Annotated in this window: 99 protein-coding genes, 1 pseudogene and 2 riboswitches (1 of these 102 only partly in view); of the genes and pseudogenes, 53 read left to right on the top strand and 47 right to left on the bottom strand. The window is 63.4% G+C overall.

The features are described from left to right. Window positions 1–9 precede the first annotated feature (9 nt). On the bottom strand, window positions 10–204 hold the full coding sequence (locus tag MSG32_RS00390; protein WP_248376879.1) for a hypothetical protein: 195 nt from the start codon (window positions 202–204) through the stop codon (window positions 10–12). Between MSG32_RS00390 and MSG32_RS00395 the strand changes: the two genes are divergently transcribed. The 5 genes from MSG32_RS00395 to MSG32_RS00415 all read left to right on the top strand — a co-directional run bounded on the left by MSG32_RS00395 (window position 197) and on the right by MSG32_RS00415 (window position 3,413). Then, entirely contained in the window at window positions 197–553 is a 357-nt protein-coding gene (locus tag MSG32_RS00395; protein ID WP_043331456.1) for a RidA family protein, read from the top strand. The genes MSG32_RS00390 and MSG32_RS00395 overlap by 8 nt on opposite strands. A gap of 139 nt (window positions 554–692) precedes the next feature. Further along, a complete protein-coding gene (locus MSG32_RS00400; RefSeq protein WP_248376880.1) occupies window positions 693–1,508 on the top strand; it encodes a pentapeptide repeat-containing protein in 816 nt (271 codons plus the stop codon). A 64-nt stretch (window positions 1,509–1,572) separates the two neighbouring features. After that, window positions 1,573–2,133 (top strand): hypothetical protein, encoded by a 561-nt coding sequence (locus MSG32_RS00405; RefSeq protein WP_248376881.1) that lies wholly within the window; start codon window positions 1,573–1,575, stop codon window positions 2,131–2,133. Beyond that, on the top strand, window positions 2,130–2,429 hold the full coding sequence (locus MSG32_RS00410) for a hypothetical protein (protein WP_248376882.1): 300 nt from the start codon (window positions 2,130–2,132) through the stop codon (window positions 2,427–2,429). Before MSG32_RS00405 ends, MSG32_RS00410 begins: the two co-directional genes overlap by 4 nt. A gap of 324 nt (window positions 2,430–2,753) precedes the next feature. Then, on the top strand, window positions 2,754–3,413 hold the full coding sequence (locus MSG32_RS00415) for a hypothetical protein (protein WP_248376883.1): 660 nt from the start codon (window positions 2,754–2,756) through the stop codon (window positions 3,411–3,413). 37 nt (window positions 3,414–3,450) lie between these two features. Here the strand turns inward: MSG32_RS00415 and MSG32_RS00420 are convergent, their stop codons facing one another. From MSG32_RS00420 to MSG32_RS00515, 20 genes are all read right to left on the bottom strand, one after another. After that, window positions 3,451–4,365: a hypothetical protein gene (locus MSG32_RS00420; protein ID WP_248376885.1), complete on the bottom strand. Its 915-nt coding sequence runs from the start codon at window positions 4,363–4,365 to the stop codon at window positions 3,451–3,453. Between the two features lie 9 nt (window positions 4,366–4,374). Continuing rightward, on the bottom strand, window positions 4,375–4,914 hold the full coding sequence (locus MSG32_RS00425) for a heavy metal-binding domain-containing protein (RefSeq protein WP_248376887.1): 540 nt from the start codon (window positions 4,912–4,914) through the stop codon (window positions 4,375–4,377). Window positions 4,915–5,128: 214 nt separating this feature from the next. Then, window positions 5,129–6,388 carry a beta-ketoacyl-ACP synthase gene (locus tag MSG32_RS00430; protein WP_248376888.1) on the bottom strand — a complete coding sequence of 420 codons (1,260 nt, stop codon included), beginning with the start codon at window positions 6,386–6,388 and terminating at the stop codon, window positions 5,129–5,131. After that, window positions 6,388–7,161 carry a 3-oxoacyl-ACP reductase FabG gene (fabG, locus tag MSG32_RS00435; RefSeq protein ID WP_248376889.1) on the bottom strand — a complete coding sequence of 258 codons (774 nt, stop codon included), beginning with the start codon at window positions 7,159–7,161 and terminating at the stop codon, window positions 6,388–6,390. The genes MSG32_RS00430 and fabG overlap by 1 nt, the downstream gene beginning before the upstream one ends. Continuing rightward, the gene (locus MSG32_RS00440) at window positions 7,161–7,769 is read right to left on the bottom strand and encodes a hotdog family protein (RefSeq protein ID WP_248376891.1); all 609 of its coding nucleotides are present in this window, start codon (window positions 7,767–7,769) and stop codon (window positions 7,161–7,163) included. Before MSG32_RS00440 ends, fabG begins: the two co-directional genes overlap by 1 nt. Continuing rightward, window positions 7,763–9,094 (bottom strand): beta-ketoacyl-ACP synthase, encoded by a 1,332-nt coding sequence (locus MSG32_RS00445; protein WP_248376892.1) that lies wholly within the window; start codon window positions 9,092–9,094, stop codon window positions 7,763–7,765. Before MSG32_RS00445 ends, MSG32_RS00440 begins: the two co-directional genes overlap by 7 nt. A gap of 23 nt (window positions 9,095–9,117) precedes the next feature. Next, complete coding sequence (locus tag MSG32_RS00450; RefSeq protein ID WP_248376893.1) at window positions 9,118–9,879, bottom strand: DUF3261 domain-containing protein; 762 nt, start codon at window positions 9,877–9,879, stop codon at window positions 9,118–9,120. A 9-nt stretch (window positions 9,880–9,888) separates the two neighbouring features. Continuing rightward, on the bottom strand, window positions 9,889–11,280 hold the full coding sequence (locus MSG32_RS00455) for a tryptophan 7-halogenase (RefSeq protein ID WP_248376894.1): 1,392 nt from the start codon (window positions 11,278–11,280) through the stop codon (window positions 9,889–9,891). A gap of 95 nt (window positions 11,281–11,375) precedes the next feature. Continuing rightward, on the bottom strand, window positions 11,376–13,841 hold the full coding sequence (locus MSG32_RS00460) for a hypothetical protein (RefSeq protein ID WP_248376895.1): 2,466 nt from the start codon (window positions 13,839–13,841) through the stop codon (window positions 11,376–11,378). Continuing rightward, complete coding sequence (locus MSG32_RS00465) at window positions 13,838–14,458, bottom strand: outer membrane lipoprotein carrier protein LolA (RefSeq protein ID WP_248376896.1); 621 nt, start codon at window positions 14,456–14,458, stop codon at window positions 13,838–13,840. Before MSG32_RS00465 ends, MSG32_RS00460 begins: the two co-directional genes overlap by 4 nt. Further along, window positions 14,458–14,955 (bottom strand): acyl-CoA thioesterase, encoded by a 498-nt coding sequence (locus MSG32_RS00470; RefSeq protein ID WP_052384265.1) that lies wholly within the window; start codon window positions 14,953–14,955, stop codon window positions 14,458–14,460. Before MSG32_RS00470 ends, MSG32_RS00465 begins: the two co-directional genes overlap by 1 nt. Window positions 14,956–15,020: 65 nt before the next feature. Next, window positions 15,021–16,625: an aromatic amino acid ammonia-lyase gene (locus MSG32_RS00475; protein WP_248376897.1), complete on the bottom strand. Its 1,605-nt coding sequence runs from the start codon at window positions 16,623–16,625 to the stop codon at window positions 15,021–15,023. Between the two features lie 113 nt (window positions 16,626–16,738). Beyond that, window positions 16,739–17,812 carry a glycosyl transferase gene (locus tag MSG32_RS00480; RefSeq protein ID WP_248376898.1) on the bottom strand — a complete coding sequence of 358 codons (1,074 nt, stop codon included), beginning with the start codon at window positions 17,810–17,812 and terminating at the stop codon, window positions 16,739–16,741. Beyond that, entirely contained in the window at window positions 17,809–18,672 is an 864-nt protein-coding gene (locus tag MSG32_RS00485) for a glycosyltransferase family 2 protein (RefSeq protein WP_248376899.1), read from the bottom strand. Before MSG32_RS00485 ends, MSG32_RS00480 begins: the two co-directional genes overlap by 4 nt. Beyond that, on the bottom strand, window positions 18,669–20,699 hold the full coding sequence (locus MSG32_RS00490; protein ID WP_248376900.1) for an AMP-binding protein: 2,031 nt from the start codon (window positions 20,697–20,699) through the stop codon (window positions 18,669–18,671). Before MSG32_RS00490 ends, MSG32_RS00485 begins: the two co-directional genes overlap by 4 nt. 156 nt (window positions 20,700–20,855) lie before the next feature. Then, window positions 20,856–21,473 (bottom strand): hypothetical protein, encoded by a 618-nt coding sequence (locus MSG32_RS00495; RefSeq protein WP_248376902.1) that lies wholly within the window; start codon window positions 21,471–21,473, stop codon window positions 20,856–20,858. After that, window positions 21,470–21,742 carry an acyl carrier protein gene (locus MSG32_RS00500; RefSeq protein WP_043331449.1) on the bottom strand — a complete coding sequence of 91 codons (273 nt, stop codon included), beginning with the start codon at window positions 21,740–21,742 and terminating at the stop codon, window positions 21,470–21,472. Before MSG32_RS00500 ends, MSG32_RS00495 begins: the two co-directional genes overlap by 4 nt. Next, window positions 21,732–22,001 carry a phosphopantetheine-binding protein gene (locus MSG32_RS00505; protein ID WP_043331448.1) on the bottom strand — a complete coding sequence of 90 codons (270 nt, stop codon included), beginning with the start codon at window positions 21,999–22,001 and terminating at the stop codon, window positions 21,732–21,734. The genes MSG32_RS00500 and MSG32_RS00505 overlap by 11 nt, the downstream gene beginning before the upstream one ends. A gap of 145 nt (window positions 22,002–22,146) precedes the next feature. Further along, window positions 22,147–22,950, bottom strand: coding sequence for a lysophospholipid acyltransferase family protein (locus tag MSG32_RS00510; protein WP_248376903.1), 804 nt, complete (start codon window positions 22,948–22,950; stop codon window positions 22,147–22,149). A gap of 8 nt (window positions 22,951–22,958) precedes the next feature. Further along, on the bottom strand, window positions 22,959–23,672 hold the full coding sequence (locus tag MSG32_RS00515; protein WP_248376905.1) for a beta-ketoacyl synthase chain length factor: 714 nt from the start codon (window positions 23,670–23,672) through the stop codon (window positions 22,959–22,961). 331 nt (window positions 23,673–24,003) lie between these two features. Here MSG32_RS00515 and MSG32_RS00520 point away from each other — a divergent pair, with 331 nt between their 5' ends. Then, window positions 24,004–25,545 carry a TrkH family potassium uptake protein gene (locus MSG32_RS00520; RefSeq protein ID WP_248376906.1) on the top strand — a complete coding sequence of 514 codons (1,542 nt, stop codon included), beginning with the start codon at window positions 24,004–24,006 and terminating at the stop codon, window positions 25,543–25,545. A gap of 85 nt (window positions 25,546–25,630) precedes the next feature. Here the strand turns inward: MSG32_RS00520 and MSG32_RS00525 are convergent, their stop codons facing one another. After that, complete coding sequence (locus MSG32_RS00525) at window positions 25,631–26,899, bottom strand: 1-acyl-sn-glycerol-3-phosphate acyltransferase (protein WP_052384259.1); 1,269 nt, start codon at window positions 26,897–26,899, stop codon at window positions 25,631–25,633. 62 nt (window positions 26,900–26,961) lie between these two features. Continuing rightward, a complete protein-coding gene (locus tag MSG32_RS00530) occupies window positions 26,962–27,882 on the bottom strand; it encodes a recombination-associated protein RdgC (RefSeq protein ID WP_043331446.1) in 921 nt (306 codons plus the stop codon). A 344-nt stretch (window positions 27,883–28,226) separates the two neighbouring features. On the opposite strand from MSG32_RS00530, the gene MSG32_RS18045 reads away from it, so the two are divergent. The 8 genes from MSG32_RS18045 to rpsA all read left to right on the top strand — a co-directional run bounded on the left by MSG32_RS18045 (window position 28,227) and on the right by rpsA (window position 40,343). Next, entirely contained in the window at window positions 28,227–29,330 is a 1,104-nt protein-coding gene (locus tag MSG32_RS18045; protein WP_248376907.1) for a YHYH protein, read from the top strand. Window positions 29,331–29,461: 131 nt separating this feature from the next. Beyond that, the gene (locus MSG32_RS00540) at window positions 29,462–30,010 is read left to right on the top strand and encodes a thioesterase family protein (protein WP_248376908.1); all 549 of its coding nucleotides are present in this window, start codon (window positions 29,462–29,464) and stop codon (window positions 30,008–30,010) included. 247 nt (window positions 30,011–30,257) lie between these two features. Continuing rightward, window positions 30,258–33,035 (top strand): DNA gyrase subunit A, encoded by a 2,778-nt coding sequence (gyrA, locus tag MSG32_RS00545; protein WP_248376909.1) that lies wholly within the window; start codon window positions 30,258–30,260, stop codon window positions 33,033–33,035. A 58-nt stretch (window positions 33,036–33,093) separates the two neighbouring features. Then, complete coding sequence (serC, locus tag MSG32_RS00550) at window positions 33,094–34,188, top strand: 3-phosphoserine/phosphohydroxythreonine transaminase (protein WP_054555590.1); 1,095 nt, start codon at window positions 33,094–33,096, stop codon at window positions 34,186–34,188. A gap of 13 nt (window positions 34,189–34,201) precedes the next feature. Further along, window positions 34,202–35,341, top strand: a complete 1,140-nt coding sequence (gene pheA, locus MSG32_RS00555) for a prephenate dehydratase (protein WP_052384256.1) — start codon at window positions 34,202–34,204, stop codon at window positions 35,339–35,341. Between the two features lie 68 nt (window positions 35,342–35,409). Next, window positions 35,410–37,641 carry a bifunctional prephenate dehydrogenase/3-phosphoshikimate 1-carboxyvinyltransferase gene (locus MSG32_RS00560; RefSeq protein WP_131433164.1) on the top strand — a complete coding sequence of 744 codons (2,232 nt, stop codon included), beginning with the start codon at window positions 35,410–35,412 and terminating at the stop codon, window positions 37,639–37,641. Further along, complete coding sequence (cmk, locus tag MSG32_RS00565) at window positions 37,638–38,357, top strand: (d)CMP kinase (RefSeq protein WP_043331443.1); 720 nt, start codon at window positions 37,638–37,640, stop codon at window positions 38,355–38,357. Before MSG32_RS00560 ends, cmk begins: the two co-directional genes overlap by 4 nt. A gap of 306 nt (window positions 38,358–38,663) precedes the next feature. Next, a complete protein-coding gene (gene rpsA / locus MSG32_RS00570) occupies window positions 38,664–40,343 on the top strand; it encodes a 30S ribosomal protein S1 (protein WP_043331442.1) in 1,680 nt (559 codons plus the stop codon). 255 nt (window positions 40,344–40,598) lie between these two features. On the opposite strand, the gene MSG32_RS00575 is transcribed toward rpsA, so the two are convergent. The 5 genes from MSG32_RS00575 to MSG32_RS00595 form a co-directional block, all read right to left on the bottom strand. Beyond that, on the bottom strand, window positions 40,599–40,802 hold the full coding sequence (locus MSG32_RS00575; RefSeq protein ID WP_248376911.1) for a hypothetical protein: 204 nt from the start codon (window positions 40,800–40,802) through the stop codon (window positions 40,599–40,601). 474 nt (window positions 40,803–41,276) lie between these two features. After that, entirely contained in the window at window positions 41,277–42,095 is an 819-nt protein-coding gene (locus tag MSG32_RS00580) for an RNA methyltransferase (RefSeq protein WP_248376914.1), read from the bottom strand. Window positions 42,096–42,431: 336 nt separating this feature from the next. Further along, entirely contained in the window at window positions 42,432–44,081 is a 1,650-nt protein-coding gene (gene groL, locus MSG32_RS00585) for a chaperonin GroEL (protein ID WP_043331439.1), read from the bottom strand. 57 nt (window positions 44,082–44,138) lie between these two features. Beyond that, window positions 44,139–44,432: a co-chaperone GroES gene (locus tag MSG32_RS00590; protein WP_043331438.1), complete on the bottom strand. Its 294-nt coding sequence runs from the start codon at window positions 44,430–44,432 to the stop codon at window positions 44,139–44,141. Between the two features lie 637 nt (window positions 44,433–45,069). Continuing rightward, a complete protein-coding gene (locus tag MSG32_RS00595) occupies window positions 45,070–45,633 on the bottom strand; it encodes an FxsA family protein (protein WP_248376916.1) in 564 nt (187 codons plus the stop codon). 560 nt (window positions 45,634–46,193) lie between these two features. Between MSG32_RS00595 and MSG32_RS00600 the strand changes: the two genes are divergently transcribed. The 6 genes from MSG32_RS00600 (at window position 46,194) to rsd (ending at window position 53,395) form a co-directional block, all read left to right on the top strand. Then, the gene (locus MSG32_RS00600; protein WP_054555586.1) at window positions 46,194–46,955 is read left to right on the top strand and encodes an SDR family oxidoreductase; all 762 of its coding nucleotides are present in this window, start codon (window positions 46,194–46,196) and stop codon (window positions 46,953–46,955) included. A 142-nt stretch (window positions 46,956–47,097) separates the two neighbouring features. Beyond that, entirely contained in the window at window positions 47,098–47,595 is a 498-nt protein-coding gene (gene msrB, locus MSG32_RS00605) for a peptide-methionine (R)-S-oxide reductase MsrB (protein ID WP_054555585.1), read from the top strand. A 160-nt stretch (window positions 47,596–47,755) separates the two neighbouring features. Then, a complete protein-coding gene (locus MSG32_RS00610) occupies window positions 47,756–50,179 on the top strand; it encodes a Tex family protein (protein ID WP_248376918.1) in 2,424 nt (807 codons plus the stop codon). A gap of 164 nt (window positions 50,180–50,343) precedes the next feature. Then, entirely contained in the window at window positions 50,344–51,942 is a 1,599-nt protein-coding gene (gene gshA / locus MSG32_RS00615) for a glutamate--cysteine ligase (protein WP_082388318.1), read from the top strand. A gap of 271 nt (window positions 51,943–52,213) precedes the next feature. After that, window positions 52,214–52,774, top strand: a complete 561-nt coding sequence (locus MSG32_RS00620) for a disulfide bond formation protein B (protein WP_082388316.1) — start codon at window positions 52,214–52,216, stop codon at window positions 52,772–52,774. A gap of 126 nt (window positions 52,775–52,900) precedes the next feature. Then, complete coding sequence (gene rsd, locus MSG32_RS00625; protein ID WP_248376919.1) at window positions 52,901–53,395, top strand: sigma D regulator; 495 nt, start codon at window positions 52,901–52,903, stop codon at window positions 53,393–53,395. A 109-nt stretch (window positions 53,396–53,504) separates the two neighbouring features. Here rsd and MSG32_RS00630 read toward each other — a convergent pair whose 3' ends face one another. Then, window positions 53,505–54,896 (bottom strand): FAD-dependent oxidoreductase, encoded by a 1,392-nt coding sequence (locus MSG32_RS00630; RefSeq protein WP_043331433.1) that lies wholly within the window; start codon window positions 54,894–54,896, stop codon window positions 53,505–53,507. A 258-nt stretch (window positions 54,897–55,154) separates the two neighbouring features. Continuing rightward, complete coding sequence (locus MSG32_RS00635) at window positions 55,155–55,811, bottom strand: HAD family hydrolase (RefSeq protein WP_054555583.1); 657 nt, start codon at window positions 55,809–55,811, stop codon at window positions 55,155–55,157. A gap of 260 nt (window positions 55,812–56,071) precedes the next feature. Here MSG32_RS00635 and MSG32_RS00640 point away from each other — a divergent pair. Continuing rightward, window positions 56,072–56,545: pseudogene (locus MSG32_RS00640) on the top strand (RNA pyrophosphohydrolase); the annotation flags it as partial. A 308-nt stretch (window positions 56,546–56,853) separates the two neighbouring features. Continuing rightward, entirely contained in the window at window positions 56,854–59,154 is a 2,301-nt protein-coding gene (ptsP, locus tag MSG32_RS00645; protein WP_248376920.1) for a phosphoenolpyruvate--protein phosphotransferase, read from the top strand. On the opposite strand, the gene MSG32_RS00650 is transcribed toward ptsP, so the two are convergent. After that, window positions 59,147–60,109, bottom strand: a complete 963-nt coding sequence (locus MSG32_RS00650) for an NRDE family protein (RefSeq protein WP_248376924.1) — start codon at window positions 60,107–60,109, stop codon at window positions 59,147–59,149. The two genes, ptsP and MSG32_RS00650, sit on opposite strands and share 8 nt — an antisense overlap. A 162-nt stretch (window positions 60,110–60,271) precedes the next feature. Between MSG32_RS00650 and MSG32_RS00655 the strand changes: the two genes are divergently transcribed. From MSG32_RS00655 to MSG32_RS00700, 10 genes are all read left to right on the top strand, one after another. Continuing rightward, window positions 60,272–63,085 (top strand): response regulator, encoded by a 2,814-nt coding sequence (locus MSG32_RS00655; protein ID WP_248376925.1) that lies wholly within the window; start codon window positions 60,272–60,274, stop codon window positions 63,083–63,085. A gap of 73 nt (window positions 63,086–63,158) precedes the next feature. Further along, the gene (locus MSG32_RS00660) at window positions 63,159–63,941 is read left to right on the top strand and encodes a sulfite exporter TauE/SafE family protein (RefSeq protein WP_248376926.1); all 783 of its coding nucleotides are present in this window, start codon (window positions 63,159–63,161) and stop codon (window positions 63,939–63,941) included. A 127-nt stretch (window positions 63,942–64,068) separates the two neighbouring features. After that, window positions 64,069–64,872, top strand: a complete 804-nt coding sequence (gene lgt / locus MSG32_RS00665) for a prolipoprotein diacylglyceryl transferase (RefSeq protein WP_054555578.1) — start codon at window positions 64,069–64,071, stop codon at window positions 64,870–64,872. Between the two features lie 213 nt (window positions 64,873–65,085). Further along, window positions 65,086–65,880, top strand: coding sequence for a thymidylate synthase (locus tag MSG32_RS00670; RefSeq protein WP_043331428.1), 795 nt, complete (start codon window positions 65,086–65,088; stop codon window positions 65,878–65,880). Then, the gene (locus MSG32_RS00675) at window positions 65,877–66,428 is read left to right on the top strand and encodes a dihydrofolate reductase (RefSeq protein ID WP_054555577.1); all 552 of its coding nucleotides are present in this window, start codon (window positions 65,877–65,879) and stop codon (window positions 66,426–66,428) included. Before MSG32_RS00670 ends, MSG32_RS00675 begins: the two co-directional genes overlap by 4 nt. A gap of 103 nt (window positions 66,429–66,531) precedes the next feature. Next, window positions 66,532–67,575, top strand: a complete 1,044-nt coding sequence (locus MSG32_RS00680) for a ProQ/FINO family protein (protein WP_248378386.1) — start codon at window positions 66,532–66,534, stop codon at window positions 67,573–67,575. 379 nt (window positions 67,576–67,954) lie between these two features. Beyond that, entirely contained in the window at window positions 67,955–68,944 is a 990-nt protein-coding gene (locus MSG32_RS00685; protein WP_043331540.1) for a TRAP transporter substrate-binding protein, read from the top strand. A 97-nt stretch (window positions 68,945–69,041) separates the two neighbouring features. Next, complete coding sequence (locus tag MSG32_RS00690) at window positions 69,042–69,626, top strand: TRAP transporter small permease (protein WP_248376928.1); 585 nt, start codon at window positions 69,042–69,044, stop codon at window positions 69,624–69,626. Beyond that, window positions 69,623–71,008 carry a TRAP transporter large permease subunit gene (locus MSG32_RS00695; protein WP_248376929.1) on the top strand — a complete coding sequence of 462 codons (1,386 nt, stop codon included), beginning with the start codon at window positions 69,623–69,625 and terminating at the stop codon, window positions 71,006–71,008. The genes MSG32_RS00690 and MSG32_RS00695 overlap by 4 nt, the downstream gene beginning before the upstream one ends. Window positions 71,009–71,613: 605 nt before the next feature. Next, window positions 71,614–72,654 (top strand): porin, encoded by a 1,041-nt coding sequence (locus tag MSG32_RS00700; protein ID WP_107336186.1) that lies wholly within the window; start codon window positions 71,614–71,616, stop codon window positions 72,652–72,654. Window positions 72,655–72,900: 246 nt separating this feature from the next. Here the strand turns inward: MSG32_RS00700 and MSG32_RS00705 are convergent, their stop codons facing one another. The 5 genes from MSG32_RS00705 to edd all read right to left on the bottom strand — a co-directional run bounded on the left by MSG32_RS00705 (window position 72,901) and on the right by edd (window position 79,609). Continuing rightward, entirely contained in the window at window positions 72,901–73,884 is a 984-nt protein-coding gene (locus MSG32_RS00705; RefSeq protein WP_054555573.1) for a carbohydrate kinase, read from the bottom strand. After that, complete coding sequence (gene pgi, locus MSG32_RS00710; RefSeq protein WP_054555572.1) at window positions 73,884–75,566, bottom strand: glucose-6-phosphate isomerase; 1,683 nt, start codon at window positions 75,564–75,566, stop codon at window positions 73,884–73,886. Before pgi ends, MSG32_RS00705 begins: the two co-directional genes overlap by 1 nt. A 204-nt stretch (window positions 75,567–75,770) precedes the next feature. Next, window positions 75,771–76,649: a D-hexose-6-phosphate mutarotase gene (locus MSG32_RS00715; protein ID WP_248376930.1), complete on the bottom strand. Its 879-nt coding sequence runs from the start codon at window positions 76,647–76,649 to the stop codon at window positions 75,771–75,773. Window positions 76,650–76,686: 37 nt separating this feature from the next. Further along, the gene (gene glk, locus MSG32_RS00720; RefSeq protein ID WP_248376931.1) at window positions 76,687–77,703 is read right to left on the bottom strand and encodes a glucokinase; all 1,017 of its coding nucleotides are present in this window, start codon (window positions 77,701–77,703) and stop codon (window positions 76,687–76,689) included. 55 nt (window positions 77,704–77,758) lie between these two features. After that, window positions 77,759–79,609 carry a phosphogluconate dehydratase gene (gene edd / locus MSG32_RS00725; RefSeq protein WP_054555569.1) on the bottom strand — a complete coding sequence of 617 codons (1,851 nt, stop codon included), beginning with the start codon at window positions 79,607–79,609 and terminating at the stop codon, window positions 77,759–77,761. Between the two features lie 365 nt (window positions 79,610–79,974). Here edd and gap point away from each other — a divergent pair, with 365 nt between their 5' ends. The 4 genes from gap to MSG32_RS00745 all read left to right on the top strand — a co-directional run bounded on the left by gap (window position 79,975) and on the right by MSG32_RS00745 (window position 85,750). Then, a complete protein-coding gene (gene gap, locus MSG32_RS00730) occupies window positions 79,975–80,979 on the top strand; it encodes a type I glyceraldehyde-3-phosphate dehydrogenase (RefSeq protein WP_043331416.1) in 1,005 nt (334 codons plus the stop codon). A gap of 695 nt (window positions 80,980–81,674) precedes the next feature. Continuing rightward, window positions 81,675–82,067 carry a hypothetical protein gene (locus MSG32_RS00735; RefSeq protein WP_248376932.1) on the top strand — a complete coding sequence of 131 codons (393 nt, stop codon included), beginning with the start codon at window positions 81,675–81,677 and terminating at the stop codon, window positions 82,065–82,067. Between the two features lie 366 nt (window positions 82,068–82,433). Further along, on the top strand, window positions 82,434–84,788 hold the full coding sequence (locus MSG32_RS00740) for a PAS domain-containing protein (RefSeq protein ID WP_248376935.1): 2,355 nt from the start codon (window positions 82,434–82,436) through the stop codon (window positions 84,786–84,788). Window positions 84,789–84,883: 95 nt separating this feature from the next. Then, on the top strand, window positions 84,884–85,750 hold the full coding sequence (locus MSG32_RS00745; RefSeq protein ID WP_248376937.1) for a dienelactone hydrolase family protein: 867 nt from the start codon (window positions 84,884–84,886) through the stop codon (window positions 85,748–85,750). 194 nt (window positions 85,751–85,944) lie between these two features. On the opposite strand, the gene pncB is transcribed toward MSG32_RS00745, so the two are convergent. Further along, complete coding sequence (gene pncB / locus MSG32_RS00750; RefSeq protein WP_248376940.1) at window positions 85,945–87,117, bottom strand: nicotinate phosphoribosyltransferase; 1,173 nt, start codon at window positions 87,115–87,117, stop codon at window positions 85,945–85,947. A 159-nt stretch (window positions 87,118–87,276) separates the two neighbouring features. After that, a complete protein-coding gene (locus MSG32_RS00755; RefSeq protein WP_054555740.1) occupies window positions 87,277–87,519 on the bottom strand; it encodes a DUF4190 domain-containing protein in 243 nt (80 codons plus the stop codon). Between the two features lie 250 nt (window positions 87,520–87,769). Here MSG32_RS00755 and MSG32_RS00760 point away from each other — a divergent pair, with 250 nt between their 5' ends. The 4 genes from MSG32_RS00760 to MSG32_RS00775 all read left to right on the top strand — a co-directional run bounded on the left by MSG32_RS00760 (window position 87,770) and on the right by MSG32_RS00775 (window position 91,817). Continuing rightward, window positions 87,770–89,077 (top strand): GNAT family N-acetyltransferase, encoded by a 1,308-nt coding sequence (locus MSG32_RS00760; protein ID WP_248376942.1) that lies wholly within the window; start codon window positions 87,770–87,772, stop codon window positions 89,075–89,077. 129 nt (window positions 89,078–89,206) lie between these two features. Next, window positions 89,207–90,502: a nuclease-related domain-containing protein gene (locus MSG32_RS00765; protein WP_248376945.1), complete on the top strand. Its 1,296-nt coding sequence runs from the start codon at window positions 89,207–89,209 to the stop codon at window positions 90,500–90,502. A 467-nt stretch (window positions 90,503–90,969) separates the two neighbouring features. Then, window positions 90,970–91,338, top strand: coding sequence for a phasin family protein (locus MSG32_RS00770; protein WP_043331409.1), 369 nt, complete (start codon window positions 90,970–90,972; stop codon window positions 91,336–91,338). Window positions 91,339–91,538: 200 nt separating this feature from the next. Continuing rightward, window positions 91,539–91,817, top strand: a complete 279-nt coding sequence (locus tag MSG32_RS00775; protein WP_043331408.1) for a peptidylprolyl isomerase — start codon at window positions 91,539–91,541, stop codon at window positions 91,815–91,817. Between the two features lie 129 nt (window positions 91,818–91,946). On the opposite strand, the gene thiC is transcribed toward MSG32_RS00775, so the two are convergent. The 6 genes from thiC to MSG32_RS00805 form a co-directional block, all read right to left on the bottom strand. After that, on the bottom strand, window positions 91,947–93,956 hold the full coding sequence (gene thiC / locus MSG32_RS00780) for a phosphomethylpyrimidine synthase ThiC (protein ID WP_248376947.1): 2,010 nt from the start codon (window positions 93,954–93,956) through the stop codon (window positions 91,947–91,949). 126 nt (window positions 93,957–94,082) lie between these two features. Further along, window positions 94,083–94,223: riboswitch (TPP riboswitch) on the bottom strand. Between the two features lie 158 nt (window positions 94,224–94,381). Beyond that, the gene (gene tenA, locus MSG32_RS00785) at window positions 94,382–95,041 is read right to left on the bottom strand and encodes a thiaminase II (RefSeq protein ID WP_043331406.1); all 660 of its coding nucleotides are present in this window, start codon (window positions 95,039–95,041) and stop codon (window positions 94,382–94,384) included. A 146-nt stretch (window positions 95,042–95,187) separates the two neighbouring features. Next, a riboswitch (TPP riboswitch) is annotated at window positions 95,188–95,314 on the bottom strand. Between the two features lie 153 nt (window positions 95,315–95,467). Continuing rightward, complete coding sequence (locus tag MSG32_RS00790; protein WP_248376948.1) at window positions 95,468–96,169, bottom strand: TIGR04282 family arsenosugar biosynthesis glycosyltransferase; 702 nt, start codon at window positions 96,167–96,169, stop codon at window positions 95,468–95,470. Window positions 96,170–96,185: 16 nt separating this feature from the next. After that, on the bottom strand, window positions 96,186–96,896 hold the full coding sequence (locus tag MSG32_RS00795; protein WP_054555564.1) for a TIGR04283 family arsenosugar biosynthesis glycosyltransferase: 711 nt from the start codon (window positions 96,894–96,896) through the stop codon (window positions 96,186–96,188). Window positions 96,897–97,413: 517 nt separating this feature from the next. Continuing rightward, window positions 97,414–98,793: a PQQ-dependent sugar dehydrogenase gene (locus MSG32_RS00800; protein ID WP_248376950.1), complete on the bottom strand. Its 1,380-nt coding sequence runs from the start codon at window positions 98,791–98,793 to the stop codon at window positions 97,414–97,416. Between the two features lie 70 nt (window positions 98,794–98,863). Next, window positions 98,864–99,898, bottom strand: coding sequence for a lysophospholipid acyltransferase family protein (locus tag MSG32_RS00805; RefSeq protein WP_248376951.1), 1,035 nt, complete (start codon window positions 99,896–99,898; stop codon window positions 98,864–98,866). A 331-nt stretch (window positions 99,899–100,229) separates the two neighbouring features. Here MSG32_RS00805 and MSG32_RS00810 point away from each other — a divergent pair, with 331 nt between their 5' ends. Together MSG32_RS00810 and MSG32_RS00815 are read left to right on the top strand one after the other, a co-directional pair. Next, a complete protein-coding gene (locus tag MSG32_RS00810) occupies window positions 100,230–100,964 on the top strand; it encodes a class I SAM-dependent methyltransferase (protein ID WP_248376952.1) in 735 nt (244 codons plus the stop codon). Between the two features lie 257 nt (window positions 100,965–101,221). Then, window positions 101,222–102,730 carry an MFS transporter gene (locus MSG32_RS00815; RefSeq protein ID WP_248376966.1) on the top strand — a complete coding sequence of 503 codons (1,509 nt, stop codon included), beginning with the start codon at window positions 101,222–101,224 and terminating at the stop codon, window positions 102,728–102,730. A gap of 56 nt (window positions 102,731–102,786) precedes the next feature. On the opposite strand, the gene MSG32_RS00820 is transcribed toward MSG32_RS00815, so the two are convergent. Further along, window positions 102,787–103,452, bottom strand: a complete 666-nt coding sequence (locus tag MSG32_RS00820; RefSeq protein WP_248376980.1) for a 2OG-Fe(II) oxygenase — start codon at window positions 103,450–103,452, stop codon at window positions 102,787–102,789. Between the two features lie 224 nt (window positions 103,453–103,676). Continuing rightward, window positions 103,677–104,306 carry a CoA pyrophosphatase gene (locus MSG32_RS00825; protein WP_248376991.1) on the bottom strand — a complete coding sequence of 210 codons (630 nt, stop codon included), beginning with the start codon at window positions 104,304–104,306 and terminating at the stop codon, window positions 103,677–103,679. 142 nt (window positions 104,307–104,448) lie between these two features. On the opposite strand from MSG32_RS00825, the gene MSG32_RS00830 reads away from it, so the two are divergent. After that, window positions 104,449–105,033 carry an NUDIX hydrolase gene (locus tag MSG32_RS00830; RefSeq protein WP_054555560.1) on the top strand — a complete coding sequence of 195 codons (585 nt, stop codon included), beginning with the start codon at window positions 104,449–104,451 and terminating at the stop codon, window positions 105,031–105,033. 52 nt (window positions 105,034–105,085) lie between these two features. Here MSG32_RS00830 and MSG32_RS00835 read toward each other — a convergent pair whose 3' ends face one another. Then, a complete protein-coding gene (locus tag MSG32_RS00835; protein WP_248376994.1) occupies window positions 105,086–105,397 on the bottom strand; it encodes a YqfO family protein in 312 nt (103 codons plus the stop codon). Between the two features lie 154 nt (window positions 105,398–105,551). On the opposite strand from MSG32_RS00835, the gene ftsB reads away from it, so the two are divergent. From ftsB to MSG32_RS00885, 10 genes are all read left to right on the top strand, one after another. Then, on the top strand, window positions 105,552–105,926 hold the full coding sequence (gene ftsB, locus MSG32_RS00840; RefSeq protein WP_054555736.1) for a cell division protein FtsB: 375 nt from the start codon (window positions 105,552–105,554) through the stop codon (window positions 105,924–105,926). Then, window positions 105,923–106,726: a 2-C-methyl-D-erythritol 4-phosphate cytidylyltransferase gene (locus tag MSG32_RS00845; RefSeq protein WP_248377008.1), complete on the top strand. Its 804-nt coding sequence runs from the start codon at window positions 105,923–105,925 to the stop codon at window positions 106,724–106,726. Before ftsB ends, MSG32_RS00845 begins: the two co-directional genes overlap by 4 nt. A gap of 91 nt (window positions 106,727–106,817) precedes the next feature. Further along, the gene (gene ispF / locus MSG32_RS00850) at window positions 106,818–107,318 is read left to right on the top strand and encodes a 2-C-methyl-D-erythritol 2,4-cyclodiphosphate synthase (protein ID WP_054555734.1); all 501 of its coding nucleotides are present in this window, start codon (window positions 106,818–106,820) and stop codon (window positions 107,316–107,318) included. Further along, complete coding sequence (locus MSG32_RS00855) at window positions 107,311–108,486, top strand: tRNA pseudouridine(13) synthase TruD (RefSeq protein WP_348983946.1); 1,176 nt, start codon at window positions 107,311–107,313, stop codon at window positions 108,484–108,486. Before ispF ends, MSG32_RS00855 begins: the two co-directional genes overlap by 8 nt. 51 nt (window positions 108,487–108,537) lie before the next feature. Further along, window positions 108,538–109,284, top strand: a complete 747-nt coding sequence (surE, locus tag MSG32_RS00860; protein ID WP_043331401.1) for a 5'/3'-nucleotidase SurE — start codon at window positions 108,538–108,540, stop codon at window positions 109,282–109,284. Window positions 109,285–109,468: 184 nt separating this feature from the next. Continuing rightward, window positions 109,469–110,125 (top strand): protein-L-isoaspartate(D-aspartate) O-methyltransferase, encoded by a 657-nt coding sequence (locus MSG32_RS00865; RefSeq protein WP_234368298.1) that lies wholly within the window; start codon window positions 109,469–109,471, stop codon window positions 110,123–110,125. Continuing rightward, window positions 110,122–111,075: a DUF368 domain-containing protein gene (locus MSG32_RS00870; RefSeq protein ID WP_248377010.1), complete on the top strand. Its 954-nt coding sequence runs from the start codon at window positions 110,122–110,124 to the stop codon at window positions 111,073–111,075. The genes MSG32_RS00865 and MSG32_RS00870 overlap by 4 nt, the downstream gene beginning before the upstream one ends. After that, on the top strand, window positions 111,068–112,300 hold the full coding sequence (locus MSG32_RS00875) for a peptidoglycan DD-metalloendopeptidase family protein (RefSeq protein ID WP_248377013.1): 1,233 nt from the start codon (window positions 111,068–111,070) through the stop codon (window positions 112,298–112,300). Before MSG32_RS00870 ends, MSG32_RS00875 begins: the two co-directional genes overlap by 8 nt. 61 nt (window positions 112,301–112,361) lie before the next feature. Further along, window positions 112,362–113,339: an RNA polymerase sigma factor RpoS gene (gene rpoS / locus MSG32_RS00880; RefSeq protein WP_043331399.1), complete on the top strand. Its 978-nt coding sequence runs from the start codon at window positions 112,362–112,364 to the stop codon at window positions 113,337–113,339. 382 nt (window positions 113,340–113,721) lie between these two features. Beyond that, on the top strand, window positions 113,722–114,935 hold the 5' portion of the coding sequence (locus MSG32_RS00885) for a TolC family outer membrane protein (RefSeq protein ID WP_248377016.1). It continues 157 nt past the right edge of the window; 1,214 of the gene's 1,371 nt are visible here — the first part of the coding sequence; its start codon is at window positions 113,722–113,724; its stop codon lies beyond the right edge, outside the window.

The raw sequence follows: 114,935 nt of genomic DNA on the forward strand, positions 1-114,935 counted from the left end.
CAAGAGACCTCATAACTGAAACCACAGGTTCTTCTGGTAGAGGGTAATATCCCCCGCAGGTCGCGTTGCGCCGCTCGCGCGAATCTGGAACGCTGAAGGACTGATCTCACCCTGCTTCGCCAGCGGTCTTTTCTGTATCAGCACCGCTGGCGGCATTTTTTCACTACCCAAGAAGAACAGCACAAGGACACTCTCGATGAACATCCAACGTCATGACACCAAGCCGCGCATGAGCCGCGCCGTGATCCACAACAACACCATCTACCTGTGTGGCCAGGTCGCCGGTCCGGACCATCGCTTCGGGAATATCACGGACCAGGCCAACAGCATGCTCGCGCGTGTCGATGCGCTGCTGGAAGAAGTCGGCACCGACCGCGAGCACCTGCTCTCCGCCACCGTCTATCTCAAGACAATGGACGACTTCAAGACCTTCAACGACATCTGGGACACCTGGGTACCACAAGGTCACGCCCCCGCCCGCGCCTGCGTACAAGCCGCCATGGCCAGCCCGGAACTGCTGTGTGAAATTACCGTGGTCGCCGCCGTTAAGTAACTCGCAGTATGGTTTTTCTAACCCCGCCAGAGATTTCTCTGGTGGGGTTTTATACTTTGTTGATGAGCTAAATGCAGAACTAGCTTTTTGTACATAATCTGTTACTGTTCATTTTTTTGAAAATAAGGACAGGATTTTTATGCTAGAACCTAATGGCAGGGAGATACACGAAGATTCTGCTATAAAAGAAGGTGCAGTTATTGAGAATAAAGAACTTAATAATAAGCTGTTTTTAAGGTTGGTAGCAAAAAAAGTTACATTTACAAATGTGGATTTTAGATACACTATTTTTGATTCAGTGTATTTTAGAGGTTGTTTTTTTAACGGATGTAAGTTTACTGGGTGTAAGTTTTTAAGTAGTAACTTAACTGGCTCCAGTTTTATAGATTGTGACTTTAGCTATGCTGGTTTTGAAAAAACGCAAGTTGATACTGATATATTAAGATCCGAGTTTAATGGGAAGGAAAACCTTAAGTTGAAGTTTGCACGCTCACTGCGCCTAAACTACCAGCAACTAGGAGATTCGAGTGCTGTAAATAAAGCTATTGGAGTAGAGCTTCAAGCAACTGAGATTCATTTAAGAAAAGCTTGGAGATCTAATGAGCCCTATTATAGGAAGAAATATAAAGGAATAAAACACTTAAAAGCATTTGCTGAGTGGTTTAATTTTAAATTCTTGGATCTTGTTTGGGGGAATGGAGAGTCTGCAGGGAAACTAGTTCGTAGTATGTTTTTTGTTTTATTACTTATGTCAGTGGTTCATGTTTATAATTATGGTGATGTCGACTCGATAAGTGATTATTTTCAATCGTTGCTTTTGTCAATACAAGTATTTCTGGGGGTTTTAAAGTACGATGGATATTCTGGGACATATTTGGCTTTGATTTATACAACAAGGCTTATAATGGTCGGCTTCTTTATGTCGATTGTGGTTAAAAGGTTTAATAGGCGATAATATGTATATTTATGCGTTTGGATCCATATGTCGCGGAGAAGTCGATTATTCGTCTGATATAGACATGTTAGCGATAGTCGATACTGAAAATAAACAATTCGACCCACTAGCCTACTCAATATATTCAAAAGCACGACTTCAAGAGTTGTGGTTACAAGGCAATCCATTTGCTTGGCATCTATATCTAGAGTCAAAGTTGATATTCTCAAGAGATGGTATTGATTTTGTTTCTAGTATGGGGGCTCCAAAAAAGTACTCTCATGGAATTCAGGATTGTAAGAAGTTTTATGATATATTCTTGAAGGCTAAGGAGGAGCTGCTTGGGTCTGGGTTTTCTGAAACTTTCGATCTTTCTACTATATTCTTGTCCATTAGGAATTTTGCTACTTGTTACTCTCTGCAATATTCTTCAATACCATGCTTTTCTAGAGATTCAGCATTAAATATTGGTTGTCAAAGCTTATGCATGGATTATGATGCTTATGAAATATTTAAAAGAGCAAGAATTCTGTGTACAAGAGGTGTTGGTGACCCTTTGACTGTTGCGGAAGTTGATGTTGCAAAGAAACATTTAGAAAAGATAAGTGGTTGGATGGAATCTATTCTTGGAGTGCTTTGTAAATGAAGAATTCTGAATTTTATAATAGGATTGACGCCCAGCGGAAAGCTATTAAATTGATAAATAGTTCGGGGGTATACAGTACCCCCATATATGGGTTGTCTGATAAGGCGATTGATCGATGGGCTAATGATAACGATTTATTTATCAATGACAGCTGTGTTTGTTTAATTAAAAAGATTTCAGCAAGCTTGTTCTTTTTGTCTAATAAAAGCCAAGAGCAAGTGACTGATGACTATAAGAAGCTGTCAGGTAGTGTTGATTTAATGCTTGAGGAGTTGGGTGTAAAGTTAGGTGGTTGATGTCTGTATGATGCAATGCAATTAATGATCAAGTTTATCTAGATTCTTATTACTGCTTTATACCTCACCCATTCCCGATAATCCATCCAATCGTTCTGTCTCGCTGAAGCGTGATGCTACAGCGAGATAGTATCGCGGTAAGTATGCAGTTATTTTCAGTGCTAACACATCAGTGAAATATATAACGTGCTATCGTCTTGTTTATCTTCAGACTGCGTATTATTTTCTTAATGCTTTAGAATTAATTTATTGGTATGGGTGTTGAGAGGTACTGTTTTATATTGGTAGATTAAATGTTTCATTCCTAAAGGGTAGTTATGAACTATGGAAAATAAATTTGAGGATATAACTAAGTTTTCAACAAGCAGCGAGCTAGGAAAATCTATCATCACTTTCTCCATACTTGGGTTCCTTATTGGCCTAGTTTCCTCTATGTTAGAGGTGTTGCAATGGGACCCGAGTTTCCTTATAGACTTTATCCAGGAAGGTATTGCCTTAAATCTATTTCTGTATACATGCACTATCAGTGTTGCTATGCTTTTAGTGATAGATAGTTTTTCATCAAAAAATAATAAGTTTTTTAGAGTTGTGAAATCGGGTTTGAATTCTACTTTAGATTTTGGTGTAAGTATTGGGGCTGCATCAATAGCAGTAATCCTTAGTTTTAGTTTGGGCGGGATGCTTATATTTTCTGTTTTTGATAGCGACAAATTAGAAGATGCTTTTAAATTATTGATGCTAGGTATAGGCTACTTCGTGTTATGGTATTTTGTTGTCTATAGTGGTAAATCTATTGAAAAGACGGCTACCTTGTTTCACCATTTTTTAGCTGTAGTCGGTCTATTATTAATTTTTGTTGCTTATTCCTTTCTTTCGCCAGATGTGAGTGCTTCATTTAGACTTGCATTGTTATTCGTGATTACAGTTTTGGGGATTGCTTTGGTGGTTTATTATATTCTGGAGACAATGCGTAAAAAAGATTGATGATCGTGTCACTATAGTTTTATGTTTTATGGGGTGCTTATATTGTATTTTTGAGTTTTATAATGCACTCATACCTAACCCACTCTCGATAAAATCCGTCCAGTCGTTCTGTCTCGCTGAGGTGTGATGCTTCAGCGAGGCGTTCGCGCGCGTCCAGGGGCAGCATGGCGATGCGGGCGTCGAGGTCGTGGGCGTGGCGGGGGTTGCGGTATTCGAGGTCCAGCCCGAGCGGGGCGGTGGCGAGGCCGACGAGCACATGGCCGTGGCGGTGGGCGATGGAGACGTAGAAGCCTGCCGGTAGCGCAGGGTGGTGGGGCGCCTGGCCACGCGGCGACCAGTCGGCCAGTGGCAGCACAATGCCTTGGGCAGCGGCGAGTTCGCCGAGCAGAAGGCGGGCGAGGTGTGATTCGGCTTCTCGTTGCTGGCGACGGCGGGCCTTGGCAGATGACACGGGGGTGTCCGCGTTATCCACATCCGGCTGGCGTGCGCACAGCGAGCGACGGCTGGAGGCTTCAGTCGAGGAGTTGATAGAGGGAGCATCCGAATCAGCACAGGATGCTGGCAGCACACATGCCTCGGCCAGCCACAGGCGGGCTGGCCGAGAGGATGATGCAGAGCAGAGATGCGGCAAGGCGCAGGCAGCGCAGCCAGACGCAGACGCCAGTGAAGCGGCGAGGGCGTGGGGATCATGCGAGATCAGCGGCTCGGTGCTTGGCGGCTCGACACTCAGCGGCTCGGCACTCAGCGGCTCAAGGCTTGGCGAACCACTGCCCAGCGAATCAGTGTTCAGCGAACCAGAGCTCAGCGAAGCGGAGCCATCCGCTGCAGCACGCCCAAGCACCACACAACGATAGGCGGGGTGATCGGTCGGGCGCGTCGCTGGCTCGCCTGCCGAGTTATCCTCAACCGGCTCACTTGTCTCGCTCACGCCACTGCCTTGCCTGGCCGTCATCAGTGCGGCTCAGTTCTTCGGATGCAGGATCACCAGATCCCCACGCAACGCGACGCCCGCGACGATATTGCCCGCATGGCACTCGTACTTCTCGCTGCTGGAGTAGGACACCTTGTCATAGTCGCTGCGGATGTTGATGACCGCATTGGCCCCATATTCGCGCGCCTTTTCCTGCAACTCACGCAGCGCCGACAGGAACACCCAGCGACAGGCTTCCGCATCGCTCTTGTTGGTGGCGTTGGTCTTCGGGTTCACCCGTGCCCAGCCGCGCTTCTCGATCCGCTCGTAGGGCTGCTTGTCACCGAAGAAGAAGGCCACGTCCTTGCCCAGTCGCTGACTGGCCGCGGTGCTGGCCATCACCGGCATGATCGGCAGGAAGTGCTGCGTGTCCCGCGCCACCGCCGGGGCGGAGGCCACAAGCCCCGCAGAGCCGAGCAGCAGCGCGGATACCAGTGTCAGCACACGCGAGGCGCGACCCGAGCGGGCGCGCGTGGCAGGTGCCGCGGAACGTTTCGAGGATGCGAGCGACTGAGCAGAACATGACGCCATCTGAGACCTCTCCTAACAGGGTGATTGACTGGCGCGACGCCAGTGAATATCGCCGTCAGCCAGCCAGGGGCGTGAGCCAATCACACCATAGACCATGCAGCGGGCGCGTATCTTGCGCCAGATCCGACCCGCTGCAAAGTCGTACGATGGCGACACCCTGCAAAGGCGTCAGCGCGAAGCACGGTGACTGGCGCCAGATCAGATTGCCAGTGACTCACTCACCCTGCCAGCGACGCAGAATCAGCGAGGTATTGATGCCACCGAAGGCGAAGTTGTTGCTCATCACGGTGTCCGTCTCGATCTCGCGGCCTGCGCCGGTGAGGTAGTCGAGCTGCGCACAGCGCGGGTCGAGACTGGTGAGATTGGCGGTGCCGTGGAACCAGCCCTCGCGCATCATCTCGATGGCGATCCAGGCCTCCAGCGCGCCACAGGCACCCAGGGTATGGCCGGTGTAACTCTTGAAGGCGCTGATCGGCGTGGAATCACCGAACACCGCATGGGTGGCGTGGCTCTCGGCGATATCGCCGCGCTCGGTGGCGGTGCCATGGGCGCTGACATAGCCGATCTCTGAGGCCTCGACACCGGCATCCTCCAGCGCCATGCGCATCGCGGCTTCCATCATGTTGGCGTCCGGCTGGGTGACGTGACGGCCATCGGAGTTGGTGCCGAAGCCGAGAATCTCGGCGTGGATGGTCGCGCCGCGCGCCAGGGCGTGCTCCAGCTCTTCCAGAATCAGCGTGCCGGCGCCTTCGCCGATCACCAGGCCATCACGTTCGGCATCGAAGGGCCGCGGCGAGAGGTCCGGGCGCTCATTGCAGGTACTGGTGGCGAACAGGGTATCGAACACGGCGGCATCGGCGGCGGACAGCTCCTCGCAGCCACCGGCGACCATCGCGGTCTGGCGGCCGAAGCGGATCGCCTCATAGGCGTAACCGATGCCCTGACTGCCGGAGGTGCAGGCGCTGGAGGTGGTGTGAATCCGCCCCTTGATGCCGAGAAACACACCGATATTGACCGGCGCGGTGTGCGCCATCATGCGGATATAGGAATTGGCGCTGAGCCCGTCGGTGGAGTGGTTGATCAGCATGTTGCCGAAGTCGGCCACCGCATCCGGCTCACCGGCCGAGGCGCCGTAGGCGATGCCCATCTGGCCGCTCTCCTTGAGCGGGCTGTCACTCAGGCCAGCCGCTTCCAGCGCCAGCTCGCTGGAGCGGGTCGCCAGCTGTGCCACACGCCCCATGCTGCGCAGCGCGCGCCGGTTGTAGTGTTTCGGCAGCTCGAAATCGTTGACCGGCGCGCCGAGGCGGGTGTTGAGACCGTCGTACTTGTCCCAGTCCTCGATATAGCGGATGCCGGTGCGCCCGGCGGCCAGGTTGGCGCGCAGGGTCGGCCAGTCATTGCCGATGGGCGAGAAGCCATGCATGCCGGTGACCACGACACGTCTGCCGCGCAGTGCGTGAGAGGAAGTCGTCATCAGAACATCCCCCCGTTCACCGCGATGGTCTGGCGGGTGATGTAGCCGGCGTCCTTCGAGCACAGGAAGGCCACGGTGGCGGCGACTTCCTCGGCTTCCCCCGCGCGGCGCATGGGGATCATCTTCAGCGCCTCTTCCATCTCGACGCCTTCGGTCATCTCGGTGGCGATGACGCCCGGTGCGACGGCATTGACGGTGATGCGGCGCTTGGCCAGCTCCACCGCCAGCGCCTTGACCGCGCCGATCAGCCCCGCCTTGGCGGCGGAATAGTTGACCTGACCCCGATTGCCCATCATGCCCGACACCGAGGACATCACGATGATGCGCCCCGGCTTGCGGCGGCGTACCAGCGGCATGCTAAGCGGCTTGATGACGTTGTAGAAGCCATCGAGGTTGGTGCGGATCACGCTGTCCCAGTCTTCATCGGTGAGCGCCGGGAAGGCGTTGTCGGCATGGATACCGGCATTGCAGATCACCCCGTAGTAGCAGCCGTGGGCCTCGATATCGGCTTCCAGCGCGCTGCGTGCGGCCTCTCGGTCGGCGACATCGAAGCTCAGGATGCGCGATTCGCCGCCCAGGGCGCTGATCTCACGCGCGACCTCCTCGGCGGCGTCGCGGCGCGAGCGGCAATGCAGCACCAGGTTGTAGCCTTCGCGGGCCAGGCGCAGCGCGATGGCGCGGCCGATGCCACGGCTGGAGCCGGTGACCAGAATCCACTCGCGTGCTTCAGGGGCGGCGGTGGCAGTTTCAGTAGCGGGGGGTGTGACAGACATCAGACATTACCTTGCGATGAGGCACCGGCAGCATCCTGCTGTCCGGGTGAGGATTCTTGTGTGGTCTCTTGCGTAGACGCCGCGGAGGGCAGCGCCTCAGGCGCCGGCTCGAAGACATTGACGCCGGCACGCGCGACAGTGGCGCCGTGCTCGTCGCTGATGGTGGCCTCGAAGGCACCCAGACCGTTGTCGGCGCGATAGTCGAGCTGAACATGAATCTGCCAGCGACAGTCGCAGGAAAAGGCGGCGACTTCGCTCTCATAACGGCGACTCCCGAGCAGAAAGCCGACCCGTGGCGGCTGGCCGCTGCGCGCGGCCTGCAGGCCCGACCAGGCGGCGATGGCCTGCGCCATCCATTCAAGCCCGACCCAGGCGGGAATCACGGCCAGGCCGTCGGCGTCCTGCTCGGCGAACAGGTTGTCTGGCGTCGGGGTGATGTCGGCGCTCAGCGAATGCTCGTCACAGCGCAGCACGCTATCCAGCAGGCACATGCCGGCATCATGGGGCACATAGGGGCCGATGGCGCAGGGCATGGCGGGATAGCGCGCCTCACGGGGCTGCACCTCAGCGCCAGCAGGGGAAACTGAGTCGGTGCTCGGGGTCAGCATGCAGAGGACTCCGGGTCGGTAGTGTGGCGCTCCAGCACCAGCGAGATATTGTTGCCGCCGAAGGCGAAGGCATTGCTCATCACCCGCAGCGGCGGGGTCTCGGGGCGGTCACGATAGACGATGTTGAGCGCAGGCAGCGTCGGGTCCAGCGCCTCACGCGGCGTGGCATGCGGCGGCAGGCGGCCATGTTCCAGCGCCAGCCAGCAGAAGGCGGCTTCCAGCGCCCCGCAGGCGCCCAGCGTATGGCCGGTGAGGGCCTTGGTCGAGCTGACGGCGGGCAGACGAGGCTCGTCGGTATCAGAACCGGCATCAGAACCGCTGTCAGAGTCGGCATCTGCACCGAACAGGCGGCTGATGGCGAGGCTTTCCATCGCGTCATTCAGCGGCGTGGCGGTGCCGTGCAGGTTGATGTAATCGATCTCGCCGGGGGTGCGTCCGGCACTGGCGAGCGCGCCGCGCATGGCGGCCTCGGCGCCGCTGCCATCGGGGCAGGGCGCGGAAATATGGTGGGCATCGCTGGATTCGCCGACGCCGGTCAGCTGTACGCCGCCGCGCTCCGGCGTGACCACGAACAGCACCGCGGCCTCGCCCAGATTGATGCCATCGCGCTCGGCCCCCAGCGGCAGGCTCTCCTTGCGGCTGACGGCCTCCAGGCTCATGAAGCCTTTCACCGTCATGTGGCACAGGCTGTCGGCGCCACCGGCGATCACCGCATCGCACTGACCGGAGGCCAGCAGGCGGCGTGCGCTGGCCAGGGCCTTGGCGCTGGAGGTGCAGGCGGTGGACAGGGTGTAGACCGGCCCACGCGCGCCGCTCAGCCAGGCGACACACTCGGCGGGCGCGCCCAGTTCCTGACGACGATATTCAAAGCTTTGCGGCCAGCTGTCGGCGCTCGGCGTGCCCTGGGCGACGGCGGCGCGCTGGGCGTCCATCGCGGCTTCCGTCTCGCCGATGCCGGAGGTGCTGGTGCCGAGCACCACGCCGATGCGCTCCGGCGCGATGCCCTGGCGCTTGAGGGCTTCAAGCTCCGGTGCCAGCTGCTCAAGCGCGGTGGCCAGCAGGCGGTTGTTGCGTGAGCGCAGCGGGGCCGGCCAATCGCTGTCATCCACCAGTCGCGCGGTGACGCGCCCCAGTGACAGCGGCGTGCCGGGGCTGAAGTCATCACTGACACGCAGGCCACGGCTGGCGCTGAACAGCGCACTGCTGATCAGGCCGTGGTCTGCGCCCAGCGGGCAGACGATGCCGGGGCGTGACAGGCGACAGGCGTTGCCAGTGTCGCGGCCCTGGGGGGTAGCGGTGGCCACGGTTGCAACAGATTCAGTCATGCGCGAGAGCTTCCGGTGAGTCGTCAGGATCGTTCTGTGTGCTGGGCCGCTGCCAGCGGTTCCAGCGTCAGCTGCATGTCGGCTGCTGGGTCGCGCAGGGTCACGCGGCCGCTGGCATCGCGGGTCAGCTCGGCGATGGTCACACCATCTTGCGTGATGATGCGCTGCGCGGGCTGGCGGCGTTGCTGCCAGTCGCCGCGTTGTACCAGCTGCCAGCCTGTGTTCGCAAAGGCGGCATCGATCGCGGCCTGCGGCCAGTGCACCCAGGCGATACGCCGCGCCAGCCAGTCGGCGCTGAAGGGCAGCTTCTCGAGCACCTCGGGGCGTGCCTTCTCGAAACGGCTGCCGTCGGCGTCATGCACCAGCGTCAGCAGGCGTTGGCCCTGCACGCTGAGCATGACCAGCCGCATGGCCTCGGGCGATTGGCGCAGTACGCCGATGAGAGGCGGCAGGTTGTGCTCCTGCGCACCCTCGCCAGCCTCGGCACTGGCATCGACACTTTCATCGGCATCGACATCGACAGTCCGTTTTGCGTTGTCATCACTCTCTATACGCGCCACACGCAGAATCAGACGTTGGGTGCTGGTCTGCTCGAGACTCGCAAGCGCCGGCATCGGGCTGGCAGCCTCCAGCGGCTGTGGGGCAAGCAGGCTGCAGCCGCTCAACAGCAGCGTGGCGGCCACGGCGAGGCTGGCCAGCCCTGCTGAACGCAGCCCGACTGTGTGCAGCCCAGTAGAGCGCAGCCCTGTGGAAACAACGTGAGAGGCGAAAGACATGTTTTTCATGACGCTACTTTACCTGTTCTCGCCGACGCTTGCTGCGCGGCCGAAGGCGCTGAGGCCAGCGAGCGAATCGCTTTCCTGCACCGCGTCTGGCGCGAGTGTCTGCTCGGGCGCGGTCAGTCTGGCAAGGGCCGTCAGGCGGCGGCGACTGGCACTGACGAAGGGGTTGGCCGTGTCCCAGGCGTAACCGGCGAGCACCGCGCTGATCATCTGGCGAATCCGCGCATGCGGCTCAGGATGATAGATGATGTCGGTCAGGCGGCTGTCGTACCAGGCGGTGACGAATTCGCGGAAGACCTCGATGCCACGGCGCAGCGGCTGCTCGTATTCGCTGGCCCAGTCGGGGCGCTGCTCATCGCGGGTCGCGGTAAGTTCACGCGCGACCAGCGGCGCGGCACGCAGCGCCGATTCCAGCGCGATGGTCACGCCGGAGGAGAACACCGGGTCCAGAAATTCTCCGGCATTGCCGAGCAGCGCATAGCCCGGGCCATGCAGGCGACTGACATCGGCGCTGTAACCGCCCAGCGACTGCACGGCGTTGGCCGGTCGAGCATCACGCAGCAGCTCCGCCAGGCGCGGTTCTTCCATCACCCACTGCCACAGGCGTGTCTGCGCATCGTCCTCGGCGCCAGGCTCGATCAGCTCGCGCGGGCCGACCACGCCCAGCGAGGCGCGGCCATTGGCGAAGGGAATCAGCCAGTACCAGACATCGGGATGCGTCGGATGCGAGGCGATCAGGATATTGTCGCGGCGATAACCCTCGGCGGGCGGCGCGAGGTCGGCGATGCCATCGTGGACATGGCCGAACAGCGCCATGCGCGGCTCCAGACGCGGGTCACGCTCAAGCGATTCGAGCCGCGCCAGCACGCGGCCATAGCCGCTGGCATCCAGCACGAAGGCGGCCTCCAGCTCGCGGCCATCCGCCAGCGTGAGACGTGGCCCCTGCGCATGGCCGGTGACGTCGCTCTGCGCGGGGCGGGCGGGAGTGAAACCCGTGACCGTGACGCCGAATTCGACCTCGGCACCTGCCGCCCGCGCGCCCTCGATCAGACGCTGATCAAAGTCGGCGCGCTCTACCTGCCAGGTGGTGCCGGGGCCGTCACTGAACTTGTCGCGGAAGTCGATCACGCGATGCTCGCCGCGGCGGGTGAAGGCCGCACCGGTCTTGCGCTGATAGCCACCGGCGGCCGCGGCCTCCATCAAGCCGCAGGCCTCCAGATGCTGCATGCAACGTGGCAGCAGGCTCTCGCCGATGGAGAAGCGCGGGAAGTGGCTGCGCTCCAGTACGCGCACCGCATGGCCCGCGCGTGCCAGCCACGCCGCCGCCGCCGCACCGGCGGGTCCGGCGCCGATGATGATGACTTCCTTGCGTGGTGGGTTGTTGCTGCGATCTGCCGATTCCATGGCATCGTCCCCTGTCGTTGTCGTTATGTGTACATGTTGCGCTGCGTTCCCTGCGGCTTGCTTGCCTCTCGCTTGCCTCTCGCTTATGGCCCGAATCAACTGCGCGCGAAGGGCACCAGGCACCAGGTGGCGCTCAGCCCCAGCAGGCAGGCCAGCCCCAGTGCCGCCAGTGCCGGTGTCTGACTGAAGCTCAACAACCCAAAGGCTAGCAGGCTGGAGGCGCACGACAGCGAAATCGCCAGCAGGCTGGCCTGCGATGCACGGCTGGCGCTGGTCTGTGCTTTGCCTTGTTCGGCTTTTTCATTCGCGCTGCGCGTGGGATTACTTTTCTCTGCGCTGCGCGCGGGATGCTCGGCACAGAAGATGCCAGCATCGAGGCCAATTCCGAGGACCAGCAACAGGCCCAGCAGGTGGAAGAGGTTGAGGCCGACGCCTGCCAGCGTCAGGGCCGCCAGCGTCAGCACCAGTCCGCCCAGCGGCGGCAGCAGGGCTCGCCAGGTGTTGCGGCGATAGCGCAGCGCCAGCAGCAGGCTGATCAAGACCACCGCGCCGCCGACCAGCCAGGCCATCTCGCTGCGAATCCTGCCCAGCGTCGTCGAGAGCCTGGCGACCTGATCGACATACTCGAGGCTGTCGTCATCCGCGGCGAGGCGCGCAAGCGCTGCGCTGTCCTCAGCCGTGACATCGCCGAAGCGCACGATGCCGATGGCGGCGCTGCGTGAGTCGAGCCACAGTCGCTGGCCCATCTCACCGGCGGGCAGCGCGACCCAATCGGCCGGGCGCAGCGGGTGGGCGTCTGCGATGGCCTGCTCGGCACGCGTGACCAGCTCGGGTGGCAGGCCTGCGGTGCTCAGCACCTGGGGCAGCAGGGTGCGGGTGCGCTCACGCATGGCGCCGAGATTGGCCTGCTGCTGTTCAAGCGTCGGCAGTTGCTGAGCGAGGCTCGCCCAGTGGCCCAGCTGCTGTTGTGCATTCAGCTGCTGGAAGGTGCCTTCCAGCGCATGCAGGCGCGTGAGCAGGGCGGCGTCAGTCTCGGCCTGCACGATCAGGTAGCGCAGGCCGTCCGGTTCGGCGAGCAGGCGCTGGACCTCACGTTGCTCATTGATCAGAGACGCAGGCGAGGGGTTGAGCTGCGTGAGGCGGTCATCACTGCGCAGTCCGTAGAGGCTGGCCAGCGCGGCCAGCAGCAGCAGGCCCAGTGCCTGCCAGCTGCGCTTGCCGGGGATGGCGCGCGCCAGCCAGTGTGCGGCGCGGGCGGCGGGGGAGTCCACGCGGGTGGCCTGTGTCGGCAGTGGCAGTTGCGGTAGCCACAGGCGCACGCTCAGCCAGGCACCGATCAAGCCGAGCGCCGCGAACATGCCCATCTGGCGCAGGCCGGGCATCGGCGTCAGGGTGATGGCCAGATAGGCGGCGAGGCTGGAACACAGTCCCAGCGTCAGGCCCGGCCACAGCGCGGCGAGCCCGCCGCGGCCCTTCGTTGTCGTCAGACGGCGCATGCACTCCAGATGCAGCACGTAATCGATGGAGATGCCGATCAGGCTGGCGCCGAAGGCCAGCGTCAGCACATGCAGGCTGCCGAAGGCCCACCAGGTCAGCGGCAGCGCGAACAGCACGCCGGTGGCCACCGGCACCAGCAGCAAGGGCAGCCGCCGTGGGGTGCGGAACACCGCCCACAGCAACAGCAGCACGCCGATCAGCGAGCCGAGCCCGATGGTCGACATCTCCTGTTTGGCCTGCTGCGCGCCGTTGCTGGCATGGAAGACCAGCCCGGAGCGCAGCAGCTGGACGTCGGGATAGTCGGCCTTCACGCCATCCACGGCCTGCTCCAGCGCCTGCTGATCACTCATCGCGTAGGCGCTGCCCGTGAGGGTGGCACTGATCAGCCGATAACCGTTGCCAGGCTGATCGCTGCCCTTTCCGTCGCTGTGCTGTTCGTCACTGTGCTGTTTATCACTGTCCTGTTCGTCACGGTCTGAGCCAGCGGAAGCCGGCGCGCGCAGCAACAGCTGGCCGCCGGACAGCGACAGGTTGGCTGGCGTCAGCCAGCTCTGCCAGGCGCCGGCGAGGCCGAAGGGGTCACGGATCAGGTCGCGCTGGCCGCCGGGCTGGAACAGCTGCCTGAGGGCGCGCGCCTGCCAGTCATCGTCACTCAGACCTGCAAGCGACGGGGCGATCAGCGCCGGCTGGACCTCTGCCGGCAGGCGCAGGCTTTCGAGACTCTTGCCGTCATCCAGCCTCGCGATGGGCGCGAGCGCCTGACGCAGCGCCTGGGCGGCGGCGTCACGCTGCTTGCGTGCGGCGGCGCTGGCATCGTCTGCGCCGACCAGAATCACCAGCCGGTTGGCGGTGTCATCCAGCGATTCGGCGCGCGCCGCCAACGGGCTGCGCTCCTGCTGTGGCAGCATGGCGGTGATGCGGGTGTCGATCGCCCCGCGCCATGGGCTCTGCGGGGCGATCTTCGCGGCCAGCAGCAGGGCGCACAGCAGCAGGGCGGCGGCCCACAGCCAGCGCCAGACGGCGCGATCCAGCCCCTTGCGCGGCTCACGGCTGGGCGATGTCATCGCTCGCAGTGACCGCCAGCGGTGAGCGCCAGCTCAAGGCGGTCACCGTCGCCGCTGTCGAGATTCACGTGTTCCAGCCAGCTGCCACCGTCGATCTCGAGGCGCTCGATGGCCTCGGCGAGGCGAGCATCGTTGGGCGTCAGGCTGGCCTGCCAGTCATCCGGCGTGCCCGTCAACGTCAGGGAGAAGTGCTCCTCGAGCGCCTGCCAGTCGCCGTGGAAGAAGCTGATCAGCAGCTCCGCCATCGCCTGCTGGTCGGCCGGCAGCGGCTCGCCATTCGGGCCTTGGCTGGCATCGGGGCGCATCTCGAGACGGTCTTCAATCGGCGAAGTGGTTTCCCACACCAGGCCTGCGGGTGCGTTCGGGTCACCGATCAGACGGAAGTGACCCCGGCTCTCGAGCTCTGCACCGACATCCTCGAGCCAGCGCGTCTGCTGAAAATCACCGCAGACTGGGGCGGTGCGCGCCAGCTGTTGCGTCAGGGCGCGGGCGTCGAATCTGGCGGCGCTGGTCTTGGGAGCACTGGTCTCTGAGGCACTGGTCTCGGATGCGCTGGCCCAGGGGGCACCGGCAGTCAGCAGCAGGGCAGTGGCGGCAATGGCAAGGCGCGAAGTCATCACGGCGTTCCTTGTGTTTCTGAAGGGGAGGCAGGCGAATCACTGGTGTGTGTCAGCGCTTGTTCGGCCTGCCAGGCGGCCAGCCGCTCGCTGAGCGCGGCGGGCGAGGCCAGCAGCATCTCGCCATCTTCCAACCCGACCGCGACCTGCACGCTGTAGCCACGGGTCAGGCGCTTGCCGCTCTCGACATCGCGGATCACGTAGTCGAGCTTGAGGCGGTTTTCCCACTCGCGCAGCCGCGCGGTGACGGCGATGCGCTGACCGAAGCGCGCCGGGCCGGCATAGCGCAGGCGCAGGTCGATCACCGGCCAGGCGTAGCCGGAATCGCGCATCTGCGGGTAGTTGTAGTCGAGCATGTCGAGCAGCTTGCAGCGGGCGATCTCGAGATAGCGCACGTAATGGCCGTGCCAGGCGACTTCCATCATGTCGACGTCGTGGAAGGGCACTTCCATCTCTACCGTGGCGGTCGGCATCGGGGTGTCTGTGGGCTGATTCATGGCGTTTTTCTTGCTCAAGGCTGCCTCGCTCATGGCTTTTTCCTCGCTCAAGGCTGTCCGCTCGCTCATGCGTGGGCCTCGTCGGCGCTCAGGGCCCAATGGCGCTCACGGATGCGCGCACATAGCAGGCGCAGGTCGGCTTCCAGGCCGCGATCTTCCTCGAGGGGCGCGATGTCTTCACGCAGTTCACGGGTGAAGGCGGCCAGTCTGGGCGGCGTGGCGGCTTGCCCCGTGATGTCGGCGCGCTGCTCGCTGCCCTGCACGGCGGCGTGCAGGGTGGCGGCGGCAACCTGTTCCACCAGTGTCAGCACGCGTAGCGCATCCCGCGCGGCGATGGTGCCCATGCTGACCTTGTCCTGATTGTGGCACTCGGTGGAACGCGAGAAGACGCTGGCGGGCATGGTCAGCTTGAGGGCTTCCGCCGTCCAGGCCGAGGCGCCGATCTGTACCGCCTTGTAGCCATGATTGAGCGGCGCGCGCTCAGGCGTGGCACCGCTGAGGTTGCTGGGCAGGCCACGGTTGTAGCGGCTGTCGACCAGCAGTGCCAGCTGGCGGTCGAGCAGGTCGGCCAGGTTGGCGACCGCCGTCTTGAGGCTGTCCATCACCATCGCCACATGGCCACCGTAGAAGTGGCCGCCGTGAAGAATCTTGCCTGCCTCGACATCGATCAGCGGATTGTCGTTGGCGCTGTTGAGCTCGGTCTCCAGGAAGCTGCGCCACCAGCTGAGGCTGTCCTCGACCACGCCGATGACGTGGGGCGCGCAGCGCGTCGAGTAGCGGTCCTGCAGGCGCGGCGAGTTGATCGGCGTAGCATCGACTTCCGGCGCCGCCGGGTGGGCCAGATCATCGCGCAGCCACTGGGCCACGCGGGCTTGACCGGGATGTGGCTTGGCGGCGAACAGATCGGCATCGAAGTGGTAGGGGTTGCCTTCCAGCGCCTGCACGCTGAGCGCGGTGATGCGCGCGCTCAGGCGGCTGAGGTAGGTGGTGCGGCCGTAGGCCAGCGCGGCGAGGGCCGTCATCACGGCGGTGCCGTTCATCAGCGCCAGACCTTCCTTGGGGCGCAGCACATAGGGTGTCAGGCCGTGTGCCGCGAAGACCTCCGCCGTCGGGCGCAGCGCGTGGGGCTGGCCTGCGCCGGGGCGCACCCAGACCTCACGCTCGCCACACAGCACGGCGGCCACATAGGACAGCGGGGTGAGGTCGCCGCTGGCACCCACCGAGCCTTCCTCGGGAATGCGCGGCAGGATGTCGTGATTGAGCAGCCATACGAGGCGCTCCAGCAGCGCCATGCTGACCCCGGAGACACCACGGCACAGCGAGACGAGGCGCACCATCACCACCGCGCGGCTGCTGACCACATCCAGGTCCGCGCCCATGCCACAGCCGTGGAAGGTATAGAGGTGGCGCGGCAGGGCTTCGAGGTCCTCTGCCCCCTGCACGGCACGCGTCACGGAATCGCCGTAACCGGTGGTGACGCCGTAGACCACGCCTTCCTCTTCCAGCAGGCGTTCCAGCAGGGCCGGGCCGGCCTCGATACGGGCGCGGAAGGCGGCATCCGGGGTCAGGCGCACCTCACGGCGGCCTTCGGCGACATCGATCAACTGCTCGAGGGTGATATCACTGCCGTCGAGAATCAGGGCGGAGGAAGAGGTGGCGGGCTGTGACATGACGAGGTACCTGGCGAAGAGAGAAGCGTGAAAAAGCGCTGAACGTGAAGACCGAACAAGGTGAAGGCCGCAGAGCCGGGCGCGAAGCAGCGTTGTCGCAGGCCCGGCGCGGCTCAGACGTCCTGTTTCGGAGCCGACGCGCTGTCTGGATTCGACGTGCTGTCAGGCGCCTGATGCCAGAAGTCGAAGAAGTTGAACCACTGCAGCGGATGGCGCTTCACGCGTGCTTCCAGGTGACGGGCATGGCGCTGCATGGCCTGCTGGATCCACGCCTCGCGACCGCTGCGCTTGACGGCGCGGCTGTCATCGAAGGGCGCGAAATCGACCCGGAAACGCGGATGGGCGCCGCCCTGTTCGCGAATGCAGCTCAGGGTATAGACGTGACAGCGCAGCAGCGCGGCCAGCATGAAGGGCCCCTGCGGGAAGGGCGCGGGCTGATCGATGAAATCACAGTGCAGCACGCGCGGTGAGGCAGCGGCACTGGCCGGCGACGCGGGTCTGCTGCCTTTTGCCATGTTGGCTTCGACCGAGTTGGCTTCGACCGAGTTGGCTTCTGCCTTGGCATCGTCGACGGTGGGCGGAATCGGCACGCGGTCGGCGGCGATAACCACGAAGCCGCCGCGATTGACGCGATCGCCCAGCGCCATGGCGGTGGCGGGCGTGATCTCGCTGACCTCGATCATCTGCGGCGGCTTGCGGCCGGTGGCCTGCTCCAGCAGCTGATTGAACTTCTCGGCGTGGCGCGTGTGCACCAGCGCACACAGGTCGATGTCGTGGCGCTCGCCGATGGCATTGATCACATCCAGATTGCCGTGGTGAGCGACGAGGATGATGCCGCCCTCGCCACGCAGCGCGGCGTCGCGCAGGTCTTCCGGGCCGGTGCCGGTCAGCGAGGACAGCGGAATCTCGCCACTCCAGGCCGAGACCTTGTCCATGATCGCCTCACCGAACTGCATGAAGTGGGCGAAGCTTCTCGTCCACAGACGTACGCCGCCGAGATCTGGCTCAAGGCGCTTGAGGAAGTCGAAGGAGGCGCGCCGCGCCACCCCGCGCAGCAGGAAGTACCACACCAGCACCGGAAACAGCGCGATGCGAAACGGCCAGGCGCCGAGGCGACGACGAATCGTCACCATCAGGCGCATGCCAGTGGTGGAGCCTGTTTCTGACAGGCGTGCCCAATGGGTCATTCGTGTTTCCCCTTCGCGTCGTCAGGCTGCGAGGGGCGACTGACATGAGTGGATGGCGACTTGCGATTGCGTCCCGACAGCGTGCGCCAGGCAAGTTTCGGTGAGCGCAGCAGCATGCCGAGGAACAGTCGCGTATGCATGGCGCTGATCAACAGGTTGTCGTGACCGGGGCGGAAGTGGCTGACGCCTCCGGTGGGATAGCTGACATGCACCGGCAGATTGGCGACCTCGCCATCGGCCCAGTACCAGCGCACCAGCACCTCGGTGTCGAAGGACATGCGATCGCCACAGTCATGACGCGCCAGCAGTCGGTTGGTGGCGGCCAGCGGGTAGAGGCGCACGCCGCACATGGTGTCGCGGATGGCCAGCGACAGGGTGTTGATCCACACCCAGATGTGCGAGGCGTAGCGGCCATAGAAGCGGATGCGCGGCACGCTGGCGTCGTATTGCGGATAGCCGATCTGCAGGCAGTCGGGATTTTCCTGCATGCCGTTGAGGAAGGCGGGCAGATCGCCGACATCGTGCTGCCCATCGGCGTCCACCTGCAGGGCATGGGTGAAGCCGAGCTGCTCGGCGGCCTGCAGGCCGCTGCGTACGGCAGCGCCCTTGCCGCCGTTCTGCTCGCGACGCACCAGATGATGACCCTCGGCCGCCAGCTGATCCAGCACCGCGGCGCAGGGCGCGCTGCAGCCATCATCCACCAGCACGATGGGCAGCCCGAGCGGTGCCAGACCCGCACACACGCCGGCGATGGTGGCGGGGTGATCGTAGACCGGAATCACCACGCAGGCGCGCAGTGGCGACTCGCTGACGGGGGGAGAGGATGTGTGGCCGGTCATCGGCGCCTGGGGCTGGCTCATGACGCCTCCGGTGTGGGTGTCGTCTGGGGTGAACTAAGTGGCGAACTGAGTGGCGAACTGAGAGGTGCGCTATCGGTATCAGCACCGTAGCGCAAGCGGCCACTGGCATGCAGGCCCGCGCGGGATTCCAGGCGGAAGTCGACGCGCAGGCCGTGGCTGTCGGCGACCAGTGTCGCGGCCAGCGAGAAGCGCATGCCCGGCAGCAACAGGTTGGAGAACTTGATGCGCTCCAGACGCTGAAAACGGCTTTCCTGCACGCCGACACCCGCCAGGCGCAGGCGGCGACCGAGATCGCGAGCCCACTTGAGCATCACCACGCCGGGCACCAGTGGCTGGGCGGCGAAATGACCCTCGAGGTAGCACAGGCTGTCGGGCACCTCGGCTTCCAGCGTCAGCTGCTGCGGGCCGCTGGAGGTCTCGCCCAGCCAGCGTGGCAGACGATGATCGTCGAGATCGGCAAACAGTCGCGCGACGGAGTCCGCCGTGAACTTGCCCTGGGCATTCAGCGGCAGGCGCGTGACGAAGCGCCAGTAGCGCGGCAGGGCGATGCGCTCGAAGCCCGGCATCAGTGCACGGCGCAGACGCGCGATCAGGTCGCGGCGGCTGGCGTGGTCCTGTGGCAGCACGCTCTCGTCCATCACCACCACTGCGCCCAGGCGATGATCGCGAGTGGGCATCGGCAGGCAACGTACCTCCAGCACCTCTTCCTGCTCGTTCAGGCAGCGCTCCACCGCGCTCAACGAGACCCGCTTGCCGGCCAGCTTGACCAGCCGATCACTGCGCCCCAGCAGCTGAAAGCGTGGCGCTGCGTGCTGCTCGCCTTGCGACGGCGGCTCAGCCGCCAGCGGCGCGGCGTTGTCGGCCTGCTGCCACCACTCGTTCGGCTGCTCCAGAAACGGTGAGCGCACGGCGAAGGCGGGCGAGAAGCGGAGCTCGACCTCCGGCAGCGGTGTCCAGTGGGGCGTCTCGTGCTGGCGGCGATGCGCGATGCCGCCCGTCTCGGTACTGCCGTAGATCTCGATCACCGGCGCCTGCAGGCAGTTCTCGGCGTGGCGGGCGGCCTCGGCCGGCAGCGGGGCACCTGAAGAGAAGACTCGCAACACCTGAGCCTGGCCTGCCACGCGGCTCTCGTCACTGACCTTTGGCAGGCGCGCCAGCTGGGCCGGCGAGCTGACCAGCTGGCAGCGATGCCCGAGGCCGGACAGCTGCGCGATGGCGGCGGCCAGCTGCTCCGGGTAGTGGCAGGCTTCGCTGAGAAACGGCACCCCTTCGCTGAGCGGGCGCAGCAGCGACACCAACAGACCGTAGATGTGCTGGTGACTGACCTGGCTGAGGCTGACGGTGCCTGTGCTTGGCTCAGACGCTGAGTCAGTGCTTGAAGCGTCCGTCGCCAGCGGCCACAGCGTGCGATGCACGGCCAGTTCGGCCTCGAGCTGATCGAAGCGCTTGGCGATGCGCAGCGGCTCGCCGGTGGAGCCGGAGGTGCAGAGCTCCAGCGCGAGACGCGCGTCGTCCGGGTTGATCTCGAACGGTGCGTTCGGTGCTGCGGTAGAGCCGGTATAGCTGACAGTGCCGAGAGTGCCGGGTTGCTCCAGCGGCCAGCCAGCGGCGCTGGTCTCGGGCAGCTGGCCATCACTGCTCTCGGCCAGGCGGGCCAGGGATTCCGGGCGGTCATCGCCGGGCAGCACGGCGAGCATGCCGCGCTCCCACAGCGCCAGCAGCTGCACGCAGGCGCCAAGCGCCGTGGGCTGGAACAGCACCCAGCGCGCACCGGGCCGGCGGCCAGCATGCGCAGCGGGCAGGTTGTCCAGCCACTGATGCCAGGCATCGACGCGTGCCATCAGCTCGGCACGACTCAGCGGGCGCAGCGGCTGACCGGGACTGGCCAGCCAGCAGGCCGGCGCCGCGGGCTCGAGTCGGGCGAGCTGGCGCCAGCCCTGATGGATGAGGGAGGTGGCGCGCTGGGCGGCGTCTTGCTCAGTGGAGCGTGCGGTGGCGCGGCTGGCAGGCTGGCGGGCATCAGACATGTGAGGCAGGCAACTCTTCAGAAAGTCGAATTCATCTGGGGGCGTATCCACGCCGGGCGTATCCACGCCGGGCAAATCCACGCGGGGCGAATCAATGCATGGACTCAGCTATCGATAGCCGAGCTCATCGATAACCAAGCTCATCGATAACCGAGCTCAGCCATCGGCGCGGCGCAGGCGACGGCGTACCAGCCATTCGCCGCAGAACAGCAGCCCCATCAGCACGTAGCTCACCAGGCCGTTGTAGAGCGTCCAGGTCGCGAGGTCGGCATACAGCGCCGTGGCCGCAGCAACACTGGCATTGAAGACGAAGAAGCCGCACCACACTCGGGTGACCTTGCGGGTATAACGCACGCCGGCGGCGGGCAGATCAGGCTCCTGCAGGCGCGCCAGACGCTCGATGACCGGCATGCCGCGCCACAGACTGGTGGCGAACACGCTGAGCATGGCCAGATTGACCAGCACCGGATAGGCGCGCAGCCCCAGTTCCGCCTCGCTGAGCAGGCTGATGGCGATCAGCAGCGCGGCCAGCGTCAGGCGCAGGAGCCACGGCAAGGGCAGACGCTGGATCAGCAAGGCGCCCAGCGCGATCAGTGCCCACACCCAGGGCGAGACATGTCCGCTGGTCGCGTCGCCCGCCGGGTCTGCCGTCAGCCGCGAGAGCAGGGCATAGACCAGCAGTGGCCAGCACACGGCGGCCACGACGCCCAGCCCGCCAAGCAACAGCCTTGGCAGTGACGGACGTCGCCCTCGACCAGAGGACAATGACGTCATGCCTGGCGCTGCATCAGCTGCTCGACGGCAGTCACGACATCATCGAGGCTGCGTACGCTCTTGAAGTCATTGGCTTCGATGCGGCGGCCGGTGAACTTCTTGAGTTCGACCACCAGGTCCACCGCATCGATGCTGTCGATGTCGAGGTCTTCATAGAGCAGCGCCTCGGGGTGGATGTCAGCGGCATCGATCTCGAACAGCTCGATCAGGGTGCTACGCACATGGGCATAGATCTCTTCGCGGGACGCGGTCTGTTGCTCAGCGCTCACGACGGGCCTCCACGAGTTCACGCAGGGCATTGAGGCTGGCGAAATGCGCGCGAGTGTCCTCGGCTTCGGCGTCCAGCGTGATGCCGTACTGCTTCTGCAGCGCGAGACCGAGTTCCAGGGCGTCAATCGAATCCAGCCCCAGGCCGTCCACGAACAGCGGTTCATCGGCGACGATGTCGTCCGGCGTGATGTCCTCAAGCTCCAGGGTGTCGATGATCAGTTGCTTGAGTTCCAGTTCCAGCTTGGCGCTATCGCTCATGAGTATTCCTCGTGTCGGCGTACCGATAATGGCCGGTATGAATGGCAGCAGGCTTTATTAACGGCGGGAAGGCCGAATATCTTAATCACTTTTTCTCGCTATCTGATCAACATCAAGCTCAGGGGCAGTGCGGCGCAGCGCGTTGTCATGACTCGCGAATCCGTTGCTGAAAGGCGGCCAGCTCAGCGGCAAAGTCGCTGGCCAGGCGGCGCGTCAACTGGCGGGCATCGAGTGACAGCGGCACTTCATCCTCTGCTGCCGGTGGCGGTGCGACATGCGCCGTCATGTCCGGCAGCACCTTGATATTGAGCATCACCCGCCGGGCCGGGATGTGATACCAGGGCTCGCCCTTGGTCAGGGTGCTGGGCTGGCAGTCGATCAGCACGGGGGTGATCTCGCTTGGCGTGCGCAGCGCGATGTTGGCGGCGCCGCGGCGGAATTTCAGTGCGCGCCCGGGCACGCTGCGCGTGCCTTCCGGAAACAGGATCAAGGCATTGCCGCGCGCCAGGCTCGCGCCGGCGGCCTCGAGCACGCCCTGCGGCTCTTCATTGGTGATGTAGCCCGCGGCGCGGATGGGGCCACGGGTGAAGGGGTTGCGTGCCAGCCGCCCCTTGACCACGCAGTCGGCGTGGGGAATCAGCGCGAGCAGGAAGACCACATCGATCAGCGTCGGGTGATTGGCCAGCACCAGCAGGCCCGGGCGTTGCAGGCGCTCGCAGTCGTGCAGGCGATAGTCGAGCACGCCCAGGCCGCGCATCAGACCCACGAAGCCGCGCATGCAGTGATGGATGATGCTGCGCGCGAGCTTCTGTCGTTTCTCGGGGCGGCGTACCACCAGTGTCAGCAGTGGCCACATTCCCCCCACCAGCAAGCCGCCCAGCCCGAAGGTCAGGAAGCTGATGGCCGTGGCGATGCCACGCCACAGGCGTCCGAAGGGTGACGACAGCATGCGGGGCATCAGTCTGCTTGCGGCGTCGGTGAGGCGGCGTGAGCGCGGCTCAGCTGCCAGTGATGGCGACGACAGGCGAGCGTCTCAGCCCCGGCCTGCTCGAGCCAGGCAATGACCTCAAGCGGCGTCGGGGCGCTGTCCGTCATTGACTCGCCAGGCGTGGCGCTCAGTGTCCATGCGCTGTCATCGTCACTGCGGCGGCTCAGGCGCAGGGCGACGGCGCTGGCGCACGCCGGGTAGTCGCCGTGGTGCAGGAAGGCCTCCGGCGCGGCGATATCGGAGAACAGCACGATGACGTCCTCGCGCTCGCTCAGATAGCCGAGCGCCTCGCTCATCAGCGCCTCGAATTCGTTGCCGCAGGCGGCGAGGGCTTCCAGCGGCTGATGGGACTTGCCGGTGATCGAGTACATGCCCAGCACGGCGTTGTGCACCGAGAGCGAGAAGCGTGCCGGTGACAGGGCTTCGTCGGACTGGGTGGCGGCATCCAGCAGGGCGAGAATCTTGCCGGTATCGCCATGACGCGAGGCATGGATGATGGGCAGGTCGGCGTCAGGGTCGAGCGCGAACAGCAGCTTGCAGCAGGCCTGGCCGACCGGGCTGAGTCGACGACGCTGCATGGCCGGGACTTGCTCGGCACGCGGGGAGGGGGTGATATCTACGCGGCTGTCGTGGGCGGTGCGGGTCGCACTCGCCTGCCAGGCTCGCCAATCAGTCAGACGCATGAGGTTCTTGTCCGTGAACGCATCGTTGCCATATTGGGGTCTCAGTGTACCGCACAGGGGTTGGGCAGCCCAACCGGGCTCAGGCGTGTTGGCGCTGAGCAGGCGGCGTGGCTACGCGTGTCGTTGGCAGGATAGCAGCTTGCAGGGCGGCACAAGGCGCCTGACGTGAGGTGTCGGGGCGTGATGTCCTGCGGCGGGTCACCGCTGTGGCGGCGCTGGACAGCGGCGGAAGAGGGTGTAGGGTATCGCCGCACTGAGACTGGCGCCCGGGGCGTCATGGGGTAAAACGCTGAGGACGCACAATGATGACGGTCATCAACAGGTCGGTGGCATGAAGGGTGGCTCGCGGGACCTGCTGCGTAGACGGGCTCGCGCAGGGCAGGCGACCCGAGCGCACTCGCAGGCACTGGTTCGCCTTCTGTCGCTCTCGGAGTGGTTGCCGGTCATCCGGGTACTCGGCCTGCTGCTGTGCGTGGTGGCCTTGATGATGCTGGCGCCCTTGCTGGTGTTGCTCGGTGAAGCGGATGCGGATGCCAGCGCCTTTCTGATCTCGCTGGGCATCACGCTCGGCTCGGCGGCCATCATGCTGACGGTATCGCGCAAGGTGGAGCTGCAGCTCAAGCCGCGTGCGATGTTCGTGCTGACGACGCTGAGCTGGGTGCTGGTGTCGGCCTACTCGAGCCTGCCGTTGATCTTCGGTGCCACCCACCTGGGCGTGACCGATGCCGTGTTCGAATCGGTGTCGGCGATCACCACCACCGGCTCCACCGTGCTGTCTGACATCGAAGGGCTCTCGGATGGCCTCAAGCTGTGGCGCGGCCTGATGCAGTGGGTCGGCGGCATCGGCATCATCGTGATGGCGATCGCGATCCTGCCGTTTCTGAAGGTCGGCGGCATGCGCCTGTTCCAGACCGAATCCTCGGACTGGTCCGACAAGGTGCTGCCGCGTGCCGGTGGCGTGGCCAAGGCCATCGGGCTGGTCTATGTCGGGCTGTCCTTGCTGGCCATCGTCTGTTACTGGCTGGGCGGCATGCACTGGCTGGATGCGCTGGTGCATGGCATGACGTCGCTGGCTACCGGCGGTTTCTCCAATTACGACAGCTCGATGGGCGTCTATTCCGACCGGCCCCATCTGCTGTGGATGGCGTCGGCGTTCATGTTGCTGGGGGCGCTGCCCTTCGTGCTGTTCATCCGCGCCTGGCAGGACCAGGCCGGTGTCCTGTGGCGTGATGCCCAGGTGCGCGGCTTCCTGCGTCTGCTGGGGTGGGTGATCGCCTTGCTGACGCTGTATCGCGTCGTCAATGGCGAGCCCATCTTCACGGCGCTGACCCAGGTGACCTTCAATGTCATCTCGGTGGTGACGACTACCGGCTACGCCAGCGACGACTACAGTGCCTGGGGGCCCTTTGCGGTGGTGGCCTTCTTCTATCTGACCTTCGTCGGCGGTTGCAGCGGCTCGACCAGCGGCGGCATGAAGATCTTCCGCCTGCAGATCGGCCTGATCATGCTCGGCAACCATCTGCGCTCGCTGATCCATGCCAATGGCGTCTTCTCGCAGCGCTACAACGGCCGCGCGCTGCCCGATGAGGTGGTGCGCGCCGTGATCGCCTTCTCGTTCTTCTTCTTCATCACCATCGGTGGCCTGGCGCTGGCGCTGTCGTTCATCGGGCTGGACCTGATCACCGCGGTGACCGGCGCCGCCACGGCCGTCACCAACGTCGGCCCGGGGCTGGGCGAGATCATCGGCCCGGCGGGCAACTTCTCGAGCCTGCCGGACAGTGCCAAGTGGTTGCTGTGCATCGGCATGCTGATGGGGCGTCTCGAGATATTGACCGTGCTGGTGCTGTTCTCGCCCAGCTTCTGGCGCAAGTAGCGGCCCACGAAAAAGCCACCGTCGATTGACGGTGGCTTTTTCGTGGCAGGTACAAGACTCAAGTGTCTTGCTCCGCAGTGCTGGCTTACTGCGCGACCTTCTCGCCGTCCGTCGCCTCGGCGGCATCGAGCTTCTCGTCGAGATCGATGGAGAGCCCTTCGCGATTGAGGATCGGATTGGCGTATTGCACCAGCCACCAGTCCTTGAGCTCTGCGGGTACCTCTGCGAGGCGGTTCTCGAAGGTGGCGCGCTCGGCACCGCTGATGGCCGAGACATCCAGCGCCGAGGCCAGACGCGGCTCCTCACGCAGCTGCGGGCGGCTGGCGGCCAGCTTCTCGAGTGCCAGCTGATGGCTCGGGTAGAGGGTGTAGTAGGCCAGCACCTGACGGTCGACTTCCTTCACCACGTCTTCCGGGGTCTCGAAGTCGCCCTTGAGCGGCTCGCCGAACACCAGCTTGACGCGCCCCTTGTGGCCGCTGATGCCCGCCGCGATGGACTTGATGTCCTCGTACTGCACCTTCTCGTAACGGCCTTCATTGGCGACGGCCGCCAGCTCACGCGCCTTCTGCAGGTCACAGGGGTCGAACTCGTAGCTGATCGACACCGGCACGATGTTGAGCTCGCTGACCGCCTCGCTGAACGGGCGTGTCTTGTCGGCGGTGCGCGCCGCCATGGTCAGCATCTTGATGATGGCGCTCTCGGTGCCGTCACGGCCGTCCTTGGCGCGCCCTTCACGCTGGGCCAGCCAGATGGAGTGCTGGTCGTGGGTCAGCGAGTGGCGGATATAGCCCGACAGCGACTGATAGGCGGCCAGCATCGCGCGCTTGCCCTTGGCGGAGCGCGGCACGATGAAGCTCTTGTTGAGGCGCATCAGGTCGGTGACGAAGGGCTTCTGCAGCAGGTTGTCACCGATGGCGATGCGCACCGTGTCACGCCCGTGACGATAGAGGGCGTAGTTGACGAAGGCCGGGTCCAGCGAGATGTCGCGATGGTTGGACAGGAACAGATACGGCGTGTCCGGCGACAGACGCTCCAGTCCCACCGTCTCGAAGCTGGTGGTGGTGGTGTGGATCATGCGGGCCATGTAGACGGCGATGCGGCTCTGGAAACTGGCAACGTCCTTGACGCCAATCATCTCGCGCTTGATGGCCAGGCGCGCGATCTGACGTGCCAGCCACGGGAAACGCTGGGTCAGGCCCGGCAGGCGGAAGCGAGTCAGGGTGTCGAGCAGCTCGCGGTCCTGCTCCAGGCGTACCAGCACCTCCGCTACCTCGTCGTCGTGGTAGGGGCGAATATCGGCGAACGGGTCCTGTTCGCTGGTCGTGGCAGGCTTGGGTGTTGCAGTGTCAGTCATCGACGCACGTCATCCGGGTTTGTCATTCTGAAAAAAGAGAAGGTCGGCAGCGGGCCCAAGGCTCAGCTGGCGGGCTGGGCTTCACCACCCAGCCAGGCGGTCATCTGCTCGATCACGCCGGACAGCACCTGGGCCATCAGCGCGAAGTCGGTCTCCAGACGCAGGATGGGGTCTTCGCCGTCATCCTGGGCGTTGGCTTCATCGACCACGGCATCGGCGAACTTGAGGCTCTTGAGCGCCATGTCCTCACCGAGCACCAGCGCGACGCGGCCATCGACTTCCAGCGCCAGCTTGCTGACCACGCGGCCCAGATTCAGCGCCGTCTGGATTTCCTCGCCGTCGAGGTCGAACTGACGCGCACGCAGCACGCCATCTTCGCCGCCCGGCGCCTTGAGTTCGACCTGGTCACCGACGATCAGGTCTTCCGGGCGTGAGCTGACATCCTTGAGCCAGGTGGTCATCACCTGGGAAGGCGGCTGCGCGACGGCCAGCGGCGTGACCTTGAGCGTGCCCAGTGTCTGGCGCAGCAGGTCCAGCACTTCCTCGGCGCGCTTGGCATTCGAGGCGTTGACGGCGATCAGGCCGCGCCGGCTGTCCCACCACAGGTCGGTGCGCGAGGAGCGCGTGAAGGCGCGCGGCAGCAGCTCCTCGTAGATCTGCTCCTTGAGGGTCAGCTTCTCGCGGCGACGCAGCGGACGGCCTTCGGCGGTCTCGCGCTCGGCCACGCGCTCCTCGAGTTCTTCCTTGACCACGGCGGAGGGCAGTACGCGCTCCTGGCGCAGGGCGCTGATCAGGAAATGGCCCTGAATCTCGTGCACCAGCAGGTCGCTGTTGCGACCGCCAGGTGCCACCCAGCCGATACGCTTGGCTTCGACGCCGGTGACCGGCCGGAAGACATGCTCCGGCAGGGCGTCGGCGAGACGACCCTCTTCCAGCGGTGCGCTATCGTGCAGGCGATACAGTTGCAGGTTCTTGAACCACATGCGACCAGTCCTTGAGTCCGGTGAACGGGGGCTGCCCGTCTGAATGGCGCATATTATGGCGAAACTCATGCGGCGGGTCATCCGCCGTGGACGTGACCCTGCGTCACACTGCGGTTGCCGACCATCTCGCGCGAGCGCAAGGACATACTGTGTGCACGCTGTGGCGCTAGTCTTGAGTCGACCTGGCGGTACGCGGTCTGGCGGTTTGCGGTATCGCTCGACAGATATCGACCAGCAGGCATCGACCCGCAGGCATCGACCATCAGACTTGAGACGCGGAGGGCGGCAGAGTGATCGACGACGTTGTTGTGGAGACTGCTGTGGGGACTGCTGAGGAGACGGTTGTGGAGGATTTTGTAAAGACGGGCGCGAGCGCGCTGAAACGGGCACGACCACTGACGCTGGCGGCGCTGACCCTGCTGCTGTTCGGCTGCAGCGGGGAGCATGACGCCCACGACAAGGCGGCCAGCGCGGCCGAGACCAGTGCAACGGTCACGAAAGAGGCAGCCGCTGACGGCGAATCTGCCCCGGCGGCGCTCGGGCTGGAGCCTGGGATGTTTGCCGAGGGCGCGATCGTCGGCGAGGTCGAGACCGTCGATTGCACCTTGAGCGGCGGCACGCAGACGACCTGCTATCAGTTCCGTGTGGCCGGTGCGCCCGCGGACCCGCAAACCTCGCCGGAGGGGCCTTTCTGCCCGCCCAATATCCATTCCGGTGAGGAGGAAGGCGGCACCTGGATGGATGGCGAGGGCACCCTCTATCAGGTGGACGGCGAGTTCATCAAGAATCTGGCCACTCTCTACAAGGACAAGGAGTGGCAGATGTACGACGTCAACACGGGCGAGATCACCGTGATCGACGGAGCGCGAGGCTGTGAGGTGGCGGGGAACCCGAACCCCATCGAAGGCTTCGACAACTTCTGTCTCGAGTGTCCGCTGGATGAGCTGGGCGGTGGCATCGAGAAGACTGTCGTGATTCCCAAGGTGCCGGTACCGGCCGCCGAGCCGACCTCGCTTGCCGGCCGCTCCAACACCGGCGTGGCGCTCAATGGCGTGCTGTTCGGCCCGCCGGCGCCGCTGGAGCTGATCCTGAGCTCTCACACCCTGGGGGTGCTCGATGATTGCGGCGCGCATGCCAATCCGCATGAGGGCTATCACTATCACACCGCCACTGGCTGCTCCGAGATCGGCATTCAGGAAGATGGTCACTCACCGATGATCGGCTATGCGCTGGATGGCTATGCCATCTATGCCAGAGAGGACAAGGACGGCAACATCCCCGCTGACCTGGATGAGTGTGGCGGTGAGACGGACCCGGTGCGTGGCTATCACTATCACGCCTCCGCGCCGGGGGTTAACCAGATCTTCGGCTGCTTCATGGGCGAGAAGGGGCACTTCCTCGACGAGGAGGGAGGAGAGAGGCCACCGCAGGGTCCGCCCGGCGAGTAGCCGCCTTGCCGGGATGGCGAGCAGGGCCGGTGCCGTCATTCAGCCAAGCGTTTGTTTTTCTGTCCGTCACCGGCATAAGATCAGCTGACGATGGCCACACGGCGCGATCGTTTCACGGACGGGAGGCAGGGATGCAACACGACAGCAATCCACCGCAGGCAGCGGACGGCAGTCACACAGACGTCGGCAATCACGCAGACATCGGCATTCACACAGACGTCGGCAATCACGCAGGCGTCGTCAGTCGCACGACCCTGACGGTGCGTGGCTACCATCTGGATGGCTATGGGCACGTCAACAATGCCCGCTATCTGGAATTCTATGAGGAAGGGCGCTGGGAGTTCATGCTCGCGCATCTCGATCTGGCCGCGCTCAAGCGAGAAGGCATCGCGATGGTGGCGGTCAACCTCAACCTGGATTGGCACTATCCCGCCACCGTGCATGATGAGCTGGTCATCACCACGCGGCTGGCCGAGCTCGGGCGACGCAAGATGATCATGCGCCAGGAGATCCATCTGGGCGAGCGGCGCATGGGCGAGGTGCATCCGCGTTCCGGGGCGCTGGTCTCCAGGGCGGACTTCACCTTCGTGCTGATGAATACCGACACCGGTCGTGCCATGCCGCTGGACGGCGAGATCGGCGCGCTGCTGGGCGCGTTGGTCAGTGAAGAAACGGCCTGATCGCCCTCAGCGGCGAGGCATGAGCCAGCAGGCCGCGCATATTGACGGCCGTACTACCGTACTGAGGTGTCCTTGCGGCGTCGTGTGAGCTGCTAGGCGCGCTCGCAAGTGATATAATGCCGCCACTTCGGTGCCGCGGAGCTGGCACCCCGTGTCTGCTTCACGCCACTGCCGCGCTGCAGTACCGACGGAGCATGCGTCGTTGCTGCAGTGGCGCCAACAGTTGAGTTCAAGGATTTGACGAATCATGGGTGAGATCGCCAGAGAGATACTGCCAGTCAACATCGAGGACGAGCTCAAGCAGTCGTATCTCGATTACGCGATGAGCGTCATCATCGGGCGTGCCTTGCCGGATGTTCGCGATGGCCTCAAACCGGTTCACCGTCGCGTACTGTTCGCGATGCATGAGCTGAACAATGACTGGAACAAGGCCTACAAGAAATCTGCCCGTGTCGTCGGCGATGTGATCGGTAAATACCACCCGCACGGTGACAGTGCGGTCTACGACACCATCGTTCGCATGGCCCAGCACTTCTCCATGCGCTATGTGCTGGTGGATGGTCAGGGCAACTTCGGTTCCATCGATGGCGACAGCGCCGCGGCGATGCGTTACACCGAGGTGCGCATGGCGCGCCTGGCGCACGAGCTGCTGGCGGACCTCGAGAAGGACACCGTCGATTGGGTCGACAACTATGACGGCACCGAGCGCATTCCCGGTGTACTGCCGACCAAGACCCCGAACCTGCTGGTCAATGGCTCATCCGGTATCGCCGTGGGCATGGCCACCAACATCCCGCCCCACAACATGGGCGAGGTCATCGATGGCTGTCTGGCGCTGATCGACAACGGCGACCTGACCATCGATGAGCTGATGGAATACATCCCGGGGCCGGACTTCCCGACCGCCGGTATCATCAACGGCCGTGCCGGCATCCTCGATGCCTACCGTACCGGTCGTGGTCGTATCTACGTGCGTGCCGTGCATACCATCGAGCACAACGACAAGAACGGCCGTGATCACATCATCATCACCGAGCTTCCCTACCAGGTGAACAAGGCGCGTCTGATCGAGAAGATCGCCGAACTGGTCAAGGACAAGAAGATCGAGGGCATCGCCGAGCTGCGTGACGAGTCCGACAAGGACGGTCTGCGCGTGGTCATCGAGACCAAGCGTGGCGAGTCGGGTGAAGTGGTCGTCAACAACCTCTTCTCCCAGACCCAGCTCGAGACCGTGTTCGGCATCAACATGGTCGCGCTGCACGAAGGTCAGCCGAAGATCCTGAATCTCAAGCAGATTCTGGAATCCTTCATCCGTCACCGTCGTGAAGTCGTCACCCGTCGTACCCTGTTCGAACTCAAGAAGGCGCGTGAACGTGGCCACATTCTTGAAGGTCTGGCGGTGGCGATCTCGAACATCGATGAGGTGATCGAGCTGATCAAGGGCTCGCCGAGCGCGGCGGAAGCCAAGGAAAAGCTGATCGATCGCGAATGGCAGCCGGGCCAGGTGGTCGAGATGCTCGAGCGCGCCGGTGCCACTTCCTGCCGTCCGGAAGATCTGCCGGAAGGTCTGGGCCTGTCTGAAGACGCCAAGCACTACCGTCTGTCGCCGGCCCAGGCTCAGGCCATCCTCGAGCTGCGTCTGCATCGCCTGACCGGTCTCGAGACCGAGAAGCTGCTGGCCGAGTACTCCTCCATCCTCGAGCGCATCGCCGAGCTGATGGAGATCCTGTCCTCTGCCGACCGCCTGATGGAAGTCATCCGCGAAGAGCTGCGCGAAGTGCGTGCCCAGTACGCCGATGAGCGCCGCACCGAGATCATGACCAGCCGTCGTGACCTGACCATCGAAGACCTCATCAACGAGGAAGACATGGTGGTGACGGTCTCGCGCAGCGGTTACGCCAAGACCCAGCCGCTGTCTGACTACCAGGCCCAGAAGCGTGGTGGCCGCGGCAAGTCCGCCACCTCGATGAAGGACGAGGATGTCATCGAGCACCTGCTGGTCGCCTCGACCCACGACACCGTGCTGCTGTTCTCCAACAAGGGCAAGGTGTACTGGCTCAAGGTCTACGAGATGCCGCAGGCGTCACGTGGCTCGCGCGGCAAGCCGCTGGTCAACCTGATTCCGCTGGACGACGGCGAGTGGGTCACCACCATCCTGCCGGTGCGGGATTACGCCGCCGACAGCTACATCTTCTTCGCCACCGCCAACGGCACGGTCAAGCGCACCGCGCTGAGCCAGTTCTCGCGTCCGCGCAGTGTCGGCCTGATCGCGCTGGACATCGAGGAAGGTGACCGCCTGATCGGCGCCGACATCACGTCCGGCTCCGACCACGTCATGCTGGTGTCCTCCAACGGCAAGGCGATCCGCTTCGAAGAGCAGAACGTGCGCGTGATGGGCCGTACCGCCCGTGGTGTGCGCGGCATGCGTCTGCTCGACGATGCACAGGTCATCAGCCTGATCATTCCGCGCACCACCGCGATCGATGACAACGAGATCGAGGTCGATGACGCCGCGGACGCGACGGCGGAAGGCGTCGAGAGCGCTGATGTGGCAACCACCGAGGGCGCGACGGAAGACAGCGTCGCCAGCGGTGAGGTGCCGCAGTGCTACATCCTGACCGCGTCCGCCAATGGCTTCGGCAAGCGCACGCGTCTGGAAGAGTTCCCGCTGCGTGGCCGTGGTGGCCAGGGCGTGATCGCGATGCAGACCAGCGAGCGCAACGGTGATCTGGTCAGCGCGGTGCAGGTCAGCGACAACGATGAACTGATGCTGATCACCGATCGCGGCACCCTGGTACGTACCCGCGTCGCCGAGGTGTCCACCACCTCGCGCAACACCCAGGGCGTGACCTTGATCCGCACCGCGGAAGAGGAGCGTCTGGTGACGACGGTGCGTGTCGACGAGCCGGAAGAGGTCGTCGTGGTGCAGGATGAGCTGGACGAAGAGGCGCTGAGCACCGACGAACAGGTGCAGGCGGGAGATGATGCCGAGTCGACGGATACCCCGCCGACAGACGCGGAATAAGACGCTGGATTGCGACCGCCTTCGGGGCGGTCGCTTCACTTTCGGGAAATAAGACGACATGACACGCAAGTTCAACTTCTGCGCCGGTCCTGCTGCACTGCCGACCGCTGTCCTGGAGCGCGCCCGCGCCGAGATGCTGGATTATCAGGGCCGCGGACTGTCCGTCATGGAGATGAGTCATCGCTCCGACGAATTCGTGGCCATCGCCGAGAAGGCCGAGGCGGACCTGCGCGAACTGCTCGAGATTCCGTCCAACTATCGCGTGTTGTTCATGCAGGGTGGCGCCTCGACCCAGTTTGCGGGTGTGCCGCTGAACCTGCTGGGCGCGGGCGGCAGTGCCAACTATCTGTATACCGGTATCTGGGGCAAGAAGGCGATCAAGGAAGCCGAGCATCTGGCGGTGGGCAGCCACGTGGCAGCCTCCAGCGAGAGCAATGGCCTGATCGCCGTGCCGCGCCAGAACGCGATCCAGCTCTCCGGTGATGTGGGCTATCTGCACTACACCGCCAACGAGACCATCGGCGGCCTCGAGTTCGACTACATCCCCGAGGTGGCAGCGGATGGCGTGCCGCTGGTGTGTGACATGTCGTCTTCCATCCTGTCTGGCCCGCTGGATGTCAGTCGTTTCGGCGTCATCTATGCCGGCGCCCAGAAGAACATCGGTCCGGCGGGTCTGACGCTGGTCATCGTGCGCGAAGACCTGCTCGATCGTGCCCGCAAGGACTGCCCGACCATGCTGAACTGGAAGACGGCCGCCGAGGCCAACTCCATGTTCAACACGCCGCCGACCTACGCCTGGTATCTCTCCGGGCTGGTGTTCGAGTGGCTCAAGGACGAGGTCGGTGGCCTCGCCGCCATGAACGCGATCAATGATCGCAAGGCGCAGGCACTCTACGCGGCCATCGATGGCAGCGACTTCTATTCCAACCCGATCGTCACCGAGAACCGCTCACGCATGAACGTGCCGTTCGTGCTGGCCGATGACCGTCTCGACAAGACTTTCCTCGCCGAGTCCGAAGCGGCGGGTCTCTTGAATCTGGCCGGTCACCGCAGCGTCGGTGGCATGCGTGCCAGCCTCTACAACGCCGTGCCGGAAGCTGCCGTCACTGCGCTGGTGGACTTCATGGGCGACTTCGCGCGCCGTCACGGCTAAGGGAGGAGGTGAGATGTCGGATTCCAAGGAGAGCCCTGCGCCGCAGGCGGCGGGCAAGGCGGTGACGCTGGACGACCTGCGTCAGCGCATCGACGCCATCGACAACGAGCTGCTGAACCTGATCAGCGAGCGCGCGGGCTGCGCGCAGCAGGTCGCCGAGGTCAAGCTGGCGGCCGGTGACGTGGGCGAGGACGGCCAGGTGCAGTTCTATCGTCCGGAGCGCGAAGCCCAGGTGTTGCGTCGCATCATGGCCAACAACCCCGGCCCGCTGAAAGGCGAGGAGATGGCGCGTCTGTTCCGCGAGATTATGTCCGCCTGTCTGGCACTGGAGCAGCCGATCCGTCTGGCCTATCTCGGCCCGGAAGGCACCTTCACCCAGCAGGCCGCGCTCAAGCACTTCGGTGACAGTGCCGTGACCAAGCCGATGGCTGCCATCGACGAGGTGTTCCGCGAAGTGGAAGCGGGCGCGGTGCAGTACGGTGTGGTGCCGGTGGAGAACTCCACCGAGGGCGTCATCAACCACACGCTGGATTCGTTCATGGGCTCGCAGCTCAAGATCTCCGGCGAAGTGGTGCTGCGCATTCACCATCACCTGCTGGTGGGCCCGAATACGCGTCGCGAGAAGATCTCGCGCATCTATTCCCACGCCCAGTCGCTGGCCCAGTGCCGCAAGTGGCTGGATGCCCACTTCCCGCACGCCGAGCGCATCGCGGTGTCCTCGAATGCCGAGGCCGCGCGTCAGGTGCGCACCGAGTGGCACAGTGCGGCGATTGCCGGTGACATGGCGGCCAAGCTCTATGAGCTGGAGAAGGTCGAGGAGAAGATCGAGGACAGCCCCGACAACTCCACGCGCTTCCTGATCATCGGTGACAGCTCGGTGCCGGCGTCCGGCGATGACAAGACCTCCATCGTGGTGGCGATGCGCAACCAGCCGGGGGCGCTGCACGACCTGCTGGCGCCGTTCCACCGTCACCAGATCGACCTGACCCGCGTCGAGACGCGTCCGTCACGCTCCGGTGCCTGGAACTATGTCTTCTTCATCGACTTCCGTGGCCACCGTGATGACCCGCTCATCACGGCGACGCTGGAAGAGCTGCGTCAGTGCGCGGCGGACGTCAAGGTGCTCGGGTCCTACCCGGTCGGTGTGCTGTGAGCGAGGTTGACCACACGCGCCATGCTGCGCCGTCAGACCTGCTGTCCTCGCTGCCGTCAGCGGAGCGCCTGGCCGGCGAGCGGCGTATCCTGCTGGTCGGACTGGGCTTGATCGGTGGCTCGCTGGCCGCGGCATTGCGCGCGGCGGGCCATCGCGGCGAGATTCTCGCCTGTGATCGTGACTCCAACGAGATCTGCCTCGGCCAGCGCATGGGGCTGATCGACGGTGGCAGCACGCAACTGGCGGCGCTGGTACCGGGCGCCTCGCTGATCGTGCTGTGCGTGCCGGTGATGGCGATGCAGAGCGTGATGGCCGAACTGGCGCCGTTGCTGGATGATGACGCCGTCATCACCGATGTCGGCAGCACCAAGGGCGCGATCCGCGATGCGGCGCTCGGCGTCTTCGGTCGCATGCCGCCGAATCTGGTGCTCGGTCACCCGATCGCCGGGTCCGAGAAGAGCGGCGTCGCGGCGTCCAATCCCGAGCTCTATCGCGATCACAAGGTGATCCTGACGCCGGAGCCGGACAGCGATGCCGAGGCCGTGGCACGCGTGGCGGCCATGTGGTCGGTATGTGGTGCCCAGCTTCTGAGCATGAGCGTGGCGCGCCACGATGAAGTGCTGGCGCGCACCAGCCATCTGCCGCACCTGCTGGCGTTCTCGCTGGTCGACAGCCTGGCGCGCCAGGATGAGCGGCTGGAGATCTTCCGCTACGCGGCGGGCGGTTTCCGTGATTTTACGCGCATCGCGGGCAGTGACCCGGTGATGTGGCGCGACGTCTATCTGGCCAACCGCGATGCGGTGCTGGAGGCGTTGGATGAATTCGAGGCCGGGGTAGCGCGGGTGCGCGCTGCCGTGACCGCGGGCGATGGTGAGGCGATGCTGGGGATATTCACCCGCGCAAGCCACGCCCGACACTACTTCAATACCCTCTTGAAACAGACGAGTTATCAGACCATGGAACAGCAGAACGTGCGGTACCGTGCACTGCCGGGTGGGCAGGTTCAGGGGCGCATTCGTGTGCCGGGCGACAAGTCCATGTCGCATCGCTCCATCATGCTGGGCGCCTTGGCGACTGGCGTGACCGAAGTCGAAGGCTTCCTGGAAGGGGAAGACAGCCTGGCCACGCTGCAGGCCTTCCGCGACATGGGCGTGGTCATCGAAGGCCCGCATCAGGGTCGTGTCACCATTCACGGTGTGGGTCTCAACGGCCTGAAGCAGCCGCCGGGCCCGCTGTATGTCGGCAACTCCGGCACCGCGATGCGCCTGTTCGCTGGTCTGCTGGCCGGCCAGGCCTTCGACACCGAGCTGACCGGTGATGCCTCGCTGACCAAGCGTCCGATGGACCGCGTCGCCAATCCGCTGCGCGAGATGGGCGCGGTGATCGATACCGCAGACAACGGCCGTCCGCCGCTGCGTATCCACGGTGGTCAGCCGCTCAAGGGCATCCGTTACGAGATGCCGATGGCGTCCGCGCAGGTCAAGTCGTGCCTGCTGCTGGCCGGTCTCTACGCCGAAGGCGAGACGCGTGCCATCGAGCCGGCGCCGACGCGTGACCACACCGAGCGCATGCTCAATGGCTTCGGCTACAAGGTCGAGCGTCAGGGCGCCGAGGCATGGCTGAACGGTGGCGGCAGCCTCGAAGCCTGCCCGATCGACGTGCCGGCCGACATCTCCTCCGCTACCTTCTTCCTGGTCGCCGCGGCCATCACGCCGGGCTCCGACCTGGTGCTGGAGCACGTCGGCATCAACCCGACGCGCATCGGCGTGATCAACATCCTCAAGGCCATGGGGGCCGACCTGAGCGTCTCCAATGAGCGCGAAGTCGGCGGCGAGCCGGTGGCAGATCTGCACATCCGTTATGCGCCGCTCAAGGGCATCGACATTCCGGAAGACCAGGTGCCGCTGGCCATCGACGAATTCCCTGCACTGTTCATCGCCGCCGCCAACGCCGAGGGCATGACCCGCCTGCGTGGCGCCGAGGAGCTGCGCGTCAAGGAATCCGATCGCATCCAGGTGATGGCGGACGGTCTGGCGCAGATCGGCGTCGAGCACGAAGTGGTCGCGGACGGTATCGATATCCGTGGCGGCGCCTACGGTGGCGGCCTGGTCGACAGCCACGGCGATCACCGCATCGCGATGGCCTTCAGTGTCGCGGCGCTGCGCGCCCAGGGCGAGATCCTGATCGACGACTGCGCCAATGTCGCGACCTCCTTCCCGAACTTCGTGGCGCTGGCCGCGGAAGTCGGCATGCAGGTCGAGAACCTCGGTGCCGTGGCACCCGGCCAGGAGGCTTCATGAGCGGGGAAGCGACACCTCATCACAGCCAGATCTGCGACGCGCCGGTGTTGACCCTTGATGGCCCCGGCGGGGCAGGCAAGGGCACCATCAGTCGTCTGGTCGCGGCGAGCCTGGGCTGGCATCTGCTGGATTCCGGTGCGCTGTATCGCCTGACGGCACTGGCCGCCGAGCGTCATGGCGTGGCGCTGGAAGACGAGGATGCCGTGGCGACCATCGCCGAGCACCTCGATGTGCAGTTCGATGCCGAAGGCGACGCCACCAGCGTGATTCTGGAAGGCGAGGACGTCACCCGTGACATCCGTCTCGAGTCGGTGGGCAACAATGCCTCCATCATCGCGGCCCAACCGCGTGTGCGGACTGCACTGCTGGCGCGCCAGCGCGCCTTTGCGCGCGCGCCGGGCCTGGTGGCCGATGGTCGCGACATGGGCACGGTGGTCTTCACCGGTGCGCCGCTCAAGATCTTCCTGACGGCAAGCGCCGAGGAACGTGCGCGTCGTCGTCATGCCCAGTTGCAGGAAGCGGGTGTCGATGCTAATATTTCGAGCCTTTTGACAGAAATACAGGCGCGCGATGCGCGTGACATGGGCCGGGCAGTCGCCCCGCTCAAGCCTGCAGACGACGGCGTGATCCTCGATACGACGGATCTCGACATCGACCAGGTGATCGAACGCATCCAGCAGCTGCTGGTCGAATACGGCCTGGTAGCGGCGCGCTGAGACTCGAGTCTCAGCCTGTAAGTCGTCAGAACAACGGATTGATCGCCTGCTGTTGCAATACGGCCTCCGGGTCGGGCAGCAGCGGGTTTCGCTCGCTTCGCGAGTGATGATGCAGAACCCAGATGACACCGAGGTGTCATCAACCCCCCGGCAAGGTGTCATGGGGTGCATCGGCGGCAAGCGGAAAGCCGGTGTATCTCGAACCAGCGTCAACGCCCCCGGGGATATGTAGATATGGCCCGTGCTTGCTGGTGGTACGGAGACTGCGGTGCAAGCCGCCCCAAACGTTGATCATGTAGGAATACCATGAGCGAGAGCTTTGCTGATTTATTTGAACAGTCACTCCAGGACATCAACATGGAGCCGGGCGCAATCGTGTCCGCTACCATCGTGGATATCGATGGCGACTGGATCACTGTCAATGCCGGTCTGAAGTCTGAAGGTCAGATTCCGTCTGAACAGTTCCGTGACGAAAGTGGCCAGCTGTCCATCAGCATCGGCGACGAAGTCATGGTTGCACTGGAAGCCGTGGAAGATGGCTTCGGTGAGACCCGCCTGTCCCGCGAGAAGGCCAAGCGTGCCGAAGCGTGGAAAGAGCTGGAAGCCGCCTTCGAGAAAGACGAGATCGTCAAGGGCGTGATCAACGGCAAGGTCAAAGGTGGCTTTACCGTCGACATCAACACCATCCGCGCCTTCCTGCCGGGTTCTCTGGTCGATGTCCGCCCTGTGCGCGACACCGCCCACCTCGAGAACAAGGAACTGGACTTCAAGGTCATCAAGCTCGACGCCAAGCGCAACAACGTTGTCGTGTCTCGTCGTGCCGTCCTCGAAGCCGAGAACAGCGCTGAGCGTGAAGCCCTCCTGGCCACTCTGCAGGAAGGTCAGCAGATTCAGGGTATCGTCAAGAACCTGACCGACTACGGCGCCTTCGTCGACCTCGGCGGCGTTGACGGCCTGCTGCACATCACCGATATGGCATGGAAGCGCATCAAGCATCCGTCCGAGATCGTTGCTGTCGGCGACGAGATCAATGTCAAGGTGCTGAAGTTCGACCGCGAGCGCAACCGTGTGTCTCTGGGTCTCAAGCAGCTGGGCGAAGATCCGTGGGTCAACATCAAGGCTCGCTACCCGGAAGGCGCCAAGATCAACGCACGCGTCACCAACCTCACCGACTACGGCTGCTTCGCCGAGCTGGAAGAGGGCGTCGAAGGTCTGGTCCACGTGTCCGAAATGGATTGGACCAACAAGAACATCCACCCGTCCAAGGTCGTCAATGTCGGCGATGACGTGGAAGTGATGATTCTGGACATCGACGAAGAGCGTCGTCGTATCTCCCTGGGTATCAAGCAGTGCACCACCAACCCGTGGGAAGACTTCAGCGGCAAGCACAACAAGGGCGACCGTGTCTCCGGTACCATCAAGTCAATCACTGACTTCGGTATCTTCATCGGTCTGGAAGGCGGCATCGACGGCCTGGTTCACCTCTCCGACATTTCCTGGAACGAAGCTGGCGAAGAAGCCGTGCGTCGTTACAAGAAGGGCGAAGAAGCTGAAGCGGTCATCCTGTCCATCGATCCGGAACGTGAGCGCATCTCTCTGGGTGTCAAGCAGCTCGAGAGCGATCCGGTCTCCGAGTACCTGGCCGTCAACGACAAGGGCGCTATCGTGTCCGGTCGTGTTGTCGACATCGATGCCAAGGAAGTTCAGGTAGAGCTGGCGACTGACGTCATCGCTATCCTGAAGGCTTCTGAAATCAGCGCTGACCGTGTCGAAGACGCACGCAACGTCCTGAGCGTCGGCGATGCTGTCGAAGCCAAGATCGTCGGTGTGGATCGCAAGAGCCGCCTGATCAACCTGTCCGTCAAGTCCAAGGACCAGGTTGAAGCACCGCGTCGCGATGCTGCCAAGCCGCGTACCCAGGAAGTCGAGAGCAACGGCCCGACTACCATCGGTGATCTGATCAAGCAGCAGCTGGGTCAGGAGTGATCCCGAGACACTCCGCCTCCTCGTGAGGCGGGGTGTCCGGATCCACGCTGAGGTGACATGCCTCTGGTAGTCACCTCAGCGTCTCCGAATCGGTATCCTGCATGAGACGTATGTCATATGCGGGAACGAAAAAAACCGCCACCCTTCGGGGTGGCGGTTTTTTCATGCCTGGTCGTTACGGGTGGCTGCTGGTCATTGTTGGTCGTTGCTTGTCATTACCAGTCGCCACTTGCCAACCACCTCATCTGGCGTCGCTCAATGCGCTTGCGAGGCTGCGGGCTGACTGACCTTGGCCAGCAGCTGCATCTGGCGTAGCGAGATCGTGCAGTACAGGCTGCGGTAGAGCGTCGGTTCCTGCGCCGGGTCGGTCTTGAGCAGGCGAGCTTCCAGCTGGTGGATGTCGCTGGCCAGCTGTTCCGCGTCCGGGGTCTGTGTCTGTCGTGCGGCTGTCTGAGTCATGTAAAGGCGCTCCGTGAGTCCATGGTCGTGGTGGGATCAGGGTCGGCTCTTCTTGTGGGTGTCTCGAGGTGCGTCGCCACGCTGGCCTGTCATGGCCCTTCGTGTGTTGGCGTGGCGGCGCCTCTGCCTGCTCTTGCGGCAGTTCTCGACCTGCGTGGCAGGTCTCAAGGTCGCAAAGAAGCCTTTGCCTGACACTGCAGCCTTCGCCTATGACTTCCTTGCTGGGCTGCAGCTACTGCATGGGTCTGTGCCGTATCTCTATGCCGGTATTTCTATACCCGTATTTCTATACCTAGGCTGTGTGACGGGTTCTGCGGTGCCTGACGTCTTGCCTATCAAGCATAGCGGAAGGTCTACAGTGCACCTTGATCCATGTCAGAAGGATGACGTTGCGCTGACAGGCTGTTGCGAAGTGGCGAGAGCCAAGTAGCAACAGTCCGAGCCTCAGTACATGACGGGGCGGCCGTGGACGACTCAGGACGCCTCGTGACCGCTCTGCTGGCTGTCTGTGCCAGCGTTCGCCGCTGCCGTCTGACGCTCAAGATTGGACAGCATGCCACGCAGGATGGAGAGCTCGCGACGTGTCGGCTCGGCACGCGCGAACAGGGCGCGCAGCCGCTCTTCGGTCTGGGAGTGGGGCTGGTTGAGGAAGCCGGAGCCCTGCAGGGCGCGACCGAGATGCTCATGGAAGTAGCCGAGTTGTTCGCGGGTCGGCAGCTGATCATCCTCACGGCGCGCGACAGGCGCCTCCTGAGGCTTGTCGAGCGTCAGGCGCCATGCACTGCGGCACTCGTGCGCCAGCACCTGGACGGCCTGTGAGACGTTGAGGATGCCGTAGTCCGGGTTGGTGGGGATCGACACCTGATGCGTGCAGCAGGCGATTTCCTCGTTGGTCAGCCCGAAGCGCTCGCGGCCGAATACCAGCGCCACCTTGCCATCGCGCGCGATATCCATGGCGTGCGCCGCCATCTCGCGTGGCTCATCGAAGTGGGGCAGCGGGACGCTGCGCAGGCGAGCGCTGGCCCCGATGACCAGCTGGCAGTCATTGACGGCGTCTTCCAGGCGCTCGACCACGCGCGCATTTTCCAGCAGTTCCGCGGCACCGCTGGCCATGCGCGTCGCTTCCTCGTCGGGGAAGCAGCGCGGATTGACCAGCACCAGATCCTTGATGCCCATGGTCAGAATGGCGCGAGCGGTGGCGCCGATGTTGCCGGGATGGAAGGTCTGTACCAGTACGACACGCACATTGTCGAGGGCGCTAGTGGTCGGGGAAGCGGCGGGGGTATCAGTCATGAGAAGGTCCTGGGCAAGCGAGGCGCGCGGCCTGAGCGGTTGGCGTCATCGGTCGTGACCGTAGGCATTTCAGCCTCGATGCACTGTCATCACCAGGCGCAATGTCTCGGGTCGCGGCAAAAAGTGGCGCCTAGTGTAGCGTGGTGAGCGGGAGGCGTCAGGTGCCGAGAGCCGCGGCGCTTACCGTATGAGGGCCACGGCGTTCACTGTATGGGTCTCGCGCTGCTCACCGCATGGAACTCGCAGCGCTCGCCGAATGACAGGCATGAAAAAACCGCCCCTGCTTGCGCAGGAGCGGTTCGGGTCACGACGGGTGAGTCGTGGGGGGAGGCTGGCTTACATCATGCCGCCCATGCCACCCATGCCGCCCATACCACCCATGTCGCCGCCGCCGGCAGCAGCCTTGTCTTCCGGATCTTCAGCGATCATGCATTCGGTGGTGATCATCAGGCCGCCGATGGAGGCCGCGGACTGCAGTGCAGAACGGGTCACCTTGGCCGGGTCCAGCACGCCCATCTCGAACATGTCGCCGTAGACGCCGGTAGAGGCGTTGTAACCGTAGTTGCCTTCGCCAGCCTTGACGTTGTTGAGCACGACAGAGGCTTCTTCACCGGCGTTGGTGACGATCTGACGCAGCGGCGCTTCCATGGCACGCAGTGCGATGGCGATACCGTGAGTCTGATCTTCGTTGTCGCCTTTCAGGTCGACCAGCTGACCCAGCACGCGAACCAGGGCAGTACCGCCGCCAGGCACGACGCCTTCCTCGACGGCTGCACGAGTGGAGTGCAGGGCGTCTTCGACGCGAGCTTTCTTCTCTTTCATCTCGACTTCGGTGGCAGCACCGACGCGAATGACGGCAACGCCGCCGGCCAGCTTGGCGACACGTTCCTGCAGCTTCTCGCGGTCGTAATCAGAGGAGGTTTCCTCGATCTGAGCGCGGATCTGGGCAACGCGTGCTTCGATATCGCCTTCGTTGCCGGCGCCATCGATGATGGTGGTGTTTTCCTTGGACATGGTCACGCGCTTGGCGGTGCCCAGGTGGTCCAGGTTGGCCTGTTCGAGGTTGAGGCCGACTTCTTCGGAAATCACGGTGCCACCGGTCAGGACAGCGATGTCCTGCAGCATGGCCTTGCGACGGTCACCGAAGCCCGGTGCCTTGACGGCAGCGACCTTGACGATACCGCGCATGGTGTTGACGACCAGAGTCGCCAGCGCTTCGCCTTCGATGTCTTCGGCGATGATCGCCAGCGGCTTGCCGGACTTGGCAACGCCTTCCAGCACCGGCAGCAGTTCGCGGATGTTGGAGATCTTCTTGTCGACCAGCAGGATGTACGGGTCTTCGAGTTCGACCGCCATGGTGTCCTGGTTGGTGACGAAGTACGGAGACAGGTAGCCGCGATCGAACTGCATGCCTTCGACCACTTCCAGCTCGTCTTCGAAGCCGCGACCTTCATCGACGGTGATGACGCCTTCCTTGCCGACCTTCTCCATCGCTTCCGCGATGATCTCGCCGATGCGAGAGTCGCCATTGGCGGAGATGGTGCCGACCTGGGCGATGGCCTTGGTGTCGGTGCACGGCACGGACAGCTCACGCACGGCCTTGACGGCTTCGATGACAGCCTTGTCGATGCCGCGCTTCAGGTCCATCGGGTTCATGCCCGCGGTCACGCCTTTCAGGCCTTCGTTGACGATGGACTGAGCCAGCACGGTGGCGGTGGTGGTGCCGTCGCCAGCCACGTCAGAAGTCTTGGAAGCGACTTCCTTGACCATCTGGGCGCCCATGTTCTCGAAGCGGTCCTTCAGCTCGATTTCCTTGGCGACGGAAACGCCGTCCTTGGTGACGGTCGGAGCGCCGAAGGACTTTTCCAGTACCACGTTACGGCCTTTCGGGCCGAGGGTAGTCTTGACCGCGTCGGCCAGGACATTGACACCACGCGCCATGCGCTTGCGTGCATCATCGGAGAAACGAACGTCTTTTGCAGCCATGTTTATCTCTACCTTTAATCAGTAAGTCGAAGCGTTGGAACCCGAAAAAGCTGAAACTCAGCCTTCCACCACGGCGAGGATGTCGCTCTCGCTCATGATCAGCACCTCTTCGCCGTCGATTTTCTGCTTCTCGACGCCGTAGCCATCCTTGAAGATCACGGTATCGCCGACTTTCACGTCCAGCGGGCGAACTTCACCGTTTTCGAGGATGCGACCGTTACCGGCAGCGAGAATCTCGCCACGGGTCGGCTTTTCCTGGGCGCTGCCGGGCAGAACGATGCCACCTGCAGTTTTCTGTTCTTCTTCCACGCGACGAACCACGACGCGATCGTGCAAGGGACGAATGTTCATTGCTCACGTTCTCCTGATGGTAAATCCCGCCAGCTCCCGTTCTTTGTCGGTGAGTCTGGCGTTCAATGGGGTTGCCTACCGAGTGTTGGGCCCCGCCGCTGGGGGCGTGGCCGTTATCCATTGCACCGCTTTTATGGTGGCGGGGGGACAGCTTTCAAGTAGGCGATCATAAAAAAATTTCAAATCGGCGCATCTTGTGCGTCGCATGAAAGCTACGCACCCTGGGTGCAGTCTGTCTACCGCAAGGTTCCGCTAGATGAATCAACGGCTTGAGTGTATCCGAGCCATTCACCGTTGGCATATAGCTGGCAGCCTCCAGACGGTGTCCATTGGTACAAGACGCCAGAGGGTGGTCAGCGGCCAGGGCGAGCGTCATTGCAGGACGCAAGGGTTCGGGCGGGCAGCTCACAGAGCGCGAACCCGGTCAGTGACAGGCGCTGGGGCTGGCCAGTGCAGGACAGGAGAGGATAGGAGAGGACAGGAGGGGACAGCGTGATGGAGCCTGTGAGGCGAGATATCACGAATCAAAAAGGCCCGGCACTGGCGTTCCAGTACCGGGCCCATCGTTTTCAAACATGATTCCCAAGCAGACGATTGCGCGTGGTGCTTGTGCGTGGTGCTTGTGCGTGAGAAGGCGCTAGAGGCGCGGCTCGTCACGGCTGATGTAATCGCCTTCCAGTGGCTCGCCGGTCTGCTGGCTGCTGCCTTGCTGTCCTGCGTGGTTGTCGCTTGCGTGCTGCTGATCGCCACTGTTGCGTGATGCGCTGTCAGCACGGGCGTCGGCTTCCCAGTCACCCGTGCGGGTGCTGCGCGAGGTTCCCGTAGCCGAGAAGCGCCCCTTGAAGAAGCGCGCGATCGCACCATTGCCGCTCAGGCCACGCGTCAACAGTCCCCGTGAGGCGGGGAGCAGGCACAGCAGGCCGAAGGCGTCAGACAGAAAGCCCGGCGCCATCAACAGGGCACCGCCGAAGATGAGCGCCGCGCCTTCCATCAGCTCGCCGGAAGGCATCTCGCCACGTTGCAGGCGTTCCTGGGCGCGCATCAGTGTCGCGCGACCTTCGCGGCGAATCAGATGCAGGCCGACGGCGCCGGTGATCAGCACCAGCGCCAGGGTCGGCAGCAGGCCGATCTGGCTGCCAAGACTGAACAGCACCACGAAATCCAATAACCCGAACAGGGTAATCACTAACAGTATGGGCATCGTCTCTCCCGAAGCAGGTAAATGGCAGGTTGCGCCAATGCGTCAAGGGTAAACCAGCCGCCGGATGGGGAACAGTCGAATCGGGCTCATGAACGGGCCATGATCTGCTGATGAGCCGCTGATGGTCGGCGGCGTGGATGGCTGGCGCTGCAGGAGTAGCGGTGCCATGCTGAACGATGCTGCATGTTGCAGTGCACAATAGAGGGCTGGACAGGCAGAGCCCATCGCGTCCGCAGGGGGCGGGCCGAGGCTCACTCATCAGCATTCCCTGCTTTCGCGCACGCTGTTGCTGGCGTGCGTTGACGCCGTCAGTGCGTTGCGTTGGCGGATCTCGCCTGCGTTGAGGCAGGACACGCCGCGATCTGTTGCACTGCATCATGAGAATTCACCGCGAGCTGGCAGCGGGCGTCATCGCGAGGCATTCTCTGTCACGATGACGCTCAACACTGAAGGACGCGGTGCGGGACACTCGACACATAGATCGTGACGCCCGTACGGCATGCGGGCCTCGCATCCGGCAGACGTTCCTCACTGCCGGCAGACAACCTGGGAGACGGGACATGAAGCTTGACGACAAGGTCATCGCGATTACGGGCGGCGCTCGTGGGCTGGGGTTGGCCATGGCGCGCTATCTGGGCGAGAAGGGAGCGGTACTGGCGCTGCTGGACATCGAACAGGACGGCCTGGATGACGCCGTCGCGAGTCTGGAGGCTGCAGGCATCAAGGCGCAGGGTTTCGTGACCAATGTCGCGGAAGAGGATTCCGTCACGGCGGCCTTCTCGGCCATCAAGGGCGCATTGGGGCCGGTGAGCGGTCTGGTCAACAATGCCGGCATCACCCGCGATGGGCTGCTGATCAAGGCGCGTGATGGCGTGGTGGAGAAGACCATGTCGCTGTCCAGCTGGCAGCAGGTCATCGATGTCAATCTGACCGGTGTCTTCCTGTGCACGCGTGAAGCGGCCAGCCAGATGATCGAAGCCGGCCAGCCGGGCGTGATCGTCAATATCTCCAGCATCTCGCGCGCCGGCAACATGGGGCAGAGTAACTACACCGCCGCCAAGTCCGGTGTCGCGGCGCTGAGCGTGACCTGGGCCAAGGAGCTGGCACGCTACAGGATTCGCGTCGGTGCCGTGGCGCCGGGCTTCATCGCCACCGAGATGACCGCCGGCATGAAGCCGGAGATGCTCGACAAGATCAAGAGTGGCATCCCGATGCGCGACCTGGGGCGCCCGGAAGATATCGCCAGCAGCGTGGCCTTCATCTTCGACAATGACTACTTCACCGGGCGAGTGATCGAATGTGATGGTGGTCTGCGCATCTGACCCGATGGCTGGCGTCAGCCGATGAGACCCAAGCCCCCGCGATGGCAGCATCGTGGGGGCTTTCTCTTGAGGCGATGCATCCAGCGCAGGCCGCTGCGCGTAGAAGTCAGTATTGCCATTCATTGCTACAAGGAGACACGTCATGCAACGTCGCCAATTCATGGGGCTGGTGCTGGGGGCGGGCGCGATGCTGGCGCTGCCCAGGCTGTCTGCCGCGCGTCCGGAGCTCGAGCTCGAGCGTGGCGCGGACATCACGCCGCTGACCCTCGAGGAAGACGAATGGCGTGCCCGCCTGAGCCCGGAGCAGTATCGCGTACTGCGCGAGGAGGGCACCGAGCGTGCGGGCTCCAGCGAGCTCAACAAGGAGCATCGCGACGGCGAGTATCGCTGTGCCGGTTGTGATCTGGCGCTGTTCTCTTCTGCCACCAAGTTCGAGTCCGGCACCGGCTGGCCCAGCTTCTTCGATCATATCGAAGGGCGCCTTCTGACCAAGACCGACTACGGGCTCATCTGGCCGCGTACCGAATATCACTGCGCGCGCTGCGGCGGGCATCAGGGGCATGTCTTCGAGGATGGCCCCGAACCCACCGGCCTGCGCTGGTGCAACAACGGTGTCGCGCTGCGCTTCGTGCCCGCGTGAGGCGCTTGGGAGGCATCCCGGTTGTCGCAGTGAGCGGCTAAAGCAATCTTGCCGCTTTGTGGTAACGTGACGACATCGTGATACAGACGGCCCGGTCGATTCCACGACCGGGCCGTCTGTATATTGCCGCATGAATTCTGCTGTAAGGGACTGACGTTTCATGGACGCTACTGCAACTGACGCTACCACCTCCCGTCCTGCACCGACGCTGTCGCCCGCTGCCACCACTCGCCGCATCCAACAGGCGCTGGCAGGTGAGCTTGGGGTGCGCGAAGAACAGATCACCGCCACCGTCGAGCTGCTGGATGGCGGCGCGACCGTGCCGTTCATCTCGCGCTACCGCAAGGAAGCCACCGGCGGGCTCGATGACACCCAGATGCGTCAGCTCGAAGAGCGCCTGCGCTATCTGCGTGAGCTGGAGGAGCGGCGTCAGGTCGTGCTCGAGTCGATCGCCGAGCAGAACAAGCTGAGCGCCACGCTTGAGCGGGATGTGCTGGCCGCCGACAGCAAGCAGCGTCTGGAAGATCTCTATCTGCCGTATCGCAAGAAGCGCCGTACCAAGGCCCAGATCGCGCGTGAAGCGGGGCTTGAGCCTCTGGCTGATGCGCTGCTTGCGGACCCGACGCTGGAGCCGGAGGCTCAGGCGGCCGGTTTCGTCGCTGCCGACAAGGACGTGGCCGATACCAAGGCGGCGCTGGATGGCGCCAAGCAGATTCTGATGGAGCGCTTCGCGGAGGACGCCGCGCTGGTCGGTCGCCTGCGTCAACGTCTGTGGGACGATGGCATCCTCAGTGCGCGCGTCATGAAGGGCAAGGAGCAGGAGGGCGCCAAGTTCTCCGATTACTTCGAGCATGACGAGCCGCTGCACAAGGCGCCCTCGCACCGTGCGCTGGCCATGCTGCGTGGTCGCAACGAAGGCGTGCTGAGTCTCGCGCTCAAGCTTGAAGGCGAAGATGAGTTGCCGCGTCACCCGATGGAAGGCGCCATCGCGGCGCATTTCTCCATCGAGGATCAAGGGCGCGCCGCGGACCGCTGGTTGAAGGAAGTGGTGCGCTGGACCTGGCGCGTCAAGCTCTATACCCATCTGGAGAGCGAGCTGATCGGCCGCCTGCGCGAGCGCGCCGAGCAGGAGGCCATCCAGGTCTTCGCCGACAACCTGAAGGACCTGCTGCTGGCGGCGCCGGCGGGCCCCAAGGCCACGCTGGGTCTGGACCCGGGTCTGCGTACCGGCGTCAAGGTCGCGGTGGTGGATGCCACCGGCAAGTATGTCGATCAGGCCACCATCTATCCGCATGCGCCACACAATCGCTGGGACGCCTCGGTGGCCGAGCTGGTCAAGCTGGTCGAGCGGCATGACGTCGAGCTGATCGCCATCGGCAACGGCACCGCCTCGCGCGAGACCGACAAGCTGGCCGCCGACGTGCTGACGCGCCTGTCCGGCCGTCGCCTGCAGAAGGTGATGGTCAACGAGGCCGGGGCGTCCATCTACTCGGCTTCGGAATATGCGGCGCGCGAATTCCCGGACCTGGACGTGACCATCCGCGGCGCGGTCTCCATCGCCCGTCGTCTGCAGGATCCGCTGGGTGAGCTGGTCAAGATCGAGCCCAAGTCCATCGGTGTCGGCCAGTACCAGCACGATGTCAGTCAGGTGCAGCTGGGGCGCAGCCTGGAGGCCGTCGTCGAGGATTGTGTCAACGGTGTCGGCGTCGACCTCAACATGGCCTCAAGCGCGCTGCTGTCACGCGTCGCGGGTCTCAACACCACGCTTGCCGAGAATATCGTCGCGCACCGTGATGCCAACGGCCGTTTCGCCTCGCGCCAGGAATTGCTCAAGGTCAGCCGGCTGGGCCCGCGCACCTTCGAGCAGTGTGCCGGTTTCCTGCGTATCGCTGCGGGCAAGAATCCACTGGATGCCAGTGCCGTCCACCCGGAGGCCTATCCGCTGGTCGAACGCATCGCCAAGGCGCACGGGCGTGATCTGCCGAGTCTGCTGGGTGACAGCGCCTTTCTGCGCACCGTGAAGCCGACGGAATTCACCGATGAGCACTTCGGCCTGCCGACGGTGACCGATATCCTGCGTGAGCTGGACAAGCCGGGACGTGACCCGCGCCCCGAATTCCGCTTCGCCGAGTTCAAGGAAGGTGTCGAGACCCTCAAGGACCTCGAACCGGGCATGAAGCTTGAGGGCGTCGTCACCAACGTGACTCACTTCGGAGCCTTCGTGGACATCGGCGTGCATCAGGACGGCCTGGTACACATCTCTGCCCTGTCGCAAAAGTATGTTGCCGACCCGCGCGAGGTGGTCAAGGCGGGCGATATCGTCAGCGTCAAGGTGATGGAAGTCGACATCCCGCGCGCGCGCATCGCGCTGAGCATGCGCATGAGCGATACTCCCGCCGAGAAAGGCGCGGAAGGCGAGGCGCGACGCGGCGCAGAGGGTGGTCGCGGTGGGCGCTCGCAAGGTGGCGGTGGCCGTCAGGAGCGCGGTGGTCGCGGCAGCAATTCTGGCGCGAGCGGCGGCGCGGCACCGGCCAACAATGCGATGGCAGCAGCATTGCTCAATGCGCGCAAGTCGAAATCATAAGCCTTGAAAGCATTTTTTACGCGCCCATAATGTGGGCATACTGACCTGACGCGAACGGTACCTGCCGTTCGCGTCTTGCATGGCATCCGGTGCAGCACGCGGGCCATGGTCATCCAATTCGACCGGAGAGGCTGGGCTTCTCCCCATGCGAAAGGGTTCATACCTTGTCCGAGCAACTCGCGTCCGCCATTGCGCGACTCACGCCCCAGGCCCGTCAGGGTCTCTTCGGGCGCCTGCGCCGTGGTATCGAGAAGGAAGGCCTGCGGGTTACCGCTGGCGGTGACATCAGCCAGACGCCGCATCCGCGTTCTCTGGGGTCGAAGCTGACCCACCCGTACATCACCACGGACTATTCCGAGTCTCTGCTCGAGTACATCACCCCGGTGTTCACTCGTCCCAAGGAGTCGCTGGAGTTTCTGGCTGACCTGCATCGTTTCAGCTATCGCAACCTGGGCGATGAGCTGATCTGGCCGGCCAGCATGCCGCCGCGTCTGCACGGCAATGACAGCGTGCCGATCGCCGATTACGGCACCTCCAACAGCGGCACCATGAAGCATATCTACCGCAAGGGGCTGGACGTCCGCTACGGGCGCATCATGCAGTCGATTGCCGGTATCCATTACAACTTCTCGCTGCCGGATGATTTCTGGAGCCTGCTGCAGGGGCTGGAAGGGGCAGAGGCGGAAGATGCGCGCGACTTCCGCTCGCGTCGCTATTTCGAGCTGATCCGCAACTTCCGTCGTCACAGCTGGATCCTGCTCTATCTGTTTGGCGCCTCGCCGGGCATCGATGAGAGCTTCCTTGACGGCGGCAATGATGATCGCCTCAAGCGTCAGGCGGACCGCAGCCTGGTCTCGGCCTACGCCACCAGCCTGCGCATGTCGGACCTGGGCTATCAGAACAAGGTGCAGGCGCAGCTCAAGATCTGCTTCAACTCGCTGGACAACTTCGTCGGCACGCTGCGTCACGCCATCGTCACGCCGTGGAAGGACTACGAGAAGCTGGGCGTCAAGCAGGCCGATGGCAGCTGGTCGCAGCTCTCCAGCAACATCCTGCAGATCGAGAACGAGTACTACTCCGACATCCGTCCCAAGCGCGTCACCCGGCAGAACGAGACGCCCAGCCAGGCACTGGAAGGGCGTGGTGTCGAGTACATCGAAGTGCGCTGTCTGGATCTCAACCCCTTCCTGCCGGTCGGGATCGACGAGACGCAGATCCGCTTCCTCGATACCTTCCTGATCTGGTGTCTGCTGACCGAGAGCCCGTGGATAGACGACGAGGAATGCGCCACGCTCGACAACAGCAAGCGTCGCGTGGTCGAAGCCGGGCGTGATCCGGAACTGACCCTGAGCGTCAATGGTGAAGAGCGTCGCCTGCGCGATCTGGCGGCCAACATCATGGATGAGCTGGGCGAAGTCGCGGGCCTGCTCGACAGTGGTGACAAGACGGGCAGTGCGCACCGTGATGCGCTGGCGGCGCTCGCGCCGCGCTTCGACGATGCCCAGACCACACCGTCGGGCCGTCTGCTGACCAGCATGCTCGACAACGGCAGCAACTTCGTCGACGAAGTGCTGGCACTGGCCAAGGGTCAGGCCGAGCAGTTCAAGTCAGAGCCGACGGAGCGTGCGCGCGGCTATCTGCTCGATCAGCTGGTCGAGACCTCGCTGCAGCAGCAGGGCGATATCGAGAAGGGCGATCATCAGGATTTCGACACCTTCATGGCCGAGTACTTCGCGTCCGCCCATGGTACGCAACCGGCGTGATCTCGTGACGCAACGCCAATTCATGTTCAGGTCATCGCGACACGGCATGATAGGCATCAGTCGCTGATAGTGACGGATTCGCTATCGCTTCATCATCGGCGCCTCAGGCTTGAGGCGCCGATGATGTATGTGGCCTGTGCAGCCAGACTGAGCGCGGCTGCGGGGCACGACGTGGTGCAAGCCTCAATGCAGTCGCAGGGCCTTGATGGTCTTGCGGCTGCGTCATTTCTCACCCATGACTCCACTGGAGTTCCACCGGCAAGGACGGCAAATGACACAAGCGGACAAACAATCGGGACAGCAGCCGGTCGCGCGCAAGGGCGGGCTTGCCCGCCTGGCGAGCTGGAGCGGGCGTCAATGGTGTCTGTTGGGAGCGCTGGGGTGCGCCTTTTTGCTGGGCGTGGCCTTCGTGCTGCAGTTCGCCTTCGATCTGGCGCCGTGTTCGCTGTGCATCTTCCAGCGCGTGGCGGTGGCCGTGGCCGGCGTCTTCTTCCTGCTGGGAGCCTTGCATGGCCCCGGACGCATCGGCACGCGCATCTACGCGCTGGGCGCACTGGCCGGCAGCATTGGCGCGGTCGTGCTGGCGGGTCGCCATATCTGGCTGCAGTCACTGCCGCCGGATCAGGTGCCGGCCTGTGGCCCGGGCCTCAACTACATGCTGGAAGTGCTGCCGGTATGGGACGTGATCACCCAGGTGCTCAACGCCTCCGGTGAGTGCGCCCAGATCAGCGCGCAATGGCTGGGGCTCTCGATCCCGCAGTGGTCGTTGATCGGCTTCTGTGGGCTGGCGCTGGTACCGCTGGCGATGCTGTGGAGCAGCTTCCGCCGTTGAGGCAATATGCCCTGCCACCATGGTGGGGGGTTGGCAGCGTGCACGGCATGGAGGATAGTGGGTTGGCAGCGGGGCGAGCACCGGATGTCAGCCCCTATCGTTCGGGTCATGCCAGAGGAGGCGCCCATGCTGGAGGAATGCACCACTGCGGCGGAACGCTTTCGTGGCGTTCATCAGTTGGTTGATCGCTGGCTGGACCAGCGACGCGAGATGCTGGTCTGCTTCATGGATCTGCACGAGGCCTGCGTCAATGACCTCGAGCAGCTCGAGATGACACGCGTCAATCGCTTCATCGAGCTTTTGATGGACTACATCTCTGCGGGGCATTTCGAGGTCTATCCTCAGCTCAAGGAAGAAGGTCGTGTCTTCGAGGACACCGCGGCACTGGCGGTCTGCGAGCAGCTGATGCAGCGCCTGGAGCCTTCCACCGAGCTGGTGCTGTCCTTCGATGAGGATTTCTCCAGCCCTACCCGCTGCCAGCACTATCGTGCCCGACTGCCAGAATGGCTGGCCCGTCTGCAGCAGGGGCTGACCGAGCGCTTCGCGCTGGAGGATCAGCTGATCCAGCGTCTGCATGCGGTGCACGAGCCTATTGCCCAGTCGGCCCCGTCGGTGTCCTGAGGCCGCCTCCCGCCAGGCTCTCATCAACAGGCGCCCATCAAAAAGCCCCGCCAGCATTCGCTGGCGGGGCTTTTTGATGCTCATCCCGATGCATGTCTCGCAAAGAGGCTTACATCAGTGAGGAGGCTTCCGGACGCTCGATCTCGGTCAGTTCGATCTCGCCGGTCAGCAGATCACGCTCGAAGGTTTCCTTGTCGATGTTGAAGCCAAGGAATTCCTGGGCGAGATACATGTCCTTCTCGGCGTTGCCCAGACAGCTGGTGCCACCCGGTGACGGCGTCATGTTGAAGACGATGCCGGTGCCCGGATTGATCTTGGCTTCGCCCATCACGAGCTTCTGCTTGCTCTTGTCGATCAACTGCGGACGAACGCCACCGAAGCCCTTGGCGAAGCTGACGTCCTTGACGTCCAGGCTCGGCACGATCTTCTTGATGTCGCCGTGGAACAGACGCTCACGCAGCACCGGCACCTCGAACATGAAGTTCTTGAAGATGTAGTTGCGGATGTCGCGCACCTTCATCAGGTCCCACAGGGCCTTGACGACGTTGCGGTCCATGCGCAGCACCTTGAGGAACTCCCAGAAGGTCTTGCCGTTGTAGCGCTCCAGCAGCGGCAGCATCAGGGCGGTCGGGCCGAAGCGGGTCTTGCCTTCCACCAGCACGTCCGGGTCGCCGTGGACGGCGGCGAACGGCAGGTTCTCGTTCTGGATGGTGTAGACCTTGCCGTTGAGCACCTTCGGGGTGAAGTAGAAGGAGCCGGCCATCGGCAGGCAGGACTTGTCCAGGCCGTAACCCATCTTGTGGGCGAACAGCAGGGAGTGACCGCCGGCGCTGACCACGACATAGCGTGCGCTGAGCTCGCCCTTGTCGGTCTTGACCTTGTAGACGTCACCTTCCTTGCGGATGTCTTCCACGGCGGTCGAGAGGCGAACGTCGAAGTTCATGCCTTTCTCGGCCGCTGCCTTCTCGCCTTCGCTGACGAAGGCTTCCGACAGGGTGGTGTAGTTGACGGCGGTATATTCGTCGGTGGAACCCAGCGCGACGATTTCCTCGTCAGGACGACGACCTTCCACCACCTTCGGCTCCAGCTCGGCGATGTCATCACGCTCGAGCAGCTTCAGGTTGGGGAACAGCTGCTTGAAGGTGTCGAAACGCTTGCGCAGGAACTGGCATTCCTTGGCACCGACCGCCAGCACCATCTTCGGATACTTGTAGACGATGTGATCGCGCTCACTCTCGCTGAGCTTGGTGGCGAAGTTGACCACCATGCCCGCGGTGCGCTTGGTCACACGCGCCTTCTCGACCGTGTAATTGGTCTCGATGTCGCCGCAGTGAATGGTCTGGGAGTTGTTGCGACCGTGCGAGTTGACGATCGCGACGTGGTCGTACTTTTCCACCAGGCCGACCGACTTGAGGTCGGTGTAGCGGGCGAGTTCATAGAGAAGGGCGGTGCCGGACACGCCGCCACCCACAATCAGGACATCGTATGTCGTTGAGGACATGGCTGCTCACGCTCAAGGTTGGTGAGGGACATCCCCCGGACCCGACCGGGATTCCGGAGGCCGTCCTGCCGTGACGGGGCAAAAGTTGCCGCACCAGGCTCGACGGTTCGATGGACACACATTATAGACACATCTTGTGCGAAATGATTCAGCAAATAAGGTCGACTTTATGGTGAATGCTTGTAGCCACATGAAAACCTTATAGCTGAGGCTGCTCGACCTTATGGATCGATAAAAACGATGTAAATCAGTCTCTTATCAGTCGCGCAGCGAAATGATCCGCCAATCGCGCGCGTCAGCGGCGGCGCGCAGTTGCTCATCCGGGTCCACTGCGATGGCAGTATCGACACGCTCCAGCAGCGGCAGGTCATTGATGGAGTCGCTGTAGAAGGTGCTGCCATCCAGGGTGTGGTCACGCTCGGCCAGCCAGGCCTCGAGGCGGGTCACCTTGCCGGCCTGGAAGCTGGGGACGCCGCTGACGCGACCGGTGTAGCGGCCGTTGACGATCTCGGGCTCGATGGCGATCAGCTCATCGACGCCCAGGCGGTCCGCGATGGGAGCAGTGATGAAGCGATTGGTGGCGGTGATGATCAGCAGGGTGTCGCCGCGTGCCCGGTGACGTGCCAGCAGCTCTTCCGCCCGCGGCAGGATGATGGGCTCGATCTTGGCGGCCATGAACTGCTGGTGCCAGGCCGCCAGCTGCTCCGGACTGTTCTCGGACAACGGCTTGAGTGAGAAGGCCAGGTATTCGTGAATGTCCAGCTCGCCACTCTGGTAGAGCTGGTAGTAGCGCTCGTTGGCTTCACGGTAGACGTTGGCGTCGACAGCGCCCTGTTCGACCAGAAATTCGCCCCAGGCGTGATCACTGTCCCCGGCGATCAGGGTATTGTCGAGATCAAAGATGGCCAGACTCACGGAAAACTCCTTGCTCTGCCCAGCCACACACGGCTGGGCGACAGACACGGACAACAGAGCACGATAGGGTGCCGGCCCAGTGTTTGCGCGGGTGTACGGTGGCCGACGAGCAGTCTCGCACGGCCGTGTTGCACTGCAATAGCGTGAAGGCAGCGATTATTGCAGAGGTGCTCGGGCTTTCACACCGCCAAACCGCGTATTGAAGCGCTTTCAGCCTTTGTGGAAGAATGGTTTCAATTAACGAATCAAAGGTGACATCCGTGATCGACGCTGACGGCTTTCGCCCCAACGTTGGCATCATCATTGCCAACTGTGAGGGCCAGCTGCTCTGGGCGCGCCGGGTAGGACAGAATGCGTGGCAGTTTCCGCAAGGGGGCATCAAGCCAAACGAGACACCGCAACAGGCGCTGTTTCGTGAACTCGAAGAAGAGATCGGCCTGAAAGCTGAGGACGTCGAGATACTGGCCTGCACCCGTGGATGGCTGCGCTACCGGTTACCCAGACGCATGGTAAGAACGCACTCCCGACCGATCTGCATCGGTCAGAAGCAGAAGTGGTTCCTGTTGCAGATTCGCTGTCAGGACAACCGCGTAAGTGTGGATACCACGCCCAACCCTGAATTCGATGGCTGGCGTTGGGTAAGCTACTGGTATCCGCTGGGGCAGGTCGTGGCCTTCAAGCGTGAGGTCTATCGGCGCGCCCTGCGTGAGTTGGCGCCGCGTCTGCAGCGTCTGGTGGACACCGAGCGGCTCAAGGCGCTCGCCGAGGGGCCATCGCTGCATGAGGCGCGGGGCGCCTGCGGGACGCCTGGCGCCAGTGGCTCACCGGTCGCTACTGCCAACGCGGCGGCCAAGGGGCTCGATGGCACAGGTGCCGCAGATTCCGGGGCCGATGGCGCCGGCTCCGAGGGTCACGGGCGACATTCGTCCGGCTGATGGCGTTGATGGGCGCGGGTGGCTGAGCGTGGGTCACGCCGCCTTGGCTGAGCAATCACCTTCTCGACGTCTTCGATGCGCGAGATACACCATGCTTGAGGTACTCCATGCTTGAGGTGCTACGTCGTATCGTTCAGGAGGTCAATGGCGCACGTTCTCTGGACGCGGCACTGGCGACCATGGTGTTGCGCATACGCAAGGCCATGAAGACGGACGTCTGCTCCGTCTATCTGCTGGCACCGGAAAGCGATCGCTTCGTGCTCAAGGACACCATCGGTCTGCGCTCGTCGTCGGTGGGGCAGGTCAGTCTGGCACGTGGCGAGGGCCTGGTCGGGATGGTGGCGCTCAGAGAAGAGCCGCTCAACCTCGAGGATGCGCCCGCACATCCCCAATTCCGTTATTTCGAGGAGACCGGAGAGGAGCGTTTCTCCAGCTTCCTCGGTGTCCCCATCATCCATCAGCGTCGCGTGCTCGGGGTGCTGGTCATCCAGCAGCACGAGAAGCGCCGTTTCGATGAAGGTGAGGAAGCCTTCCTTGTCACCCTCGGCGCGCAGCTGGCGGGAGTGCTGGCCCACGCCCTGGCCACCGGGGCGCTGGGCAAGCTGGCCGGTACCAGCGGCCAGGCGACCTTCTCCGGCGTGGCCGGCTCGCCCGGCATCGCCATCGGCAAGGCCTTCGTGCTGTCTCCGCCTGCCGACCTGGACGCTGTCCCCGACCTGATCCCCACCGATATCGAATTCGAGATCGCACGCCTCAAGGAGGCGATCAACGCCGTGCGCGAAGAGATTCGCGTCGCGGCGGAGCGTCTCGCCAGTCGTATCTCCACCCAGGAACATGCGCTGTTCGAGGTCTATCAGCAGATGCTGGGCGACGCGGCGCTGGGGCAGGAAGTCGAGAAGCGCATCCGTGAAGGACAGTGGGCGCCGGCGGCGCTGGCCGATATCGTGCGCCGCCATGTGCAGTATCTCGAGCGGGTCGATGACGACTATCTGCGCGAAAGAGCCGCCGACATACGGGATCTTGGGCGCCGCGTGTTGTCACATCTGCAGGAAGAGGGTGACAGCGGTCCGATCGAATACCCGGAAAACACCATCCTCATCGGTCACGAGATCAGCCCCGCCACGCTGGGGGAAGTCCCGCGTGAACGCCTCAAGGGGCTGGTCGCGGTCAGTGGCTCGAGTACCTCGCATGTCGCCATCCTGGCGCGTGCGATGGGGATTCCCACCGTGCTGGGCATGGTGGATCTTCCGTTGTCGCGACTGGGCGGTGCACCGGTCATTCTCGATGGTCACCGTGGTCGACTGGTAGTGCGTCCCGAGCTTGAGCTCGGCGCCTACTATTCACGGTTGATCGAGGAGGAGCAGGCGTTGAGTGCGCTGCTGGAACAGGAGCAGGATCTGCCAAGTGTGACCCCGGATGGTCATGTTCTGCCGCTGATGGTGAATACCGGCCTGGCGCTGGATTCCGTCGCGTCGCTCAAGTCGCGGGTCGGCGGGGTCGGGCTCTACCGCACCGAAGTACCGTTCATGATGAGTGACCGCTTCCCCAGCGAGCAGGAGCAGGCGCGTCTTTATCGTGAGCAGCTGCTGGGCTTCGCGCCGCTGCCGGTCACCATGCGCACGCTGGATATCGGCGGCGACAAGGACCTGCCCTATTTCCCGATCAACGAGGCCAATCCCTTCCTGGGCTGGCGGGGTATCCGGGTGACGCTCGATCACCCCGAGGTGCTGATGGTGCAGCTGCGGGCCATGCTGCGTGCCGCGGAAGGGCTGGACAATCTGCGCATCATGCTGCCGATGATCTCGGGAATCGAGGAAGTCGATGCGGCGCTGGCGCTGGTCAATCGGGCGCTGGTCGAGCTGGCCGAAGAGGGCATCAACGTCTCGCGACCGAGTGTCGGCGTGATGATCGAGGTGCCGGCGGCGCTCTACCAGCTGGAGGCGCTCGCCACCCGGGTCGACTTCTTCTCGGTAGGCTCCAATGACCTCACCCAGTATCTGCTGGCGGTGGACCGCAACAACCCGCGCGTGGCGAGTCTCTACGATGCCTGCCATCCGGCGGTGTTGCGCGCCCTGGCGCGTCTGGCGGAAGAGTCGCGTGCGCTCAAGATGCCGGTGAGCGTCTGCGGTGAGCTGGCGGGCGACCCCGCCGGGGCCTTGCTGCTGCTGGGCATGGGCTTTGACAGTCTGTCGATGAATGCCCCGAGCCTGCCGCGCGTGCGTGCGGCCATTCGGCGGGTGTCACTGGGTGCGGCGCAGGGGCTGGTGGACGAGGTGCTGTGTCAGCCCACCGCCGATGAGGTTCATGACCTGTTGCTCCACCGCCTGCAGGCCTGGGATCTGGCCCATCTGCTGCCGCCGCGCGACAACGCGCCTGTGGCACAGAAGGCTGGTGAGACGACTAGCTGAGCCGCCAGCTGCCGATATCTCCTTCCTCGTCGCTCCCCGTGGCGAGCAAGCGGGTCATGGCCCTGCGGCTGGCGATGGTATGGCCCTCAGGGCTGAAACGGCGCTCCAGCAGGGTCAAGGTCTGCACCACTCCGGACGGATCAGTCGTATCCCTTGTCGGGTGGCGTTGCCAGCGCACCAGGGTCGAGGCCCGCGTGCCATATTCGGCGCTGACGATAAACGGGCTGGACAGCAGGGCTTCGCGTTCGGGCGAGAGTCCGGTGGCCGGTAGCTGAGTCGGCGCGGGCCGCCAGTCATCCTTGAGCAGGTCGAGCAGCGCGTCGTCGCTCAATGGCCGTGCGGTTGTCTGACCGGCACGGACTGACGGGTCGAGGAGGGCTGCCAGGCGGCCGCTCAGGCGTCGTTGCTTGGGCCAGTCGCTCCCGGGATGGCCATTGCTCAGGCTATGGATGCCCGCGCCGAGGCGGGTCACCTCGGCCCCTTGCGGGCCATGATGCAGGCGCCACAACGCCTTGCCATCGCAGACCAGCAGGTTGCACCAGTCCACGGCCTCAAGCGTCAGCGCAGAGAGCTTCTGTGCATCCGCTCCCTCCAGTGCCGCGGGCACGCTCTCTCCCGCGACCAGTGCGCGCAACCAGTCTTCAAGGCGCCAGCGTGAGCATCGGCCCAGCGCCTGACGCGCCGCGGCCGCGACCAGCTGGCCACGGCTGATGCTGGCCGTCGGGGCAGGGTGGTCCAGCTGGCGCACATTGGTCAGCGTGGCGAGGCTGCCGGCGGGGTGCATGACCAGCCAGCCGCCGCCGGCCACCAGGTCGCGTCCGCCGCACAGGACACCATCCGGCCACACGCAGAGCCCGGCGGTGGCGCGTGCGTGAAACTCATCCCGGTTGCCGATCAGTAGCAGGCATTCGCCCTGCGGCGAGTCCGGTTGCCAGTCAAATGCCATCAGGCACATGTCGCCACTCCATCAGGGGGTCGGGAGAAAATAGCGCCTCTGTCACGCTGGCACTGCATGACGCCTGACGGCGGCTTGCGTATGCTGCTGCTTTGTCTCGACAGCTTGCGCTGGTCAGCGGTCGGGCTTGCCGACGCCTCACCTACAGGATGCTTTCAGATCATGTTCTCGCGCCGTGCTTCCTCTGTCGAGCCACCGCCCGCGGCGGCGGTGGCTTCGAATGCCCAGAATCCCGCCAGTGGCCTGGAGAAGGTCTGGGCGCGCATGATTCGGCTGACGGCTGGCCCGCTGCTGCTGGCGGAGCTGGCGGTGGCGTTGAGCTTTCTGGTCGGGGCCGCCGTGGTCTGGGACAGCACGCAGCATGCCGCCGTCGATAGCGCGCTGGGGGAGCTCCGGCAGGAGCATGCGCTGGCCACGGCGCTGGTCAGCGAGCGCCTGGAAACCCAGCAGCGTCGCCTGCAGATTCTGGCGCGCTATGCACGGCGCCATCTCGACTTCGGGGCCAACGGGAGCAGCGCCTATGACGATGGCCTGGACCAGTTCTCGCTCACCGAGCAGGGCCAGTTGTTCAGGCCGGTATCGCGTGGGGGAGCCGCACTCTACGGCGAATTCGCAGGACCGTTGAGCGATGAGGATCGCGATGCCGGGCGGCGACTGATGCATATGCAGTGGCTGCTGTCGGACCTCTACTCGTCGGACCCCCTGATCTCACGCCTGTTCGTGAGCCTCGATAACAGCATGGTCATGCTCTATCCCTGGTTCAACGTGCTGGACGCCTTCGCACCGGGCAGCGATTTCATGCCCTATACCGGGGTGCTGCCGGACACCGTGCGTCAGCTTGCCGAGAACACCGACAATGGTGCGGCGCGCGTGGTCTGGCTGCCGCCGCATCCGGGGCCTGCCGGTCTGCCGCAGATCACGGCGCTGGCGGAGGTCTCTCTCAGCAATGGCCAGAAAGCGCGTGTCGGGCTGGATCTCGCGCTGCCGCAGATGGAGGCGCGCCTGCTGCTGCCGGGGCATGCCCCCTCGGATGCCTTCTGGCTGGTCGATGACCACCTGAACGTCTGGGCGGCCAGCAGCAATGTCGGCGACGGCCATTCCCGGGAGCTGCCCGCGGATATCGCCCGCGCGATGGATACCAGCCTGCGCGGTGCCACGCTGGATGATCCGCACGGGACACAGGTGGTGGTGTGGGACAGCTTGCCGGTCACTGGTTGGCGCCTGGTGTCCAGCACGCGACTCGAGGTGCCCGGCCAGGTGCCGCTGCTGACCCTGTTGCTTGGCAGTGGTGGCGCGCTGCTGCTGGTGTTTGCCGTCGTCATGCTCATCTTGCAATGGCGGCTCAGGCGCATGGACCAGCGCCTGGGGCAGCCCTTGGAGTGGTTGGCGCGCCAGAGCGAGCGTATCGAGAACGGTGAGGTGATGGAGGAGTACCCGCCGGTGGGGCGGCAGGCCTATCCGGCGGATGACATCCTGCGGCGTCACCGTGGGGCCGTGGCCTTGCTGCGTCGTGGTCGTGGCCATGAGCTGGATGCCTTGCCGCTGCCGGCCTTCGTGATGCGTCATGGGCTGTTGGCGATGGCCAACCCGGCCTTCGAGAAGCTGTTCGGGCTGGTATTGCATGAGGCGCTGGGGCGGTCGGTGGGCAGCTTGCTGATGCTGGAGCCCAATCCCAGCGTGCCCAGCAGTCGTGAACTCCGGGTACATGACGCCGAGGGGCGCATGCGGCGCATGCGCCTGGAGCTGTGTCGCTTCAACAATGACCCGGCGCAGGTGCTCGGCGTGATGATCGATGAGTCGGAACACGATCAGGCCAGCCAGCAGTTGCTGGTCGCGCGTGACCGTGCCCGCGAAGAGGCGCGTCTGAAGAGTGATTATCTGGACATGCTGCACGCTGAGCTGACGCCGCCGCTGCAAGGCCTGGTGCGCAAGCTTGGTCAGCTCAGGCGTGAGCGTCATATCGAGGATGCCGAGCTCAGCCTGCTGCAGGGCCGTCTCGACAGCGTGGCGCAACTGCTGGACGCTCTGACCGAGCGCGAGGAAGTGGTACGGACGCCGCTGGAAGAGAATGACTTCTCGCCGACCGAGACGCTGGGGGCGCTGCTCGAGGACATGCAGCAGCGCCATCATGATGTCGGTTGCCCCTTCGAGTGGCAGCTGGGGCCGATGCCGGAGGCATTGCGCGGTGATGTGCGCCGCCTCGCGCAGCTGTTCGAGCATCTGGCGGAAGGCTGCATGCGCCACGAAAGCGCCAGTCATCAATCTCTGCTACTTGAGCTGCAGCAAGCCTGTGAGCTGCCGGCCTGTCGCGATGCAGCGTTCTCTGCAGAGGGCTCAGACGACGAGGGCGCTGGCTGTTGCTGTCTGCGGCTCGAGCTGCGTGGACATGTCGGGCTCGATATCGGTCATCAATCGCCCTCGAGTCTAGTCATGGCGCGGCGCTTGATCGACGAGTTGGGCGGCAGCTATCGACAGATCAACCTGGACGATGAGCAGGCGCTGGAAATCCTGCTGCCGATGACATGGCCGGGCAAGCCGACCGAAACCCGCATTCTGGTGGTGGATGACGGGCCGGTGAATGCGATGCTGGCGCGCACGGTGCTCGGGCGGCAAGGGTTGTTGGTCGATACCGCCAGCAGCGGCGAAGAGGCGCTGGCCGCACGTGGCCAGCATTTCTACGCGCTGGTGTTCATGGATATCTTCATGCCCGGCATGGATGGCGTCAGTGTCAGCCAGCGCTGGCGCGAGCAGGAAGTCGCCGCCGGCAGTGAGCGGCGCAGTGTCATCATCGCGCTGACCGCCAATGCCAGTGAGGCCGATCGCGAGCGCTTCTTCGCCGCCGGGCTGGATGATTATCTGGGCAAGCCCTACCGCCCTCAGGCGCTGATCGACAAGGTCAGCATGTGGCTGCCTGACGTGACGCTGACGCCACGCGCGTCCGGCAGCGGCGAAGGTCCAGCATCAACAGACGGCTGACGGTCATGGCGCTGAGAGGCCCGGGCCATTCTCGGCGGACAGTCACCACAATGCAGCATGAAAGGAGTCGGGTATGTGGTGGTGGTATCCCTTGTTGGGCGCAGTCGCCGGCATGATTGCGGGGTTGTTCGGGATCGGCGGAGGGCTTGTCATCGTGCCGGTGCTGGCCGCGGCTTTCGTGCTGCAAGGCGTCGCGCCGGAGGTGTTGATGCATCTGGCGATCGGCACCTCGCTGGCCACCATCGTGGTGACCTCGCTGTCGTCGGCACGGGCGCATCATGAGCGCGGTGCGGTGCGCCTCGATTGGCTCAAACGCCTGTTGCCGGGGCTGGTGGTCGGCACCGGGCTCGGCGTGGTGCTGGCCAGTGAACTGAGCGGTGAGACGCTCAGGCTGGCGTTCGGCGTCTTCGTGCTGCTGGTGGCGGCCAAGCTCGGGCTGGATCTCAAGGTGGGTCAGATGGCCCAGGCGCCCGGGCGGGTCGGCCAGTTCGTGGGCGGCAGTACCGTCGGCGTGATTTCCTCGCTGTTTGGCATCGGTGGCGGCACGGTGATGGTGCCGATGCTTTCCAGCTGGCAGGCGCGCATGACCGAAGCGGTGGGGACCGCCGCCGCGGCAGGCTTCCCCATCGCGCTGACCGCCGCACTGACCAACATCGTGGTCGGCTGGCATGCCCCCAATCTGCCGGAGCACGCCATCGGCTATGTCCATTGGGTGGCGTGGCTGGGCATCGTGCTGGCGTCCGTGCCGTTTGCGCGCCTCGGGGCGCGGCTGGCGCATGCCTTGCCGGCTCTGCTGCTCAAGCGCCTGTTCGCGCTGATTCTGGTCATCGTCGGACTGCGGTTTCTGCTGGCGTGAGCGGGAATGCGCTGCTTCAGGCAGGTCGTGTTCATGCTTTGACTGTTATGCTCTGCCCGCCCGAGAGGCGATGACTGCATCGCCCAGTACGTTGGTAGAGCCCGACTTCCTCATTCAAGGTTTTCACATGTTGCAATATCCTGAGATCGACCCCGTGGCGCTGGCGCTGGGGCCCTTCAAGATTCATTGGTACGGGTTGATGTACGTGATCGGTTTCGCGGCGGCCTGGGGGCTGGCACGAGCACGTCGCGCACGCGTCGGCCTGAGTCAGGACGCGGTAGGCGACCTGATCTTCTTCGGCGCCCTGGGCGTGGTGCTGGGTGGCCGCCTGGGGTATGCGCTCTTCTATGGCTTCGACAAGCTGCTGGCGGACCCGGTGTGGATCTTCAAGGTCTGGGATGGCGGCATGAGCTTCCATGGTGGCCTGCTGGGCGTGTTGATCGCGATGCTGATGTTCGCGCGTCGTCATCAGCTGACCTTCTTCCAGCTGACCGATTTCATCGCGCCGATGGTGCCGATCGGGCTCGGTGCAGGGCGGCTGGGCAACTTCATCAATCAGGAGCTGCCGGGTCGCATCACCGATGTCTCCTGGGGCATGGTCTACCCGCTCTACGGGCCGGAACCGCGTCATCCCTCGCAGCTCTATCAGTTTGCACTGGAGGGCGTCGCGCTGTTCGCCATCCTGTGGTTCGTCTCGCGTGAACCGCGCCAGAAAGGCTTGATCTCCGGCCTTTTCCTGCTCTGCTACGGCTGTTTCCGGTTCATCACCGAATTCTTCCGTCAGCCGGACTCCCAGCTCGGCTTCATCGCCTTCGACTGGCTGACCATGGGCCAGTTGCTGTCGCTGCCGATGGTGCTGTTCGGGCTGCTGTTGATGGCCTGGTCGCGCGGTCAGGAAGTGGCGCAGCCGCCGGTACCTCGCGCCTCCTGAGGGACAATGCAGACGTGAATACAGGGGGCGATCGGTGTAAACTGGCCCCCTGCCAGATACGCAAGAACGCGGCCATCGGGCCGCGTTCTTGCGTATCTGGCAGCGTCAAATATCGTCAAGTGAACGATTCGAATTCATGAAGAGGCTGGTGCAGGGCGATCCACGGCACCGCTCGCTGCGCCAGCCTCTGACACGCCGTACGGACTCGCCACCATGCAACCCTATCTAGATCTGATGCGCCATGTGCTGGAAAACGGCACACAAAAGGGCGATCGCACCGGCACCGGCACTCTGAGTGTCTTTGGCCACCAGATGCGCTTTGATCTGGCCGAAGGCTTTCCGCTGGTCACGACCAAGAAGCTGCACCTGCGCTCGATCATCCACGAGCTGCTGTGGTTCCTGAAGGGCGATACCAACATCGCCTACCTGAAGGAAAACGGCGTGCGTATCTGGGACGAGTGGGCCGATGAGAATGGCGACCTCGGGCCGGTATACGGTTACCAGTGGCGCAGCTGGCCGAACCCGCAAGGTGGTTCCGTCGACCAGATCAGCCAGCTGATCGAGCAGATCAAGACCAACCCGGATTCGCGCCGGCTGATGGTCTCGGCCTGGAACCCGGCGCTGGTGGACGAGATGGCGCTGCCGCCTTGTCATGCACTGTTCCAGTTCTACGTCGCCGATGGTCGCCTGTCGTGCCAGCTCTATCAGCGCAGCGCGGACATCTTCCTCGGCGTGCCGTTCAACATCGCAAGCTATGCGCTGCTGACCCAGATGGTCGCGCAGGTGTGTGGCCTCAAGCCGGGCGAGTTCATCCACACCCTCGGCGATGCCCACCTTTACAGCAATCATCTCGAGCAGGCGCGTGAGCAGTTGACGCGTGAGCCGCTGGCGCTGCCGCAGCTGGTGTTGAATCCGGAAGTCACGGATCTGTTCGACTTCACCTTCGATGACATTGCCATCGAAGGCTATGAATCCCATCCGCATATCAAGGCGCAGGTGGCTGTATGAGCGATAATGAATTCTCTCCGCTGACGGCGGCGGCTGACACCGTCGTGCCCGTCGCGATGATTGCCGCCATGTCGGTCAACCGCGTGATCGGCGTCGACAACCAGTTGCCGTGGTATCTGCCGGAAGACCTGAAGTTCTTCAAGCATGTCACCCAGGGCAAGCCGGTGATCATGGGACGCAAGACCTTCGCCTCCATCGGCAGGCCGCTGCCCAACCGCCTCAACATCGTGGTCACGCGTGACAGCGAGTTCAGTCACGATGGCGTGCGGGTCTGCAGTGACCTGGCCGCCGCGCTGAGCATGGCGGACCACCACGCGATGATCGAAGGCGTGGATGAGATCATGGTGATCGGTGGCGGTCAGATCTACGCCCAGGCGCTGCCGGTGGCGACGCGCCTCTATCTCACCGAGGTTGCGGTCGAGATCGAGGGCGATGCCCATTTCCCGGCGCTGGATGCGAGCTGGCAGGAAGCGCAGCGCGTCCCGGGGGAGAGCGGTGAGGGCCTGCCGGCCTATGACTTCGTGCGCTTCGAGCGCCGCGACGTCTGAGCCACTGGCTGGCCGGCGTGACCTTTACAGTCAGCAGGTACTGACACAGACTGGTGCCAAACGGAACTGCCCATAGCGTGCAAGGGAGGCTCAGGCCTTGACGATGGATCGCCTCGAAGCGCTGTATTCTGCGCTTGAACATGAAGCCGACACACAGCGACAGCAGCGTGACACAGAGCGCCAGGCCCGTGCGGCCCTGGAGTCGGAAAATGCCCGCCTGCGCGATGCGCTGGCCCAGCTGGAGCAGCAGGCAACGTCTGCAGCCACGGCAGATGCCGATGCGCATCAGCATGCCCTGGCAGAAGTCGAGCGTGCACTGGCCGCGGAGCGTCATGAGCGTGAGCAGCTCGCTGAGCAACTCGCGGCGGCGCGCCAGACACTGCAGGAGCAGCAGGCGCAGTTAAGCGCGGTGAATGAGGCGTTGCTGGCGCGAGATGCGCAATTGCGTGAACTGGTTGAGCAGGCTGAGCAGGCTTCTGCGCCGCAACCCTCCACGAATGCGGAGGCGGGTCTGGCAGCGCAGCAGGAGGCGCAGGCGGAACGCCTGGCCTCAGAGCGCCTGAACGTGAGTCAGCCGGCAGCTGCCGCGCAGTCAGCGACGGCTGCTGATTTGTCCGAGGCTCAGGTGTCGCAAGCCCAGGTGTCGCAAGCCCAGATGTCGCAAGCTCAAACGCCGCAAGCTCAGGTACCGCAGGAGCAGGAAGCGCATCAGCAGAACGAGGCCGAGCAGGGCGAGGCCCCGCAGGCACAGCAGGCTTCTCAGCCTGAGTCGGCGCCTTCTCCCCATGCGCTGCTCAAGCAGTGGTACAAGCGCTATCCGGATACCTTCTTCAAGGGCCACACCCGGCCGCTGAAGATCGGCATCCATATCGAGCTGCTGGAAAACGAGCCCTGGGATGACAAGCTGGTGCGGCGCGCGCTGGCGGGTTATGTCCATCTGCCGCGGTATCTGAAGGCGGTACGGGCGGGCACGCAGCGCGTGGACCTCTCGGGTCAGTCGGTGGGTGCCGTGACGGAAGATGAGGCACGCCATGCCCGTCAGCAGCTCGATGAGCTGACGCGCCAGCAGAAGGCGCGGGAAGAGCAGGCGACCGATCAGCGTATCAGCCACAAGCTCAGCGAGCTGATGACCAAGCACCGTCCCTGAGAATGTGCTGGCAGGTGGTGCGACAGCTGGTGAAGACGCTCGATCGACAATGATCGGTGCTAACAGATAAGGCCCCTGTGCGGATTCCCGCACAGGGGCCTTGTCGTTGATGGGCGGAAATCCGCACAACTCCTCGCAAATCGCCGGCGCCGGCGGAATTCGGCTCACTTGTGCGCGAGTTATGTGCGAACTGTGCGTCTTCAACTCATTGAATTGTCCGGATTATTTCGTCTATCTGGCGGCTGTGGCGCAATGCTCGCAGTGTCTCGGCTATCCCTGCTCGCGCCGCACCTCTGCGCGGCTTCGTGTCGGAGCCGCGCAGACGGGATATCGAATGCCCTACAAGACCAACAATATCCGCAATTCAAGAGGATTCGCCATGCGCCTTATCAAGCCAGCCCTGACCGCCCTGAGTGCCGCCATCCTGTTTGCCTCAGCGACGGCCATGGCCGACCCGATCACCATCAAGTTCTCCCATGTGGTGGCGGAAAATACCCCCAAGGGCCAGATGGGCAAGAAATTCCAGCAATTGGTAGAGGAGCGTCTGGGCGACAAGGTGGAAGTCGAGCTCTACCCCAGTTCGCAGCTGTACGGGGACGACAAGGTGCTGGAAGCCATGCTGCTGGGCGATGTGCAGCTGGCCGCACCGTCACTGTCCAAGTTCCAGAAATATACCGATCAGCTGCAGGTCTTCGATCTGCCTTTCCTGTTCAAGGACATGGGCGCTGTCGAACGCTTCCAGAGCAGCGAGACGGGTCAGTCATTGCTGACATCGCTGGAATCCAAGGGGCTGGTGGGGCTCGGTTATCTGCATAACGGCATGAAGCAGCTGTCCGCGTCATCGCCGCTCAAGACACCGGAGGATGCCGATGGCAAGAAATTCCGCATCATGACCTCCGATGTGCTCGAGGCCCAGTTTGACGCGGTGGATGCCGTCTCGCTGAAGAAGCCGTTCTCCGAGGTCTTCATCCTGCTGCAGACCAAGGCCATCGACGGCCAGGAGAATACCTACTCCAACATCTACTCCCAGAAGTTCTTCGAGGTGCAGCCGTACATCACCGAATCCAACCACGGGGTGCTGGATTACATGGTGGTGTCCTCGGCGCGCTTCTGGAATGGCCTGCCGGATGACGTGCGTGGTGAGGTCAAGTCGGCGCTCGATGAGGCCATCGTCTACGGCAACCAGCTCTCCGAAGCCAAGAACATGGAGGCCAAGCAGGCCATCATCGATTCAGGCCAGAGCGAGATCATCACGCTCGACGATGCCCAGCGTCAGCAGTGGGTCGACGCCATGAAGCCGGTATGGGGCGAGTTTGCCGAGGATATCGGTCAGGACATCGTCGACGCCGCGGAAGCTGCCAACCAGTAAGTCATCAGGCCATCCATCACTTGCCCCATCTTGAGCGCCAGGACATCGGCGATCTCGCGTGGGGCAAGTGTCCTTGAGCGACATGAGGATTTTTGCCATGGCACTACGATGGCTTCACAAGGCGGAAGAGACGCTATTCTCTCTGCTGCTGGTAGCGATGGTGCTGCTGGTCTTCGTCGAGGTGGTGTTGCGCTTCGTCTTCAATACCGGCATCAGCTGGTCACAGGAGGCCACGCTGTATCTGGCGGGCTGGTTCGTGCTGATCGGCGTGTCCTGGGGCGTCAAGCAGGGCGCGCACATCGGCGTGGATGTCGTGGTCAAGATGCTGCCGATGCTCTGGCAGCGCGTGGCGACCTTGCTGGCGCTGGCGATCTGCATGGCGTACTGCGTGATGCTGCTGGTCGGCAGTTATGAATATCTCTCGCTGATGAAGATGATCGGCATCGAGCTTGAGGACATCGCGATTCCCAAGTGGTACGCCCTCACCATTCTGCCCATTGCCATGTTGCTGCTGATGCTGCGCTTTGCGGTACTGGGCTGGAAGGTGATTCGTGGCGATGCCAGTGGCTTCGGCTTTCATGACGAAGGCGAGGACAGCATGCATCTGGTGCAGTCGGACGCGCCGGATGGCCAAGACAACGGCGATGTTGGCCGTGACAGTGATCAGGGAACACCACGATGACCATAGCCACTCTGTTTGCGCTGCTGTTCGGCGGCATCTTTCTCGGCATGCCGATCGCCTTTGCGCTGGGCTTCTCGAGCGTCACCACGATCCTGCTGTTTTCCAGTGACTCACTGGGGTCGGTGGCGATCAAGCTGTTCGAAGCCCTGTCGCATCACTACACCCTGCTGGCGATCCCGTTCTTCATTCTCTCCAGCACCTTTCTCTCGACCGGTGGCGTGGCACGTCGCCTGATCACCTTCGCCACCGATGCCATCGGCCACGTGCGCGGTGGGCTGGCGATGGCCTCCGTATTGGCATGCATGCTGTTTGCCGCCGTGTCCGGCTCCTCTCCGGCCACGGTGGCGGCGATCGGCTCCATCGTGATCGCGGGCATGGTGCGCCAGGGCTATACCGAGTCCTTTGCGGCGGGCGTGATTACCAATGCCGGGACACTGGGCATCCTGATTCCGCCGTCCATCGTGATGCTGGTGTATTCCGCCGCCACGGAAGTCTCGGCGGCAAAGATGTTCATGGCCGGCCTGATTCCGGGCCTCCTGATGGGCGGTATTCTGATGGTCGCCATTTATATCGCGGCGCGGATCAAGAAGTTGCCGGCACAACCTTTCCCCGGCATGCGGGTGCTTGCGCGCTCCGGCCTGATCGCCATGGGCGGTCTGATGTTGATCTTCATCGTGCTGGGCTCGATCTATGGCGGCGTGGCCAGTCCCACCGAAGCCGCGGCCGTGGCCACGGTGTATGCCTGGTTCATCGCCGTGGTGGGCTATCGCGACATGGGGCCGTTGAAGAACGTGCCGTGGCGCAAGGGCAACGAAGCCTGGGGGAGTGCGGGGTTGCGCGCGCTGTGGCAGGTGCCTGCCGGGCTTCTGGGGTCCTTCACCGATCAGGAGGTCAAGAAGGTGGTACTGGATGGCGCGCGTGTCTCGATGATGCTGTTGTTCATCATCGCCAACGCGATGCTGTTCGCGCATGTACTGACCACGGAGCGCATTCCGCACACCATCGCCGAAACCATCATCGGCTGGGGACTGCCGGCGTGGGGCTTCTTGATCGTGATGAATCTGCTGCTGCTGGCGGCGGGCAACTTCATGGAGCCTTCGGCCATCCTGCTGATCATGGCGCCTATCCTGTTCCCCATCGCGACGCAGCTGGGGATCGACCCGATCCATCTCGGCATCATCATGGTGGTCAACATGGAGATCGGCATGCTGACACCCCCCGTGGGTCTGAACCTCTTCGTGACGGCGGGGATCACCGGCAAGCCGATGACCTGGGTCATTCGGGCAGCATTGCCGTGGCTGTCGCTGTTGCTGCTGTTCCTGGTGTTGATCACCTACGTGCCGGCTATCTCGCTGTTCCTGCCCAACTGGTTGAGCAGTTGAGGATCACTGCCTTCTGACAAGGTGCGATGGAAAGATTGATTGATGACAGAGCTTGATGACAGAGCTTGATGACAGGGAGGGCGACTGGGCTTGTTGACTGGATTTGATGACCCAGCTTGATGACCGATCTTGATAGCAGACTCATGAATGAATCATTGGCACAGGGACGGTGCCTTTCATGAAGATAAAGCTGAGAGGAAACCACAACTTGGCATCAGACAAGCACAGCAGTTGACGGGTATTTGTTCTGCGACTTTTGTCGCAAGCGAGGTTTTTCCACAATGAATCCGGGATTAACGCTCAGCGATGCGCTCGGTGATGCAGGAATCCGCGTCAAGACGCATGGTTGTCATGAATCCTTCATTCTTGAGCCCTAGAGTATGCTCACGCCAGACAACCGACCGATGGATAGGTTCAGGAGTGGTGATCGAAAACAGTGTTTTTTTCTGTTGCACATCCTGAAAGCCCGGTATATGGTTTCCCTGCGAGCATTGGATAATAACTAGGCCACAGAGTTTTAGAGGCGTCATCAAGCGCCCGGAACCTTGGTCACTGCCACCGGCAGACACGATCGAACAGTTAACGCTAGTTAAGGAACTATCGCGATGAAAAAGACACTTCTGGCTACTGCCATCGCCGGCGCTGCTGCCCTGGCTGCTACTTCTGCTTCCGCTGCTACTGTCTACAACCAGGACGGTACCAAGCTGGACATCTACGGTAACGTGCAGCTGGCATACTCTTATGTCGACCAGCTCGGCGGTGATCCGGAAAGCGAACTGGGTGACAACGGTTCTACCTTCGGTGCCAAGGGCGAGCACAAGATCAACGACGATATCGTTGGTTACTTCAAGGCCGAGTGGGAATACGACGCTGACGAATCCAAGGGCGGCGGCAACGGCCTGAATGATGGCGACCAGTCCTACGTCGGTGCCAAGGGCTCCTTCGGTGACGCGCGTATCGGTTCCTGGGATCAGCTGATGGATGACTGGATCCAGGATCCGATCACCAACAACGAATACTTCGATCTGACTGACTCCAGCAGCAACATCTCCGATGGGACTGATACTTCTTCCCAGACTCGTGAAGGCAACAAGCTGCAGTACATGTCTCCGGTCATGGGCGGCATGCAGTTCGCTGTCGGCTCCAACTTCGAAGGTGATGGTGAAGACGAGAACGTCACTGATTCCAACCAGGCCTCCTTCTTCGCTGGTGCCAAGTACACCGTCGGCGGTTTCTCTCTCGCCGCCGTGTATGACAACCTGGACCAGTTCGAAGCCACCAATGGCAGCGACATCGGTGACCAGTACGGTATCACCGGTCAGTACACCGTCGATGCCCTGCGCGTTGCTGTGAAAGCCGAGCGTTTCGCTGCTGAAGCTGACAACGCTGATGTCGATTACTTCGGTATCGGCGCGCGTTACGGCTACGGCATGGGCGACGTCTACGGCGGCTACCAGTATGTCGATGCAGACGATGGATCTGATCTGGCTGCCGACAACGGCGGCGACGACAGCTTCAACGAATTCAACCTGGGTGTGACTTACAACATCTCTTCCGCGATGTACACCTACATTGAATACGCCCAGTACGACCGTTCTGGCGATAATGGTGACGGCGCTGCAGTCGGCATTTACTACGGCTTCTAAGACGTCTTCAATCGTCTAGCAAGCTAACGAAAGCCGGTCCCTCGGGGCCGGCTTTTTTACGTCTGTCTCTTTTGTGATGACTGACTCCCTCCCTGTCCGATGAAGGGAGGGTGGCCAATGCGCAAGCATGAGCGTCATGGTCACGAAAAAGCCCCTTTGATCTGATGATCAAAGGGGCTTTTATCATGCGCCTCTCAGGGAAATCATAGCGCTGGCGGATAACCGGTCAGCGCAATTATCTGGCCATCATTTCATGGCGTCGAGGTCTTCACGCTTGGGCAGTGCAGCATAGGCACCCGGGCGAGTCACGGCGAAGGCGCCGCAGGCCGCAGCACGCTCCAGTGCGGCGTTGAGGTGACTCTCGTCTTCGCACCAGTCGCTCAGGTTGTCGGCATTGATGCCGGCTTCGCTGAGGGCTGACAGGAAGCCCCCGATGAAGGCGTCGCCACCGGCCGTGGTATCGACCGCCTTGACGGTGGGCGGCGTGATGCTGACGGTCTCGATGTCGCCGCTCTGCTTGCGCACCAGGGCACGGATCACGCCCGGGCCATCGGTGAGCACGATCAGGCGCACACCGGCCTTCAGGCGCGCTTCGAGCCAGTCGGTCTGCGGCTGACTGCCGGTCAGTGCCTCGACCTCTTCCTGGGACAGCTTGAGGATGTCGGCGTTGTCCAGCAGCCGCGTGACCAGGGTCACATCGACCTGCTGGTTCGGCCACAGGTTGTGACGCAGGTTGGCATCCACGCTGACCAGGGAGCCTGCAGCACGTGCGCGTGACGCCAGCACGAAGCTGGTGTCCGCGATGCCGGCATCGGTCAGGCTGTTGCTGCACAGGTGGAAGATGGCGGGAGTCGCGAACAGCTCAGGCCCGGCGTGCTCCGGACGGAACAGCAGGTCAGCAGCCGGCGGACGATAGAAGTCGAAGCGGCGTTCACCCTCTTCATCGCGAGACACGAAGGCGAGCGCGGTGCGCGCATGGCTGGTGCGCTTGACGTGATCCATCTGCACGCCATGAGCGCTCAGTTCGTCGTGCAGGAAGTCACCGAAGCTGTCCTGACCCAGCATGCCGACGAAGTGACTCGGCAGGCCGAGGCGGGCACAGGCCACCGCGACGTTGGCCGGTGCGCCGCCCGCGTAGGGCGTGAAGGTTTCCTGCTCGACGGCCTGGCCGCCGAGCTTGTTGGAGAGCATGTCGACGAGCGCTTCGCCGAACGCGATTACCGGAGTCATCAGGAGGAGGTTTCCTTGCGAGTGGTCGTCGTGGAGCCTTTGGCTTTCTTGCCCGGCTTGTCGTTGCTGTCATCCGCCTGGGTGGCGCCACCGGCAGGGAAGTGCTCGCGGACCAGTGCCAGCAGGCCCTGGGTGGACGGATCGAAGGCCTTCACGTCGGTATCGATACGCGCGCTGATTTCCCCGGCGATGCGCTTGCCGAGCTGCACGCCCCACTGGTCGAAGGAGTTGATGTTCCAGATCACGCCCTGCACGAAGACCTTGTGCTCGTAGAGGGCGATCAGTGCGCCGAGATTGCGCGGGGTCATCTCATCCAGCAGCAGGGTGCTCGACGGGCGGTTGCCCGGGCAATTGTAGTGCGGATCGAGGTTGCTGCCATCCTGGCTGCCTTCCATGAAGGCGTTGGCCTGCGCCAGCATGTTGGTGATCAGCGCGAAGTGGTGCTCTTCGGTGCCCGGCTCCGGTTTCAGCGAGGCGATGAAGTCGATGGGCACGTAGCGAGTACCCTGGTGCAGCAGCTGGAAGAAGGCATGCTGGCCGTTGGAGCCGGTCTCGCCCCAGACGATCGGGCCGGTCTTGTAGTCCACCGGACGGCCGAAGATGTCGACCGACTTGCCGTTGGATTCCATGTCCAGCTGCTGCAGGAAGGCGGGCAGCTGATGCAGGGCCTGGTCGTAAGGCACGATGGCCTGGGTCTCGGCACCCATGAAGTTGATGTACCAGATGCCGATCAGCGCCATCAGGACCGGCATATTCTCGGCCATCGGCGCATTGATGAAGTGCTGGTCCATCTCATGGGCGCCTTCCAGCAGCTCCATGAAGCCTTCATAGCCGATGGACAGGGCGATGGGCAGGCCGATGGAGGACCACATGGAGTAGCGACCGCCAACCCAGGCCCAGAATTCGAAGACGTTCTCTTCGCGAATGCCGAATTCCTTGGCCGCCTTGCGGTTGGTGGAAGCCGCGACGAAGTGGGCGCCGACGTCGGCATCCTGGCCGGCGTGCTCCAGGAACCAGCGGCGCGCCGTCTTGGCGTTGAGCAGGGTTTCCTGGGTGGAGAAGGTCTTGGTGGAGACGATGAACAGCGTGGTGGCCGGATCCAGGCGCTTGAGCACCTTCTGGATGTGGTTGCCATCGACGTTGGAGACGAAGTGGAAATTGATTTCCGGGTGGCGATGCTTGAGCAGCGCACGGCAGGCCATGTTGGGGCCCAGATCAGAGCCGCCGATGCCGATGTTGACCACGTCGCGAATCCGCTGGCCGTCGAAGCCTTTCCACTCACCGCTGCGCACGGCTTCCGAGAAGGCGCGGATCTGCTCGCGCGTCTTGTGGATTTCCGGCATCACGTCCTTGCCATCGACGATGACCGGCGTGTTGGTCTGGCTGCGCAGTGCGGTGTGCAGCACCGGGCGATTCTCGGTGACGTTGATGATGTCGCCGGAGAACATCTGCGCGCGACGTTGAACGAGTGCAGAGTGCTCAGCCAGTTCGACCAGCGCCTCCATCACCTCATCGGAGATGTGGTGCTTGGAGTAGTCGAGAAACAGGCCGCCGACGCGCAGGCTCATCTTCTCGAAGCGCTTGGGATCCGCCGCGAAGTAATCGCGGATGCGGTCGTTGCGGGTCACCTCGCCCAGCCGGGTCAGCGCCTGCCAGGAAACACTACGGGTCAATTGCAGCATGGAAGTGTCCATCGTATGGGTTGTTGAAGTTCATCGGGGCGGGTCGCATTCTGTGGCGGCCCGACGCACGCTTGCAGGCGAGGCGAGAGTCACTGTCAGCCGAGAGTCGTGTCGATGACACGATTCAGGCGCTTGGCGCTCTCGGTTGGTCGACAAGGTGCGCAAGGGGCCGGCCACGCCGTGAGCCGCGTGGCCGGCTGTCATTCACTCGCCGCTCGTCTCATAACCGCTCAGCGGTGAGATGTGCTGGGCCAGCAGATGCTGAGCGCCCGGCGGCAGCCAGACCGGATCGAGGCGCGTACAAGCGGTCTCGACACACAGGAAGCTGCGCGCATTCTCGACGCTGGTGTCGGCCGGCGGCGCGTCCCCGGGATGCCAGACCACCGTGGAGTCAGAGCCCTGCTTGGCGATGCGCAGCTGACGCTTGCCGTCCTCGAGCACCTGAATCTGGCTGGTCTGGTAGATGCGATCCAGCGGGCCGCGCACGCCCAGTTCGCCCTGCTGGTCGAAGCGCGAGAAGTCCTGGCGCTTGTCCAGGTAGCTGGCGCCGGCCAGACCGGTGACGCGACATTCGAAGGCATTCGGCACTGCGAAGTAGGTATGCAGCGCGCCGGTCATCTTGATCGGGGCCTCGCCACGGTTTTCCGTGATCAGCTCGACCTTGAGGAAGCGGCGGCTGGCAAAGATCACCACGCGCGGAGAGAGGGCGGCGTGCAGCGCTGAGACCGGTGAGGCATGGATCTCGACGCCTTCCTCTTCCTCGTCCACCGCATCGATGCGCCAGTCGGCCTTGCGAGCGGGGCCGTGCAGTTCGCTTTCGCCCTCGGGGAATTCATCCGCGAACCAGGGCCAGCACAGCGGAATGCCGCCGCGAATGCTGCCCGGCAGGGCAGCGGGCGTTTCCGTCACCCACAGCCAGGGAGAATCGCCCGTCGGCTGATAGTGCAGCACCTGAGCCCCCTGGTGGCAGACCACCAGCTCGCCCCACTCCTGGTTGAGGATCAACAGCGAGCGGCCCTGCCATTCGACAGTGCGTTGGCCAGCGGTGTCGGCGATCAGTGCGCGCAGACTTTCGGGGATCATCTCGAGCTACCTCGATGGTTCAGGAGGTGGCGGTGCATCATGCCACCTCTTCATTGTGCAGAGCCTCGGCGGCGCCCAGCAGGCCGGTCCACGGCGCGGTCACCACCCAGGTGGGTATCGCGGCATTGTAACGGCTCAGACGATTCTTGTCGGTGAAGGCGTGGCGGAAATCGCTGTGCATCAGCAGATCCAGGTTGCGCGGCAGCACGCCACCGCACAGATAGACCCCGCCACGCGCCCCCAGCGTGAGTGCCGCATCGCCGGCGACCGCGCCAAGAATCTTCATGAAGCGCATCACGGCATCAAAGGCGAGAGCATTCTGCGGTTCATCGTGATGCAGGTGCTCATGCGCTGCCTGGCTGACGTCAGCGGCGCTTGCCAGTGGTGATTCCTGCTGACGCAGCTCGCCCAGGGCCTGATAGATCTCGAGCATGCCCTGGCCACACAGCAGGCGCTCCACCGAGACGCGACCATGGCGACGGCGGAAGATGCCGAGCAGGCCATCCTCGATCTCGTCGGTGGGGGCGAAGCTTGCATGTCCCCCCTCGGTCGCGAGCGGAATCCAGTTGTGCGTGCCGCGCACCAGACCCGCCACACCCAGGCCAGTGCCGGGGCCGATCACCAGACGTGGCGAGGCCGCATCGCCACTACCTTCGGTGAGCTCCTCACCGATGGCCAGACGTTCGCTGGCCTCGATGTGGGGCACGCCCAACGCCATGGCGGTGAAATCATTGAGGCACTTGAAGCGCTCAAGCCTCAATGATTCGCGCACCTCGCGCTTGAGAAACGTCCAGTGATTGTTGGTCATGCTGACGCGTTCATCATGCACGGGGCAGGCGAAGGCCAGACAGGCCTCGACGGGTTGCTCGGCCTCTGACAGGCCCAGCATCCGATAGTAGGCCTGGATGGCCTCCTCGAGTCCGGCATGCTCGGCGCAGGCGAGCGTCTGGATGTGCTGCAGGGTGTGGCTGCCCGGCTGGACAAGTGCCAGCCGGGCATTGGTGCCACCGATATCGCCTACTAGAGCAAGGCGATGGGAGGTGTCGCGGGTCATCGTCCGGCATCCTTCCTTTGCGTCAGTGCCTCAGGAGAGTGACAGGGTGCGCCCATCACATCAGGTCGTGGCCGCTGCCCGGCAGGTCGCCGTAGCCTGCAAAGCTGGAGGCGCCTTCCTCGGCACCGCCGACCAGTGAGCGCATGCCGGAGAACAGCTCGCGGCCCAGGCCGTGATGATAGCTGTCGCGAGTGATGGTCTCGGCCTCGCGCTCGGCCCATTCGGCTTCATCGACCAGCGCCGTGAGGGTGCCGGCATTGGCATCCAGGCGGACCACGTCACCTTCGCGCAGGCGTGCCAGCGGGCCGCCGTCGAGCGCTTCCGGCGTCATGTGAATGGCAGCCGGGACCTTGCCCGAGGCGCCAGACATGCGGCCATCCGTCACCAGTGCGACCTTGAAGCCGCGGTCCTGCAGGATGCCGAGGTAGGGCGTCAGCTTGTGCAGTTCCGGCATGCCGTTGGCACGCGGACCCTGGTAGCGCACCACGGCGACCATGTCCTGCTCCAGCTCACCGGCTTCGAAGGCGGCCTTCATCTCATCCTGGTCGCTGAACAGTTTCACCGGCGCTTCGACGAGACGATGCTCTTCCTTGACGGCAGAGACCTTGATCACGCCGCGGCCGAGGTTGCCGTCCAGCACGGTCAGGCCGCCTGTCGGGGCGAACGGGTTGGCCACCGGACGCAGCACATCCTCGTCGAGGCTGTCGGTGGGGCCGTCCTTCCAGACCAGCTTGCCGTTCTCGAGGAAGGGCTCGCGGACATAGCCGGCCAGGGTGCCACCGTCCTGGGTGGGGATGTCGTGAAGCAGACCCGCCTTGAGCAGTTCACGGATCAGGAAGCTCATGCCGCCGGCCGCCTGGAAGTGATTGATGTCGGCCTGGCCGTTCGGGTAGATGCGCGTCAGGCTCGGCACCACCGCGGAAAGCTCGGTGAAATCATCCCAGGTGATGGTCACGCCCGCAGCGCCGGCCATCGCGACCAGGTGCAGGGTGTGGTTGGTGGAGCCGCCGGAAGCCAGCAGGCCGACCATGGCATTGACGATGGCGCGGGCATCGATCTGGCGATAGAAGGGACGGTAGTCGCCGCCGACTTCACTGTTGCGGATGGTCTGCTCGGCGGCGTGACGCGTCAGGGCTTCGCGCAGCGGGGTACCCGGATTGACGAAGGACGCGCCCGGCAGGTGCAGGCCCATCAGCTCGACCATCAGCTGGTTGGAGTTGGCGGTGCCATAGAAGGTGCAGGTGCCCGGGCTGTGGTAGGACGCGGACTCGGCTTCCAGCAGCGCATCGCGGCCGACCTTGCCTTCGGCGAACAACTGACGGACACGCGCCTTCTCGTTGTTGGGCAGGCCGGAGGGCATCGGGCCGGCCGGCACGAACAGCGTCGGCAGGTGGCCGAAGCGTGCGGCGGCGATGAACAGGCCCGGGACGATCTTGTCGCACACGCCGAGGAACAGGGCGCCATCGAACATGTTGTGCGACAGGCCGACAGCGGCGGCCATGGCGATCAGGTCGCGCGAGAACAGCGACAGCTCCATGCCCGGCTGACCCTGGGTCACGCCATCGCACATCGCGGGCACGCCGCCGGCGAACTGGGCGGTGGAGCCCATCGCCTGGACGGCTTCCTTGATGATGCGCGGATAGTCCTCGAACGGCTGGTGGGCGGACAACATGTCGTTATATGACGAAATAATGCCCAGGTTGGCCGAGTTCATCAGCTTGAGACGATTCTTGTCGGTCTCGCCACAGGCGGCAAAGCCGTGCGCCAGGTTGCCACAGGAGAGCTCGGAGCGGTGTACACCGCGGCGCTGCTGGCTTTCCATCAACTGCTCATAGGCGGCGCGGCGTTCGCGGGAGCGGTCGATGATGCGCTGGGTCACGTGCTCTACGGTCTGGTTGACTGACATGCTCTTACCTCATGTATCAGGCGGCGCAGGGCGCCGAGGCTGGCGAAAGAAAGCGTTTCCCGCTGTGTGGGCGTGCTGCTATCCGGCGACGCTATCCAGTGGTGATGGCGGTGTAAAGCCTCTGGCCTCACTCGTGTCGCGTCGTTCGGTTACCGGGGTAGCCTACAGTAGCGCGTCATGGCGCTAGAGAAACGGTTTTGTTCGGAATATTCGGTAAATTTAACAAAAAAACTGCTTGAAGACTGGACGACTTTCGGCCAAATTATGGGAAAAGCGTGTAGGATAATTTCACGGAACGCATTGCAGGCTTTCGTTCCTGGATCAGGTCTGGTCCTGCACCCGCCATACGCCACAGGAGTTGAGTCATGACATTACGCGTCGCCATCAATGGTTTTGGTCGCATCGGTCGCAACGTGCTGCGTGCGCTGTATGAAGGTCAGTACAACGATCGTATCCAGGTCGTCGCCATCAATGATCTGGGTGATCCGAAGCTCAACGCTCACCTGCTGAGCCGCGATACCGTCCACGGCCGTTTCGCCGAGACCGTCTCGCACGACGAAGAGAACCTGTTCGTCGGTGACGACAAGATCCGCATCCTGGCCGAGCGTGACCCGGCCCAGCTGCCGTGGTCCAGCCTGGACATCGACCTGGTGATGGAATGCACCGGTCTGTTCACCAAGCGTGCTGCCGCTGCCAAGCACATCGAAGCCGGCGCCAAGCGTGTGCTGATCTCCGCGCCGAGCGGCGATGCCGATGCGACCGTCGTGTTCGGCGTCAACGAAGATGTGCTGAAGGCCGAGCATCAGGTCGTCTCCAACGCGTCCTGCACCACCAACTGCCTGGCGCCGGTCGCCAAGGCGCTGAATGATGAAGTCGGCATCGAGAATGGCCTGATGACCACCATTCACGCCTACACCAACGATCAGAACCTGTCGGATGTCTACCACTCCGACCCGTACCGTGCCCGCAGCGCGACCCATTCCATGATCCCGACCAAGACCGGTGCCGCCGCGGCGGTGGGTCTGGTGCTGCCGGAACTGAACGGCAAGCTGGATGGTCTGGCGATCCGCGTGCCGGTCATCAACGTGTCGCTGGTCGATCTGACCTTCACCGCGTCACGTGATACCTCCATCGAAGAGATCAACGCCATCGTGGCCAAGGCCGCCGAAGGCTCCAGCGTGCTGGCAGTAAACGAGCTGCCGCTGGTGTCCATCGATTTCAATCACGATGCACACTCTTCCACCTTCGACAGCAATCACACTCGCGTCAGCGAAGATCGCCTGGTCAAGGTCATGGCGTGGTACGACAACGAGTGGGGCTTCTCCAACCGTATGCTCGACACTGCGCTGGCAATGCAAGCCGCCAAGTAAGCGCTTGGTGAATTCCGCGCGGCCGTTGATCCCTCATCGATCAACTCAAAAGGCCGCGCGGGACAGCAAGAATTCGGGGGCCTGTCAGTCTGTCGGCAAGACAGGAGGGCAGGCTCCCAACAGGTGAGGACGAGTGGCCCGAGGATTCTCGCGTCGCGCTCAGGCTCCACGGACAAGGCAATGCCATTCGTCCCCTTTGAATCGGTGGTCGGTCAGGGTTGGCGCCAAGACCGGCTTCGATGCTGCTCGGAATGACATCGCGTCATCCATTTTTGAACCTCTCCCAATGGGAGAGGTTTTTTTTGCGCACCATAAAAGTGCGGGAGGTGCTTCAGGGCGCAAAGTGTCGTTGTCTTGCGTCAATGGCGTGACCTTATGGCAACTTTTCTGAGCACGATCGCGACAGAGTTGGGTCAGGTGGTGTGAAACGTGCGCTGATACGTCGAGAAAGGTGGTCAACATGTCGTCATCGTAATTCACGGTCGAGTGAAATTAGCGAAACTGTGGCGGTGTGTTACACTTCGCACCTGTTGGCCTTGCGTCTATCGGTGAGCCAGGTCATGACAACGTCAAATCATGCAGGCGGCCCTATGGCCTGCGAGTGATCCATTGTTGTGCGCAATTCAGGGAAGGTATTGCCACACTGCCGCACACTTTCCGGCAGTTATCTCGACTTCCACAGCAGGCTGTCTCAGATGCACGATGCCATCCGCGAAGCTCATGAATTGATCGGTGCTACCTTGCGCGACCCGCGTACCCAGCGCGAGGGCAAGGTCGTGGGTATGGACCTGGGGCGTGAGCAGCCGGCGATCTATGTGCTATGGCAGGAAAGTGCCGCAGCGGAGCGCATCGGCATGGAGCCGGACGATTTTCGCGCGTTGCTCGAGCACCTGCGGGCGCGCCTGCCGGTCAAGGCGCCTTCCGCCCAGCAGGACAAGGACAGCAGGCAGTCGCGGCGTCACAAGCGTAAGGCCCCGCGCACCACTGCCAAGCCGGCTGGCGAGGGCAACGACGGCCGCAGTGGCGCACATGATGCCCCGTCCTCTTCGCTCATCGACGATGCCATGCCGCGTTCCGCGCAAGGCTAGATCTTTCCAGGCCAGCTCTGATCAAGGCCAGCTCTGTTCAAGGTGAGCTCTCAAAAAAGCCCGAAGCTTATGCTTCGGGCTTTTTGCATCCATGAGGTTTTCCCTTCGGCGCCGCTTGCGTGATATTCGCCCACAACATTGCGCCAGCGCTGCCGATAAGGGAGATAGTCAGACGCAAAGGCAAAGGTCGCAATCGTTCATATGCCGTCATCTGCCCGGATCTTCGCGCAACCAAGCGTTGGGGGTACTGCTGGCTGCCAGCGCCATGGATAGGGCATTCTTGAGCAAACCGCATGACAGAGAAGGGGTTTCACGTTGCCTGAATCATTCGCGGATAGTCGTTTGCTGCAGCATCATTATGCTGTCGTGGCAGATGTGTTGTTCACGCTCAGTGCTGATGGTCAGCGCCTGATTGCCATGAATGCAGCGGCGGAACGCCTGCTGGGATATACGGTGCGGGATTTTCTCAAGCAGCCGGAGCTCTGGCTTTCGCTGGTGATCACCGCCGACCGGCAGCGATTGAGTGACTTTCGCGCCTCGCTGGGGCGGGTCGAGCGCACGACGTATCGCATGCGCGACCGCAGCGGGCAGCTGTTGTTGCTCGAGGAATGTCTGTGGAGTTCCGGTGTGGGGCATCCGCTGTGTGGACGAGTGACGGATATCACGCAGCGTGACAAGGCCAATGAACAGGAGCAGCAGCTGGCGCGTGCCTATCGTCTGATGATGGTGCGCAGCCGTGACCCGATGGCGATCCTGCTGCTCAAGGATGAAAGTCTGGTGATCAGTCATGCCAACCCGGCCTGGCACCTCTATCACGATGCGGCCTGTGCGCATTCCCGCCTCACGCTTGAGCACCTCTACCTCCCTCATGTCCTGCGTAGCCTCGAGAGAGCCGAACCCTGGCAATGCGATATCAGCCTGTCGCTGCCGCGGGGGGAATCCAGGTTGTCCGTGCAGATGGTCAGTCTGGGACGCTCGCTCGCCGACGAGGGGCGTCAGGTGGCCGTGATGGCGCGCGACATCACCCAGGTACATCAACGCCTCGAGCATGTGATCGACCAACAGCAGCGTCTGGCGCGGCGGGTGGATGAGACACCCGGCGCGCACTACGCGACCGCTGGTGAATGGCCGCCAGAGGAATTGGAGTATCTGTCGGCAGGCAGCGAGGCGCTCACTGGGCTCTCGCATGATCTGCTGATGGCAAGCCCGGGCCTCTGGCAAGCCAGGTTGGCGCCGGATGAGCTGGCCATCTGTCAGCAGCACTTTGATGAGGCCGTGCGGGAGCGCCATAGTCGTCTGAGTCTGTGTTACGCCTTCGTACATGTGGATGGGCGCAAGCGCTATCTCCAGGATGACATGCAGCTGAGTTACTCCCCTGAGGGGAAGGTCACTGCCGTGCTCGGCAAGCTCAGTGATGTCACCCAGCGCGAAGCGCATCGGCGCCAATTGGACAACCTTGTCCAGCAGATGCGCGGCGTCGTCTTCCAGTGTCGCCTGAGCCAAGAGGGCGAGCTGCGTTATACCTACCTCTCGCCGGTTGCCTCGCAAGTGCTGGGGCTCGACCCGCAGGCCGTCATCGACGACCCCATGCTGCTGCTGGCGCGCATCGCGGGTCGCGAGCGTGAGCAGCTGCTCATGTCACTGCAGACCAGTGCCCAGCAGCAATCGCCCTGGGAGGCGGAGATACGCTATCAGCATCCGGATGGTCAGGAGCGCAGGCTGGCGTGTGTCGGGCTGCCGCAGATGATCGACTCCCCCGAGGGCGGCGTGATCTGGAATGGCTATTGTGATGATGCCACCGCCCGATACCGTATCGAGGATGAACTGCGCCAGAGCGAAGAGCGCTATCGCTTCATCCTCAACTCCGTCAGCGATCTGGTCAGCATCGAGGACTCCCACGGCATCTGTCAGTACATCAGCCCCTCGGTGGAAAAGCTCTGCGGTTATCGCCCGCAGGAGATCATCGGCCAGGAGATCAAGCAGCTGATCCATCCCGATGACATGCTGCGCATCGCGCAGGAGGTCCATCGTGCCGCCTGTCTCGGCGAGGTATTTCGAATCGACTTCAGGATTCAACACAAGGCCGGGCATACGCTGTGGTTCGAGTCGATCTCGACGCCCTCGATGGACCCCGCCACCGGGCGTTATCAGCGCGTGCTGTCGGTGTCGCGCAACATTCATGAGCGCAAGCTGGTCGAACAGCGCCGTGAGCATGAAGCGATGACGGACGCCATGACAGGCGCCATGACCCGAGCCAGCTTCCTCGACACGCTCGAGACCCTGCTGAGCTCGTCATCGCGGGAGCAGATGGCGTTGATCCTGTTTGATATCGACCACTTCAAGCGCGTCAATGACACTCACGGCCATGCGGCGGGCGATCAGGTGCTGATCAGTCTTGGCGAGGCGTGTCGTGCCCAGCTGCGGCGCGATGACTGCTTTGCGCGTCTGGGCGGCGAGGAGTTTGCCGTCCTGCTCACCGATGCCGGTACCGCCACCGGTGTCGGCATGGCCGAGCGCCTGCGACAGCAGATCGCGGCGCTGGAGGTGCGCTTCAAGTCGCTGACACTGCGCTGCACCATCAGCATGGGAGTGGCGACACCGCTGCCGGGGGAGACCCGGGATGGCTACCTGCACCGTGCCGATATGGCGCTCTACAGTGCCAAGCGCAGCGGTCGCGATCGGGTGGTGCTGGCATCGCAGTCCTTGAGCGAGGACAATTGAGCCAATACCGGTGATCAATCGGGCACACCTGCAGCCGGTGTCTCAGGTTGTGGATCGCGTCATGCAAGTGGATCACGTCATACAAGGAGTAGGCGATGCGAATGTTACGTGGCTGGTGCGCTGGCACCCTGTTGTTTGCACAGTCGGTATTTTCCGCCGGACAGGCCATGGCCGCCGAGGATGCACCGCTGATCAATCGTCTCGAGGGGCCGCAGGTGGTGACGGAGACGGTGACCTATCGGGCCAATGGTGAGGAGCACGTAGGCCTGATCGCACGCGATGCCAAGGCGCAGGGGCGTCGACCCGGTATCCTGCTGGTGCATGAGTGGTGGGGCTTGAACAGCTATGCCCGCAAGCGCGCCGAACAATTGGCAGGGCTTGGCTACGTGGTCATGGCCGTCGACATGTATGGCGGTGGGCGCACGGCCGAGCATCCCAAGGAGGCCGGCGCCTTCTCCTCTGCGGTGATGAGCGACTGGCCGAAGGCGGAATCCAGCTTCAATTCGGCGCTGGCGGTGCTGCGCTCACGCCCGGAAGTCGATGGCGAGCGCATGGCGGCGATCGGCTACTGCTTCGGCGGTGCCGTGGTGCTCAATATGGCGCTGACCGGAGCACCGCTCAAGGCGGTCGTCAGCTTCCATGGCAGCCCGTCGATTGCCGTGACGGAGCCCGAGCCGTTTGCCGGCCGGGTCGTGATCCAGAATGGCGCGGCCGATACGCTGGTGCCGCAGGAGGATCTCGACAAGCTGGTCGCGACCTTCCAGTCACTCGAGACGCGCACTACCCTGATCCAGTATCCGGGCGCCAAGCACGCCTTCACCAATCCGGAATCGGATGCCAAGGCGGCCAAGTACGATCTGCCGCTGGGCTATGACGCGGCCGCGGATTCGGCTTCCTGGCAGGTCATGCTCAACCTGTTCAATGAGGTCTTCAAGACACCGAAGAAATCCGTCAAGACCTGAGGCGTCAAGATCTGAGACGTCGAGACCTGATCCGTCGGCACCGGTGCTGAAGGTGATCGACATGAAAAAGCCCGCCCGGGAAGTTTCCGGGCGGGCTTTTTCATGGGGCTTTTTCTAGCAGCTATTTCATGAGCCTGTTTCAAGGTCTCTGGCAGGAGGCCATGGCAAGGCGTTCAGCGATCGCTGAGCGCGCTTCAATCCAGCTCCTTGAGCGACAGCACCTGGTGCGCCAGACGAATCATGTCGGGGTCGCCGGTGTGTTTGCTCGAGACATCCGACAGCTTGATCACCGGCACCCACTCCTGTCCCTCGGGGCGGGCTTCGGTCATCTTGATCACCATGTTCATCGGCTGCGGGCCGACATCATTGGTGAAGTTGGTGCCGATGCCGAATGACATGCCGATACGCCCGGCGCAGTAGCGCACGATGCGATCGACCTTGTCGGTGTCCAGACCATCGGAGAACACGATGGTCTTGGTCTTGGGGTCGATGCCCAGTGACTCATAGTGACGGATGGTGGTCTCGGCGAAGTCGATGGGGTCACCACTGTCGTGACGCACGCCGTCAAACAGCTTGGCGAACTTCTTGTCGAAGCTCTTGAAGAAGGCCTGGCTGGTGAAGGTGTCAGACAGGGCGATCCCCAGGTCACCGCGATAGACCTTGACCCAGTTCTCCAGCGCCAGAATGTTGGCCATCTTGAAGCCGAAGCGCGCGGCATGAAACATGAACCACTCATGGGCGTGCGTGCCGATCGGCTTGATGCCGTGGCGCTGCGCCATGTGCACGTTGCTGGTGCCGATGAAGCAGCCGCGGCCGTGGTCCTTGAGACCCGCGACCACCTTGTCGTGCACATCGTAGGAGTGCCGACGACGAGTGCCGAATTCCGCCACGCGGATGCCGAGACGCTTGTAGTGCTCGATCTTGGCCAGGGTGCTGTCGCGCAGGGTCTGATCGCTGTCGCGTTGATCTCCGCCCAGCTGATACCAGAGCTCGCTGATCATCGCCATCAGCGGGACTTCCCACAGGATGGTGCGATACCAGTAGCCTTCGATATGCACCTCCAGCTCATCACCGGTCTGGGTGATGGTGATTTCGGAGGGATCGAAGCGGAAGCCCGCCAGGAAGTCGCGGTAGGTCGGGTCCAGGAAGGGGCAGTGAAGCTCGAGGAAGCATTTCTCTTCCACGCTCAATGCCAGTTCGGCCATGTTGTCTACCGCGATGCGCAAGGCCTCGCCGAACCCCGGCGGGAACGAATGCTCGCCACGGTTGATGAAGGCGTAGCGAGCACGCGCATACGGAAACAGTTTCACCACGGCGTTCTGCATGGTGAACTTGTAGAAATCATTATCGAGAATCGAGTACAACATCGAGGCTCGCTCAGTATCAAGGCGGCTCGGGGGAACCGGAATCGCTGGCAGGGCAGGCGCTGCGAGAGGCAGGCATGCCCCGCTGGCACGGGGAAGCAATGTCGACGCATTATCCGTGCAGGCGCGCTGCACGTTCAAGCCGGAGTGCCCAGGCGCTGGTCAGGTGCTGAAGGCCATGATGCCGAACATGGTCAGCATCATGCCGCCGAACATCAGCAGGCCGGCCAGCGACAGGGCGATCAGCAGGTAGCCGAGAATCAGTCCGGCCAGGGCCCAGCTGTCACCGGCTTCGCCACTGCGGCGGATCTGGCTGCGCGCAATGTGGCCACACACGACGCCGCCGAGTGCCGCAGGCGCGAGCAGGCAGCCGAGCACGCTCAGGGCAAAGGCGGCCACTGCCATGAGATTCGTGCTGGCATGGGTGTCCTGCGCGGGCGGGGTCGGTGCATAAGGCCCTTGAGAGGGCCCTTGCGATGACTCTTGAGCGCGCCCCGGGGTCTGTGAGCCGCTCGTGGACGTGTCGTCGGGCGGCGTGGGAGTCTCTGTCATGTGGGTCTCGTTGTCCTGCATCATGACGACACACTAGCATGTCCTGGGATGTGCGGCATGTCTGCACCAGTGGTGGGCATGGCAAGACTATGAGGAGAGTACGGTGACAGGGCAATGGCAGGCAGAGGATGAGGCGGCGACAGGGTCGGTAACAGACCAGCAGCAGGCTGCGAGCGCCGCAGATGCCGCACAGAAGCAGGGCTGGCGCCTGGAGGTGCTGGATTCCCTTGACGCTCTCACCGCCAGTGAATGGAATGCGCTGGCAGGCGATGACTATCCCTTCCTGCAGCATGCCTATCTGAGCGCGCTGGAAAGCTGCGGTGCGGCCAGCGCCGCCAGTGGTTGGCATCCTGCCCATCTGGTAGTGCGAGACGCCGACGGCCGCTTGCTGGCGGGGCTGCTGCGCTATCTCAAGCTGCACTCGCGCGGCGAATATGTGTTCGACCAGCAGTGGGCGGAGGCCCTGGAGCAGGCCGGTGGGCGCTATTATCCCAAGCAGTTGACTGCCGTGCCGTTCACTCCCAGCGATGGCCCACGCCTTGTCACCTCGCCGCAGTTGGCGTCGCCCGCAGCCCGACGTGCCTTGCTTGAGTGGTTGTGGCCGCATCTCAAGGCCGGCATCACGCCCGCGGCTGAGCCGGGTAGCGCGCTGCGTCGTTATGAGCACAGCGGGTTTCATCTGCTGTTTGTCTCGGCACAGGAGCGGCAAGACTGGCAGGCGGCGATTCCGGAGCTGATTTCGCGTCCCGGGATGCAATATCACTGGCAGTCACGCGGCGAGCCGGACTTTGCCACCTGGCTTGAGAGTCTGCGCTCCAAACGGCGCAAGGAGATCCGTCGCGAGCGGCGCAAGGTCGCCGAGCAAGGCTTCACGCTGGCCAGGCTCGAGGGGGCGCAGATTGGCCCTGATGACATCGAGGCCTTCTACCGTTGCTACTGCATGACCTATCTCGAGCGCGGCCAGCGCCCTTATCTGCCGCTCGATTTCTTCCAGCAGCTCAGGCGCAGCATGCCCGAGCGGTTGCTGCTGGTGCAGGCGCGTGATGAGCAGGGCGCGCCGGTGGCGGCAGCCTTGTGTCTGATCGGCAGTGATTGCCTATATGGTCGTTGGTGGGGCAGCGAAGTCCATGCCGACTGTCTGCACTTCGAGGTCTGCTATTACCAGGGGCTCGAATTCTGCCTGCAGCGAGGGCTCAAGCGCTTCGATCCCGGCACCCAGGGTGAGCACAAGATCAGCCGCGGTTTCGCGGCGTATGCCACTGGGTCGCTGCATTGGCTGATGCATCCCGGGCTTCAGGAGGCGGTGGCAGAGGCGGTCGAGGAGGAGGCACGCTGGCTCAGCAAGGCCCGTCAGCAGGTGACGGCAATGCTGCCTTATCGGGAGGCCGCGCCCCAGCCAGCGCAGGAGTGATGACCCTCAGCCTTCGTCACTGCAATCCGCTATCCGCTGGCGGATTCTCCCGCGGAGTCAGAGGCAAGAAAGATTGCGAATAGAGCACTACACTGAGTTATATATGAATGCTCTAATCCAGAGGCGCCCATGCTGATCAAGGACTGCGATTCACGGGAATACGACCTGCTGGTGCTCGAGGTGCTGGCGCAGGATGCTGCGCTTGCCGCGCCAGAGCGCCACAAGGTGCTGGAGGCCCTGCGTGCGATACGTGCCCGTCAGGCGCGTCGCCGTGCGCTGGCAAGCCAGCTGGATGCCTTGTTGGGGACGCGGGATGATTGGGTCGTTCTGCATGATGTGCGTCTGGCGCAGGCAGAGGGCGTGATCGAGATCGATCACCTGCTGATCAACAGCCTCATGCAGGTCTGGGTGCTGGATGCCTCCTGTTTTGATTTGACGCTCTCGATCACTCCCTTCGGTGAGCTGTTGGCCCATGGCGGGCGAGTCGCGCAGGGGAGCGAGACACCCTCTGGCGAAGATGGCGTCATGGCACATGCCGTGACGCCGTGTCCCTTGCAGACGATCCCTGAGCGTAGCCGCGCCATCGTGCAATGGCTGGAGGCCTCCTCGTTGTTGCCTGTGCGCCTGGGGATGACCCTGCAGCCGCAATTACGCTATCGCATCGTGGTGGCTGATGCGGCTCAGGTCAGTCGGCCGCCGGAAGATATCGTGGACAGTCGTGCGCTGCTGTCCTTCGCGCGCCTCAAGCGTCAGTGCCTGCAGGTGAGCGGCAAGACCGCTTACGTGACACGGCTGCGCAGTTTTACCCACCGCCTCGATCAGCGACGCCTGCGCCAGCTGGGGCGCGCCATCGCGACCCAGCATGTGGCCCCCAATACGGATTGGGTGGCGGAGCTGGGCCTGGCCGCTGGCACGCGCGCGACGGATGGCGACGCTGCCACTCAGGTATCCCCGCTGGCCTATCTATGGCAACCGCCGCTATCGCCTGAAGAACTGGCGCGGGCCTCAGGCGATAGCGCTGCCATGGCGGCAGAGTCCGATGACATGGAAGGGGCGTCGGATGACACGACGCTGGCGGTCCAGCGTGGCGTGACATCTACGGCTGCCCTGAAACGGCAGTGCGGTTTTGGGGGCCGAGGGCTGCAGGCCGCGCACTGGCAGCCCGGGCACCAGACTCTGGATCAGGATAGCCGAGAAGGCCCCGCGAGCCCGCAGGCGGCAGGCGAGCAGCCGGGGGCTGCGGCCGACAATCAGCAGGGCGCGTCTTCCGCCCCGTCGCAGGATGAGGAAGGCTTGCCGCGCTGCCAGGGCTGTCGGCGATGGCTTTCCACCCAGAGTGTCGACTTCTGTCGCCAGGCAGATCAGGCACGCGCGCTGGGCGGGCGTCTGCTCTGCAAACGCTGTCGCGACGCCTCATGCCAGTGAGGCAGCAGCACGGCGCTCTCCTCAAGTTCAGCCTTTCAGCTTCAGGCTTCTGTCTCAGCCCTCTGTCCTAGCCCTCTATCCTCTCAGCCCTATGGCCCAGCACTTAGGCCCAGTCTGGCGTTCCAGGGCGTGGTGCAGAGCGTGACGGGAGCCCAGGACGTCAATTTTCTTTTCGACTTCTGATTGTTTTTCTCCAGTGCAATCAAGCAACTGCATCAACCAGGGCGTACAGATCAGTCGTTGCGATGTTTTTGATGTTGCAGTGCAACAAAGACTGTCTTATGCTGCGTTGCAGCGAGGATGGAACCTGGTCGATAGCACTATCTGACCGCGACGGCTTGATAGTGACGGCTTGATAATGATGGCTCGGTCACTACGGTGCACCAGCCCGGTTCAGTCCTGATAACCGAACGGAGCAACGCTCCGGTTCATTTCAGCGTGATGCCAATACCCTGGAGGGTGCCTACATGTTCAATGCCAACTTCGAGAAGTCCGCTCAGCAGTTCGACGATATGTTCCTGTCTCCGCTGCGTGCGTTCAGCGCCCTGAGCATCGATTACAGCGAGAAGCTGATCGGCGCACAGATGGAACTGACCAAGTCCTATGCTGATGCTTCCCTGACCCAGGCGCGTTCCATGCTCGAGATCAAGGACAGCGAAGGTCTGAAGAACTTCGTCAAGGAGCAGCAGGAAACCGTCAAGACTCTGGGCGAGAAGCTGCAGAACGACACCCAGAAAGTGGTCGAGCTGAACCAGGAATACGCCAAGAAAGGTCAGGAACTGGCAGAAAGCAACGCCAAGTCCGCCTCCGAGGCCATGCAGAAAGTCGCCAAGTAAGCGACTGCTGCCGACGCTCTCAGGCGAGCGTCCCCAACGCCCATCCGGTCTTCCGGATGGGCGTTCGCGTGTCTGGAGCATCGCTGAGCAGGTGGGGAGGCGCGCGACGCTAGCGGCGAGCGCTGCCTTGGGCCACAATGACCTGCCACGCCGCCGGTGATTGCCGGCGGCATTTATTCGATCAGTGACAGGTGATAGACATGGCACAGGCCACAGCGCGTCATATTCTCGTTTCCAGCGAAGAACAGTGTGCAGCTCTCAAGACCGAAATCGAGAACGGCCGCGATTTCGCTGATGCCGCTCGCGAGCACTCCTCCTGCCCGTCCGGCCGCAGTGGCGGCGACCTGGGCGCCTTCGGCCCGGGCATGATGGTCAAGGAATTCGACGAAGTCGTGTTCAGCGCCCCGATCAACACGGTTCAGGGCCCGGTGAAGACCCAGTTCGGTTATCACCTGCTGGAAGTCACCAGCCGCACGTGAGCCTTCTGTCACGCTCATGAGATGTCATGAGCGTTTGGCAGGATGTGACGAAAACGCCCCGACCATCACTGGTCGGGGCGTTTTTTGTGTCGCTCGGAAAGTCATCCTTCCTGTGTGTCAGGCGCTTGCCTACACCTCCTGATAGAGCTGGCTGCCTTCACGCTTGAACTTGTCGGCCTGCTCCTGCATGCCGGCCATCACGCTGTCGGCATCGCCGGTCAGGCCATGTTCGTTGGCGTAATCACGCACTTCCTGGGTGATCTTCATCGAGCAGAACTTCGGCCCGCACATGGAGCAGAAGTGGGCGACCTTGGCCGAGTCCTTGGGCAGCGTCTCGTCGTGGAAGCTGCGCGCGGTGTCCGGGTCCAGGCCCAGATTGAACTGGTCTTCCCAGCGGAACTCGAAGCGTGCCTTTGAGAGCGCATTGTCACGGCGTTGCGCGCCCGGATGGCCCTTGGCCAGATCGGCGGCATGTGCGGCGATCTTGTAGGTGATGATGCCGGTCTTGACGTCGTCCTTGTTGGGCAGGCCCAGGTGCTCCTTGGGGGTCACGTAGCAGAGCATGGCGCAGCCGAACCAGCCGATCATCGCGGCGCCGATGCCGGAGGTGATGTGGTCGTAGCCCGGGGCGATGTCGGTGGTCAGCGGGCCGAGGGTGTAGAAGGGCGCCTCGTCACACTCGCTGAGCTGCTTGTCCATGTTCTCCTTGATCAGGTGCATCGGCACGTGACCCGGGCCTTCGATCATGACCTGGACATCGTGCTGCCAGGCGATCTTCGTCAGCTCGCCGAGCGTCTCGAGCTCACCGAACTGGGCGGCGTCATTGGCATCGGCCACCGAGCCCGGGCGCAGGCCATCGCCCAGTGACAGGCTGATGTCGTAGGCCTTGCAGATCTCGCAGATGTCCTCGAAGTGGCGATAGAGGAAGCTTTCCTCGTGATGCGCCAGACACCACTTGGCCATGATCGAGCCGCCGCGCGAGACGATGCCGGTCACGCGGCTGGCGGTCAGTGGCACATAGCGCAGCAGGACGCCGGCGTGGATGGTGAAGTAGTCGACGCCTTGCTCGGCCTGCTCGATCAGCGTGTCGCGGAAGATCTCCCAATCGAGGTTCTCGGCCACGCCATCGACCTTCTCCAGCGCCTGATAGATCGGCACCGTGCCGATGGGCACGGGAGAATTGCGCAGAATCCATTCACGGGTCTCGTGGATGTTGGCGCCTGTCGAGAGGTCCATCACGGTGTCGGAACCCCAGCGGATCGCCCAGGTCATCTTGTCGACCTCTTCCTCGATGGAGGAGGTGACCGCCGAGTTACCCAGGTTGCCGTTGACCTTCACCAGGAAGTTGCGACCGATGATCATCGGCTCGCTTTCCGGGTGATTGATGTTGGCGGGAATGATCGCGCGGCCGCGCGCGACTTCCTCACGCACGAATTCGGCGGTGATCTCGTCGGGCAGGTTGGCGCCGAAGCTGTGGCCCGGGTGCTGGTGGCCCAGAATGCTCTCGACGGATTCGCTGCCCTGATATTCCTCACGCAGCGCGATACGACGCTGATTCTCGCGAATCGCGATGTATTCCATCTCGGGGGTGATGATGCCCTGGCGCGCGTAGTGCAGCTGGGTGACATTCTTGCCCGGCAGGGCGCGACGCGGGCGGTGGTCCAGCTCGAAGCGCAGGGACGACAGGCGCAGGTCGGCCTGGCGCACGCGGCCATATTCACTGCTCAGTTGATTGAGCTGTTCGGTATCACCGCGTTCCTCGATCCACTGCTCGCGCAGCGGCGCCAGGCCCCGGCGGATGTCGATCTCGACCGCCGGATCGGTGTAGGGGCCGGAGGTATCGTAGACGACGATCGGCGGGTTCTCTTCCAGGCCGCTGGAGGTCTGGGTCGGCGAGCAGCCGATCTCGCGCATGGGCACGCGGATGTCCGGACGGGAGCCTTCGATATAGATCTTGCGCGAGCCGCTCAGCGGCGCGATGGCGGCGGCGTCGACCTGTGCTTCGCTGGCGAGGTGGCGGCTGCCATCCTTGCGACCGGCACGCGCGCGTGCCTTGGGGGCAGCCTCAGGCTGCGAGGCGAGCGGTGACTCGGCGGCGTTGGTGGTTTGCGGGTCTTGTGTCGTCGGGGCAGTGCTCATGCAGGTCTCCTCAAAGGGCGACGTCACGGCTGACGTCATCATGGGAAGACCGTGCGCAGGGAGAGGATGGTCGTCGCCGACTCCTTGCCAACAGGTGGCCCGGGAGCGAGGCGGCCGCGCGCAGCGGCTGGCCATCAGCTTGATTCCTACGCCGGTCCTAACCGGTTCAGGTTCCACGGGACCCCTTGCTGGCAAGCTCGCGCGTCAGGGCGGCGAAGCATGCATGCAGGATCTCAGCCGGTTCCACCGGCACCCCGTCAAGCGTGTTCAGATTTCAATGCGAGGGTGTTGCCCGAAGCGTCAGGCTTGCCACGGGGAGCATTCTCGCATCCAGGCTCTGTTGGCCTGTCAGCCATGCCATCCACGGAGGATGGCGTCATCCCGAGCGGCTCATGGCGAGCGCCGGGACGTCAGTCTGTCATGCCTCAAGCGCGATCGAGGCCCATCTGCCAGAAGTCGATCTCGAGTCGCGTGGCGTCCCGGAAGACATCGACCAGTTCACCCAGTCGGCGCTCCGAGACTTCCGAGAGTCGCGCATCCAGCCATTCACGTTCGGCTTCGACGGCTTCCTTGAAGTCATCGCTTGAGTACATCGCGATCCAGTCCGCGTACGGATTGTTCTCGATCTCGGTGGTGTCCTGATCGAGCAGCCACTCGGCGATCTCGCCGTAGCCGATCAGGCAGGGCGCGAGCGCCACGTGCAGATCGAGCAGGTCGCCGCGCTGGCCGCAATCGAGCACGTAACGGGTATAGGCCAGGGTAGCGCGGGATTCCGGCAGCTCGCTCAGGTCATCCTCGCTGATGCCCCACTCGCTGCAGTAGCCGATATGCAGATCGAGCTCGGTATTGAGGATGGTGTCGAGACTGGCCGTGGCCTGACGCAGCTCCGCGAGGGTGCGGCTCTTGTAGGCGGCCAGCGCCCAGGCACGTGCGAAGTGGATCAGGAACAGGTAGTCCTGCTGCAGGTAATGGCGGAAGGACTCCTCCGGCAGACGACCTTCGCCCAGCTGGCGAACGAAGTCGTGCTCGAGATAGTCACGCCATTCCTCGGCGCAGGCACTGGTCAGGTCGTTGAAACTAGGCATGACGCATCCCTCGGTGAGCGTGCTGACGACCCGTGATGGGGCGACAGGTCTCTGGCGCAAGCATGGCCAGTACCGGAACAGGAGCAGGGGAAAAGCGGGGGAGGTGCCGACAGTCACCGTGAGAAAGTGGTGACGATATCGAGTGGCATCGCTTCGCGCTTGATCCCTACGCCGGTACTAGCCGGATCAGGTTCGGCGGGATCGTCATTCACGCAAGGACATCGCCTGCGCATGACATCTCAGCCGGTCTTACCGGCACCCCGTCAAGCTGTGACATATGAGTCACGATGCAGCGAGTGTAACAGCCCTGCAGCGCAGAAGAAGGGCAGTGTGAGCAAAAATGCATACGACTTTGGGAGGCATGCCGAACGTGTGAAGAGCCTCAAGCGGGTTTGTAGAAAGCCGTGAGCGGGTTCATGGAAAGTCTCAAGCGGCAAGGTCGGCCATGAGTGCCGGCAGGTGGCGCGCCAGTCGCGCAAGGTCACGTGGCTCATCGACATCCCAGCTGATCGGCAGGCAAGCGGCCGTTCTCCCCGCCCGTGCCAGCAGCGCCAGAGTGTCCCGGCAAACATGGGCATGGCACCAGCGGGGCAGCAGGAAGGCTTGCGGGCAGGGCGCCTTGAGGCCAATCAAGCCATAGCCGCCATCGTCGGTGGGCTGCAGCACCGCGTCGTGAGTGCGCAGTCTGTGGGCTGCCTCGCGCAGCCGCTGGCTGTCCAGCGCCGGCAGGTCGGAGCCCATCAGCAACACCGGCCCCTCGGGCAGATGTCGGGCCATGGCCCGGGACATTCGCTCACCGAGCTCCCCCTGCGGCTGTGCCTCGAAGGTGAGGTCGGCAGAGGCATCGACAACGCTTCGCAGCCGGGCTTCCAGCGCTGCCCGCAAAGCCGCCTGTTCAGGTGCCTGACTCGACGACTCGGCAGAGGCCGTCAGCATCACCACGACCTTGCCGAGGCGCGCGGCGCAGGCGTGGTCAACGATATGGCTCAGCATCCGCGCATAGAGTCGAGCTGCGCCCTCGGGGCCGAGTGCGGGGATCAGGCGTGTCTTGCAGTGGCCGGCGATGGGCAGGCGACCGAAGATGATGAGAGTCGGGCGCACCTCTGACGCGGCATAAGCTGTGGGCAAGGTAGGCAACGCCGTATCACGCATGGGGCATGCCGCGCTGCTCACAGGCCTGCGCCGCGGCGCGATAGCCGTAGAGACGTGCCAGGCGTGCAGGGGAGACGCCACACCAGGCCGCCAGCCGCAGTCCCCACATCTTGACGATGGTGCGCCAGACGCCGTGGGTCTCCCAGCGTCGACCACTGGTCGTGACGCGCGCCGTCAGGTTCATTGGCGGGGTCAGATGCTTGAGCTGGGCACTCAGCCAGATATCTTCCATCAATGGCATGTCGGCAAAGCCGCCGATGGCCTCGAAGGTCGAGCGCTGCACGAACTGGGTCTGGTCGCCCGTGCTGATGCTGGTCAGCCGCGAGCGCAGATTCATCATGGCAGCGATCATCGGTAACCACGGCGACTCGCCCTTGATGCTGACATCGAAGCGGCCCCAGTCGCTGCGGCGATGCGTCGTGACGGCCTCCTTGAGCAATGCCAGCGCATTGTCGGGCAAGTCGGTATCGGCGTGCAGAAACAGCAGCCATTCTCCGCGTGCACGCGCGGCTCCGGCATTCATCTGGCGTGCCCGGCCCGGTTCACTGCTCAGCACGGCATCACACAGCGGTCGGGCCAGTGAGGGGGTGCCATCCGTCGAGCCACCATCCACCACGATCACTTCACAGTCCCCGCCCGCGCGCAGGCGACTCAGGGCAATCAGGGTTTGCACGATGCCGGCTGCCTCGTCATGCACCGGCATCACGATGCTCAGCCAGGGAGCGCGCGTCAGGTGCGTGCATGTGCTCGACAGGGAGTCCCGGTTGGCGGGCGTCCGTGATGCTGGGGGTGGCTGCTGGTTCATGGCGGCAGGCTCCGACGATGGCGTATTCGTTGGATCATACGCAGGAGTTCGTAGGCTGGATGCACGGGCAAGATACGCTCTATCAGCGCGTCATCGTTCAATAAACGCTTGGCGTCTACCCAGTGTCGCTCCATGGCCACACAATGCCTAGCTGGCCATTGGGTGCATGCGAGGGCACAGGACTACATTCCTGTAATTCGCAGGCGGGGCATGCAAGACAGGTTTTCAGTATCTGTAGCAGGCAAGCGCTGCATTCATCGGCCCTATTTATAGGCCCTCTCCATAGGCCCTCTGCCAAGCAGCTCCTGGAAAGAGAGCCTGAAGAGAGTGCTTGGACAAGAGGGCTTGGAGAGAGCGCGTGAATAAGGGCCAGGGCCTCGATTACCAAAAGCCCGTTCTGCTGGAGGTCAGGCCATCAATCGAAGGTGAGGCGATAGAGGCCATCCGCGCCGCTATCCGAGGTGAAGTACAGGCTGCCATCAGGGCCGAACAGGACATCGAGCGGGCGAATCCAGCGCTGACCGCTGCTGCTGTCCTGCAGGCCGGTCAGCACTGGCACCAGGCGTGCTTCAGTGTCTGGCGTCGCCAGCTTGAGGCCCAGCAGGCGAGGCTCACGGCGGCTGGCCGGGTCACCCGCGGCGTTGCCGGAGGGCGCCGTGCCCCAGCTGCCGTGGACTGCCACCACGACATCCATGTCAGAAGACAATGGATGCTCTGGCGGTACCACCGCGATTCCCATTGGTGCACTGCGAGCGGGGATCTCGGCCAGTGGCGGCTCAATCTCGTCACGCTCGCGCGGTGAATCGTTCGTGATGCAGTCATCCGCCTGCCAGTTGCCATCGATCCACTGATACCAGGGCATGCCATGGAAGCTGCCTTCGCGGGCTGCGACCACCAGCTCGCTAGGTTGCTCATAGCCCCAGTGGTCGGGCCCGTTGTTGGTGGCCAGCAGACGCGGCTCATCTTCCCTACCTGGCTGCCAGGCGAGGCCTACCGGGTTGCGCAGCCCGCTGGCCCAGGGCTGCCAGTGCGGGGCATCGCCGGATTCCTCAAGGCGCAGCACGCCGCCGCGGCGTTCACTGAAGGAGTAGCCCTGCTCGCTGCCTGCAAGGTATTGATTCGAGCAATTGCCCTGGATGCCCAGCGCCAGATAGAGGCCACCATCCGGCCCGAGACTCAAGGTGCGCGAGTTATGGCCACCGCCGCCGGGCAGGGCGATCAGCTCACGAAAGTCATCGCGGGTGAGAGACTCGCCGTGTGAATAGTCGGCGACCAGCAAGGCTGCAGTGGTCGCGACATAGAGCTTGTCACCGCGCACCACCAGCGAGTGAGGGTAGCCCGACAGTTCGACCAGCGTCTTCACGGCAGAGAGGCTGCCGTCCGGCGTCAGCTGAGCGCGATAGACACGCTCGGCCCGCGAGCCGATCAGCAGTTCGCCAGCATCAGTGAGGTGCAGCATGCGTGGACTGTCGAGCGAGGCCAGCCGCTCGAGCGTGGCGCCCTCAGGCAGCTTGAGCGCAGGGGCATCACTGGGCACTTGCTGAGCGCTCACCAACAACAGTGAAGAAGTGCCTGTCTCTGCCTGGGCTGGCAGAGACAATGCGAGACAGGCCGCCGCGGCACTTGCGACCAGACGTGCCGTCACTCTTGTTGCCACACTTGTCGCCAAGCCTGTCATCAGGCGTGCCGGCAGGCGTGTCGATACCGCCCGGGACAGGGAGGGGCGCCGGGGCGATGCGCCACTTGTGAGGTGAGCGGTGTGAGCGACGTGAGCGGTGTGAGTCTCGATCGGCATCCTTGCCTCCTGTCATTGAGCCATGCGCATTCAGTCTGGGAGCTGATGGCCTGTTGCGCCAGTGCTGCCCTCAGCCGCGCTTGCTGGCCTTGCGGCGATGCTTGAAGTAGCGGCGCCAGCCCTTGAGCGAGAAGAAGGAGTAGGTGCGCGCATAGAAGCGGGCTTCCTGCCAGCCCGGTTGTTGCTCCATTTCCTGCGGGCTCTTGCGCCAGCGCTTGTATTCCCATTGATACTGGGCCGGCGCCAAGGCGATCGCCGCTTCCACCGAGGCATTCACCCCGCGTGCCGAGGCGACTTCCTCTTCGCAATAGACATCCTCATCCGCAGCGAGGAAGTGGATGGCGAAGCCATGGCCATCTTCCAGTCGCTGGGCGACACCGGTGACGACGCGCGCATCGGTTCTCGCCACCAGCTTGGGCAGCAGGGTAGCGGTATAGGCGGGGCGGCCATAGAAGTCGGCGAAGACGCCGCTGCCACGGCCCGGCTCCTGATCCGGCAGTATGCCGATCGCTTCGGCGCGCTTGAGCGCCTTGAGCAAGGCAGCGACGCCACGCGAGTTGGTGGGCACCAGGCTCGCGCCCATGCGTTCACGGCCATTGCGGATGATCGGGTCGAGGCGCTCGAACTTGGGCGGCTCGTACATGGCGGTGAACGGGAAATGGCTGGAGAGCCAGAAGTTGAGCACTTCCCAGTTGCCGAAGTGCGGCGCCAGCACGATGACGCCGCGCCCCTCGGCGCGGGCCTCGTCGAGCAGGTTGCGGCCGTGGACCTCGAGAATCGAATCGCGCACGGCATCTTCATCGCCCAGCCACACCTTGCCAAGTTCCAGCATGGTGGCGGTGGAATGCGCGAGGCTGTCGCTTGCCAGACGCGCGCGCGCCTGCTTGTCGAGCTGCGGGAAGGCCTGGCCCAGATTCTGGCGCGTGACCCGGCGCTCACGGGGATTGCACAGCTGCACCACACGCGCCAACGGGCGCGCCAGCCACCAGAGCTGGCGGGTGCTGAGCCCGGATAGTCGTTGCCACAGACAGGCCACGGAATTGGCCTTGAGAGGAGTCAGGCGCTGTTCCATGGCCTGTTCGAACCGCTTGAGAGTCTTGTCCATCGTCACACGTGAAGTTCCGGTGGTCTGGCGTGAAAGGTCGCGCCTGTCTGACGCGAAAGCAGGCGCCGTGACATCGTCAGGTGTCGCGGTGCCGCACTCGAATGATGCTCATTGTGCCAGAGGGGGGCGGTGCCTGCAGGCTCCATCGTGGCAGGCGCAAGACACTGGCGCGGGGTATCATTCAGCACTCAGACAGTCGCCACCTTCGATACGTTCACCTGCTGCGGAATTGCCCGTGCCGCCGCGGTGTCGCGCGTGGCGCCGAGTTGTCACCGCCAGTCGTGTGGTGGCGTCGACCCTCATCGCCAGTGTCCCTTGCCGCGGAGCCCTGATGTCAGCCCCTGATTCCCTCGTTCCCTATCCGCCTGCGGATACTGTCTGCCCGCTGTGTGAGGCGTCCCAGAGCCAGCATGTGCTGCACCTGGTACAGCGGCGCAGACCGTGCCCCGACACCGGTCAGCGACCGCCCGCCGACGAGCGCGATTACCTGCGCTGCCCGGAATGTCATCTGCTGTATCTGGCGCCATCCCAGCGCCTGGATGCCAAGGCAGAGCAGGATATCTACGACCAGCACGAGAATGACCCGGCAGACCCGCGCTATCGAAGCTTCCTGGCCAAGCTCTTCACGCCGATGTGCGAGCGGCTCGCGGCCGGTGCCAGCGGGCTCGATTTCGGCTGTGGGCCGGGGCCTGCCCTGGCGCAGATGTTCGAGGAGGCGGGCCATCCGATGGCGCTGCACGACCTCTATTACCATCCGAACCCGGCAGCGCTCACCCGCCAGCATGACTTCATCGTCAGCACCGAGGTGATCGAGCATCTCTACGCGCCGGGCGAGGTCTTCCGCCAGTGGTTGCGCTGCCTCAAGCCCGGCGGCCTGCTGGGGGTGATGACGCAGCCCGCCTCGGATGACCCGGAGGCGCTCAGGCGCTGGCACTACCTGCGTGATCCGACGCATGTGTGTCTGTTCAGCCCGGCGACCTTTGCCTGGCTTGCGCGCACGCACGGACTCGAGCTTGAGCAGGTCGCCAACGACAGCGTCATCTTCCGCGTGCCCCTACCCACCTGACAAGGGCGTGGGGTAGGGCATGGATAAGGCGTGGGGCAGGGCATGGATAGGGCGCGGGACAGGGCATGGATAGAACGCAGCGACGCGCAAGACGATATTGTTGCCAAATGACGCAAAAAGGCTTGGGTTTGGCGCGGACTGTCACTATATTGCCTGCGCCTTGACGTATTCTCGCAGGGCAAATTCCCCCTCCCGACGATATCCGCACCTTGCGGCATTGGCTGATCGCTGACTGGCGGCCGGCCGAGGATCTGGTCATGCCCCGTCATCTGCTGTTGATGTCCCTTGCGCCCCTGCTCGGCCTTGCCTTGCTGGGGATCGGTAACGCCATGCTGACCTCGCTGGTCCCGTTGCGGCTGTCTGCCGCCGGCGTCTCGAGCGAGGCGATCGGCCTGATCAGCTCGGCCTACTATCTGGGCCTCGGGCTCGGCGCGCTGGTCAACGACCGCCTGCTGCTGCGCATCGGCCATATCCGCGCCTATGCCGGCTTCGCCTCGCTGGTGGCGGTCGCGGCACTGGCCATGGGGCTGGGCGATCACCCGGTGGTGTGGTTCCTGCTGCGCATGATGATCGGCTGGTCGCTGGTCGGGGTGTATCTGGTCATCGAGAGCTGGCTGCTGAGCGCCGCCGACCCCGCCGTGCGCGGGCGTCTGCTGGCGCTTTACATGATCGTGCTCTATGGCGCGGGGGTGCTCGGTCAGCTGCTGCTGGGCGTGACCGCCATGCTGAGCCTCGAGGCGGCCTTCATGCTGGTGGCGATGCTGGCGGCGGCCTCGGTATTGCCGCTGGTGCTGCTGCCGCGTGTCTCGCCGCTGATCGAACAGTCCGAGCCCCTGAGCCCATGGCGCCTGATTCGCATCACGCCGACGGGAGTGTTCGGCTGTCTGGCCTCGGGGCTGGTGGTGGCGGTCATCTACAGTCTGCTGCCTCTGGCGCTGGGCGATGGCGGCACCCTGAGCACCGCGGAGATCGGTCAGCGCATGGCGCTGGTGATTCTCGGCGGCATGCTGCTGCAGTACCCCATCGGCCGCTGGTCTGACAGCCACGATCGCCAGCAGGTGCTGATCATCCTGTCGATCGCCATCGTCGGCTTCGCCGCCTTGCTGATGGGGCCGGCCCGTGAGGGCATCGCCCAGCTGACGGTGCTGTTCCTGCTCGGCGGTGCTGCCTTCACGCTCTATCCGGTGGCGGTCAGTCATGCCGCCGACCGTGCGCCTGCCGGTGCCCTGGTGCGCATGAGTCAGGGCCTGCTGTTGATCAACGCGGTGGGGTCGACCCTGTCGCCGCCTGCGGTATCGCTGCCGATGGCCGAGATGGGCGCGATGCCCGGCATGGCGCTGAGTCTGGTGGTGATGGGTGGCGGCATGCTGCTCTTCTTCGTCTGGCGACGCGTGATGCGTCCGGCGCCGCAGCCGTTGGCGCCCTTCGAGACCCATGCCCCGCAGACACCGCTGGGCACCGAGCTTGCGGTCGGGCCTGAACTGGTCGAGGCCGCCGAGGAGCACCTGCGTGACGCCGAGGCCGATGACCCGCTGGTCGAGGTCACGCGTGAGCTGGTCGCTGACATGCCGGAGCTGATCACGGATGCCTCGCTGGACAGCCTCGAGGAGATCGAGGTCAAGGAGGAGCAGGCGCTGCACGACGAGCAGGCCCTGAATGACGAGCAGGCCCTGAATGACGAGCAGGCCCTGAATGACGAGCAGTCATTGCAGGACGCGCAGCGGCAGGTGCCGCCACGCGATGACGCGCCGCTGGCGCGCGACTGAGGGCCGCTGGCGCGGTGCTGTCCAGACCTGTCTGGCCGGGCCTTCCCGCCCGGGAATCAGCGCGCGGGATCGACCAGATTGCCCTGTGAGCTGTTGCGTCGGAACCAGCCGGTGACACTGGCGCGCGCCTGATGCGTCGGCAGCACCTCATGGGGGATCTGCTCGGAGAGGAAGCACACGAAGGTGCCGGCCTCGGGGGTGACACGCGCCATTTCGCGACTGTCATCCTCGGGGTCGTAGAGCACGATCTCGCCGCCGCCATCGTGCGGCCAGTCCTCATTGAGATAGAGCACGCTGGAGATCAGGCGATTGCCGCGGCCGCGAAAGCTGTCGAGATGCTTCTTGTAGAAGCTGCCGACCGGATAGTGGGCAAAGTGGGCCTCATACTCGAACAGCCCCAGATAGAGGGCACGGTTGAGCTCATCCTTGAGCACGTTCATCGCTTCCAGATAGGCGCGCTGGGCGCGTGAATTACGGTCCAGCCAGCGAATCGCGTCGCCGCGGATGTCCGGGCGCAGATCATGCTCGCGTCCGCGCCCGATACCCGCCGCCGTCAATTGCTGCCGCGTTTCAAGCTCCGTCAGTTCGTCATTGAGCTGGCCGATGACCTGCCGCGGCAGGAAGTCGGGGCGCACGCTGTAGCCATGCTCGACCAGTTCATCGATCAGCAGGTTGAGTGCGACAGGGTCCAGCAGTGGGGCGGGTGCAGGTGCAGCGGGCATCAGGCGCTCCGAACGGGAAGTGGCGTGGCATCGTGGGCGAGGAGTTATAGTCCAGTGCCATTGTCGGTGCAATATCGTCGGGGCAATGGCAGCGGGGCGATGCCATCAGGGCGATGACATCCGGGCGATGACATCCGGGCCATGGCGAGCCGCTCGGCGGGAACACACCTTGCCTGATTCAGAAGCACGCAAGCTCAGGGTCTTGAGCTTCAGGGCCTTGAGCCTCAGGGCCGAGGCGGCACGGGGCGCGGCGGTAGATGGCGCAGCGGGGCGCCAGGTGGTGGCGCTGCCTTGAGACTCACGGCATGGCCGAAGCCGATGGCCATCAGTTCGACCAGCATCATCGAGGACAGCCCCCACAGCACCTGGTCGGCCACGCGATAGCAGGGCACGTACCAGGTCTCGTCGCCGACGGTGATCACATCGGTATGCTCGCGCTCGTCCTTGAGCAACATGCTCAGCGGCATCTCGAAGATCTGCTCGATCTCGCCGGGGTCTGCGCGCAGCGGCAAGTCGGCGGGAATGCGCCCGACAAAGGGCGTGACGCGCATGCCGTGCAGGGAAATCACGTCGCTCAGCTGGCCGAAGACCTCCACGGCGCTGGGCGGCAGCGCGACTTCTTCCTCGGCTTCGCGCAGCGCGGTGGCCAACAGATTGCTATCATCGGGTTCGGCCTTGCCGCCGGGGAAGGCCACCTGGCCGGGGTGCTGGCTGAGATGGCTGGCACGCCGCGTCAGCAGCAGCGTCGGTTCGGGACGATCGATCAGCGCGATCAGGACGGCGGCGCGTGGTAGCTGGTGGTCAGTCGCAAGGGGTTGATGTGCTTGCAGGCGTTGGCGCAGGGCTTCTAGCATGTCGTTTCCTCGTAGGCAGTCATCATGTGGCGCGAGGGTCCTGGCGGTCAAGGCGACTGCCATGCCGCTGGCCCCACCGCGCAACGAGGAAGCGGAGACGGGATGTCACTGAAGGGCGCCTTGAGATTTCATGGGAGAGCGAATGAATTATTGCAGTCACTGTGGTGAAACGGTGCGTCTGGCAGTGCCGCAGGGCGATGATCGTCTGCGCTACCTGTGTGATAGCTGCGGCACCATCCATTATCAGAATCCGCGCATCATCGCGGGCACCCTGCCGGTGCGGGACGGCAAGGTGTTGCTCTGTCGGCGTGCCATCGAGCCGCGCCTGGGGTATTGGACCCTGCCGGCCGGCTTCATGGAGAACGCCGAGACCACCAGCGACGCCGCTGCCCGCGAGACGCGGGAAGAAGCCGGCGCCGAGGTCAAGCTGCAGGGGCTCTATACGTTGATCGACCTGCCGCACATCAATCAGGTCTACATGCTGTTTCGGGCCGAGCTGATCAGCGACTACTCGGCGGGCGTCGAGAGTCTCGAGGTGGCGCTGTTCGCCGAGGAGGAGGTCCCCTGGCAGTCACTGGCCTTCCCGACCATGGAAGTGACGCTGCGCCGCTACTTCGAGGACCGCCGCCACGGCGAGGGTGACGAGCATTTCCCGCTGCATCTCGAGCAGATCGACCTGGAAACCCGCGAGCACTTCTTCAACACCACCTTCCTGCCCGCGAGCTAGATCGTCTGGCCATTGCTGACCTCGCGTGCCTCGTTCTTCGGGGCGCGCGGGGTCAGAACGTTTCCAGTCGCCAGCAATCGAAGGCGACTTCTTCATAGGGGTGGGCGTCGCGCAGCGCCGCCACGGCAGCGACGATGAGCGAATCGTCACATACCAGCTCTATCTTCAGTTCGGCGACGCGCTCCAGCGTGCCGCAGGCCCCGATATGCGGATTGGCGCTGGCCAGTGGCCGAAACTGGCCGGTGCCGCGTGTCTCGAAACAGCAGGCCTCGTAGTCGCCGATGCGCCCTGCACCGGTGGCGAAGACGGCTTCCTTGACGTGTTCGGCGTCATTCTCCGGGACGAAGAACGCAAGCTTGTACATCGGATGACTCCTGGCAGAAGGGTGAGGGGGCGCTGTCATCAGGTGGCCCTGATCGACAGGGGGTGCGTCAAGCGTGGCAACGGATGCTGGCAGTGCCTGCGTCACGCTCCCGGATGATGGCATAATGCGCGCTGCAACGGCCAAGGACATCGCCATGCTCAAATGGATCAATATCTCACTGCTGCTGCTGCTGGCACTGCTCCAGTATCGGCTGTGGTGGGGCGAAAATGGCATCACCGAATTATTCGATATTCGCGCACGCGTGCAGCAGCTTTCCAAGGAAGATGCGGTGCTGGACAACCGCAATCAGCGGCTCGGTGCGGAAGTGGTCGACCTCAAGAATGGTCTGGCGGCCATCGAGGAGCGTGCACGCAATGACCTCGGCATGGTGCGCAAGGACGAGCAGTTCCTGTGGGTGCCCAATGTCGCGGTGCCGGAACGCAAGGCGCCATCGCCCGATGAAGTGGCGGACGGTGCGCTGGAGGGCAAGGGCCTGGAAGGCGGGCTGCCCAAGGTGATCACGCCATGATGCCGACAGACGCCTCGCGCGAGCCCCGTCTGTGGTATCTGGTGCCGGCCGCCGGCGTGGGCAGTCGCATGCAGGCCGACCGCCCCAAGCAGTATCTGGAGCTATCGCCCGGCGGCTGCGTGCTGGAGGCGACGCTGGCGACACTCAAGCGCGCGCTGCCCGAGGCAGGACTCTGTCTGGTGCTGGGCGCCGATGATGGCTATTTCTCGCCGTCGATGGTGCCGTGGCAGGACTGGCTGCGCGCCGATGGCGGCAGCGAGCGTGCCGACAGCGTGCTGGCAGGCCTGGATTGCCTGAGCCGCCACGCCCATGACGATGACCTCGTGCTGGTGCACGATGTCGCGCGTCCCTGCGTTCGCGAAGCCGATATCCATGCGCTGGTCGCGACCGCTCGCCGCAGTGCCGATGGCGCCATCCTCGCGGCCCCCGCCAGTGACACCATGAAACGCGCCGCGCCGGCCGGCGACTCCCGCCCGCATGGCGGTGGCGGTGGCGATGGCGATGAAGAAAGTGCGCCGAGAATCGCGCATACCGAATCCCGCGTCGGCCTGTGGCATGCCTTCACGCCGCAGGCCTTCCCGCTGGGCCTGTTGCGACGGGCGCTGCGTGAAGCGCTTGGGGAGAATCCCGCGCTCATCACGGATGAGGCCTCGGCACTGGAGGCCTGTGGCCGTGCCCCCGTACTGGTCGCCGCCGCCCGCGACAATCTCAAGATCACCCATCCGGAAGACCTCGCCATGGCGCGCCTGCTGCTGGCCGCGCGCGAGGCGCTTCCCGATAGCCCCCGGACGTCTGCCTGACATGACTGAGCAATCTGCAACACCCGCTGCTGCCACTTCCTCTGCGCAATCCGCGACCTCTTCCCCGCCGGCTGGCCATGTGCCGATGGCCCTGCGCATCGGCCACGGCTTCGATGTGCATCGCTTCGGCGATGGCGATCACCTGATGATCGGTGGCGTGAAGATCGCCTACGAGCATGGCTTCGTGGCGCACTCCGACGGTGACGTGCTGCTGCATGCGCTGTGCGATGCGCTGCTCGGCGCCTGTGGCATGGGCGATATCGGCAAGCATTTCCCGGACACCGACAGTGAGTGGTCCGGCGCCGATAGCCGTGGCCTGCTGCGCCACGTGATCGGGTTGGTCAATGCCGCCGGTTTCGGGGTCGGCAATGTCGATCTCACCGTGATGGCGCAGGCGCCGAAGATGGCGCCGCACATCCAGGCGATGCGGGAAGTGATCGCCGAAGACCTGCGCGTGCCGCTGGCGGTCGTCAACGTCAAGGCCACCACCACCGAGCGGCTCGGCTTCACGGGTCGCAAGGAAGGCATCGCCGCCGAGGCGGTGGTGCTGCTGGGCGCGCTGCCGACCGCGGGCGGAGCCGAGCATGTCTGAAGTGAATGACATGTCTGAGTCGCCCGAGGCGGATGCGCTGTTTGCCGAGGCGCTGGCGGCACTGGACGCCGCGGGCAGCGAGGCGTGGGTCAAGGAAGCCGAATTGATGCAGCGCTGGCCGCATGCACATGGCGGCCCGCTGGGAGCCGGCGATTTCCGTCACACGCCGGAGGACTTCCGGGTCACCGAGCTGATGGACTTCGTGCCAGAAGGCCACGGCGAGCATCAGTGGCTGTGGGTCGAGAAACGCGGCCTGACCACCGATGAGCTGTGCCGTGAACTGGCCAGCCTGTGCGAGGTCGCGCCGCGCGATATCGGCGTGGCCGGTCTCAAGGACAAGCAGGCGATCACCCAGCAGTGGGTCTCCGTGTGGTTGCCGGGGCGTGAAGCGCCGCAGGATCTCAGCGATGCGCTGGCCGAGAAGGGTGTCCGCGTGCTGGCCAGCGTGCGTCATCCGCGCAAGCTCAAGCGTGGCGTGCATCGCGGCAACCGCTTCGCGCTGCGTGTCAGCGGTGAGGCCGTTGTACACCCCGAGTTCGAGGCGCGCTGGCAGACGCTGATACGCGATGGTGTGCCCAACTATTTCGGGCCGCAGCGCTTCGGCCATCAAGGACATAATCTCGGCCGGGCACGTGCCGTGCTGGTGCGTGGCTGGCGCAAGCGCGATGACCGCAGCGGCATGCTGCTGTCGACCGCGCGCAGCTTCCTGTTCAACGAGGTGCTGGCTGCGCGTCTCAAGGCGCATTGCTGGGCGACGGCGTTGAGTGGAGAGGTGTTTGCGCTCAACGGGACGGGCTCGCGCTTCGTCACCGACGGCAGCGAGTCGGCCGAGACGCTGGCGCAGCGCCTGGCGAGTGGCGATATTCATCCCACTGGCCCGCTGTGGGGCACCGGGCGTGCTGAGGCTCATGCGCAGGTCGCCCAGCTCGAGCAGGTCCTGGCCACGCGTTGGCCGCAGCTGTGCGAGGGGCTCGAGAAGGCCGGCGTCAAGGCGGAGCGTCGTCCGCTGCGCCTGATGCCCGGCAAGTCGCGTCTGGAGTGGGATATCACGCCAGAGCAGGCAAAAACCGAAGGTGGTGAGGCCAGTGTCTGGCTGCACTTCGATCTGCCGCGCGGCAGCTTCGCGACGGGCCTGTTGCGTGAGCTGATCGCCCACCCGCTGCTGTAGTGCCGTCAGGCGACATGATGACTATCCGATGATTCGCAAAGGAGTGAGATGATGCGCAGGATTCTGCTTTCCAATGATGATGGCGTGCACGCTCCGGGGCTCAAGGCGCTGCATGACGCGCTGGCCGGACAGGCACGCATTCGTGTGGTCGCGCCGGACCGTGACCGCTCCGGGGCCAGCAACTCGCTGACGCTTAGTCGGCCGTTGCTGCTGTCCGCGATGGAGAACGGCTTCTACAGCGTCGACGGCACGCCCGCGGATTGTGTTTACCTGGGCGTCAATGGGGTCTGGGACGAGAAGCCTGACATCGTGATTTCCGGCATCAACCATGGCGCCAACCTGGGCGATGACGTGCTGTATTCCGGCACCGTGGCGGCGGCGATGGAAGGGCGCTCGCTGGGCATGTCGGCGATCGCGATGTCACTGTGCGGCAAGACCCACTTCGAGACCGCCGGACGCGTGGCGGCGAGCCTCGTCGGCGCGGCCGAGACCCTGGCATTGCCGCCGCGCTCGCTGCTCAACGTCAATGTGCCGGATGTGCCCTGGAGCGAGATTCGCGGTTTTCGCGTCACGCGTCAGGGCCACCGTGGCCCGGCGGGCGCCCCGATCGAGGTCAAGGACCCGCGTGGCCGTACCCGCTACTGGATCGCGCTGGCCGGCGATGGCATCGATGACGGCGATGACACCGACTTCGCCGCCATCGCGGCAGGCTATGTGTCCATCACGCCGTTGATGACGGATCTCACCTCCCACGGGGCGCGTCACGATGTGGCGCAGTGGCTCGAGGCGCTGACCTGAGCGACGCAGCGCCAGCCAAGGCTCAAGATTTCGCTGTGAAGTCCTCGTTCGAAGGATATGAATCAAGACCATGAAGGACGTGTATCAGAACGCTTTCCCGCTTGCGCAGTCAGACAGCGCAGCGGGAATCGCCGGGCCCTTGCATCTCAGGCGACCGGACCCGGCGCAGCTGAGCGGGATCGGCATGACGTCCCAGCGCACGCGAGACCGCATGGTGGCGCGCCTGGAGGATGCCGGCATTCGCGATGAGCGGGTGCTGGAGCTGATGGCCAGTGAACCGCGCCATCTGTTTCTCGATGAGGCGCTGGCGCACCGTGCCTATGAAGATACTGCGCTGCCGCTGGGGCAGGGGCAGACCCTGTCCCAGCCTTACATGCATGCCCGCATGACGGAGCTTGCCCTGGCGCAAGCGCCGCGCCCACGCGAGGAATGTCGGGTGCTGGAGGTCGGCACCGGTTCGGGCTATCAGACATTGCTGCTGGCGCGCCTGTTCGCTCGGGTGTCTTCGCTCGAGCGCATCGCCGTGCTGCATGCCAGGGCCGTTCAACGCCTTGGCTGGTTCGGGCTCGACAATGTCGAGTTGCGCCATGCCGATGGTGGGCATGGCTGGCAGGACGATGACTCGGCATTTGATCTGATCGTGGTGACCGCCTGCGCACCGCATCTGCCGCAGGCGTTGTTGAAGCAGTTGGCCCCGCAGGGGGTGATGATCGTGCCATTGGCCGAGGACGACAGTGATCGTCAGTGGCTGACACGAGTGCGCCACGTCGGCGACACTCAGGATATTCAGCGGTTCGAGGCCGTGCGCTTCGTGCCGTTGCTCGAGGGAGTGATCAGGTGAAACGAGCTTTGAGCGTGTTCTTCAAGGGCGCTGGCATGGGGGCGGCGGATGCCGTGCCCGGGGTATCAGGCGGCACGATTGCCTTCGTGACCGGCATCTATGAAGAATTGATCGAGTCCATCAAGCGCTTCGGCCCCTCCGCCATCGGCGTATGGCGTGAGCAGGGCTTCAAGGCGCTGTGGCAGCATTTGAATCTGGCCTTTCTGCTGCCGCTGGTCGCTGGCATCTTCGCCAGCCTGATCAGCGTGGCGCATCTGGTGACCTGGTTGATGGAGGCGCAGCCGCTGCTGCTCAACGCCTTCTTCTTCGGGCTGGTGGTGTGCTCGGGGGTGGTGGTCGCGCGGCGTATCACCACCTTCCGGATGAGCTATCTGGTGTGGTTGGCGCTGGGGCTGGTGCTGGCCAGCAAGTTGCCCAGCCTGTTGCCCGCCGCCACCGATGCCTCCTGGGTGCTGGTGGTCGGCGGTGCCATCGCCATAAGTGCCATGCTGCTGCCGGGCGTTTCCGGCAGCTTCCTGTTGCTGACCATGGGCCTCTACGGCACGGTGATGACTGGCATCAAGAGCTTCGATCTGCAGCTGATCATGCTGTTCGGCAGCGGCTGCGCCATCGGACTGTTCACCTTCTCGCGTTTGTTGTCGTGGTTGTTTCGTCATCATCACACCGCGACACTGATGCTGCTGACGGGCTTCATTCTCGGCTCGCTGCCGGTATTGTGGCCGTGGCGCACCATCACCGATTATCGTCTGGGACCCAAGGGTGAACAGGTTCCGCTGGATTACCACTTCATGATGCCGGATACCTATACCAGTGTGACCGGTGAGCCTGCCCAGCTGTGGGCGGCACTCGCCCTGATGCTGGCCGGCGTATTGCTTGTCTGGTTTGCCGGAGAGCGCTCCGGCCCGGATGACGACTCCAGCAATTCCCGCAAGGAGCAGGAACATGCGTGACAGGATGGACAAGGGAATCAAACTGACGTTGGCAGGTCTGGCGCTGGGTGCGCTGACAGCCTGCAGCACGGCGACCACTCGCCCGCAGGTTCAGGACCTCAACGCCGGCAATGCGCGTATCACCTCCGACACCTATACCGTTCAGCGCGGTGACACCCTGTATGGCATCTCCTGGCAGAGTGGCCAGGATTTCCGGGATGTGGCGCGCATGAACGGCTTGAATCCGCCCTACACCCTGCAGCCGGGGCAGACGCTGCGACTGGACCCCAACACCCAGCTGCCGGCCAGTGCGGCGGGAACCTCCGGCACGAGCGTCGCCTCGAGTGGTGGCGTCGTTGCCACGCCGATGGGCGGGGGCAGCGACAGCTCGATCGCCGGCGGCAGCGAACTGCCTGACTGGCTGGCACCGGATGAGTCCGCCATGGCTCAGCAGCAACAGCGCACCAGCCAGGCCCAGTCGCTGACGACCGGCTCGGGTGGCGTGTCATCGGCCGCCACCGGCACCGCGGCGGCTGCCGGACTGGGGCCTGTCTACCAGGAGGGCAGTGAAGAGGCACTCGCCGAGACGGCGCGCAACGCCACCAATGACAGCGCAGAGCAGGTCAGCAGCTCTGCTACACAGACAGCCAGTCAGACGGCCAGCGAGGCAGCTGCCAGTGCGGCCGCCGCCCAGGCCGAGGCGCGCAAGGCTGCCAAGGAAAAGGCCGAGCAAGCCGCCGCTGCCGCAGCAGCAGAGCGAGAGAAAGCGGCCGCTAGCGTGAAAAATGAGGCTGCCAAGGTTGAAAAGGGCACCAACGTCGCTGGCGAAACCGCCAAGGCTGCACCGGCCAAGAAGACCTATGTTCCGGTAAAAAACGTTGACTGGCAGTGGCCTACGCAAGGCGAGATCATCGGCAAGTTCGGCGAGTCCGAGAGTGTCACCGGCGGCATTGATATCGCTGGTCAAAAGGGGCAACCTGTCAAGGCAGCAGGGCCGGGAATCGTGGTCTACGCCGGAAGCGGAGTACGTGGTTACGGTAACCTCATCATTCTCAAGCACAACGACCGCTATCTGAGCGCCTACGCCCACAACGACACTCTGCGTGTATCAGAGAACGATGTGATCGACGCCGGACAGGTCATCGCCACTCTGGGAGCCACTGACGCTGAACGTGCGCAGCTGCACTTCGAGATTCGCGAGGATGGGCAGCCCAAGGACCCACTGAAATTCCTGCCTAAACGCTGATTCCCACCGCTGCCACAACAACAAGTTCCTGGCACCAGACCAGAGACAACGGGGTATCGACATGAGCATGCTGGAAAAGGATATCGATCAGGCTGAGGTTGAGTTGTCCCTTGAGGATGTCGAGGAGGACGACGATACGCTTGAGGCAGAAGCGGAAGAGGCGGCATTCGAACGCGCCTTGAATCGTGAAGAGCGCAAGCACTACCAAAGCCTGGATGCGACCCAGATCTACCTCAACGAGATTGGTTTTTCCCCGTTGCTCAAGCCCGAGGAGGAAGTCTACTTCGGGCGTCTGGCGCAGGCGGGCGACCCCGCCGGTCGCCAGCGCATGATCGAGTCCAACCTGCGTCTGGTGGTCAAGATCGCGCGGCGCTATCTGAATCGTGGTCTGTCGCTGCTCGACCTGATCGAGGAGGGCAATCTGGGGCTGATCCGCGCGGTGGAGAAGTTCGACCCTGAGCGCGGCTTCCGTTTCTCGACCTACGCCACCTGGTGGATTCGCCAGACCATCGAGCGGGCGCTGATGAATCAGACGCGCACCATTCGTCTGCCGATTCACGTCGTCAAGGAACTCAACATCTACCTGCGTGCCGCGCGCCAGCTGACCCAGAAACTGGATCATGAGGCCACCGCGGAGGAGATTGCCGACTTCCTCGACAAGCCGGTCGATACCGTCAAGAAGATGCTGGGGCTCAATGAGCGGGTGTCATCCGTCGACTACCCGATGGGCGGCGAGAGCGACAAGCCGCTGATCGAGACCATCGCCGACGAGAATGACACCAGCCCGGAGTCCAGCCTGGTGGATGTCGACGTCAAGGCGCATGTCGATGAGTGGCTGGCGGAACTGACCGAGAAGCAGATGGAAGTGGTGGTGCGCCGCTTCGGGCTGCGCGGTCATGAAGCCGCTACGCTGGAGGAAGTGGGCGAGGAGATCGGCCTGACGCGTGAGCGGGTGCGTCAGATTCAGGTCGAGGCGCTCAAGAAGCTGCGGCGCATGCTCGAGAAGCAGGGGCTGACGCTCGAATCCATCTTTGAATGATGCGCGGGCACAGTCGTCATGGCTGTCGATACCCTGATGCAGGTTTCCAGTGAAAACGGCCCGCTCGTGATTCGAGCGGGCCGTTTTCATATTGTGTCATCATTATTCTGGCAGAGTGGGGGCATTCTGACGTACTGCGCTCAGTGCAGGGTGCCCCATGGCACTGTTGTCAATTTGGAAACGCTGTATCGTGCAACAAAGTTAGCCAACTAACTGGACGCCCAAAAGAGCGACGATTAGACTAAGGCCACTTTTTCCACGACCCGCTTGAGCAGGGCTGAGGCAGTAGTCCAGCCGATGTGTGAGCTACCTTTTACCTTGTCCTGGTGCTTTCGAGGCGCCATGCAGGTCACGACTGTCACTGATCAGGAACAACGCATACATGGCCAACATTCGCATACTGCCACTGGTGCTGGCGATGGGTTTTGCGACCCAGGCTCAGGCTGCCAATCTGCTCGACATCACGCGTGATGCATTGACCCACAACGCCAGCCTGTCCTCCTCTCGCTCGCTCTATCAGAGCGTCGAGGACAACGAGCGTATCGAGCTTGCTGACCTGCTGCCCCAGATCACTGCCACGGGAACCGTGTCGCGTACCGATGTCACCGGCAATTCCCAGAGCGGCACCGAAGGCGATTACACCGACAGCAATATCGTGGTCAACGTCAACCAGCAGCTGTTCGATGCCGCCGACTGGTATGAGCTCGCGACCAGCAAGGACACCACCCGTCAGCAGAAACTGCTGCTGGATTCCGATCAGCAGCAGCTGCTCTATGACGTGGCGTCTGCCTATTTCACCATCCTGAACAATCGTGATGTGCTCGATGCGCGCATCGCTCAGGAAAAGGCCTTCTCCCGCCAGCTGGACCAGGCCAATCAGCAGTTCGAGGTCGGTCTGATCGCGATCACGGATGTGCAGGAAGCCAAGGCATCCTTTGATGACGCGCGTGCCCAGCGCATCGCGGCCGAAGCCGATCTCCAGGTCAGCTTCGAGGCCCTGCAGCAGCTGACGGGCCAGCAGTACGATTCCATCGATGGTCTGGAAGAAGATCTGGCGATCGAAGCGCCGGTGCCGGCCAGCCGCGACAAGTGGGTCGAGATGGCATTGTCCAACAACCCGCTGATCGGTGCTGCCCAGAAGGGTGTCGATGTCGCCAGAGGCGATGTGAAGACCTCCCGCGCAGGCCACCTGCCGGAAGTCGGCGCCTTCGCGACCTACTCCTACGATGAAACCGACATCGATACTGCCGGGGGGTATCAGGAATACAACCAGATCGGTATCCAGGCCTCCCTGCCGATCTATACCGGTGGCCGCACCTCCGCCCAGGTACGTCAGAGCACCCATCTGCTCGAGCAGAGCCAGTACGACCTGCTCGATCAGCAGCGCTCCACTACCCAGAGCGTGCGCTCGCTCTACAGCCAGGTGCGCAGCGACGTTCTGACCGTCAAGGCGCGCAAGCAGGCGATCGTCTCCAGCCGCAGTGCACTGGAAGCGACTCGCTCCGGTTATGAAGTCGGCACCCGTAACATCGTCGACGTGCTGGACGCCGAGCAGGCCCTGTATCAGGCGCTGGCGGACTACGCCTCTTCGCGTTA

The organism is Cobetia sp. 1CM21F (assembly GCF_023161745.1).
GTDB lineage: Bacteria > Pseudomonadota > Gammaproteobacteria > Pseudomonadales > Halomonadaceae > Cobetia > Cobetia amphilecti.

Bases quoted from the DNA above. Each gene is read 5' to 3' on its own strand.
- MSG32_RS00395 (WP_043331456.1), top strand. From the start codon at position 197: ATGAACATCCAACGTCATGACACCAAGCCGCGCATGAGCCGCGCCGTG.
- MSG32_RS00390 (WP_248376879.1), bottom strand. From the start codon at position 204: ATGTTCATCGAGAGTGTCCTTGTGCTGTTCTTCTTGGGTAGTGAAAAA.
- MSG32_RS00400 (WP_248376880.1), top strand. From the start codon at position 693: ATGCTAGAACCTAATGGCAGGGAGATACACGAAGATTCTGCTATAAAA.
- MSG32_RS00405 (WP_248376881.1), top strand. From the start codon at position 1,573: ATGTTAGCGATAGTCGATACTGAAAATAAACAATTCGACCCACTAGCC.
- MSG32_RS00410 (WP_248376882.1), top strand. From the start codon at position 2,130: ATGAAGAATTCTGAATTTTATAATAGGATTGACGCCCAGCGGAAAGCT.
- MSG32_RS00415 (WP_248376883.1), top strand. From the start codon at position 2,754: ATGGAAAATAAATTTGAGGATATAACTAAGTTTTCAACAAGCAGCGAG.
- MSG32_RS00420 (WP_248376885.1), bottom strand. From the start codon at position 4,365: ATGACGGCCAGGCAAGGCAGTGGCGTGAGCGAGACAAGTGAGCCGGTT.
- MSG32_RS00425 (WP_248376887.1), bottom strand. From the start codon at position 4,914: ATGGCGTCATGTTCTGCTCAGTCGCTCGCATCCTCGAAACGTTCCGCG.
- MSG32_RS00430 (WP_248376888.1), bottom strand. From the start codon at position 6,388: ATGACGACTTCCTCTCACGCACTGCGCGGCAGACGTGTCGTGGTCACC.
- fabG (WP_248376889.1), bottom strand. From the start codon at position 7,161: ATGTCTGTCACACCCCCCGCTACTGAAACTGCCACCGCCGCCCCTGAA.
- MSG32_RS00440 (WP_248376891.1), bottom strand. From the start codon at position 7,769: ATGCTGACCCCGAGCACCGACTCAGTTTCCCCTGCTGGCGCTGAGGTG.
- MSG32_RS00445 (WP_248376892.1), bottom strand. From the start codon at position 9,094: ATGACTGAATCTGTTGCAACCGTGGCCACCGCTACCCCCCAGGGCCGC.
- MSG32_RS00450 (WP_248376893.1), bottom strand. From the start codon at position 9,879: ATGAAAAACATGTCTTTCGCCTCTCACGTTGTTTCCACAGGGCTGCGC.
- MSG32_RS00455 (WP_248376894.1), bottom strand. From the start codon at position 11,280: ATGGAATCGGCAGATCGCAGCAACAACCCACCACGCAAGGAAGTCATC.
- MSG32_RS00460 (WP_248376895.1), bottom strand. From the start codon at position 13,841: ATGACATCGCCCAGCCGTGAGCCGCGCAAGGGGCTGGATCGCGCCGTC.
- MSG32_RS00465 (WP_248376896.1), bottom strand. From the start codon at position 14,458: ATGACTTCGCGCCTTGCCATTGCCGCCACTGCCCTGCTGCTGACTGCC.
- MSG32_RS00470 (WP_052384265.1), bottom strand. From the start codon at position 14,955: ATGAATCAGCCCACAGACACCCCGATGCCGACCGCCACGGTAGAGATG.
- MSG32_RS00475 (WP_248376897.1), bottom strand. From the start codon at position 16,625: ATGTCACAGCCCGCCACCTCTTCCTCCGCCCTGATTCTCGACGGCAGT.
- MSG32_RS00480 (WP_248376898.1), bottom strand. From the start codon at position 17,812: ATGACCCATTGGGCACGCCTGTCAGAAACAGGCTCCACCACTGGCATG.
- MSG32_RS00485 (WP_248376899.1), bottom strand. From the start codon at position 18,672: ATGAGCCAGCCCCAGGCGCCGATGACCGGCCACACATCCTCTCCCCCC.
- MSG32_RS00490 (WP_248376900.1), bottom strand. From the start codon at position 20,699: ATGTCTGATGCCCGCCAGCCTGCCAGCCGCGCCACCGCACGCTCCACT.
- MSG32_RS00495 (WP_248376902.1), bottom strand. From the start codon at position 21,473: ATGACGTCATTGTCCTCTGGTCGAGGGCGACGTCCGTCACTGCCAAGG.
- MSG32_RS00505 (WP_043331448.1), bottom strand. From the start codon at position 22,001: ATGAGCGATAGCGCCAAGCTGGAACTGGAACTCAAGCAACTGATCATC.
- MSG32_RS00510 (WP_248376903.1), bottom strand. From the start codon at position 22,950: ATGCTGTCGTCACCCTTCGGACGCCTGTGGCGTGGCATCGCCACGGCC.
- MSG32_RS00515 (WP_248376905.1), bottom strand. From the start codon at position 23,672: ATGCGTCTGACTGATTGGCGAGCCTGGCAGGCGAGTGCGACCCGCACC.
- MSG32_RS00520 (WP_248376906.1), top strand. From the start codon at position 24,004: ATGAAGGGTGGCTCGCGGGACCTGCTGCGTAGACGGGCTCGCGCAGGG.
- MSG32_RS00525 (WP_052384259.1), bottom strand. From the start codon at position 26,899: ATGACTGACACTGCAACACCCAAGCCTGCCACGACCAGCGAACAGGAC.
- MSG32_RS00530 (WP_043331446.1), bottom strand. From the start codon at position 27,882: ATGTGGTTCAAGAACCTGCAACTGTATCGCCTGCACGATAGCGCACCG.
- MSG32_RS00540 (WP_248376908.1), top strand. From the start codon at position 29,462: ATGCAACACGACAGCAATCCACCGCAGGCAGCGGACGGCAGTCACACA.
- gyrA (WP_248376909.1), top strand. From the start codon at position 30,258: ATGGGTGAGATCGCCAGAGAGATACTGCCAGTCAACATCGAGGACGAG.
- serC (WP_054555590.1), top strand. From the start codon at position 33,094: ATGACACGCAAGTTCAACTTCTGCGCCGGTCCTGCTGCACTGCCGACC.
- pheA (WP_052384256.1), top strand. From the start codon at position 34,202: ATGTCGGATTCCAAGGAGAGCCCTGCGCCGCAGGCGGCGGGCAAGGCG.
- cmk (WP_043331443.1), top strand. From the start codon at position 37,638: ATGAGCGGGGAAGCGACACCTCATCACAGCCAGATCTGCGACGCGCCG.
- rpsA (WP_043331442.1), top strand. From the start codon at position 38,664: ATGAGCGAGAGCTTTGCTGATTTATTTGAACAGTCACTCCAGGACATC.
- MSG32_RS00575 (WP_248376911.1), bottom strand. From the start codon at position 40,802: ATGACTCAGACAGCCGCACGACAGACACAGACCCCGGACGCGGAACAG.
- MSG32_RS00580 (WP_248376914.1), bottom strand. From the start codon at position 42,095: ATGACTGATACCCCCGCCGCTTCCCCGACCACTAGCGCCCTCGACAAT.
- groL (WP_043331439.1), bottom strand. From the start codon at position 44,081: ATGGCTGCAAAAGACGTTCGTTTCTCCGATGATGCACGCAAGCGCATG.
- MSG32_RS00590 (WP_043331438.1), bottom strand. From the start codon at position 44,432: ATGAACATTCGTCCCTTGCACGATCGCGTCGTGGTTCGTCGCGTGGAA.
- MSG32_RS00595 (WP_248376916.1), bottom strand. From the start codon at position 45,633: ATGCCCATACTGTTAGTGATTACCCTGTTCGGGTTATTGGATTTCGTG.
- MSG32_RS00600 (WP_054555586.1), top strand. From the start codon at position 46,194: ATGAAGCTTGACGACAAGGTCATCGCGATTACGGGCGGCGCTCGTGGG.
- msrB (WP_054555585.1), top strand. From the start codon at position 47,098: ATGCAACGTCGCCAATTCATGGGGCTGGTGCTGGGGGCGGGCGCGATG.
- MSG32_RS00610 (WP_248376918.1), top strand. From the start codon at position 47,756: ATGGACGCTACTGCAACTGACGCTACCACCTCCCGTCCTGCACCGACG.
- MSG32_RS00620 (WP_082388316.1), top strand. From the start codon at position 52,214: ATGACACAAGCGGACAAACAATCGGGACAGCAGCCGGTCGCGCGCAAG.
- rsd (WP_248376919.1), top strand. From the start codon at position 52,901: ATGCTGGAGGAATGCACCACTGCGGCGGAACGCTTTCGTGGCGTTCAT.
- MSG32_RS00630 (WP_043331433.1), bottom strand. From the start codon at position 54,896: ATGTCCTCAACGACATACGATGTCCTGATTGTGGGTGGCGGCGTGTCC.
- ptsP (WP_248376920.1), top strand. From the start codon at position 56,854: ATGCTTGAGGTGCTACGTCGTATCGTTCAGGAGGTCAATGGCGCACGT.
- MSG32_RS00650 (WP_248376924.1), bottom strand. From the start codon at position 60,109: ATGTGCCTGATGGCATTTGACTGGCAACCGGACTCGCCGCAGGGCGAA.
- MSG32_RS00655 (WP_248376925.1), top strand. From the start codon at position 60,272: ATGTTCTCGCGCCGTGCTTCCTCTGTCGAGCCACCGCCCGCGGCGGCG.
- MSG32_RS00660 (WP_248376926.1), top strand. From the start codon at position 63,159: ATGTGGTGGTGGTATCCCTTGTTGGGCGCAGTCGCCGGCATGATTGCG.
- lgt (WP_054555578.1), top strand. From the start codon at position 64,069: ATGTTGCAATATCCTGAGATCGACCCCGTGGCGCTGGCGCTGGGGCCC.
- MSG32_RS00670 (WP_043331428.1), top strand. From the start codon at position 65,086: ATGCAACCCTATCTAGATCTGATGCGCCATGTGCTGGAAAACGGCACA.
- MSG32_RS00675 (WP_054555577.1), top strand. From the start codon at position 65,877: ATGAGCGATAATGAATTCTCTCCGCTGACGGCGGCGGCTGACACCGTC.
- MSG32_RS00680 (WP_248378386.1), top strand. From the start codon at position 66,532: ATGGATCGCCTCGAAGCGCTGTATTCTGCGCTTGAACATGAAGCCGAC.
- MSG32_RS00685 (WP_043331540.1), top strand. From the start codon at position 67,955: ATGCGCCTTATCAAGCCAGCCCTGACCGCCCTGAGTGCCGCCATCCTG.
- MSG32_RS00690 (WP_248376928.1), top strand. From the start codon at position 69,042: ATGGCACTACGATGGCTTCACAAGGCGGAAGAGACGCTATTCTCTCTG.
- MSG32_RS00695 (WP_248376929.1), top strand. From the start codon at position 69,623: ATGACCATAGCCACTCTGTTTGCGCTGCTGTTCGGCGGCATCTTTCTC.
- MSG32_RS00700 (WP_107336186.1), top strand. From the start codon at position 71,614: ATGAAAAAGACACTTCTGGCTACTGCCATCGCCGGCGCTGCTGCCCTG.
- MSG32_RS00705 (WP_054555573.1), bottom strand. From the start codon at position 73,884: ATGACTCCGGTAATCGCGTTCGGCGAAGCGCTCGTCGACATGCTCTCC.
- pgi (WP_054555572.1), bottom strand. From the start codon at position 75,566: ATGCTGCAATTGACCCGTAGTGTTTCCTGGCAGGCGCTGACCCGGCTG.
- MSG32_RS00715 (WP_248376930.1), bottom strand. From the start codon at position 76,649: ATGATCCCCGAAAGTCTGCGCGCACTGATCGCCGACACCGCTGGCCAA.
- glk (WP_248376931.1), bottom strand. From the start codon at position 77,703: ATGACCCGCGACACCTCCCATCGCCTTGCTCTAGTAGGCGATATCGGT.
- edd (WP_054555569.1), bottom strand. From the start codon at position 79,609: ATGTCAGTCAACCAGACCGTAGAGCACGTGACCCAGCGCATCATCGAC.
- gap (WP_043331416.1), top strand. From the start codon at position 79,975: ATGACATTACGCGTCGCCATCAATGGTTTTGGTCGCATCGGTCGCAAC.
- MSG32_RS00735 (WP_248376932.1), top strand. From the start codon at position 81,675: ATGCACGATGCCATCCGCGAAGCTCATGAATTGATCGGTGCTACCTTG.
- MSG32_RS00745 (WP_248376937.1), top strand. From the start codon at position 84,884: ATGCGAATGTTACGTGGCTGGTGCGCTGGCACCCTGTTGTTTGCACAG.
- pncB (WP_248376940.1), bottom strand. From the start codon at position 87,117: ATGTTGTACTCGATTCTCGATAATGATTTCTACAAGTTCACCATGCAG.
- MSG32_RS00755 (WP_054555740.1), bottom strand. From the start codon at position 87,519: ATGGCAGTGGCCGCCTTTGCCCTGAGCGTGCTCGGCTGCCTGCTCGCG.
- MSG32_RS00765 (WP_248376945.1), top strand. From the start codon at position 89,207: ATGCTGATCAAGGACTGCGATTCACGGGAATACGACCTGCTGGTGCTC.
- MSG32_RS00770 (WP_043331409.1), top strand. From the start codon at position 90,970: ATGTTCAATGCCAACTTCGAGAAGTCCGCTCAGCAGTTCGACGATATG.
- MSG32_RS00775 (WP_043331408.1), top strand. From the start codon at position 91,539: ATGGCACAGGCCACAGCGCGTCATATTCTCGTTTCCAGCGAAGAACAG.
- thiC (WP_248376947.1), bottom strand. From the start codon at position 93,956: ATGAGCACTGCCCCGACGACACAAGACCCGCAAACCACCAACGCCGCC.
- tenA (WP_043331406.1), bottom strand. From the start codon at position 95,041: ATGCCTAGTTTCAACGACCTGACCAGTGCCTGCGCCGAGGAATGGCGT.
- MSG32_RS00795 (WP_054555564.1), bottom strand. From the start codon at position 96,896: ATGCCGGTGCATGACGAGGCAGCCGGCATCGTGCAAACCCTGATTGCC.
- MSG32_RS00800 (WP_248376950.1), bottom strand. From the start codon at position 98,793: ATGCCGATCGAGACTCACACCGCTCACGTCGCTCACACCGCTCACCTC.
- MSG32_RS00805 (WP_248376951.1), bottom strand. From the start codon at position 99,898: ATGGACAAGACTCTCAAGCGGTTCGAACAGGCCATGGAACAGCGCCTG.
- MSG32_RS00810 (WP_248376952.1), top strand. From the start codon at position 100,230: ATGTCAGCCCCTGATTCCCTCGTTCCCTATCCGCCTGCGGATACTGTC.
- MSG32_RS00815 (WP_248376966.1), top strand. From the start codon at position 101,222: ATGCCCCGTCATCTGCTGTTGATGTCCCTTGCGCCCCTGCTCGGCCTT.
- MSG32_RS00820 (WP_248376980.1), bottom strand. From the start codon at position 103,452: ATGCCCGCTGCACCTGCACCCGCCCCACTGCTGGACCCTGTCGCACTC.
- MSG32_RS00825 (WP_248376991.1), bottom strand. From the start codon at position 104,306: ATGCTAGAAGCCCTGCGCCAACGCCTGCAAGCACATCAACCCCTTGCG.
- MSG32_RS00830 (WP_054555560.1), top strand. From the start codon at position 104,449: ATGAATTATTGCAGTCACTGTGGTGAAACGGTGCGTCTGGCAGTGCCG.
- MSG32_RS00835 (WP_248376994.1), bottom strand. From the start codon at position 105,397: ATGTACAAGCTTGCGTTCTTCGTCCCGGAGAATGACGCCGAACACGTC.
- ftsB (WP_054555736.1), top strand. From the start codon at position 105,552: ATGCTCAAATGGATCAATATCTCACTGCTGCTGCTGCTGGCACTGCTC.
- MSG32_RS00845 (WP_248377008.1), top strand. From the start codon at position 105,923: ATGATGCCGACAGACGCCTCGCGCGAGCCCCGTCTGTGGTATCTGGTG.
- MSG32_RS00855 (WP_348983946.1), top strand. From the start codon at position 107,311: ATGTCTGAAGTGAATGACATGTCTGAGTCGCCCGAGGCGGATGCGCTG.
- surE (WP_043331401.1), top strand. From the start codon at position 108,538: ATGCGCAGGATTCTGCTTTCCAATGATGATGGCGTGCACGCTCCGGGG.
- MSG32_RS00865 (WP_234368298.1), top strand. From the start codon at position 109,469: ATGACGTCCCAGCGCACGCGAGACCGCATGGTGGCGCGCCTGGAGGAT.
- MSG32_RS00875 (WP_248377013.1), top strand. From the start codon at position 111,068: ATGCGTGACAGGATGGACAAGGGAATCAAACTGACGTTGGCAGGTCTG.
- rpoS (WP_043331399.1), top strand. From the start codon at position 112,362: ATGAGCATGCTGGAAAAGGATATCGATCAGGCTGAGGTTGAGTTGTCC.